The organism is Massilia endophytica (assembly GCF_021165955.1).
Taxonomy (GTDB): Bacteria; Pseudomonadota; Gammaproteobacteria; order Burkholderiales; family Burkholderiaceae_D; genus Rugamonas; species Rugamonas endophytica.
Map to the genome: position 1 here is coordinate 2,606,304 of NZ_CP088952.1, position 115,343 is coordinate 2,721,646.

Consider the following 115,343-nt stretch of genomic DNA (forward strand, 5'->3'; position numbering starts at 1 on the left):
GAGGCCTGCGATCTCGGGCTCTTCGCCGCCGTCCAGGGCAAAGTCCGGCATCCGCAGCGCCTGGCCGCTGGCGGCCACGATGGAGCCGTCACCCTTGTAGAACCACTCGGGCTGGGCGCCCGCGGCGCCTGCGGCGGGCTTGCCGCCTTCCACACCCAGGCGGAACATCTTCATGGAATCGCTCAGGGACTCGACGTCGCCGCCGATCTTCTTGTGCATGGCGTCGCGCGCGTCGGCGCTGCCCAAGTGGGTCAGGCCGGTGCCGGTCACATAGCAGTGAGCGGAATCCTCATGGTCCAGCGGCGGCAGCCAGGTCACGGTGGACGGGTCCACGATGGCGCCGCCTGCGCTGGCATCGGCCAGCGCAGCAAGGGACTTCCCGCCGCGAATGGCCGCCTGGGCCAGCGCATAGGTGGTCTTGTAGCCTTCGATCACGCGGATGCCTGCCTGTTCCAGCAGGCCCACGGCGCGTTCGCCAGCGGAGTTCTTGAATTGTACGAGCAGCATGGACTAGTCTCCGATATCAATGGGAATGCTTGGGAACGGCCGCGCCGCGCGTGCCGACGAGGAAGTCGAAGTCGCAGCCCTGGTCCGCCTGCAGCACATGGTCCACATAGAGCTGGGCGTAGCCGGACTTGGGGCGGTCGCTGTCCTTCGCGGCGCGCGCCGCCAGGCGGGCCTGCATTTCCTCGTCCGGAACTTCCAGATCCAGCTTGCCGCCAGCGCAGTCGAGGGAGATCCAGTCGCCTTCCCGCACCACTCCCAGCGGCCCGCCCGCCATGGCTTCCGGCGCCACGTGCAGCACCACGGTGCCGTAAGCGGTGCCGCTCATGCGGGCATCGGAGATGCGCACCATGTCCTTGACGCCCTTGGCCAGCAGCTTGGGCGGCAGGCCCATATTGCCCACTTCCGCCATGCCGGGGTAGCCTTTCGGGCCGCAGTTCTTCATCACCAGGATGGAGTTCTCGTCCACCTCCAGCTCCGGGTCGGCGATGCGCTTCTTGTAGTCGTCGAAGTCCTCGAATACCACGGCCTTGCCGCGGTGCTGCATCAGGTGGGGCGATGCGGCGGAAGGCTTCAGCACGGCGCCGCGAGGCGCCAGGTTGCCGCGCAGGATGCAGATGCCGCCATCCTCGATCAGCGGCTTGTCCAGCGGACGGATCACCTCTTCGTCGTAGATCGGCGCATCCTTCACGTTTTCCCACAGGGTCTTGCCGTTGACGGTGAGCGCGTCCTTGTGCGGCAGCAGGCCGCCTTCGCCCAGGCGGCGCAGCACGCCGGGCAGGCCGCCGGCGTAGTAGAACTCCTCCATCAGGAAACGGCCCGATGGCAGCAGGTCCACCACGGTGGGCGTGCCGCGGCCGATGCGGGTCCAGTCTTCCAGTTCCAGCTCCACGCCCATGCGGCCTGCGATGGCCTTGAGGTGGATGACGGCGTTGGTGGAACCACCGATGGCGGCGTTGGTGCGGATGGCGTTCTCGAACGCCTCCTTGGTGAGTATCCTGGAGAGGCGCAGGTCTTCCCACACCATCTCCACGATGCGCATGCCGGACATGTGGGCCAGCACGTAGCGGCGCGCGTCGACGGCGGGAATGGCGGCATTGTGCGGCAGCGAAGTGCCGAGCGATTCGGCCATGCAGGCCATGGTGGAGGCGGTGCCCATGGTGTTGCAGGTGCCTGCTGAGCGCGAGTGGCCCGCTTCGGCGGCAAGGAAATCGTGCATGCTCAGCTCACCCGCCTTCACCTGCTCGTGCAGTTGCCACACGGCGGTGCCGGAACCGATGCTCTTGCCGTTCAGCTTACCGTTCAGCATGGGGCCGCCGGTAACGACGATTGTGGGGATGTCGCAGGAAGCGGCGCCCATCAGCAGGGCGGGAGTGGTCTTGTCGCAGCCCACCAGCAGGACGACGGCGTCCATGGGGTTGCCGCGGATGGATTCTTCCACGTCCATGCTGGCCAGGTTACGGGTCAGCATGGCGGTTGGGCGCAGGTTCGATTCGCCGTTGGAGAAGACGGGGAATTCGACGGGGAAGCCACCGGCTTCGAGGATGCCGCGCTTCACGTGTTCCGCCAGTTTGCGGAAGTGGGCGTTGCAGGGGGTGAGTTCGGACCAGGTGTTGCAGATGCCGATGATCGGCTTGCCCTGGAATTCATGGTCGGGGATGCCCTGGTTCTTCATCCAGCTCCGGTACATGAAGCCGTTTTTGTCCTCGGTGCCGAACCATTCGGCCGAGCGCAGCTTGATCCCCTTCTTGTTTGCAGACATGCATTCCTCCATTTCGATGGAGGAATGTTAGTGAGATTAATGATAGCTTTCCAATGAATTAAAAATCAGAAGCTATACCAAAAAAGTGATCGCACAGCTTCGCCAGCCGCGGACTGTGTGCGGTGGCGGACCGGGACACCGGGGACAGACCCCATGCCGGGTCCGTCCCTGCCTTGGCTATGCCTGGATGGCGAAGCGGTAGAGAGAGCGGGTCTGGTAGACCTCGCCCGGACGCAGGATGGTGTTGGGGTAGTCCGGCTGGTTTGGCGAGTCCGGGAAATGCTGGGGCTCCAGGCACAGGCCGGAGCGGTGGATGTACTGCCGCCCTTTGCCGACCAGCGAGCCGTCCAGGAAATTCCCGCTGTAGAACTGCACGCCCGGCTCCTGGGTATACAGCTCCAGCACGCGGCCGGAGACCGGCTCGCGCACGATGCAGGCCAGGGACATGGTATGCGGCTCGGCCTTGGTGAGCACGAAGTTGTGGTCGTAACCGAGTCCGTTGGCAAGCTGCTCGTCCTCCTCATCGATTCGTTCGCCAATGGTGTGCGGGCTGCGGAAGTCGAAGGGCGTGCCCGCCACGTCCGCGAGCGGCCCGAGAGGAATGGCGCGTTCGTTGATCGGCGTGTAGCGCTCGGCATTGATGGTGAGCTCGTGGCCGAGGATCGTGCCCTCCCCCGCCAGATTGAAATAGGCGTGCTGGGTGAGATTGACGGGCGTGGCCTTGTCCGTCACGGCGTGGTATTTGACCAGCAGCTCGTTCGCATCGTTGAGCTCATAGCTCACGGTGACGTCCAGGTTGCCGGGATAGCCCTGGTCTCCGTCCGGGCTGCGGTGCGTGAGCTTCAGGCCGATGGAAAGGTCGGACACCGCAGGCACCGCGTGCCAGGCCACCCGGTGGAAGCCGCGCGGGCCGCCGTGCAGGTGGTTTTCGCCATCGTTGAGGGCCAACTGTACCCACTCCCCGTCCAGCTGGAAGCGGCCGCGCCCGATGCGGTTGCCGTAGCGGCCGATCAGGGCGCCAAAATAGGTGGCGTCGTCGAAATACGATTCCGCATTCGCATAGCCGCAGGTCACGTCCGCCAGGCAGCCGTGCTTGTCCGGCACATGCAGCTCCGTGATGATGCCGCCGTAGTTGGTGATCTTTACGGTCATGCCATTGCGGTTGCGCAGCGTGTAAAGGCTGAGCGGCTCGCCTTCCCGGGTCTCTCCAAAAGGTTCTTGAGTAATGCTTAAGTCCATTTATGCAATCGATGGGCGGCCGAAAACCGGCATGCCCTGTTCGTCCCAGCGTAGAGGTTTAACGAAAGTATGGCGGTCCGGATTCCACAGCGGATCGCCGATAATTTCAGTATAAGTTCTCGCATGATAGACCAGGAGCACAGTTGACCCGTCTTCGGCCACCGTGAAGCTGTTGTGGCCGGGGCCATAGATCTTGTGTTCGAAGCAGCTCTGCAGTACCGGTTGGGCCGACTTGCGCCAGGACGCGGGATCGAGCAGGTCGGCATTCTCGTCCGCCCACAGCAGGCCCATGGCGTAGTTCTCGTCCGTGGCGCTGGCCGAGTAGCTGATGAATATCTTGCCGTTCTTCTTCAGTACGGACGGGCCTTCGTTGACCCAGAAGCCGCGGATCTCCCAGTCGTGTTCCGGCTTGCTCAGCAGGACTGGCTTGCCCTCGATCTGCCAGGGCGTTTTCATCGGAGCGATATACAGGTTCGAGTTGCCCTCGATCTCCCTGTCCTTCTGCGCCCACAGGTAATACAGCCTGCCCTTGTGCGTAAAGGTGGTGGCGTCCAGGCAGAAGGTATCGATGCCGGTGTCCACCTGCCCCTTGAACTCCCACTCGCCCTGCAGCGGATTCGGATGATCGTTGCGCAGCGCGTACATGCGGTGCTGGAACAGCTTGTCCTTGATCTCGCGGCTGGGGGCGGCGGCGAAGTAGATGTACCAGGCGCCCTGGTTGAAGTGGATTTCCGGCGCCCAGATCAGTTCACTGCAAGGGCCGGTGTCCGGCTTGCGCCACACGTCGCGCGGCTGCGCGCTCACCAGGCCTTCGATGGTCTTGGCCCGGCGCAGCTCGATGCGGTCGTACTGCGGCACCGAGGCGGTGAAGTAGTAGTAGCCGTCGGTGTGACGGTAGATATGAGGATCGGCGCGCTGCTCGATCAGCGGCTTCAATACGTCGCCCAATGCGTTCTCCAGTTCTAAAAATTCAGCTTGCCACATAGCCGTGCGTCCGCATTTCGGCCTTCACTTCATCGTAGTACTCATCGCTGATGCGGTACTTGAACATCAGGGCGCCCATCAGGAAATGGAAGAAGCCGGGAATCACGGACAGCATCAGCGCAATGCCGTTGAGCGCGAACGCGCTCTGCTCCGCGTTCGGCTGGTAGTCGAAGTACGCCAGCAGCACGCCCACCAGGCCGCCCGCGACGGCCATGCCGGCCTTCTGGCACACCGAAATGCCGCCGAAGGCAGAACCGGATACGCGCTTGCCCGTCTTCACCTGGCCATAGTCGATAGTTTCGGCGATGGCCGACCAGAATACCGGCGCGTGCAGGTCCACCACGAAGGACAGGAGGAAGTACAGCACGAAGGCCAGCACCATATCGCCCGGCTTCACGAGCACATAGATCGCCACGCTCAGCGCCGCCACCAGCAGCTGGGTATTGCGGAAAAGCTTGACCTTGCAGTAGCTCTTGGTGATCCAGGTGGATGCCACCATGGACAGGATGGCCGCCACCACGCCCGTTGAGAGGAAGGCCGACACGGTGGCCGTATCCGCGCCCAGGTAATATTTGGCGTAGTAGATGGCGACCGAGCCGCGCACCACATAGCCCACCGTGCCGGTGACGCACACGCCGCACAAGATCAGCCACTGGTCGTTCTTCATCAACAGCTTCACCTGCTCCATGAGGGGTTGGCGCACCACCACATGGCGCACGCGCTCCGTAGTGGCCGCAAAACAGAACAGGAAGAGAACGACCCCCATGGCCGCCATCACTCCCATGGCAGCCTGGTAGCCCGCCGCCGGATTGCCGTGGCCCCAGCGCTGCGCCAGGATAGGCACAATGATCGTCACCATGAAAGCGCCCACCTTGGCGAAGAAGAGCCGGTAGCCGTTGGCGGACAGGCGCTCCTGCGGGTCGCTCGTCAGGCCCGAGATCAGGGAGATATAGGACACGCCGACGCCCGAAGTCATGAGCGTCATCAGGATATAGGTCGAGTAGGCCCACACCAGCTTGGCGTTGTATTCCGCTTCCGGCGTGGTGAATACGAAGAACACGCTTACGCCGTAAGGAATGGCGAGCCAGAGCAGCCAGGGACGGTAGCGGCCCATGGCGGAATCGAAGCGGTCCGTCAGCTGGCCCACCACCAGGTCGGCCACGCCGCCCACCACCTTCACGGCCACGAAAAGCAGGGCCAGGTCGGCCGTGTGCAGGCCGTAGATATCGGTGTAGAAGTAGGTAATGATCAGCATCATCGAAGAGATCACCACGTTCAGCGCCATATCGCCAGCGCCGAAACCCACCTTCTCCAGCACGGACATTTTTTGATTCGACATCGTCAGCCTTTCGTAAAAGCCCAGGCCGCGCCCCTGCCTGGGCGGGGACGCGGCCTGTCGGTTTCAGCCTTCCTAGTTCTTCCAGCTCAGCGACAGGCCCACCGTGCGGTCATAGCGGCGGGTGTCGCGCGGGTAGATCACAGGGTCGTTCCAGTAGTCCTGGAACTTGAAGTTCAGCAGGTTGGTGCCGGTGAGGTTCACGGTCAGGTTCTTCGTGATCTTGTAGCTCAGTGAGCCGTCCAGCGTGGACATCGGTGCGGCGATCAGGTCACGCGCCGGTGCGGTGCCCGCGTTGCCTGCCCTGTCGCCGTACACCTGGGTGAACTTCGAACGCCAGTTGTAAGCCAGGCGGCCAGACCAGCCTCCATACTCATACAGCGCAACGATGTTGTACGACAGGCGGGACATCCCGCCGAACTGCTTGCCAGCCATCTCGGGAACGATGGACGAGGTGGCGCCGCCTTCGCTGTAGGTGGCGTTGGCCTGCATGCCGAAGCCGCCGAGCCATCCCGGCAGCCAGTCGTAGAACTGCTGGTAAGCCAGCTCCAGGCCCTGCAGGTGGCCCTTGTCCGTATTGAACGGCCGGGTGGTCTGATAGGTGATGCCCTGGTAGATCTCGGGGCTGGTCACAAACATGATGTAGCCGTCGAAGTTGTGGCGGAACACCGTGGCCGTGGCGTGGCCCGTCGGCGCGAAGTACCACTCCAGCGATGCGTCGAAGTTCTGGGCCGTGAAAGGCTTCAGGTTCGGATTGCCACCGGATGCCGTCGCCTGCACGGTCGTGCCGTTCGACGCGATATAGGCCGTGGCAGGATTCAGCTGGATGAAGTCGGGACGGGTCAGCGTCTTCGCATAGGCAAAGCGGGTCAGCAGGTCCTTGCGCAGGGCGAGCTTGAAGTTCGCGCTCGGCAGGACATCCGTGCTGGAACTGCTGGTGTTGATCGGCACGTAGGCGCCGCCCACGATGTTATTGCCGATCAGGTCTTCATCCGTCCTGGTCACGCGCACACCCAGCACGCCTTCCACCGGATAGGCTCCGAGGTCGAAGCCGATCTTGGTATTACCGTACAGGGCGTAGTTCTTCTCCTTGTCCTGGAAGTAGGAGGCCGGATCGAGCGCCTTGGCGGCGGCATTGCCGGTGACAGCCTTGCGCACCACGCCGGTGCTGGCGGTCAGGAAGTCCGCGCATGGCGTGCTCCACTTCGGCGTGCCGTAGTCCTTCGAGAAGGCCGGCGTGCTGCAGGACAGGCCGGGAACGCTGGCCATGGCCACGTTCGGAATGGCGGAGACGCTGCCTTCGAGCGACTTGATGGAATTGGCGTTGCGGTCGTTCAGGCGCAGGCCGAAACCGAACTGCTTGAACAGGCCGTCCGCATCCGGGGTCCAGGTTGCGTCGGCGCGCCAGTCGGTGGAGGCGCCGCTGTCCTTGCCGTAGCGGTCGAAGAACTGGAACAGGTAGATCTTGCCCGGATCGTTCAGGGCCGCGCCCTGGTATTGCGCATAGGCGCCGCCATCGACCACCGTTTTGACGTGGACCTTGTCCACGTTCAGGCTGGTGTCCAGGATCGGATTGTTCCAGTCGAAGTTGCTGAGGGTCCGGGCCAGCTCCGTGCTCACGCGCAGGCCGGGCGAGGCGCGCCATTTGCCGCCGATGGCGTACTGCTGCGCGACGCTTTCCGTGGCGCGCGCCTGGGTCGACAGGATGGTGAAGGTGTTGGTCGAATCGATCGTGTCGACCTGGTTCGTGCCCGGAATCTTCGTGACCTTGATCTGGTCCGGCGATGTGGCCCAAGGCAGGCCAACGAAGAAGTCGGTCTCGTCGTGGATCCGGAACTTCGAATACAGGCCCTCGGCGTAAAGCTCTAGGTCCTTGTTCGGGCGCCACTGCAGGGCGTAGTTGGCGGCGCTGCGTTTGCGTTTGCCGTGAATGGCCTGCATGCCCACCAGGTCAGGGCCGGTGAGATTCGGCGCGGCGAAGAACTTATCGATCGGGAAGGTCTCGAAGGCGCGCTCCTCGTGGAAGCGGTCCGTCACATGCGACACGCCGAACAGGGCGCCGAACTCCCCTGCCCCGGTCTTCCAGCGGTTGGAGATCATGGCCGAACCTTCGGGGTCGGTAGCCTTGGCCTTGTCCTTGTGCTTGCCGCCCACCTGGGCGCTGGCCTGGAAGCCCTTGAAGTCGAAGGGCCGGTTGGTGCGCACGTCGATGGCGCCCGCGATGCCGCCCTCGATCAATTCCGCGTTCTGCGATTTGTACACGTCCACACGCTGCAGCATGGTCGACGGAATATCGGCCAGCTGGATGTAGCGGCCGGTGGTGGTGAACATCTCGCGGCCGTTGATGAAGGTGGAGATGCCGGGCAGGCCGCGGATCAGCACCGTGTTCGCCTCGCCCGCGTCGCGGCGCACCTGGATGCCGGTGATGCGGGCGATCGTCTCGGCCACGTTGGTGTCGGGGAATTTGCCGATGTCGTCGGCCACGATGGAATCGATCACATAATCCGAATCCATCTTGATCTTCTGCGCGCTCTCGGCGGCCTGGCGCACGCCGCTTACGGTCACCACCTGGGTGGGCGCCACGTCCTGGGCCCAGACCGATGCACTGCTCAGCAGCCCGGTGGCCAGCAGGGATGCGACCGTTGCTTTCAATATGAAAGTATCAGGTTGGGGCGCGGGGAGGCCCGATGCGGAATGCTTCATATGTCTCCTGGTAGATGTTGTTTTTAGGAACTAGAACTGCTGACTTGATGAAACTCATGGTAGGGGCCGATTGGAATTCAATCCAATTAATTTTTTGCAGTTTTTGATATCACTTTCGATATCGCGCCTCCCCATCCTGGCGCCGCTTCCGGGTTAAAATCCGGGACGGCGGCGCCCGTTTGATTGCGCAGTCACCAGGAGATGTGGCCTTACCGCAACATCTGGATGAAAACGTGGTCCTGGGCAGGCACGCGCCGCTTGATCGATATCAATGTAAGCTTCGGTATGTCCCATCTTTGATAGAATGGCGAATTATTTCCAGACGGCAAAACAGTCAATGCAGGATTTGCAATTTTCCTCGCGTCCCCTGCGGCGCATGGGCGCTGCCCTGGGCCTGCTGGCCCTGCTTTGCGGCCCAGCGGCCCGGGCCGATGAAATCGCCGACATCGGGAAGCTGATGCGCAGCGGCCAGCTGCCCGCCGCGCTGCAGAAAACGGACAAGGCCCTGGCTGCCCAGCCGCGCGATCCCCAGCTGCGCTTCATGAAAGGCCTGATCCTGGCCGAGCAGAACCGCAACAACGAGGCCATTGCCGTCTTCCAGAAGCTGACGGAAGACCATCCACAGCTGCCGGAGCCCTACAACAACCTGGCCGTGCTCTATGCCGCGGCCGGGCAGTACGACAAGGCGCGCGTCGCCCTGGAGCGCGCCATCCGCACCAACCCCGCCTACGCCACGGCGCACGAAAACCTGGGGGACGTGTATGCCAAGCTGGCGAGCCAGGCCTACGACAAGGCCATGCAGCTGCTGGATTCCAAGGACTACGCGCCGCCCAAGTCCAAACTGGCGATGGTGCGCACGCTGAGCAGCCGCGACAGCACGCTGGCCGGACTGCCGCAACTGGCCGCCCAGCAGGCCGCGCCTGCCCCGGCAAAAGCCGCCCCTGCCCCGGTTCCACCGGCCGCCGCGGCAAAAACGATTGCCGCCGCGGCCCCGCCGCCAGCGCCGGCAGCGGCACCAAAAGCGGCCGCCACCATCCCGGCGCCACCCGCCGCCCCGGCGAGGACCGTTGCCGCTGCGGCCGCGCCGGTCGCCCCGCCTCCCGCCCCGGCGAAGGCCGCCCCGCCGCCTGCTGCGCCCGCCAAACCGGCGCCCGTGGCGCCGCAGATTGCCGCCGCGCAGGAGGTGAACGCGGCTGCGAAACAGCTCAATGCCGCAGCCCAGCAGGCCAATGCCGTTGCGCCCAAGCCAGCGCCAGCAGCTGCCGCCGCCAAGCCCCTTGTGGCTGCCCAGCCACCGGCTCCGGCGCCCGCGCCGGTACAATCACCGAAGGCTGAGCCAGCCAAGAGCGACGACAGCGCCGAACGGGAAGCTGCCCTCAAAGCCGTCGGCGCCTGGGCCAAGGCCTGGAGCGCCCAGGACATGAAGGGCTACCTGGGCGCGTATGCGGGCAGCTTCCAGACGCCGCGCGGCATGTCGCGCCAGGCCTGGGAGGCGGACCGCCGCGCGCGCATCGAGGGCAAGGAACATATCAAGGTCACTGTGGAGGCCCCGCAGGTGACCGTCAAGGGCAATACGGCCACGGTGAGGTTCCGCCAGCTCTATGTGTCCGACAAGCTCAAGGCGAACAGCCGCAAGACGCTTATCATGGAAAAACAGAACGGCCAGTGGCGCATCAAGCAGGAACAATCGGGAAGCTGAACGTGAAGCAGGCATCGATCATCAGGACCCTGGGTGTTGCGGCGCTGGCTGCGAGCTGGCTGCTCTCGCCTGTCACGCCCGCGAAATCGATCCAGCCCTCGGGTGGCACGCGCAACAAGCCCGATCCCGAAACGCTCCTGATCAGCATCTACAAGGATCTGCAGGCAAGCCAGTTGAACGAGGCCCAGGCCAAGGCGGACGCGCTGGTGGAGGCTTACCCGAACTTCCGCGTCGGCCACCTGATCCGCGGCGACCTGCTGCTGATGCACACGCAGCCCGTGCTGTCCTTCGGCGGCGGCGTGGGCGCGAACGCCCCCGCGGACAAGCTGAAGGACCTGCGCGACGAAGCGCGGGCGCGCCTGCTTGCCCTTACCGCCCGTCCCTCGCCGGAGCTGGCGCCGCGCTCCGTGCTGCAGCTGCGCAGCGACCAGCGCAATGTGCTGGTGGTGGATGCGAAGCAGTCCCGCCTCTACGTCTACGAGAACCGCAACGGGCAGCTGAAGTTCGTTACCGACTACTACATCTCGCAGGGCAAGCTGGGCATCAACAAGCTGCGCGAGGGCGACCAGAAAACGCCGGTGGGCGTCTACTACATCACGGGCCGCGTGTCGGGTGCGCGGCTGCCGGACTTCTATGGCGCCTCGGCGCTGCGTATCAACTATCCGAACGAGTGGGACCGCGCGAACGACCGCAGCGGCTCAGGCATCTTCCTGCACGGGACGCCGTCCGACACCTACAGCCGCCCGCCCCTCGCTTCGGACGGCTGCGTGGTGCTCACCAATGCGGACCTGAAGAAGCTGGAAGGCAGCGTGGATATCGGCAAAACGCCGGTGGTGATCGCGGACCAGGTGGAATTCATCAGCCGCAGCCAGTGGGATGCGGAGCGCGCGCTGGCGACGCAGCTGATGGACGCCTGGCGCACGGACATCTCCAGCACGAACCAGGCGCGCGTGCTGAAGCACTATTCGTCGAAATTCAAGTCCGGCCAAGGCGAGGACCTGAAGACCTGGTACGAGCGGGACCTGCGCGCGCTGGTGGACGTGGTGGGCCTGTCCACGAAACTGAGCGATGTGACCCTGTTCCGCTACCCGGGCCGGGACGACATGATCGTGAGCACCTTCACGCTCGAAACGCTGATCGGCAAGAACCGCAACTCCATCCGCAAGCGCCAGTACTGGAGCAAGGAAGGCACGAACTGGAAGATCGTGCACGAGAGCTTGATCTGACTACTGGAACGCCACCTCGCTGAAGCTGCGCAGCTTGCGGCTGTGCAGGCGGTCCACACCGAGCGCGCGCAGCAGCTCCAGCGCGCGGATGCCGATGCGCAGATGCTGGTCCACCCGGTCGCGGTAGAACTGGTTCGCCATGCCCGGCAGCTTGATTTCCCCATGCAGCGGCTTGTCGCTCACGCACAGCAGCGTGCCGTAAGGGACGCGGAAGCGGAAGCCGTTCGCCGCAATTGTCGCGCTCTCCATATCCAGCGCCACCGCCCTGCTCTGGCTGAAGCGCCGCTCCGGCGTGCGCTGCGGCAGCAGCTCCCAGTTGCGGTTGTCCGTGCTGGCCACCGTCCCCGTGCGCATCACACGCTTCAGCTCATGGCCTTCGAGCTTCGTCACCTCGCGCACCGCGTCCTCGATGGCCACCTGCACCTCGGCCAGCGCCGGAATCGGCACCCACAGCGGCAGGTCCTCGTCCAGCACATGGTCCTCGCGCACATAGCCGTGGGCCAGCACGTAGTCCCCGAGCTGCTGGGTGGTGCGCAGGCCCGCGCAGTGGCCCAGCATCAGCCAGGCGTGCGGGCGCAGCACCGCAACGTGGTCCGTAATGGTCTTGGCGTTGGCCGGCCCCACGCCGATATTGACCATGCTGATGCCGCTGCCGTCGGCGCGGATCAGGTGGTAGCCCGGCATCTGCGGCAGGCGCGGCGGCACCGCGCCGAAGGCGTCGCCCGGCTGCACCTTTTCGCCCGCGCGGCGCGTGACCACATTGCCCGGTTCGATGAAGGCGACATAGCCCTCGCCTGCCTCGGTTGAAGGCGCGTTCATGATCTCGTGGCCGAGGCGCACGAATTCGTCGATGTAGAACTGGTAGTTCGTAAACAGCACGAACTTCTGGAAATGCTCGGGCGAAGTGCCGGTGTAATGGCGCAGCCTTTGCAGCGAATAGTCCACGCGCGGCCCCGTGAACAGGGACAGGGGCTGGGCTTCGCCCGGCTGGGCCTCGAAGGTCCCGTTGGCGATGCCGTCATCCATGGCGGCCAGGTTGGGCAGGTCGAAGAGGTCGCGCATCAGCAGGCGGCGTTCCGCGCTCAGGCTTCCTTCGATATGGTAATGCTCCGCGAAGGAGAAATGAATGGGGATGGGCTGGGCGCTCAGCCCCACCTCAATCTGCATGTTCTGGCGGCCGTGGTTCTTGAGCAGAAGGCGGAACTGCTCATGGTAGTAGTCGCCGAACAGGTCGGGCCGGGTCAGCGTGGTTTCGTAGGTGCCGGGGCCTTCCACGAAACCGTAGGACAGGCGGGAATCGGCTCGGGCAAAGGTATCGCTCTGGACGCGGACGAAGGGGTAGCAGGCGCGCACATGCTCGGCCGGCGTTTCGCCGTCGACAAAGCGCTGCAGGGCTTCGCGCAGATGGCGGATGCTGCCATCGTAGATGGCCTGGACCTGCGCCAGGGCGGCCGCCGGATCGTCGAATCGGGCTGGCGGAACAAAGGGGCGGGTCGACATATACAGCTCCTTTCACATTGGCACCATACTATCAGATACACCAAGTATGGCGAGCTGATGCTCATGTGGAATGTTGTGCGCGCCCAAAATTCGTTTCACGCTAATATGCTCCGTCCCCCTAACGGCACGCCTATGGCTGAAAAGCGCACTGCTCCCCTGATCGATATCGTCGTGCTGGGTTCGTCTCCCCGCGCGGAGACATTGCTGCGGCGCGATCCCCAGTTCGTTCTGCACCTGGCTCCGCTGGCCTCCGGCTTCGCGGGCGCGGAGCACCGTCCCCAGCTGATGCTGGCCGCCCTGCCCGGCGCAAACGTGGCCTCGCTGGCCCGCCTGCGCAACGATCCCCTGCTGCAGGATTGCGCGCTGGTGGCCCTGCTCGAAAGCGACGAGGCGGCACAGGAAGCAGAGCAGCTGGTGGAGTTCGACGACCTCATTCTCATGCCCGCCACGCCGGACGAATGCTTCTACGCCCGCCTGGGCGCGGTGCTGAACGGCGCGCGCGTGCGGGCGCACCGCAATGAACGCAACCGGCTCCTCAGCCAGATCGACGAAGCCCTGCGCAAGCTGAACGAGCCGGAAGCGGTGACGCAGGCGGCCGCCGAGCTCCTGGGCCGCCACCTGGGCGCCAGCCGCTGCGCCTATGCCGACGTGGAGGCGGACGAAGACACCATCAATCTCACCGGCAATTACAACGACGGCGTCGGCAGCATTGTGGGCCGCTACCGCCTCGCGCAGTACGGCACGGAATGCCTCACGCTCATGCGCCAGGGCCTGCCCTTCGTGGTGGAAGATGTGGCGGGCGACCCGCGCACCCAGGCCGTGCTGGACACCTACCGTTCCGCCGCCATCGGCTCGGGCATCTGGGTGCCCCTGCTGCATGAGGGCCGGCTGGTCGCCGCCATGGCAGTGCACGATCTCGCGCCGCGCCGCTGGCGCGCGGACGAAGTGGCGCTCCTCACGACCGTGGCGGGGCGCTGCCGCGAATCCATCGAACGCTGCCGCATCGGGCGCACGCTCCACGCGCGCGAGCTGCGCTACCGCACCCTGGTCGAGACTGCGTCCTCCATCGTGTGGAACACGGACCCGCAGGGCATGCTCGCCGAAGGCAATACCGCCTGGGCCGAATTCACCGGCCAGAGCGCCGGGGAATACCGTGGGGACGGCTGGCTGAACGCCCTGCATCCCGATGACCGCGCGGCCACCGCCCGCAACTGGGACGAAGCGGCCCGCAGCGGCAAGCCTTTCCGCGACGCCTACCGCCTGCGCCGCCATGACGGCGAATACCGCCACATGCTGGTGCGCGGCGCACCCGTCATCACGGACGGTACGGTGCGCGAATGGGTGGGCAGCTGCATGGACGTGACGGACATCCGCGAAGCCCAGGAAGCGGCCCGCATCGCCAACGCGCGCCTTCAGTTCACGCTCGATTCGGCCCGGATCGCGGATTGGGACTACGACCCCGCGAACCGCGAGCTCGCCAGCTCCCCGCGCCTGATACGCCTGTTCGGCCACGAGCAGCCGCCGGAACACTGGACGCTGGACCACGTGTTCGCCCAGGTTCACCCGGCCGATATCGCCGCGGTGCGCAGCAGCTTCGAGGAAGCGGTTCGCAGCGGCGCGCCGTGGCGCATCGAATGCCGCATCGTGTGGCCGGACAGCGCCGTGCACTGGATCGCCGTGCACGGCAACCTGTACCGGGACGAGCATTCGGTAAGCCAGCGCATGCTGGGCATCGTCTACGACATTACGGCGCACAAGCAGTCCGAAGCCGCTCTGCAGGAAGCGGACCGGCGCAAGGACGAATTTCTCGCCATGCTGGCGCACGAGCTGCGCAACCCGCTCGCGCCCATCGGCGCGGCGGCGGAGATTCTCGCCCTGGCCAGCGACGACCGCGCCAAGCTGGCCATGGCCTCCTCGGTGATCGGCCGCCAGGTGCGGCACATGACGGGGCTGATCGACGACCTGCTCGACGTGTCGCGCGTGAAGCGCGGCCTGGTGCGCCTGGAGATGCGGCGCTGCGACATGGCCGAGGTGGTGTCGACGGCGCTGGAACAGGCGCGGCCCGCAATCGACCAGCACCGCCACAAGCTGGACCTGCAGCTGCCCTTCTTCGAACAGGTGACGGTGACAGGCGACGAGAAGCGGCTGGTGCAGGTGGTGGCCAACCTCCTGAACAACGCGGCCAAATATACGCCGGACGGCGGCCATATCGATGTGCGGCTGGAGCAGGATGAAAAAGAGGTGCGCCTCGTGGTGCGCGACAACGGCATCGGCATGAGTCCGCAGTTCCTGCAGCGCGCCTTCGACGTGTTTGCCCAGGCCGACCAGAGCGTGGCCCGCTCCCAGGGCGGCCTCGGGCTGGGCCTGGCGCTGGCACGCAGCCTCATCAAGGCGCACGACGGCAGCATCACGGCCCATAGCGACGGCCCCGGCGTCGGCGCCAGCTTCACCGTCACCCTGCCGCGCGCTCCCGACTAGGCGCGCTGGGCCACGTCCGCCAGCGGCGCGCCCGTCATGGCGAGCAGCTGCCGGGGCGTCAGCTTGAACACGGCATGGGGATGGCCGGCGGCGGCCCAGACGAAGGGCAGCTGCATCAAATCCTCATCCACCAGCATCAGCGAGGGCTCCGTGTGCCCGATGGGGCTCACGCCGCCGATGGCAAAGCCGATGCGCTCGCGCACAAAGGCCGCGTCGGCCTTGCCGAGCGCCCCCACCAGTCCCGCCACCTTACCCTCGTCCACCCGGTTGACACCGCTTGCCACGACTACCACCGCCCTGTCGTCGGACAGGCGGCGGAACACGATGGACTTGGCGATCTCGGCCACCGTGCAGCCCAGGCCCGCAGCGGCCTCGGCGGCAGTGCGGGCGCTGTCGGACAGCATGGTGACGGGCTGGTCGTGCCCCTGTTCGCGCAGCAGGGCTGCGATGCGCTGGGCCGATGGCGGCAATTCCTGCATGGTTATCCCCTCCTGTTTGCCTGGCTATTGTAGCGCTTCGGCATCATCATGAAATTCGACATATTTGTTTTATTTGGTATTTTTGGTGATTTTGTGAGAGAATTTCCTAAAACCATTTCAGGGATTCTCGCCATGCGCTCCTATTTCGCTCTTGCCATGTTCGGCCTTGCCGTGACCGCCGGCCCTGCCGGCGCCGAAGTGCTTGACCTGGGCGTCCATAACGCGAACCTCTTCAGCCTGGGGAATTTCAGCACCAGGGGCTCCGATGTGGAGGGCGCGGTGGTGGTCAAGGGGAACCTGACGGCCAGCAGCTATTCCATCAACCGCAAGAACCAGGACGCCTTCGGCAGCTACTCCCTGGTGGTGGGCGGCAACCTGGACTATTCGAGCGCCTCGCTGAACAACGGCAGCTACTACGTCGGCGGCAAGGCCTTCCTGAATTCGGTGGGAACGGACCGGGATACGAAGTCGGTGAGCGCCAGCCCGGCCGACCTGGCGGCGATGGCGGCGCACGCGAAGACCGTATCCTCCACCCTGAGCAAGCTGGCCCGCACGGGCAGCACCAGCATCGCCTACGGCGGCATGACGCTGACAGGCACGCGCCGGGCCGTGGAAGTGTTCGATATCACGGGCGCGGCCTTCTCCAGCGTGAACTACTTCAACCTGAACAACCTGCAGTCCGGCGCCACGCTGATCTTCAATATCAGCGGCAAGGATGCCATCGGCTTCCACCAGAACGGCGTGGGCCTGAGCGCCTTTGCGAACTACAACGTGCTGTACAACTTCCACGAGGCGACGAACCTGAACATCCAGAACGTGGGCGTCCAGGGCAGCATTCTCGCGCCCCTGGCCACGGTGACGGGCGGCGGGGCCCAGATCAACGGCAATGTCATCGTGGGGAACTGGCTGGCCGGCGTGCAGGTGAATGCGGACCACTACTTCAAGCCCGTGAATGTACCGGGCTATGCGGCGCTGGCGCCGGTGTCCGAACTGTCGATCTGGCCCATGCTTGCCGTGGGCCTGGGCTTGATCCTGCTGATTAACGTGCGCCGCCGCGACCAGCTTACCCATCCGGAGCCGCTGGCTGCCTGATCAGCGGCGGATGTTCTTGCGCACGATGGCGTACAGGATCAGCAGGTAGGAGACGAGCCGGATCACGTAGTGCACCGGCGTGTCCTCGTCGGCCTGCCGCGTCAGTCCCATGGCGATGCGGTTTACGCCTTCGATGCCGAAGGAGATGGCGAAGTAGAGGAAGAAGCGGTCCCGCGTGCTGCGCCAATAGCGCAGGAAGAAGAGGCAGGCTACCAGGGACAGCGCGGCAATGGCGCCGGTTGCCAGATTCATCAGCTCCATCATTCATCCTCCCATACGAGGCCGACCACCAGCAGGATCACCGCGGTCAGCGCCATCACCAGCCGTACCGGCGTCAGGTAGACGTCCGGGAACACGATACGGTCCAGTATCAGGAAGACGTTGTTGACGAACATGAAGCAGAAACTGAGCCCCGTCCAGAGCAGGATGCGCGAACGGTTCGCGAAGTAGCTGCGCAACAAGGCCCAGGCGCAGACAAAGGAAGTTAGTGCGCAGAGGCAATAAATCAGAACGACCATAGGCTTAACCCTTCCGCCATTCGAAAGCATCCACCAGGCGCTGCGCTTTCCTGGAGGTACGGGAATGAATAAGATTGGTGATTTCGACCAGGGACTTCGAATACGCGTCCGCCAGTTGGCCCAGCAAATCATCGAGCCCGGGGCTCGTGGGAGCGTAATGGTGAATGTCTTCCGCATCCTGGTGGGCGATGCCGGCTTCGCGCAGCTCCTGCATGAGCTGCGCCGCCAGCTTCTCGCCGATGTAGAGGCGCCGGGCCAGGTCGGCCGTTGTCCACTGTGCGGCCGGATCGGCGCGCAGCAGCAGCATCCCTTCCACAAAGGGAACCGACGGGACCGAAGTCAGGACGAAACGCCTGATTTCGTCGGTAATGGTGGAGCCTTGCGTCACTTGTCACCCGCTTGCTGAGTCATGCGGGGCGCAGTGTAACATTATTGCCAAATTGAAAGCAGTTTCAATCGTGCGCGGGGTCAGGCCAGGTGGGCCATCACTGCGTCCAGGGTGGCAGGCTTGCCCAGGTGCACGTCGAAGCCGGCCGCCTTCACCAGTTCCCGCGTCGTGCGGTCGGACCAGGCGGTCAGGGCTATCAGGCGCATTTTGGCCCCATGGGCAGTGCGCCGCAGGGCGCGGGCGACGGCGTAGCCGTCCATATCGGGCATGCCGATATCGACGAAGGCCACATCCGGCTCCACGGTCTGGGCGGCGGCCAGCCCCTGTTCGCCGCCATAGGCGACGGTGGCCGAGTGGCCGTACAGGCTGACCAGGTCCCGCAGCAGGTCGGCGGCATCCCGGTTGTCGTCAATAATCAGAACTCGTCGTGTGGCGGTCATAGGTCACGCTTCCAAAACAAAACGGGGGCGCGGCTGTATTCCTGACCGGATATCGAGGCTCGTGCTATCGAAGGAGTCGCGCTATGAGGCCATGATAGGCCTGGAGCGGGATGGGCTACATCGGCAGCCCGCTTATCCTCCTGTAGGACAAAAGCGCACGTTCAGGACTGCAGGGCATCGCTCACCGGCAAATCCTCGGCGCGCCGGCCGCCCCGCGCTCCGAGCACGCGCTGGATCACGGCGGGCGAAATCCCCTCCTGGGTCAGATAGCGTGCCGCTTCCTGCGTTCCCGCGACAGCCTGCAGATACAGGCCCGAACGCACCACGGTGGCGGTCCAGGTATTGAGGCGCGGATTCGAAGCGCTTGGCTTGTTCATTTCATGCTCCCGATTTCGGCCATTGCATCTTATGCCTCCGGGAAGCGCGCACGTGTAGCCGCACATCCACAGCACTTGTAGGAATAAGGCTAGGCGTGGCGCGCAGCCGGGGGAAGCCGTTCATAATTGGCGCATGGAACCGCACGACGCCATCTCCCGCTACCGTTTCCTGCCCGCGGAAGCGCTGGACCAGTTGCAGCCCGGGCAGATCTGGATGAGCGGCCCGGCCACCTTCAACGATCCCTTCGACCTGCGCATCCGCATCGCCGACGAAACCCAGCACAGTCCCTTTGCCGACGAGGAGCGGCTGCGGCGCGCCTTCCGCCTGCTGGTGGAGGACAACGAGGAAGTGAAGAAGCACTGGTTCTACGACGAGGACCTGTGGCAGGCGCTGCATGCGTGGATGGAAGGACGCCTGCCGCGTGACGGCGTGATCGAAGCGGCGAACCGGCGCGCGGCCTGCTTCGGCGTGGCCTGCTTCGCCCAGCACTGGAACATGCCGCTGATGTGGTCCCACTACGGCAGCAACCATTTCGGCCTGTGCGTGGAATACGCCGTGCAGCAGGACCAGCTCGACGCGCAGGCGGGCAAGGACGGCTTCGGGCAGCACTATGTGCAGTACCTGACGGAGATGCCGACCATCTGCTTCAGCGAGGTGCTGTTCTCGCCGCACCAGGTCATGTCGCGCCTGGCCGCGACCAAGCACGCGGACTGGGCCTACGAGAAGGAATGGCGCATCATCCATTTCGCCGCGAAGGCGCGCCCGGTGCCCTTGCCGCGCCACATGCGCATGACGGCCCTCATCGCCGGAATGCAGATGGACGAGGCGCAGTGCGAGGCGGTGCGCGCCAAGGGCCGCGAACTCGGCGTGCCCGTGCGCCGCATCCGCAAGCACAGCGGCGACTATCAGCTCGAACTCGAAGACCTCGACTGAGTCAGAAGGTGCAGAGGACGGCGGAGGCGTCGTCCGCGTTCTTGACGGCGAGCGCGCCACCCGAACCGTTCTCGTGGTTTCGCAGCTGCGCGAGGACGGCGGGCAGGCCGAGGTCACGGCAGGCCGCCAGGAGGGTCGCGTTGTTGTGCAGGCCGTAGGGGTCGACCAGGCGGTAGAACCCGTCGCTCATTCCCAGCAGCGCAGCGCCTGCGCCAACATCAGCGGCATATGAACGCGCGGGGAAAGGGCCCTGCGGCCGCATGCAGAGCGCGGGCGGCACCTCCGCAGTGTTCATGAACTCGCGCCGCGCGCGCAGCATGGGCAGCAAATGCGCCATGCGGGTTTCCGGATCGGTGATGCCGCGCTCCACCAGCCCGGCTATCGCTTCGCGCAGCACGTCCTCCTGCGGATTCACGTAAGGATCGAGGTCGGTCACGCGGCCGTTGGCATGCTGGAGCAGCAGCTTGCAGTCGCCGACGCAGTAGGCTTCTAGCCGGCTTCCCGTCACGCGCACCCACGTGGCCGCGCCCACCGGCCAGGCATAGAGAGGCACTTCCACGCCGCGCGTCGCCGCCTGGAAGCGCGCAAACACTTCGTCCAGGGCGCGCAGCACGGCGCTTTCCTGCGATGGCGCCTCGGGAATGGCGCCCTGCAGCGCCTCGGCGAAGTTGCGCATCAGCCAGGCCGCGTCGCCGCTTTCCTCATCGATGTAGGCCCTGTCCGCGACGGAAGTGCCGCCGTCCAGCACGAGGATGTGGGTGGAAGCGCCCTCTTCGAATACCGCAATCAGGTCTTCGTTCGCATCCCCGCCGCCGGGCGAGGAGATTTCTTCGATCTTCACTGCTGTTACTCCGCCTTGAAGCCCCTGCCGGTTGTCGCCCAGTAGATGCCGCCATACAGGTGGTGCCGGAATACCGGATCGCCATAGGTCGCGGGCAGGTGCCCCAGGGCCGTATAGAAGGCACGGCCGCCATCGTAGGGCTGATACCAGCTCACGGGATGGAAGCTGCCCATGCCCTTCCCTTCCCGGTCGGGCCATTTGGTCTGGGGCTTGTAGGTGCTTTCATCCACCGAGAGCAGATAGGTCAGCCGGTCCGACTGGGCGGGGCCGAATTCGTACCATTCCTCGGTAGCCAGGGAGCGCGGCGCGAAGCGCTCCATACCGGGGAAGTTGCGGTCCTCGACCTTCAGCACGGCCGTCTGCACCGCTGGATGGACGTGGAACATGCGTCCCACCATCTTCGTGTACCAGGGCCACTTGTACTCGGTATCCGAGGCGCTGTGCACGCCGACATAGCCGCCGCCCGCCTTGATGTAGCGTTCGAAGGCGGCCTGCTGGGCCTCCGTCAGCACGTCGCCCGTCGTCAGCAGGAAGACGACGGCCTGGTATTTGGCCAGCTCCTTGTCGTTGAACACGCGCTCCGCGTCGGCGGTCCAGAAGACGCCAAAGTCGTGCAACTTGCCCAGTTCCTGCACGGCCGTGACACCGGCGTGAATGGAATCGTGATGCCAGCCCGCCGTTTTGGTAAACAGCAGCACGTTGAACTGTTCGGCCAGCGCTCCCTGCATGCACAGCATGCCGGAAAGCGCCAGGGCGGCGGCGGGCATTCTCATCTTATTTCCCTTTCTCGGCCAATTCGGTGGCGATGCGCTTTTCGAGGCGCTTCCTTGCGTCGGCCGCGTAGTCGCGGCAGCCTTCCACATCGACGAAGGTATTCTCGGCGTCCGTGCGCGAGGCCAGCTTGCCCATGGTGTCGGTAAAGCCGGGGTGGACGGAGATCACGATGTCGCATTTGAGCGAAGCGACCTTCCTGATGCTGTCGCGGAAGGAGGTGGAGATATCTGGGCGGTTGCGGTCGCCGGTGTAATGGAAGCCGTTTGTGGAAACAGGATTCAGGCTGTCGGCGTAGACGATGGTCTTGCAGTGGCCGTCCGCCTCGCAGGCGCGGAAGCTCCAGGTTGTGCTGCCGGGCGTATGGCCAGGCGTCATGTGGGCGGTGACGGAGATGGGGCCGATATACAGGGTTTCGCGGTCCCGCACGATGGCCACCTTCTTCAGCGGATCGATGCGCGTGTTGCCCTTCGGGTCGAACTGCGGATCGTCCGGCCCCACTTCGCCGTCGCGCAGCACCTTGGCCGAAGCAGGGCTGGCGGCCACGCGGGCGCCGGACATGCGCTGCAGGGCGGGAATGCCGCCCGCGTGGTCGTAATGGGGATGGGAATTGACGATCAGCTTCACGTCCTCGATGTCGTAGCCAGCCTCCTTGATGCTGGCCGCGATCAGCGGCGCGGACTGGGGCAAGGCGCCGTCCAGCAGGATATGGCCTTTCGGACCGGTGAGCAGCACGGCCGAAAGCTCGGTCGTGCCCACATACCAGGCGTTGCCAAAGATGCGGAACGGCTTTTGCGGCTTGTTCCAGCCATCGCACATGCTGCATTTGACGTTGTCGATTTCTCCGTCGGCGGCGAAGGCGGGAACGGCGGCGGCAGCGAAAAGGGCTGCTACAGCGAGGTATTTCATGTTAACCGGTCTCCAAGTATCGATTGATCACAACATGCTAATGCGATCAACGATACTTGTCGAGAACCTGCACTCAATGCCCGTGATGACCTTTGGTCGGTTTCCGGACCTTGAGCTCCACGTTGCCCTGCCCGCGCGCAGGCATCAGATGCCCGCCCGCACTGCCCGAGCGCGCGGGTTCGGGCAGCGCCCCAGTCCATTCGTAGGCCAGAGTGCCTGCCGGGTGCCTGTACCAGCCCGGATCGCGGTAATCGCCCCGCTTCAGGCCCGGCCGCACCTTCATCACCGTGAACATGCCGCCCATCTCCACGTTGCCGAAAGGCCCTTCGCCCGTCATCATCGGCAGCGTGTTCTCGGGCAGCGGCATCTGCATGCCGCCCATGGAGCCGCCCTTCTCGCCCATGACCATATAGTCCGGCACGATACGGTTGATCTTTTCGGCCACGCCGCGGTGGTCCACGCCGATCAGGGTGGGCACATCATGCCCCATGGCGTTCATGGTGTGGTGCGACTTGTGGCAGTGCAGCGCCCAGTCGCCGGGATCGGTCGCCGTGAACTCGATGGCGCGCATCTGGCCCACGGCCACGTCGGTGGTGACTTCCGGCCAGCGCGAGCCGGGCGGAGTCCAGCCGCCATCCGTTCCCGTGACCACGAACTCGTGGCCGTGCATGTGGATGGGGTGGTTGGTCATAGTGAGGTTGCCTACGCGGATGCGCACCTTGTCGCCCTGGCGGATCACCAGCGGATCGATGCCGGGGAAGACGCGGCTGTTGAAGGTCCACAGGTTAAAGTCGAGCATCGTGTTGACCTTGGGCGTGTAGCTTCCCGGCTCGATATCGTAGGCGTTGAGCAGGAAGACGAAGTCGCGGTCGACCGCATGCTGCGACGGGTCTTTGGGATGCGTAACCCAGAAGCCCATCATGCCCATCGCCATCTGCGTCATTTCGTCCGCGTGGGGGTGGTACATGAAGGTGCCCGGGCGCCTGGCCACGAACTCGTACACAAAGGTCTTGCCGGGAGCAATGGCGGGCTGTGTAATGCCGGTGACGCCGTCCATGCCGTTCGGCAGGCGCTGGCCGTGCCAGTGGATGCTGGTGATCTCCGGCAGCCGGTTGGTGACGAAGATGCGCACGCGGTCGCCTTCCACCACTTCGATGGTCGGTCCCGGCGACTGTCCGTTATAGCCCCACAGGTTGGCCTTCATGCCCGGCGCGAGCTCGCGCACCACTGGCTCGGCCACCAGGTGGAACTCCTTGACGCCATTGTTCATGCGCCACGGCAGCGACCAGCCGTTCAGCGTGACGACAGGATTGAAATGCCGTCCATTGGGCGGCGGCGGGGGGACCTGGGTGTTCGCGTCCGCCGCGCTGGCTGCCTCGGGCAGCGTGGCGGCTCCGGCCCTGCTCACCGCCGCGGCGCTCACGGCCACGGCGCCGGCGCCTTTGAAGAAATCCCTGCGTGAGATCATTGTGCTGCTCCCTGTTCCTTGTTGGCCCCGCCATGCATGGCGTCCTGCAGGCGGGCTTCGGCCAGCCAGAAATCGCGCTGCGCCTCGATGGCGGCGTTGACGGCATTGAGCTGGTCGCGCGCATCGGCCAACAGTTCGAAGACGCTGGCCAGCATGCCGTTGTAGCGCAGCAGGACCTCGTCCGAAATCTGCTTGCGCAGCGGGACAACCTGGTCGCGGTAGTGGCGGGCGATGTCGTAGTTGGTGCGGTAGGCGGAATATGCCTCGCGCACTTCGGAGCGGGCGCGCACCGCCACATCGGCCGTGCGGTGCACGGACTGCATGTAGAGCGCCTCGGCGCGGGCGACACGCGCGCCGCCCCAGTCGAAGAGCGGCAGCTCCAGCGTGACCTCGTACCCATTCGCCCGGGGTTCGCCGCTCGCGCTCTTGTTGGCGTAGCCCGCCTCGAACACGTTGATGAAGCGCGTGGTGCGCGTAAGGCCCAGCGACGCGGCCGATGCTTCGGCATCGCGCCGCGCGGCCAGCACGTCCAGCCGCTGCGCCAGGGCGCTGCCCTCCGCATTCTGCGGCTCCAAAGGCGCTGCCGGCAGCTCGGGCAGGCGGTCCGGCAGGGTGAACGCGGGCCTGTCGCCCCACAGGCCGAGCAGGCGCGCAAGCTGTTCGCGGCTGGCCACGGCCTCATGCCGCGCGCGGGCCTGCTGGGTCAGCGCGTCGTCGAAGAAGGCCCGTTCGCGCGCCTGATCGAGTTTGCTCCAGTTGCCCGTTCTGCTCATGCGCTCCGCCAGTTCGGATGACGCTTCGGCGGCGCCCCGCACCTGGTCGGCGAAGGCGGCGCTCTGCGCTGCCGCCACGGCCACGAAGTAGGCCTGGCGCGTTTCGCTGGCCAGGCGCAGCACCTGGGCTGCGGCATTCAGCTTCGCCTGTTCGAAGCGGCGCTGCTCGATGTTCACGCGCACGGGCATGGTGAGCAGGCCAGCGAGGTCGAAGATCACGCTGCGGTCGATTTCCTTGTCCGCGCCGTTGCCGATGCGGCCGAAGCCGATGGAGGGGTTGCGCAGGCGGCCAGCCTGTACCAGCTCGCTGCCCGCCACGCCGAGTTCCCCCAGCGATGCCTTGAGGCCGGGGTTGTTCATCAGCGCAAGCTGCACGGCGCTGTCGGCCGTCAGCGGCTGCGCAAGCAGCTGGGCGACTTGCTCTTCCGCCGCCTCGCGGGATGAAGCGTCCAGCTTTACAGGCTGGCCGATACGCTGCGCAGCCAGCGTGGAGACTTCGCCCAGGCCGCCGTCCGGCGCGGGACCGGCGCAGCCGGCCAGGGCCAGCGCGCCCAGCGCCGCCGCGACGCAGCGCATGCGGGCTGCATTCATATCAATGGCCTTCATGGTGATGGTGCTCCTGCTTCGGTTCTTCCTTCGCAGGCTTGGCCGGCGCGGCGTGGTGGTGCGCATGGGCCGAAGCCTTGTCGTCCATGCCTGCGGCCTTGCGGTTGGCGGCCTGCCAGCGCTGGTCCGGTGTGGTTTCCTCTTCCTTCGCGGGCGCCGCGTCGGCAAAGACGGAGCTGTAACGCAGCGGCGGCACCGGCGCGCCGGGATTGGAGGCCTGCGCAAAGGCCAGCGCAGGCGCACAGGCCGCTGCGCACAGCAGCAGTGTGTATCGTTTCATGTTTTTTCCTCAGTTGACTGGACGCCCGGACGCGGGGCCGGGACGAAACGGCAATCAGGCAGCGAGGCGTGGCGGCCGTTCCGGGGTGGCGGGGATGTGGCCCGTCATGGCGGGCTCGCGCGATATCGGCGTGACGAACGGCTGGTGCGGCGCCGCCAGCGCAGGGGCGGCGGACATGGGCGCGCAGGCGGCAAGGCAGCAGGAGCTGCTGCCCCCGCATTTGCCCTGATGGTCCGGCGCCTTGGCGTCCGCAGCATCCGCCATGCCGCAATGCGCTTCCGGCGCGGCGTGATGCTGCTGCACGGCCGGAACGCTGCGGTGCATGCCGCAGGCGGCCGCCATCGCGGCGCTGCCCTGGATGGGAAGCACGGCAACGAGAAGCCAGAGCAGGAGGCGGCGAACGGTCAGCATGCAGAAAGTATAAACCTTCCCACAAGGGGAAGGTCAAGCGCTCATGCTGCGGCCATGCGTTCGCACTCCTCCGCGCAGCGGCGGCAGGCTGCCGCGCACTCCTGGCAGTGGTCCATCTGGTGCTTGGCGCACTCTTCGCCGCAGGCACGGCAGACCTGGGCGCACAGGCGGCAGAGCGCCGCGGCGTGAGCGCTGCCGCGCGCCATATAGGCCACCGCGAGGCGGCAGATCTGGGCGCAGTCCATGTCGTTGGCGATGCAGCGCGCCATGGACTTCACGTCGTCCTCCTGCAGACAGGAGGCGGCGCAATGGTCGCAGGCATTGGCGCAGGCCTGGCAGGCCTCGATACAGCTCTTGTATTGCTGGTGCATGAGGTTCTCCTAGATATATTTGGGCATCTTGTCCAGCAGCTTGTCCAGGGTGACGGGATAGTCGCGCACCCGCACGCCGGTAGCGTTGTAGACCGCATTGGCGACGGCCGCCGCCACGCCGCAGATGCCGAGTTCCCCTACCCCCTTCGCCTTCATGGGCGAGGAGATAGGATCGGTTTCATCGAGGAAGATGACTTCCTGGTGGGGGATGTCGGCGTGCACAGGCACCTCGTACATGGCCAGGTCGTGATTGACGAAGAAGCCCACGCGCTTGTCCACCACCAGGTCTTCCATCAGCGCCGCGCCCACCCCCATGGTCATGGCGCCGATCACCTGGCTGCGCGCCGACTTGGGATTGATGATGCGCCCCGCCGCGCACACGGCGAGCATGCGGCGCACCCGGGTTTCGCCTGTCGCCGCATCCACGGCCACTTCCACGAAATGTCCGCCGAAGGTGGATTGCTGGTATTTCTTGTCGAGGTCACCGTATTCCATGGTGTCTTCGGCCACGACTTCGCCGCCTTCCGCCGCCTGGCGCAGCGGCAGCGAGCGGCCGCCCGAGCGCACCATCCCGTCCGCGAAGTCCGCGTCGGCGCCCAGGCCCAGCTTCTTCGCCACCGCCTCGCGCAGCTTGACGCAGGCCGCGTAAACGCCCGCCGTGGAGCTGTTGCCGCCCCACTGCCCGCCGGATCCGGCGGAAATGGGGAAATCGGAATCGCCCAGCTTCACCACCACCTTGTCCAGCCCCACGCCCATCATCTCGGCCGCCGTCTGGGCGATGATGGTGTAGCTGCCGGTGCCGATATCGGTCATGTCCGTTTCAACCGTCACTATGCCGTTGCGGTCCAGCCGCACGCGCGCACCGGACTTCTGCAGCAGGTTGTTGCGGAAGGCACTGGCCATGCCGACCCCGATCAGCCAGCGGCCCTCGCGCACCTGTCCCGGCACGGGATTGCGCTTGCTCCAGCCGAAGCGTTCCGCGCCGATCCGCAGGCACTCCACATAGCGCCGCTGCGAGAAGCGCCGCTCCCGCTTCTGGGGATCGACCGTGGTGTCGTTGATGATGCGGAAGGTGACTGGGTCCATCTTCAGCTTTTCCGCCATTTCGTCCATGGCGATTTCGAGCGCCATCATGCCGGGCGCCTCGCCCGGCGCGCGCATGGCGTTGGCCTCAGGCAGGTCGAGGACGGCCAGGCGCATCTTCGTGACCCGGTTCGCGCCTGCGTACAGGAGGCGGCTCTGCTGCACCGCCGTTTCCGGCTTCCCGTCCGGCAGGTCGCCGGACCAGCTTTCATGCGAGATCGCCGTCAGCTTGCCTTCGCGCGTTGCGCCCAGGCGCAGGCGCTGGATGGTGGCGGGACGGTGGGTGGTGTTATTGAACATCTGGTGCCGCGCCAGCGCCACCTTCACCGGGCGGTTCGCTGCCTTTGCACCAAGCGCCGCCAGCACCGCCTCCGAACGGATAAAGAGCTTGCCGCCAAAGCCGCCACCGATATAGGGCGACACCAGGCGCACGTGCGTCTTCGGGATGCCGAGCGTTTTCGCCATGTCGCCCCGGCTCCAGTTGACCATCTGGTTGGCGGTCCAGAGAATGAGTTTGTCGCCGTGCCAGTCTGCGATGGTGGCATGCGGCTCCATCATGGCGTGCGACTGGTCGGGCGTGGTGTAGGTGGCATCCAGCTTCACGGGAGCGGCGGCGAAGGCCTTGTCGAAGTCGCCGGTCTTCGTGTCCTTCTCTTCCTTGTCCTTGGGCTCCTTGGCGCTTCCCTTCGCAGCGGCGAGATCGTAGCGCCCTTTCGCCTTGATGTAGTTCACTTCCACCAGCTGCGCTGCGGCGCGGGCCTGCTCGAAAGTCTCCGCCACCACGAGCGCAATGGCCTGATGATAGTGCTGTATCTCGGGGCCGCCCAGCAGCGTGGCCGTGTTGAAGTTGCCCTTGCCGAGCTTTCCTGCATTCTCCGCGGTGACGATGGCGATCACGCCCGGCGCATTGCGCGCGGCGTCCAGCTTCATGGAAGCGATACGTCCCTTGGCGATGGCCGAAGCCACGACGTAGCCGTAGGCGGCATTCGGCGCTTCCGCGTGGTGCTCATAGGCGTATGGCGCAGTTCCCGTGGTCTTCAGCGGCCCGTCGATCCGGTCCGTCGGCCTGCCGACGATTTTCAGCCTGTCGATGGGATTGGTGGTGGCGGGAGTGGTGAATTTCATGATGCCTTCCCTCCCCTCGTTTCCGCCAACACCGACGCCAGCGTGCGCTGCACCAGTGGGACCTTGAACGCGTTGTCCTGCGTGGTCTTCGCGCCGGCCAGGAGCTGTTCGGCCACGGCCTGCGCGCCGCGCGCCATGCTCGCATCCGCAGCCGGTACGCGCCAGGGCTTGTGCGCCACACCGCCCAGCGCCACGCGCCCGCTGCCGTCCTGCTGAATGACGGCAGCCACCGACACGAGCGCGAAGGCGTAGGAGGAACGGTCCCGCACCTTGCGGTAGACCTGGGTTCCGCCCAGCGGCTTCGGCAAAGTGACGGCTGTAATCAGCTCGCCCGGCTCCAGGGTGTTCTCGATATGCGGCGTGTTTCCCGGCAAGCGGTAGAAGTCCGCAATGGGAATGGTGCGGGCGGCGCCGTCCGGACGCACCGTTTCAACACCCGCATCCAGCAACTGCATGGCGACGGCCATGTCGCTCGGGTGGGTTGCGATGCAGGCGTCGCTCGTACCCACAATGGCGTGATGGCGGGTGAAGCCGCCAATGGCGGAACAGCCGCTGCCGGGATTGCGCTTGTTGCAGGGCTGGTTCGTGTCGTAGAAGTAGGGGCAGCGCGTGCGCTGCAGCAGGTTGCCCGCCGTGGTGGCCTTGTTGCGCAGCTGGGCGGAAGCGCCTGCCAGCAAGGCGCGCGAGAGCACGCCATAGTCGCGCCGCACGCGCTGATCGGCGGCGAGATCCGTGTTGCGCACCAGGGCGCCCACGCGCAAGCCGCCGTTCGGCATGGGCTCGATCCTGTCCAGCTTCAGGCCGTTGACGTCCACCAGATGAACCGGCGTTTCGATTTCCAGTTTCATCAGGTCCAGCAGGTTGGTGCCGCCCGCGATGAATTTGGCGCCCGGCATGCGGGCGGCACTGGCGGCGGCCGCAGGCGACTGCGCGCGTTCGTAGCTGAAGGCTCTCATGCGGGCCTCCCCGAGACTTCGACGATCGCGTCGACGATGTTCGAGTAGGCGCCGCAGCGGCAGATATTGCCGCTCATGCGCTCGCGGATTTCCGCCTCCGTGAGCTGCGGCGCCTGGGTGAGGTCCGGACTCACGTGGCTTGGCACGCCCCGCTTTATCTCATCCAGCACGGAGACCGCGGAACAGATCTGCCCGGGCGTACAGTAGCCGCACTGGTAGCCGTCATGCTTGATGAAGGCCGCCTGCATGGGATGAAGCTTCTCCGGCGTGCCCAGGCCTTCGATGGTGGTGATCTCACCGCCGTTGTGCATGACGGCCAGGCTGAGGCAGGAGTTGATGCGGCGGCCGTCCGCGATCACCGTGCAGGCGCCGCACTGGCCCTGGTCGCAGCCTTTCTTGGTGCCCGTCAGGTGCAGGTGCTCGCGCAACGCGTCGAGCAGCGTGGTGCGGGTGTCCAGATGGAGTTCGTGCCGCCTGCCGTTCACGAGCAGGGTCACGTCGGTGGTGATGGGCGGCAGGCTGGTGGAAGAAGCCGCGGGAGCCGCAACGGAAGGCACGGCGGCAGCGGTGGCGGACAGGGCGCCTGCTATCAGCAGATCGCGCCGGGTAATCCTGACGTCATAAAACTCGTCCATATCATTCGCATCCTCATGGCTGATGGATAGGCGGGGAAAAGACAAGTCTTCATGGTAAGGCGATTATCCAAAGTAGCTAAACACTATTGACCGCGTTTCTCAGCAATTCCTCCCAGCTTTCCACGCAGTTCCTCCTTGAGGAAATCGGCCAGCACCTTCACGCGCTGCACCTTGCGCAGGTCGGGATGGGTAAGCACCCAGACCCGCGTGTCCAGCGCCGCCAAGGGCTCCGCAAGACGCAGCAGCTCGGGCCGCGCATCGCCCAGGAGGCAAAGCAGCATGCCCGCCCCCATACCAGCGGCAACTGCTTGAGTCATGGCATGCAGGCTGTCCATACGGCAAACGATGCGCTCGGGCGCGATATGCGATTCCACCCACCGCGCTTGCGCCAGGTGGCTCAGCCCTTCATCCGCCGCCACCCAGTCCAGCTCCTCCAGCGAGGCGGCGCGCCGGTCCGCCAGCCAGGCGGCGGAGGCGTACGGCGCCGTGCGCAGGGTGCCCACGGGCGTTGCCACCAGGTCCTCCGGCGGCTTGTTCGACGGACGCACCGCAATATCGGCCTCGCGCCGCGTGAGGTTCAGGAAGTGATTGTTGACGGAGACCTGCAGCGCGATGCCGGGATAACGGGCGCGGAAGGCGGCGAGGATGGGCGCCAGAACGCCGTGCAGCAGCGTATCCGTGGTGGTGAGCCGCACCTGGCCGCTCAGGCCCGCGTCCTGCCCGCCCAGCTGGCGCTCCAGTGCGGACATCTGCGCGGCCAGCGGCAGCAGCTGGTCGCGCAGCTTCAGGCCCGCCGCCGTCATCACATAGCCGGTCTGGAAGCGTTCGAAGAGGCGCACTTCGAGCCGCTCTTCCAGCGCGTCCATGCGCCGCATCACGGTGGAATGCGTAAGGCCCAGCAGCCGGGCCGCGGCCGACAGTGATCCGCTCTCGGCGACGGCCAGGAAGTAGCGCAGATCCTCCCAGTTCGACTTGTGCATCAATGTTCACCCCTTATGCAGTTTTTGAGAATTGATGAACATTAAAGCACACATTACATTGACCGCATCGATACAAGAAAGGATGCACATGGACACACTATGGATTCTCCTCACCCTTGCGGCGGGCGCACTGCTGCCCCTGCAGGCCGCCGCCAACGCGCAATTGAGCAAGGCCAGCGGCAGCCCCTTCACCGCAACAGCCATGCAGCTGGCCGTGGCCACGGCGCTGCTGCTGGTGGCGGCGGCGTGCACTGGCCAGCTGCACGCGCTCGCACGGCTGGGCGAGGCGCCCTGGTGGCACGCCTCGGCGGGCGTTGCCAGCGCGCTGTATGTGATGGCGGGTATTGCGCTCTTCCCCCGGCTTGGCGCGGTAACGACCATTGGCCTCTTCATCTGCGGTCAGATGCTGGCCTCCGTTACGCTGGATGCGAGCGGCCTGCTGCCGGGCGCCGCGCATGGCTTGAGCGGCGCTACGCTGGGCGGCACCGCCGTGCTGCTGGCGGGTGTGGCCATGATTGTGCGCGGACAGAAAAGCCCCTCCAGCGGCAAGGGCGTAAGCCCCACGTGGCTGCTGGTGGCCGTTGCGGCGGGCGCCGTGCTGCCTGCCCAGGGCGCGGTGAACGCGCTGCTGCTGCGGGATCTCGGCGCTCCCCTGCCGGTGGGCGCAGTGAGCTTCGCGGTCGCCACCGCGTCGATGCTGCTGGTGCTCGCCGGCCAATGCGCTACCGGCCGCAAGCCTTTCGCAGGCCTCGGCGGCCTGGCCCAAATGCCGTGGTGGGGCTGGGTGGGCGGCTTAGCGGGCGCCTTCTATGTGACGACCGTGTTCACCGCCCTGCCCCGCCTGGGTGCGGCGGCGGCGGTCGGCCTCACCATCGCGGGCCAGCAGCTCTGCTCCATCGCCGTGGACCACTATGGCCTGCTGCGCCTCCCGCGCCAGCCGGCGCGCGCCGCACGGCTCGGCGGCGTGGCCTTCCTGATGGCCGGTGTCGGCTGCATCAAGTTCCTGGCCGCTTAGCGAAGCAGCGAGCGAGCGGTAGGCGTCAGCACCAGCACCTCGGGCGGGCGCGCAAGGGACTTGTACAGCGCGGCGAACAGTTCGCCGCGCCAGCGCGGGTCCTGCGCCAGCGAGGCCTGGTAGCGTTCATATGCCGCGCGGTCGTCGAAGCGCGCGAACCACACGAAGACATTGGCATCCTCGCGGACGGGAAGCTGCGGGAATGTGTTGGCGCTCTTCTCCGACACCAGCCGCGCCACCACCCTGGCGCCATGCTTCTCGAAGAGCGGCATCAGGGTGCGTTCGAAGCTTTCGATGAACTGGGGCGTGACCTGCTGCGCGAAGTGATAGACATTCCCCGTCAAAAAACTTCCGGCCAGCGCAGCGCCAGGCGCCGGGCGCTGTGCCGGATTGAGAACAAATCCCCCGCCCGGCACAGCAGGCCGCAGCAGCAGGACATTATCGTTGTCGTACAGCGTGGCATTCGCCGCGTTCCGGTTAGCCTTCCACAGGTCGCCGTAGTAGAAGTCCGTCAGCGACTTCTTGCGCGCCTCCATGCTGGGAAAGCCGCGCAGCCAGGTGAAATGATTGGGTTCGTTCACATCGCGGAAGGTAGCCAGCACGCGGATGCCAACTGCCTCCTGCGATTCCACGAAGCGCTCCTCGAACAAATCGATCAGCGTATCGCGCGTGCCGGGATAGTTGATGTACTGGCGCAGCTCGATCACGCTGCAGCAGTCCTCCGCTGGCGCTGCCGCGGACTGGCTGAATGGGATGGCGCCCAGGCAGGCGGCGGTGGCTAGTCTGGAAAGCCAGTGGATATGCTGCATTCGGTTCCTCCAATTTGATGCGGCAGACTATAATCGTCCACTGGTCCCATCGTAAGTACCACAGCCCACCCAGATCCTAGGACTACCAAAATGGACTACGCCCTCCTGCTGGGCCACTTCGAGCGCCGCCAGGACGTGGCGGGATGGCCGCGCCAGCGCGTCATCCACGCCTGCCTGCGCACCGCCATCCTGGATGGCCGCCTGAGCGCCGGAACGCGCCTGCTCTCAAGCCGCGAGCTGGCGGCGGAACTGGGCGCCGCGCGCAACACGGTGCTCTATGCCTACGACCAGCTGGCCGCCGAAGGCCTGCTCGACGCCACGAGGCGCGGCACCGTGGTGGCGCGGCTGGGCGCCCAGGGCGCCGCGCAGGAAAGTTCGCCTCCCGCGGCCTTCAGCCTGTCGCAGCGCACGGCCGCACTTCGCAGCCTTCCTCCGCCCGGCACGCTGTCGACCGCCTTCGCTCCCGGCGTGCCGGCACTCGACGAATTCCCCATCGCACTGTGGCGCCGCCTTCTGGAAAAGGCGTGGCGCGGCATCTCCCCGCCGCAACTCGATTACGCCGATCCCGCCGGGCTGCTGTCCCTGAGGCAGGCGCTGGCGGAATACCTGCGCGCCGCGCGCGGCTTGCGCTGCGAGCCCGAACAGGTGATCGTCACCACCGGCACGCAGGCCAGCCTGGAGCTGTGCGCGCAGAGCCTCGCGGATGTGGGGGAAACTGCCTGGGTCGAAAACCCCGGCTACGTGGGCGCGCTCGCCGCCTTCCGCGCCGCGCAGCTGCGCACAGTAGGCATTGAGGTGGACGAGGAAGGCATTGCGCCCACCGCGCGGGACTGGAAGCGTGCCGCGCCACGGCTGCTCTACATCACGCCTTCCCACCAGTATCCGATTGGCGGTGTACTGAGCCTGCCGCGCAGGCTGGAGCTGCTGGGGCAGGCGCGGCGCGCCGGTGCGCTGATCATCGAGGACGACTACGACGCCGAGTTCCGGCACGATGGCCCGCCGCTGCCCGCCATGCAGGGCCTGGAACCGGATGCGCCGGTCATCTATCTCGGCACCTTCAGCAAGAGCATGTTCCCCGGCATGCGCACGGGTTTCATGGTGGTTCCTGCCGCGCTGGCCGCGCCGCTGCGCGCCACGGTGGCGCGCATGCCCAGCCATGGACGCGTGGCGGAACAGGCAGCGCTGGCCGCCTTCATCCGCGAAGGCCACTTCATGATGCACCTGCGCCGCATGCGGCACCTTTACCGCGAACGGCGCGACGCCCTGCTCGAAGCCATCGACGCGGAGCTTCGGGGCCACTGCACGGTGTACGGCGCGAGCACCGGCATGCATCTCGCGCTCCAGTTCAACGATCCGTCCTGGAACGACGCAGCACTCAGCGCCGACGCGCTGGCCGCAGGCATCTCCGCGGCGGCGCTCAGCACCCAGGCATCCGGCCTGCGCAAGCAGCCCTGGAACGGTCTGGTCCTTGGCTACAGCCAAGTACAGGCTGCGGAGATGGCAAGCAGCGTTCGGCGTCTGGCAAAGGTTCTGCTTTCCGCGAATCCTGTCTAATGTATTGAGTGCTATAGTGGCATGATCTCTGGCGTCGACTTCCTGAGGCCGGGGCTCTCCCAACGCAGCAGATTTCATGAGCGCACGTATGCCGATTGACTTCACATTTGCAAGACAGGTTGCGCTGCCCGCGCAGTCCAGCATTACCAACGCCTATAAAGCCGTCAATCTGGCGGATGCATTTTCGATCCGGCTTCCTCCAGATGCGTCCACCGATCCGGATGTGCTGGCGCGGTTCATCTTTGACAATCAGCCCGCCTGGATTGGCAGGCTCATGAGGGTTCGAGACGCGATCGTCGCAGGTTTTGGGCTGAAAACAGGCTCGCATCTGGCTGGGCTCGCGCAGGGCGCGAAGGCCGAGCGTCTGGGAATCTTCAAGATTTACCGCAGCACGCCGAATGAGATTGTGGTCGGCGAGGACGACAATCACCTGGATTTCAGGGTTTCTATTTTGTGCCACGGCGCGCAGGCTGGCGGGGGCGAGCGCGAGCTTACTATCTCGACGGTCGTCCACTGCCATAACCTGCTGGGACGTGCCTACATCCTGGTGATTGCGCTATTCCACCGCATGGTTGTGAAAGCGAGCCTGCGCCGGGCGGCGCGTATCGGATGGCCACCTTAACCATGTGGTGTCTCTAGCGTCTACCTGTAAGTCAGCCAATAGGAGCGTAATCATGAACAAGAACACGATCTGCCTGTGGTATTCCGATGATGCCGAAGCGGCCGCCAATTTTTACGCGAGCGTCTTCCCCGACAGTAAAGTCACCGCCGTGCACAAGGCGCCGTCCGACTACCCGGGCGGCAAGCAGGGCCAGGTGCTGACGGTCGAATTCACCGTGTGCGGCATCCCTTGCATGGGCATCAACGGCGGCGATGTCTTCAAGCAGACCGAGGCCTTCTCCTTCCAGATCGCCACGGAAGACCAGGCCGAAACCGACCGCTATTGGAACGCCATTGTCGGCAACGGCGGCGCGGAAAGCGCCTGCGGCTGGTGCAAGGACAAATGGGGACTTTCCTGGCAAATCACGCCGCGCGCGCTGACCGAGGCAATGGCCAAGGGCGGCGATGTGGCGAAGCGCGCTTTCGACGCGATGATGGAGATGAGGAAGATCGACGTCGCAAAAATCGAGGCGGCAGTGCGCGGCTGAGCCGCGCCTGCCCCGGTGAACGCTATTTGGTGCGGAAAATCACGTCTATCGATTTAGCGAACCGCAGTGTGACGATGCTGGTGGGATCATACGCCTGTGTGAGCTTCTTCGCGCGATTGACCGCGCCGTTGCTGGTAACGAGTCCCATCGAGGCGCTGAGGTTCCGGAGCTGGCCTTCCGTAATCGCCGAGGCGACGGTGACCGTGCGCCCGAATGATTTCGCCAGCAGCTCGGCGCGCCGCCGGGCATTTCTTCCTGCTTCCGCAGAAAGCTCGTTCTCGACGTCTTCCCGTCTGGACGTATCGAAAAACAGTGAGAGCTTGTCGAGATCCGGCATGACCAGCAAGGGAGCAAGCATCTGCTTCCAGACTGCCAAATCATCCACATCGATACGAAGATTGCGGCGCAGGGTTACCAGCTCGGTCTTGTCCTGGGCTTCCGCAATGTCGCGCTTGAGCTCTCCCAGGTCGATAAACGTCGCGCCCGTACTACTCACAAGCTGCTGAATCTCATTCAACCGCGTCTCCAGCCGTGCCGTGGCCATGGCTGGATCGCTGTCCCGGATGCGAATGTCGAAGAAGATCTGACCCCGGTCGGGAGGCACGAGAACATATGCATCGCCAGTGACATGGATGAAGTTATAGTCGGGGAATTCCGCAGCCGTGCATGCGCTGGCGGCGAAAATGCAAACCGAAACTGCTATGAGATAAAGCATCCGCATTGCTGAAACCTCGTCTGGTTATATGAATTCTGGTTAATCAGAAGAATAGAAACATACTCTACATTAAGCCCTCGGTCACTCATGCATAATGACTGTCTTTGAGAACGATTACCCATACATGAAGCTGAAGGAACTGAAAAACCCTCGCATGAAGCGCTATCTGGCCGAAGCCATGGCGCTCATTGTCTTCGCGGCCTTCGTCGATTTTGTTTTCATTTCGCAGATGGGCGTGCGCTATCTCGGCATTGCCAGCGTGGCTGTTTGCTGCCTGCTCGGTCTCTTCCTGATCCGGCATCACCGGATCGAGCTGGAAAACACCGCCTCGGCCGAGCAGGGCGAGGCGCTGGCCAAGCACAAGCTCGCCGCCGAGATCCTTGCGGCGGTCGCCATCGGCTCCTTCGCCATCACCCAGTACCGCTCCGGACTGGAAATCGACAAGCTGCTGTGGGACCGCGCAAGCGAACACCTGGAGAGTGCCCGCCTGGCCATCACCGCGCCATCGAGCCTCTGCCCGCCCGACCAGGCGGCGCGCCAGGACTGCCGGGACCTGGACAATGCCCTCTTCCGCTACAAGCTCGCTATCCTCAGCGACAAGCCGGACGACATCCGGTACATGCGGGACACCCTGCGGAAGCTGCTCGACCACACCTACGCCATCCGCGCAAAGGAGCTGCCCGCCGTGCCTGGCGCCTCGCTTTCCCTGTGGCTGAGAATGGACCAGATCCGGCACGAGATCGCCGTCACCGACACGGTCAACGACTCCCAGGCCGAAATCTTCATCGCGCAATACGTGTTCCTGATCTTTGCGACCCTGACTATCGCGCGCAAGGTATCGGCCGTGCGCTTCGATATCTACCGCGCGGAACAGGAGCGGCATCGAAAGAAATCGGCATGAGGGCGCCTGACGCCATTCTGCCCCTCTGGCCGGAAGGCGTGCCTGCGGCACTGGCAAACATGGGCGAAGAGCTGGGAGACGGCAACTGCGTCTGGAACGTCAGCCTCCCCACCATCAGCTGGTACAAGGCGCAGGCGCCGAACGGCTGCGCTGTGATTATCTGCCCCGGCGGGGGCTACCGACAGCTTTCGATGGACGGCGAAGGCGCGCAGTATGCGGCATGGCTCACGAATCTCGGTGTGCACAGCTTTGTGCTGAAGTCGCGGATCGCTCCCTGCGAACACCCGGCGCCGCTGCTGGACGTGCTGCGCGCCATGCGCCTTGTGCGATGGTTTGCCCCAGGATTCGGCATCGACCCGGAGCGCATCGGCATTGCGGGCAGTTCCGCGGGCGGCCATCTCGGCGCCTGCGCAGGCACACTGTTCGAGCACCTGGCAGGAAAGACCGGGCATCAGCTGGACGCGGTGAGCGCCAGGCCGGATTTCATGATGCTGCTCTATCCCGTCATCACCATTGAGGGGCCGGCCTGTCACATGGGTTCGCGGCAGGCGCTTCTCGGACAGGCGCCAGGCGCTGACCATCTGGCGCTCATGTCGCTGGAACGGCAGGTTAGCCCCGCTACACCGCCCACGCTGCTGATTCACACCCAGGAGGACCAGGCAGTTCCGGCCGAGAACAGCATTCTGTTCTACCAGGCGCTCTGCCGGGCCGGTGTTCCCGCCGCGCTGCATATTTTCGAGAAAGGCCCGCACGGCGTCGGCATGCGGGAAGGCCTCGGTCCCATGTCCGGCTGGCCCGCACTCGCCGAAGCGTGGCTGCGGGACCGGGAGCTGCTTGCTGTCCCTTAGCCCGCAGCCTTGTCCAGATAGTCCCGTATCGCCGCAATCGCAAGCCGCACCTTGGCGGGCTGGGAATCGCGCTGCACGGTCAGCGCATAGACGCCCATGGGCGCCATAGCCCATTCCGGCAGCACGGGAACCGCGAATCCGGCGTCGATCAGCGGCGCGGCATCGGGTCCCGGCACGCGCATGATGCCTGCGCCGTGGAGCATCATCTGCTGGAGGGCGATGAAGCTGTTGCCTGCAACGGGACCGGAAATGCGCACGCGCCGCGCAGGTTCGCCTTGCCGGTGCAGCTCGATGAACTCCGTCTGGTTCATCACGTTCAGGTTCAGCACGGGATACCGCGACAGTTCCTCCGGCGCCTGAGGCAGGCCGTGTTCCTGCGCGAAGGCGGCGGAGGCCACCAGCATATGCGGCCACTCCGCAAGGCGCCGCGCAATCAGCGTGGAGTCGGTGAGCGTGCCGATGCGGATCGCCAGGTCGATGCGTTCGGCGATCAGGTCCACGCGGCGGTCTTCCGCGAACAGGCGCAGCGAAAGCCGCGGGTGGGCGCGCAGCAGCGGCGCCATGGCGGCTGCCATATGGCCGCTGAAGCCGACCGGGAAGGCGACGCGAAGTTCTCCGCGCGGTTCGTCGCGCATGTCGGAAAGGCGCTGCTCGGCGGTATGCGCAGCCTGCAGCATGGCCGTGCAGTCCTCGTAATAGGCCTGCCCCACTTCGGTGGTGCTCAAACGCCGGGTGGAGCGGTGCAGCAGCACGAGGCCGATTTCCGCTTCGAGCTGCCGTATCTGCTGGCTGACCGCGGACGTGGTCATGCCCAGGCTGCGCGCGGCGCCGCTCATCGATCCGGCCTCCACCACCTGGGCGAATACCGCCATGCGCTTCAGGCGGTCGATTGTGAAGTTGGGCTTCATAGTGATTGCGGATTTTACCTCCTAATCAAGCAACTGTGAATCCAGCATACTTACTCGACTTTCAATCAAACCGGAGATTTTCATGAACATCACCCTTATCGGCGCCAGCGGCTTCATTGGCTCCGCCCTGCTCGCAGAAGCCCTCTCGCGCGGCCATCACGTGACCGCGCTGGTGCAGAACCCGGACAAGCTGGCGCCCCATGCGGGCCTGAAGGCAGTCGCAGTGGATGTACTGGATACGCCACGCCTGGCGGCGCAGCTCGCAGGCCACGAAGCCGTGGTGAGTGCGTTCAGCGGCCACGCGCAGCAGGACGTGCGCGAATACTACGGGTGCGGCATCGATTCGATCATTCAGGCAGTGAAACAGGCGGGCGTGAAGCGGCTGCTGGTGGTTGGCGGCGCGGGCAGCCTGGAGGTGGCGCCCGGCGTGCAGGCAGTGGATACGCCGGAGTTCCCGGCGCAGTGGAAAGGTTCGGCGCTCGGCGCGCGCGACACGCTGGAGAAACTGCGAAAGGAACAGGAGCTGGACTGGACGCTCCTGAGCCCTGCGGCCATGATCGCACCGGGCGAACGCACCGGCAGGTTCCGCATCGGCGGCGATCAGCTGATGACCGATGCCGAAGGCCAGAGCCGGATTTCGGTGCAGGACTACGCGGTGGCGATGATCGATGAACTGGAGCGCCCTGCGCACTCGCGCAAGCGCTTCAGCGTCGCTTACTGATACCCCTTACGCCGCCGCAGCACCGCCAGCGACAGCAGGCCCAGTCCCAGCATCGGCAACACTCCGGGCTCGGGAACTGGGCTGATGGTGAACTGGGTCTGGTCCGTCCAGTATGCATACAGTCCATAGGTGGGCGCATGATCGCTACGGCTCAGGTCCCAGTAGGTGTAGCCCGTATCGAAATACTTGTAAAAGCTGCCTCCACCATACGAGTACTCCCAAGCCGCCCGGATCGACAGGCCTGCGCTCTCGCTGTAACTGAATTCATCGACCGTGCAGTAGGGCATGATCGTGTCGGGCGGAGCACAGCCAATATACTTCTGCCCCATGATGACCAGGGACGTCAGTTCGTTGCGCTCATAGCTCCCGTTGCCATTCAGGTCGGTCGCCTCGAAGGTCCCGTAGAGAAGTGCGTCGGGATTGAAGTTCCCTGCTGAGTAAAGATCGAAGCCGCGATAAGCGAAAGTGCGGGTGTCCGCCTGCGCAGCGCCGCTTGCGAGCGCTGCGAGAAGTGCGAGGGGATACAGAATCGTGCGTGCCATAGTTTCTCCGTTCCGAGGCGTTGTGGGTGGAAGCCGACAGCGAAAACTGGAACGATCTTAGCAAGCACGAGTCCGCGCACGGTAGCATTTTTAAAACACTAGCGAAGTGCAAGCCGCGCGCGGAGAAACGAAATTTTCTTTCAGAACACCCACAGCTTTTCGGCCGGAAGCTGGAGCCAGTAGGCGCCGGGTTCCAGGCGCGTGCGCGAGTAGGCGCGCACGCTCGTTTCGCCGCTCTTGAACAGGCACTCCCACCGGTCCCCGAGATACATGCAGGTGGACAGCTGCACCGGCAGCGCGTTCTCCGCGGCGCTGCCGCTGATGCGCACTTCCTCCACGCGGATCAGGGCTGCGATCTCCGAGGCCGGCGACGCGCCGCGCGCCGTGCCTTGCAATCGCGTGCCCTCCACGTCCACAGTCACTCGCTGGCCGTCGCGCTGCAGCAGCTTCGCAGGCAGGCGGTTATTACTGCCCATGAATTCGGCCGTGAACAGCGTTTCCGGCGTTTCGTACATGCTTTGCGGGGTGCCCTGCTGCTCGATGCGGCCGTTGTTCAACAGGAGGATGCGGTCGGAGATCGCCATGGCCTCGCCCTGATCGTGCGTGACCATCAGCGCCGAGAGGCCGAGGCGCACGATCAGTTCGCGCAGGAAGGCGCGCGCTTCCTCACGCAGCTTGGCATCCAGGTTGGAAAGCGGCTCGTCCAGCAGGATCACGGGCGGGTTGTACACCAGCGCGCGCGCAATCGCCACGCGCTGCTGCTGGCCGCCGGAGAGCTGGTGCGGGAAACGTTCGCCGAGATGGCCCAGGCCCAGCTGGCCCAGCACCTCGGTGACGCGGCTCCTGATTTCCGCACCCGCCATGCGGCGCAGTTTCAGGCCGTAGGCCACGTTGTCGAACACCGTCTTGTGCGGCCACAGCGCGTAGGACTGGAACACCAGGCCCAGGTTGCGCTGCTCGGCGGGCATCTCGAAGCCTTTGGCGCCGTCGAACACGCGGCGCTCGCCGATGTCGATATGGCCCGCGCGCGGGCTTTCCAGGCCTGCGACGGCGCGCAGCAGCGTGGTCTTGCCGCTGCCCGATGGACCAAGCAGCGCCACCACTTCGCCCTTCTGCAGGTGCATGGACACCCCTTTCAGGATCGGATTGGCGGTGGCGCCGTGGCCGTAATCCAGGTGCAGGTCGTGGACGGAAAGTTCGTTCATGTTCAGGTCTCGTTTCATGATTGTGTCCTCAGTCGTGCAGCTTCACGCCGAAGCGCAGCGCGATGCCAAGGCCGATGGCGACCAAGGTGATGTTGATGAAGGAAAGCGCCGCCACCAGGTCCGTCGAACCGCCGGCCCAGAGGGAAACCAGCATGGCGCCGATCACTTCGGTGCCGGGGGACAGCAGGTACACGCCCGTCGAATACTCACGCTCGAAGATCAGGAAGATCATCAGCCATGCGCCCAGCAGGCCGTAGCGCACCAGGGGCAGCGTGACGTCGCGTACCACCTGGCCGCCGCGTGCGCCCACGGCGCGCGCCGCCTCTTCCAGCTCAGGGCCCACCTGCAGCAAGGCCGTGGAGATCAGTCGCATGCCATAGGCCATCCACACCACCGAGTAGGCCAGCCACACGGCGAAGATGGTGGAGCGCAGCTCGCGCAAGGCCGGGATGAAGTGTTCCGAGAGCCACAGCGCCAGCCCGTTCTCCGAGCCGCGCAGGAAGCCGTCCAGCCAGCTGGGCACGAAGAGGAAGACCCACAGGAAGGCCAGGCCCGCCAGCAGGCCGGGCACGGCGCGCGGTACCAGCACGCTGTAGTCCAGGAAGCGCGTCACGGCGTCGTTCTTGCGGTGCATGGCCAGCGCCACGAAGGTGTAGCAGAAGATGGCGAGGCCGCCGCCGATCACGCCGATCAGAACCGTGTTCAGGATGCCGCGCACCAGCGAAGGCTGTTCGGCGATGTCGCGGAAGTGCTGCAGGGTCAGCACGTCCGCCAGCTTCACGCCCTCGCCCCAGTACTGCACGAAGGAGCGCAGCACAATGCCCGTCAGCGGCAGTACGATGGTGAAAACCAGCCACGCTGCCAGCAGCGCGAAGGCGAGCCACTTCCAGCGGCCCAGCGGCATGGCCTTGCTGCGCGCGCCCTTGCCCTTGATGGACACGTACTTGTTGGCGGATTTGAGCAGCCAGCGCTGCAGCATCACCAGCGGCATGGTCACCATCACCAGGCAGACCGCCACAGCCGCCATCAGGTGGTAGGACGGGGTGCCCAGTTTGTTGGTGAGCTTATAGAGATACGTCGGCAGAACGAGGTGGCCTTCCGGGTCGCCCAGCACGAGCACCAGGCCGAAGACCTCGAAGCCGAGGAAAAACACCAGCACGCCCGCATAGGCCAGCGCAGGCATGATCATGGGCAGGGAAACGTTGAACATCACCTGCAGGGGCGAGGCGCCGGTGGTGCGCGCCGCCTCTTCCACGTCCGAGCCCAGGCTGCGCAGCGCGGACGAGGCGTAGAGATAGACGTGCGGCACGTGGGTCAGGCCCGCGATCACCACAATGCTGGTGAAGGAGTAGATGTTCCAGGGGATGAAGCCGAGCAGCTCCTTGGCCCAGGTGGAATAGAAGCCCACGGGCCCCATGGAGACCACGTAGCCGAAGCCCATCACCATGGGCGACACGAAGATGGGCACCAGGAGCAGCGGGCTGACCCAGCTGCGTCCCGGCAGGTCGGTGCGCACCATGAGGAAGGCCAGCATCCCGCCCAGGGGGACGGCGATGAGGGCCAGCCCCGTTGCCAGCATCAGGCCGTTGCGGAAGGCCGTCACGAAGTCCGGATCATCGAAGATGAAGCGGTAAGCTTCCAGCCCGAGCATCTTGTCCGGCGCGAAGAACGGCGCGGAGAGGAAGCTCTGGTAGAAGATCAGGCACAAAGGCGTGAAGATGGCGAGCGCGGTCAGCGTAACGACCAGGCCGCGCGGCCAGTTCAGGCGGCCCAGTGCGGGCATTGGGGCGGTTTGCATGCTATGTCCTTACTTCTTGCCAGCCGTTTCTTTCCACTGCTTCAGGAAGGCCATGCGCTTGGCCGGGCCGAGGAACTGCAGCAGGATGGGATGAACCGGAATCGGCTTGATGTTGTCCTTGCCGACCTGCTTGATCAGGTCCGCACTGGTGGTTTCGCCCGTCACGTCGGCACGGATCGCGTACAGCTTCGATTCGTTGGCGATCACGGTCTGGCCGCGGTGGGAGAGCATGTAGTCCAGCCACAGCTTGGCGGCGTTCACATTCCTGGCCGACTTGTTGATGAAGACAACGCGCGAGAGGATCTGGGTGTAGTCCTTCGGCAGCACCACGCCGATGGAAGGATCGGTCTTGGCGCGCACCAGGGCATAGGAGCCCAGCACGTTGTAGCCGATCAGGTTCTCGCCGGAGGAAATGCGCTCCATCATGGTGCCGGTGGAGGACTGCACGCGTACGCGCGCCACGCCGAAAGCATTCTCCAGTTCCAGGAACTTCGGATACTCCTTGGCATCCTGGGTCATGAACATGAAGCCCACGCCGGATTTTTCGATGTCGTAGGTGGTGACCTTGTCGGCGAACTTCGGCTGCTGGATCAGCTTCACGAAGTCGGCGTGGGTCTGCGGCACTTCCTTGGGATCGAGCAGGCGCTTGTTGTAGACGATGGCTGCCGGCTCGAAGGTGGTGCCGTAGGCCTTGTCGTCCCAGATCGACCAGCCCGGAACCTTGGACGCTTCCACGGACTTGTACTGCAGGGCGTAGCCGTCGGAGGCCAGGCGCATCTGCAGGTCCATGGCGGAGGACCACATCACGTCGGCCGTATTACCGCCTGCCGCCGCTTCCGAAATGAAGCGGTTGTACACCTCGGTCGAATTCATGTCGTTGTATTCGACGGTGATGCCGGGATAGAGGGCGTTGAAGTCCTTGATCAGGGGCTGGGTAGCCTTGCTGTCGGTGGCGCCGTAGATCACCAGCTTGCCTTCCTTCTTCGCGCCGTCGATCAGCTTCTGGTAGTCGGCTGGATAGCCGGCTGGGACCTGGGCCATTGCGGCGCCCGCGAACAGGGCTGCCATGGCAGCAGCCAGCATCGTTTTCTTCATCATATTGTCTCCGTCGTTGAAGGATTTTTAGCGCATCAGCCCTAGCTGGCTGGCGCGCGTGCTGTACTCGTCTACAGCTTTCTGCACATAGTCGGTCAAGGCCTGACCGGTAAGGGTGAAGGGATAAAGTCCTGCTTCGCTGCGCAGGCGGCCGAATTCTGGCGCCGCCATCATGCTGTCGAAGGCCCGCACCCAGCGCTGGTAGTCGGCAGGCCTGGTGTTGGGGCCCATCCACACGCCGCGGATGATCGGCCATACCACGTCGTAGCCCTGCTCGCGCGCAGTGGGAACATTGCTCAGCAAACCAGGCAGGCGCTTTTCGGACAGCACGGCCAGCACGCGCACGCTGCCGCCCGGCGCCATCAGGTGCGCTTCCGACGCATCGCCGGACACCACCTGCACATAGTTCGCCTGCATGGCGGTGAAGGCTTCGCCGCCGCCCTCCAGCGCCACGAAGCGCAGCGCCTTGGGATCGATGCCCGCCGACTTCACCAGCAGCGCCATCTTCAGCCAATCCTGGCTGCCGATGGTGCCGCTCACGCCGATCAGCAGCTTGGACGGATCGCGCTTGAGCGCTCCCATAAGCTGCACCAGCGTCTTGTAAGGCGAGTCCGCGCGCACGGCGATCATGCCGTAGTCCGCGCCCAGCGCCGCCACCCAGCGCACGTCGGAAGGCTTGGCCTTGCCGAACTTGCCCTGGGCGAGATTGAGCAGCGAGCCGCCGGAGAAAGCCACGAGCGTATCGCCGTCGCTGCGGCCGGGCAGCGCCAGCGAGTGCCAGGCCACCGCGCCGATCCCGCCCGGCATGTAGCTCAGGTGGACGGCTCGCGTTGCATGGTCCGGCACCAGCTGCAGGCCGCTGCGCACCAGCTTGCAGGTCAGGTCCATGGCGCCACCCGGCTTGGACGGCACCACGCACTCGACCCCGCGCGGCGCCGCCATGCCGCTGCCGGGCAGCAGCAGGAAGGCAAGCAGGATGGGCAGGAGGCGGCGCATGGCTCAGGTCTTAGAAGCGGTGCTGGATGCCGACCATGGCGCCGTGCTGGGCGTCCGCGAAGCCTGCGTCGTCGCGCGAGAGGCCCACCAGCTGGCCATGTTTGGCCTTGGCGTAGCCCACCGTTGCATACAGGTCGGTGCGCTTGGACAGCGCGTAGCGGTAGCGCGCCACGTACATGATCGGGTCCGCGTCCTTGCCCGCTGCCACGTTGCGCACATCCATGTAGTAGATGGCGCCGGTCAGCGTCACGTTGGGCTGGGGCTTGTAGGCCAGGCCGGTCCAGTAGGTGTTGGCCTTCACGTCCGGCGTTGCCGCCTTGCCGGATTCCAGGCCGTAGTTGCGGCCTGCCAGCCACACCTTGAAGGGACCGGTCTCGTAATACATGCCGAGGTGGTAGGCATTGGTGTTGTCGCGGCGGCCCGTGGCCACGAGCGTGTTGCCGTTGATGCGCTCCCAGGTGCCCATCAGGCCAAGGCCGTTGGCTTCGTAGCTCACGGCGGCGGCGATCTTGGCGCTGTCCTCGCTGCTTGCGGCCTGCTCGCCGAAGGCGTAGGTCACGCCGTACTTGAAGGCGCCAGTGCTGCCTGCATATTTGACCAGGTTATCGAAGCCGGTGGTCATGCCGTACTTGCTGGGACCCGTGGCGTTGCCGCTGGTGGCCCAGGAATAGAAGGGAGCGAAGCCCATCGGGTCGAAGCGGATGACGGTGTCGTACACGCTGGTGAAGGAGCGGCCCAGCAGCAGCGAGCCGTAGGCGCCTTCCAGGCCCACCGTGGCCTGGCGCTTGAACAGGTTGCCGTCCTGCGCGCCGGTGTCCATGAGGATGCCGCCTTCCAGGCGCCATACGGCTTTCAGGCCGCCGCCCAGGTCTTCGGAACCGCGCAGGCCCCAGCGCGAGGTGTTCATGCCCCCCGAGCTGACGCGGGTCACGGATTTGCCATTGGCTGCCGCGTCGGACATATAGTCGACGCCCAGGTCGAGCAGGCCGTACATTTGCACATTGGACTGGGCGTGGACGCCCGCGGCGGTCAGCATGGCCGCAGCGGCCATCGCGATGGAAGTTCTTTTCACAGATTGTCTCCTGGGTTTATAGTTGTGTTCCGCATGCCATCAACAGGCATGGGCGAACTATAAAATCCACAACCTTTCAAAAGGCTTTCAGCCAAATTTCAATGCGCATTCTGCTGGTAGAGGATCATACAGAATTACAACACTGGCTGGCGAAGGCGCTGCGCGACAGTCACATGACCGTCGAATGCGCCGACAACGGCGCGGACGCGGACGCCCTGCTGCACACCCAGGAATATTCCCTCATCATCCTCGACCTCACGCTGCCGAAGATGGACGGACTGGAAGTGCTGCGCCGCCTGCGCGCGCGCGGCACGCGCACGCCGGTGCTCATCCTGACGGCGCGCGGCGGGCTGGACGACCGCGTGCAGGGCCTGAACCTGGGCGCGGACGACTACCTCGCCAAACCTTTCGAACTGGTGGAGCTGGAGGCGCGCGTGAAGGCCCTGCTGCGCCGAGGCCTGGGCAACGAAGCCCTGGTCTACCGCTGCGGCGAACTGAGTTTCGACACGGTCTCCCGCCTGTTCAGCTATTTCGGCGAAAACCTGGCGCTCACGCCGCGCGAACATGCCGTGCTGGAGGCGCTTATCACCAACAGCGGCCGCGCCGTGGCGAAGGAAAAACTGTTCGGCCAGGTGTTCGCCCTCTCCGACGAGGCCAACCTCGACGCCATCGAGCTTTACATCCACCGCGTGCGCAAGAAGCTCGAACGCGGCGAGCCGGGCGCCGCGGCCATCACCACCCTGCGCGGCATCGGCTACCTGCTGCAGCCGCGCGATGCCGTGCGCTAGATGAAGGCCCTGTTCGAGCGGCTCAGCGGCCGGTTCCGCCAGCGCAGCATGGGCAGCCTGCGCGGCCAGCTCCTGCGCTGGCTGCTGCTGCCGCTCATCGTGCTCGAAACCCTGAACACCGTGTCGGCCTACCGCAACGCCCTCGATGCGGCGGACCAGGCCTACGACCGCTCCCTGCTCGCTTCCACCCGCGCGCTCGCCGAACGCGTCACCATCCAGGACGGCCGCGTGGTGGCCGAAGTGCCCTATGTGGCGCTGGACAGCTTCGAGACCGATACGCTTGGCCGCATCTACTACAAGGTCACGGGCCTGCATGGCGAAACCGTGTCCGGCTACGACGACCTGCCGGCCGTGCCGCCCAATGTGCCGCGCTCCGAGAGCTACCCTGCCCTGGTGCGCTTCTACCACGCGAACTACAACGGCCAGCCGATCCGCATCGCCGCCCTGCTGCAGCCGGTGTACGACGACTCCATGCGCGGCATTGCCCTGATCCAGGTGGGCGAAACCCTGGATGCGCGGCGCACGCTGACCAACAAGATCCTGCTCGACACCGTTCGCTGGCAGGCGGGCCAGCTCATTGCGGCCACGCTGCTGATCTGGTTCGCCGTGCGCCTGGTGCTGCAGCCTCTCATGCAGCTGCGGCGCGCGGTGGAGGCGCGCAGCGTGTCCGACCTGGCCAATCTCGACCCGGCCCTGGTGCACAAGGAAGTGCGCCCGCTGGTGGAAGCCATGAACGCCTCCATGTCGCGCATCCAGAGCCTTCTGAGCAGCCAGCGGCGATTCATTGCTGACGCCTCGCACCAGCTGCGCACCCCGCTCGCCGTGCTGCGCACGCAAACGGAGATGGCGCAGCGCGAAGTGGAGCGGCACGGCGCCGCGCCCGAACTGCGCGAGGTGCTCTCCAGCATCGCGGGAACGACGGACGCCACGGTCCACCTGGCCAACCGCCTGCTGATGCTGGCGCGCGTGGAGCACAGCCAGGGCGGCAAGACCGAGCCAGTGGCGCTGCGCGCCCTGCTGCAGCAGGTGGCGCTGGAACTGGCGCCGCAGGCCGTGAACCGGCAGGTGGACCTGTCGCTGGAGGATTCGCCGGAAGTGCAGCTGCAAGGCCAGGCCCTGCTGCTGCACGAAATGCTGGCCAACCTGGTGGACAATGCGCTGCGCTATACGCCGGCGGGCGGCAGCGTGGTGCTGCGCGTGCTCGAACAGGAAGGCGCGCCGGTGCTCGAGGTGGAAGACAGCGGCCCGGGCATTCCGCCGGCGGAGCGCGAGCGCGTGTTCTCGCCCTTCTACCGCGCTTCGTCCTCCATGCAGCTGAACCCCGGCGGCGCGGGGCTGGGCCTGGCCATCGTGCGCGACATCGCCACGCTGCACGCGGCCGCGATCAGCCTGCACGAGGGAGAGAACGGCCGGGGCCTGCTGGTGCGCCTGCGCTTCCCCGCTGCGCTCAATACTCACTGACGGCCGGGCAACTGCGCCGCTCCGCGGGCTGGCCCATGACGCGCCGCACGACAGGGCGCGGCACGCGCCAGCGGATGAAGAAGCGGTGGGCCGAGGGCAGGCCGGCCGAATGCTGCAGGCCGATGCCGAGCTCGACCACCCGCGCCATGAGGCGGTCGCGGCGCTCTTCCTCGTTGTTTTCCAAAACGGCCATATTGCCCTCCTGCCCAGCAGTCTAATCCCGGCGCCGCGGCGCGGGCGCACGGGTGGCCCGGCTTTCCGTTGCGCAGCAGCAACTTGCGGTTTTCCCGTGGCGGCTTGGCCGTATAATGAACCCAGGCAAGCGGCCTGCCGCTGCGGGAGAAACAATGGGTGCGAACGAAACGAATGGCCAGGCAGTCAAGACGCTGCTGCTGGTGGATGACGAACCGAATATCCTGTCGGCGCTGACCCGCGTGCTGCGCCTGGACGGCTACCGCATCCTCACTGCCACGGGCGGCGCCGCCGCCCTCGCCCTGCTGGAGAACGAGACGGTGGACGTGATCGTGTCCGACCAGCGCATGCCCGGCATGCTGGGCGTGGACTTCCTGCGCCAGGCCAAGGCGCTCTACCCCAGCACCATCCGCATCATGCTCTCCGGCTATACGGAACTGCAGTCGGTGACGGCGGCCGTGAACGAAGGCGCCATCTACCGCTTCCTCACCAAGCCCTGGGATGACGAGCAGCTGCGCGCCAATATCGCCGACGGCTTCCGCATGAAGGCCGTGGGCGACGAGAACGTGCGCCTGTACCGGGAGCTGAGCGAGGCGAACGCCAAGCTGGCCGCCGCCAACGCGCAGATGCGCCAGCTGGTGCAGGAAAAGCAGGAGCAGATCGTGCTGGACGAAATCAGCCTGGCCGTGGCGCGCGAGCTGCTGAGCTCCCTACCCCTGCCTGTGATCGGGCTGGACGACCAGGAAACCATTGTCTTCATCAACGACGCGGCCGCCGCCATGTTCGGCGACTACGGCCTGCTGCTGGGCCAGAGCTGCTCCACCGCCATGCCGCAGCTGCATGCGGCCCTGGCCCAGGACGGCGCCGCCCGCAGCATCGAGCTGGCGGGCAGGCGCTACCAGGTGCAGCAGCACGCCATGGGCAGCAAATCCGCTTCGCGCGGCACCCTTATCACCCTGAGCCAGTGAGACCTGCATGAATACCCCCGCCGAGAGCCTGGTGACCCGGCCCCTGAGCCTGCCGCCCATGCCGCAGGTGGCGGCCGAGCTGCTCAGCAGCATGGGCCGCGAAGAGATCGACGTGAGCACCCTGGCGCGCAAGATCGCCGCCGACCAAGCCCTGGCCGCCAAGACCCTGCGCCTGGCCAATTCTTCCTTCTATGGCCTGTCCACCAAGGTTGCCACCATCCAGCAGGCGATTACCGTGCTGGGCTTTCGCAGCGTGCGTTCCCTCGTGACCGCCTGCGCGATGACCTCGGTGTGGCCGCAGCAGCCGGGGCATCCGCCGCTGGAGCGCTTCTGGCTGCATTCGGTGGCCGCCGGCGCCGCCGCGCGCGCCCTCGCCATGGCCACGCGCCGGGACAGCGAACTGGCCTTTATCGCGGGCCTGCTGCACGACCTGGGCTCCCTGGTGCTGGCCAGCCAATTCCCCGCCCACTACCAGAAGGTGATCGAGGCCATCGAGGCGGGCGCCCCTTCGGTGCAGGCGGAACAGGAAATCCTCGGCATGGACCACGCCCAGATCGGCGGCGCCCTGGCCGAGCACTGGCGCTTTCCGCCCTCGATACGGGAGGCCGTGGCGGCCCACCACGCCGAGGACGGCTCGGGCGGCGAGCTGGGCGCCCTGGTGGCGGGCGCCAATGTGCTGGCCCACTGCCTGGCCGGAGAACGCAGCACCGGAGAGGAAGGACCGGCCATCATGGCGCGGCTCGGCTTGCCGCCCGAAGCCCTGGACCTGGTGATGGCCAATACCCAGCTCGCGTTCGGCCCGCTGAAGAACGTCCTGCTCAGCCAGGCGTAGTGCCCATGTCCGCCGATTCCTCCGCGCTGCCCGGAGCGCCGCATACGGTGTCCCTGTCCGATTTCATCGACGGGCACCCCGTGGCCACCTTCGTCATCGACAACCGCCACGTGGTCACCCACTGGAACCGCGCCTGCGAGCATCTCCTGGGCTGGGACCGGGCCGACATGCTGGGCACCAGCAACCACTGGAAGCCGTTCTACTCGTATGCCCGCCCCCTGCTGGCTGACCTGATCGTGGACGGCCGCCACGACGAGATCCACCGCCACTACCAGCGCGAGTTCGCCGCCTCGGCCGTGATTCCCGGCGCCTACGAGATCGAGGACTTCTTCCCCAGCATCGGCGCCCAGGGCCACTGGCTGCATTTCACGGCCGCGCCCCTGTACGACGAGCACGGCCGCATGGTGGGCGCCATCGAAACCCTGCAGGACGTCACGGAGCGGCGCGTCGCCGAGAACGCCATGCGCGCCACGCGCAACAATCTGGAGCAGATCGTGCGGCACCGCACGGCGGAGCTGGCGGAGAGCAACCGCAAGCTGGCCGACGATGTGCGCCAGCGCTACGAGGCGGAGGAAGCCCTGCGCGCCCGCAACCACGAGCTCACGCAGGTGAACCAGCGGCTCCAGCTGGCCCAGCAGCAGCTGCTGCAGGCGGAGAAGCTGGCCTCCATCGGCCAGCTGGCCGCCGGCGTGGCGCACGAAATCAACAACCCCATCGGCTATGTGCTGTCCAATTTCACCAGCCTGAAGCGCTATGTGGACCAGCTCTTCCAGGTGCTGGACGCCTGCCAGGGCGCGCCCGGCCTGGTGCTGCCCCTGCCGCAGTCGGAGCTGGACTTCCTGCGCGGCGACGTGGCCGCCCTGCTCACGGAATCGAGCGAAGGCATCGAGCGCGTGCGCCATATCGTGCAGGACCTGAAGGACTTCTCGCGCGCCGACGCCCAGGCCGAATGGTCGCGGGCCGACCTGAACCGGGGCATCGATTCCACCCTCAACATCGTGGCCAGCGAAATCAAGTACAAGGCCGAGGTGGTGAAGGAGTACGGCGAGCTGCCGCCCGTGGAATGCATACCCTCCCAGCTCAACCAGGTCATCATGAACCTGCTGGTGAATGCCGCGCACGCGATTGAAACCGTGCCGGGACGCATCACCTTGCGCACCGGCCACGACACGGCAGCCGATACCGCCTGGTTCGAAGTAGGCGACACGGGCTGCGGCATGTCGCCCGAGGTGCAAAGCCGCATTTTCGACCCCTTCTACACGACGAAAGCCATCGGCAAGGGTACCGGATTGGGCCTGGCGGTATCCTATGGTATCGTACAGAAACACGGCGGCCATTTCGAAATCGAATCCAGTCCCGGCGCCGGCTCGCGCATCCGGGTCGTCCTGCCAGTGAGCCGCCGCGCAACCGAGGAAGCGGAGAACAGCCAATGACAATGCCGGTCCAGACCGACAATGCCAGTGAAGCGGTACCGGCAACGGTGCTGTGCGTAGACGACGAACCGAACATCCTGGCATCGCTGCGGCGGCTTTTCCGTTCGCAGAACTACCGCGTGCTCATTGCGGAAAGCGGCGCGCAGGGCCTCGCCGTGCTCGAGAAGGAAACGGTGGACCTGGTGATTTCGGACATGCGCATGCCGGAGATGGACGGCGCGCGCTTCCTGGCCCAGGTATGCGAGCGCTGGCCGCACATCACGCGCATGCTGCTCACCGGTTATGCCGACATCCAGTCCATCCAGGACGCCATCAACTCCGGCCAGATCTACCGCTACATCACCAAGCCCTGGGACGACAACGAGATCCTGCTCTCCGTGCGCCACGCCCTGGAGCGGCATGCGCTGGAGGCCGAGAAGCGGCGCCTGGAAGAACTCACGCGCCAGCAGAACGAAGAACTCAAGGAACTGAACTCCAACCTGGAGGCCCAGGTCGAGGAGCGTACGCGCCAGTGGCGCGCCGAGCACGAGGCCACGATGGCCGCGAACGAAAAGCTCAAGCGCAACTACATCACCACCATCAAGGTCTTCTCCAGCATGATGGAGCAGCGCATCCAGAACGCGCCGGGCCATGCGCGCGAGATCGCGGAACTGGTGCGGCTGCTGTGCGGGGAACTGGGCCTGGATGCGCGCGAGACCCAGGACGTGTTCGTGGCCGCCCTGCTGCACGACATCGGCAAGATCGGCTTCTCGGACGAGCTGCTGGCCACCCCCTACACCCTGCTGCAAGGCGAGTCCCTGCACCAGTACCGCAAGCATCCCCTGCGCGCCGAGCAGCTGCTGATGCCGCTGGACGACCTGCGCGGCACCGCCGCCATCCTGCGCGCCCAGATGGAACGCTTCGACGGCAACGGCTTCCCGGACGGACGGCGCGGGCTGGAGATTCCCCTGGGCGCGCGCATCCTCGCGCCCGCCCTTGACTACTACAACCTGCAGCAAGGCCATATCGTGCAGCGCCACCTGCCGCAGGCCGAGGCGCGCGCCCTCATCGTGAACGCTTCCGGCAAGCGCTACGACCCGAACGTGGTCGCAGCCTTCAGCACCGTGGTGGATGGCGGCGCCAACACGGTGCAGGCGGGAGTGGCGGTGCTGTCCGGCGAACTGCGTCCCGGCATGACGCTGGCGGCCGACCTGGTCAGCCGCGAAGGCCTGCTCCTGCTGCCGGCCGAACACGTGATGGAAGAGCGCATGATCCAGCAGGTGCTGGACTTCGAAACCAAGAGCGGCGCCCGGCTCTCGATCCGCGTGCATCCACCGAAGCCGCAGGCGTAGGGTTGCCATAGGGGGAGCTCACGTGCGAACCGTCGATACTCGTGAAGCGCAGGCTAATTTTTCGAAACTGATCGAGGCTGTCAAACAAGGGGAACAAATTGTGATCGCAATCGCAGGCAGCCCCGCGGCCATGCTTGTGCCCCCGAAGTCTCGCAAACCTGTTCGCAAATTCGGTGCGATGAAAGGCAATATTCACGTCGATCCGGATTTCGACGCTCCTCTGCCAGACGACCTGGAAGCTGCGTTCGGAGCGCGATAACAACTCGTCCCTGACGAAGCAGCCAGTTACACTCTACTCGATCTTATTGCTAGACGGAACTCTACCAAGTCGGTGGCATTGCTGCGGATTGATTTCTCGTCGACGACATTTCAGAAGTTGTAGAAGAACCCGATCGTAAAACAAGCGCACAGTCCAGATGGATCAAGGTGCCAGGCGATAGCAGCCATAGGATTTGGAAGTGCATCTGCATACCCAATTCCCTATAGGTGCTACATGAACCAGTCAATCTTCCATGCTGCGACGGCGGCATTTGCGCTGCTCTCCGGACAGGCCGCTGCGGCGACACAAAATCAGCTTGTGTGGGCAGAGACCCAAGCAGACCGTGGCAAGATGCGCCGTCATTGGACTTGAGAACTTCGCAGACATCGACATTGGGTATGTCAGGAAGAACAACATTGGTGCGCTGACCTTCCATTCCAGGACCCAAAACTCGGAGTACCTAGCAGCTGTTGCCGCTGCGTTCTCCCAGAAGTTCGCCGCGGCGGCAAAGCGATTGGCTAGCTATAGCCAAAGTATGCCGGTCGATGGAACGGAAATGAACCTGGAGGAGGATCCGGGCACCGGTGGAGATAGCGGTGGCGGCTTCAGCGGGCCTATCATCGTCATCCCGGGTACGCCAGATCCAGGACCCGGAGGGGGTGGCACGGGCGGGAGCATCCCTGGTGACTTCTACGTTCCAATTGACTACACACCACCAACTCCGCAGGATCCGCCTGGCACGGCGCCTGCGGACTTTTCAAAGGCGAGAGATCCCGTCAACTATGTGAAGTGCGTTGCGGATGCCTACTCGACTCTCATGCGGGGCTACCAGTATTGCGCACAGCGTGGCGGCACTTCGAGCCAGGTTAACCAGTGCTATCAGGAGAACCAGGAATACTACGCTTACACATTATTACCCTACTGCCGAGAACAATACTTCTGAGATCTATGCTCGCTCCTGCCCTCTGGCTGGCAGGAGCATTCTCGAACCAAACGCCTCATCCTCAAGCCATAAGAACTTCCAGCCGGTACGCTCGCGGTGGTCAATTTGAACGTAGGTCATGTGCATCGCCTGCTGAATTGCTTGCCAGCTGTCGACGCCCATCACAAGAAAAGGGGATGTTTCAATAGGGCCAAGGCGTACCTCGCACTCCCATTGAAATCGTCCCTTCTCTGCTGGAATCAATACTTCGACTTGCCCGTTCACCTGCTTGCCCTCAGGGCTAGTAGCAACGTATTGCCGAGAACACACAGCCAACGTCATCTGAACCTCCTTGGGTGCCGGAAGAGTCAGGCCTTCGGCGCCTCGGCGCCGGGGGGCTGGACGGGGAGGTGGACGGTGAAGCGGCTGCCTTTGCCCAGTTTGGAGACGACCTCGATACGGCCGCCGTGCTTGTTGACGATGCCGTAGGAGAGCGACAAGCCCAGTCCCGTGCCGCTGCCCACCGGCTTGGTGGTGAAGAAGGGTTCGAAGATGCGGTTCAGGTGCTCCGGCGCGATGCCGCTGCCGGTATCCGTGAATTCGATCCACACCCAGCCGTCCGCCGCCCCCGTGCGGATGCGGATGGCGCCACGCTCCTTGATGGCGTGGCCCGCGTTGATCAAGAGGTTCATGAAAACCTGGTTGAGCTGGGACGCCAGGCAGGTGACTGGCGGCAGCTGGCCATACTGCTTGTCGATCGTGACCTTGTATTTCAGTTCGTTGCTGACGATGTTGAGGGTGCTCTCGATGCCCTGGTGCAGGTCGGCCACCTGCCATTCGGTCTCGCCCACGTGCGAGAAGTCCTTCAGGGCCTGCACGATGTCGCGCACCCGCTTCAGGCCGTCCAGCGATTCCTTCACCAGCGACTGCACGTCTTCCTTCAGGTAGTCGAGGTCGGCCTTCTCGCGGATGGCGGCCACGCGGTCGGCGAACTGGCCGGAACTGGCCAGCATGCCCTCGTAGTCGGCGATCACCTGGAACAGGCTGCCCGTGTAGTTGGCCAAGGCGTTCATGTTGGAGTTCACGAAGCCCACGGGATTGTTGATCTCGTGCGCGATGCCCGCCGCCAGCTGGCCGATGGAAGCCATCTTCTCGGATTGCAGCAGCTGTTCATGCGCCTCGCGCAGCTTGGCGATGAGGGCCTGCTGTTCCACGTCGCGCTGGTTCAGGGCCTGCTCCATCACCTTGCGTGCCGTGATGTCGGTAAGCGCGCCCACCACCTCGAGGGGCGCGCCCTGCTCGTCGCGGATAAGGCGCAGGGAATCGTGCATCCACAGGTAGTCGCCACTCGAAGCGCGGAAACGGTATTCGTACACGCGCTCGCCCTCGCTGAACAGCAAGGCCAGGCTGGAGAAGATGTTGGGTGCATCCTCGGGATGGATATGGTCGAACCAGAAGTTCGGGTCGGCCAGCATTTCCTCCGGACGATAGCCCAGCACGTGGAAGACGTTGTTGCTGACGAAGGTCATCTTGAAGTCACCCGTCGGCACCGCGCAATAGATCACAGCCGCGGTGTTGTCGATCAGGTACTGCAGGCGAACCAGGGGATCGGCGGGGGCCGCAGCCTGGGGCGGCGTCTGCGCCGGCGGTGTAGAGAGGAGCTCAAATTCGTCAAATTGCATCGCATGCCCTTCCTTAACCTTACCGCTCCATTCTAATCCTTTCCTTATGGCTCTGGTACAGCGATCTGGCGGGGCAGCGGCGGCGCCACAACGCCTTGCAACAAGAAAGTTTCCGGGCTGGCAGAAATCGTTGGAAAACTGTCCGATAAGCAAGTACAGCTGGGGCGATACTGGCGTCCGTTCAAGTACCAAGGATATGGAAGCATGATGATTTTTCTCCGCCCCGCCCTCTTTGCCGTGGCCACGCTGCTGGCCGGATGCATGTCGGCGCCCCCTGCCCTGGACCTCTCGCTGAGCCGCGCCACCGCGCCGCATGGCATCCGGGCCGAAATCAAGCCGCTCACCGAGCCGGTGCCCTTGCAAAAGCTGCATGCATGGGAGCTCAAGCTGAGCACTCCGGACGGCCAGCCCGTCACCGGCGCCCGCATCACGGTCGATGGCGGCATGCCGCAGCACCACCACGGCCTGCCTACGCAGCCGCGCGTGACGAAGGACCTTGGCAATGGCCGCTACCTGATCGAGGGCGTGAAGTTCAGCATGTCCGGCTGGTGGGAAATCAAGCTGGCGATCGAAGGGCCGAACGGCACGGACAAGGTCACCTTCAACCTCGTGCTGCCGGAATCGTGATGCGCAGATACCTGGGCAGCGCCCTGGCGGCCGCAGCCTGTGTCGCGGCGAGCCTTGTCATGGCAGGCGGCGGAACAGAATGGAGCGCGGCGGAACGCGCCGTTCTGGCAACGCTGCGTTTGAACCAGCTGCCGCCGGCGCCTGCCGATCCCTCCAACCGCGTGGCCACGCTGCCCGCCGCAGCCACCCTCGGCAAGCGCCTTTTCTTCGACCGCCGTTTGAGCAGCAACGGCGCCGTATCCTGCGCCAGCTGCCACGATCCGCAGCTGCAGTTCCAGGATGGGAAAGCCGTGGCGCAGGGCGTAGGAACCGGCATCCGCCGCACCATGCCCATTGGCTCGGCAGGCCACACGCCCTTCCTCTTCTGGGACGGCCGCAAGGACAGCCTGTGGGCGCAGGCCGTGGGCCCGCTGGAAGACGCCGCCGAACATGGCGGCAACCGCCTGGCCTTCGCTCACCTGATGCGCGCTCACTACCGCCAGGACTACGAATCCGTATTCGGCAAGCTTCCGGACCTGGAAGGCCTGCCCGCCGATGCTGGTCCCCTGGGCACAGCTGCGCAGCAGGAAGCCTGGCAGGCGCTCGCGCCGGAGCGGCGCAGCGAGGTGTCGCGGGTGCTGGCCAATATCGGCAAGGCGATCGCCGCCTACGAACGCACCCTGCACCACGGTGAAACGCGCCTGGACCGTTATATCGGCGCGGTGCTGGACGGCGACCCGGCCGCAGGAGATATCCTGAGCGCGGCCGAAATACAGGGCTTGCGCATCTTCATCGGCAAGGGCCGCTGCGTCACCTGCCACAATGGCCCGCTGCTCTCCGACCAGCAGTTCCACAACACCGGCATCGCGCCGCACGGCCCGGCGGAACAGGCGCTGGGACGGCGCAGCGGCGCCGCCAAGGTGCTGCGGGATGAATTCAACTGCCTGGGCCCCTATAGCGATGCCCGCCCCGAGCAATGCGGCGAGCTCCAGTTCCTGGCGGCGGACGGCCCCACGCTGGAAGGCGCGTTCAAGGCGCCGAGCCTGCGCGGCGTGGCACTGCGCCCTCCTTACATGCATGCCGGCCAGCTGGCCGGGCTGGATGCGGTGATCGCGCACTACCGCGCCGCCCCGCCGGCGCGTTACGGCCGCAGTGAGCTCAGGCCCGTCGCCCTCAGCGGCGAAGAGGCGCAGTACCTGCGGGCCTTCCTTCTCTCGCTGGACGGCGCCATCGTCGAGCGCGAGCGCTAGGCGGGCGGGGGGACGGAGCGGCCGGTGCTGCGGAAGCGCGCACGGAATTCGTTGGGAGCCACGTCGATATGGCGTTTGAAGGCCAGCCGCATGGTATCGGGCGAGCTGAAACCGCAGCGTTCGGCCACCCGCGCCAGCGGCAGGTTGCCGTCCGTGAGCAGGCGGCGCGCGGCGTCCACCCTCAGGCGTTCCACATATTTGGCGGGCGCCATGTTCATTTTCTCCACGAAGCGCCGCGCGAAATTGCGGGGGCTCATGGCCATGCGCTCGGCCAGTCTTTCGACCGACAGGTCCGCTTCCAGGTTATCGGCCATCCATTGCGTCAGTTCGGCGAAGCGGTGCGCGTCGCTGGCACTGGCCTGTGACGCAAGCTGGGCGCTGAACTGCGCCTGCCCGCCCGGCCGCTTGAGGAAGACGACGAGTCCGCGCGCCACCTGCATGGCCAGTGCGCGTCCCTGGTCGCCTTCCAGCAGCGAGAGCGCATAGTCGATTCCGGCCGAGATGCCGGCCGAACTGTGGCAAGGGCCCGCGTCGACGAACAGGGCATTCCGCTCCAGTTCCACGTCCGGGAACTGGCTCGCAAATTCGTCGAAATGCGCCCAGTGGGTGGTGGCGCGGCCGTGATCCAGCAGGCCCGTGGCGGCCAGGGGGAAGGCACCGGTGCAGATCGATCCGATGCGGCCGGAGCGTTCGCAGAGCGCACGCAGGGCATCAATCAGCGGCCCGCCGCCTGATGCCTGGCGCGCGCCGGGGCCGCCCGCCACCAGCAGCGTGTCCGCCGTCAGCGCGGGATCGTGCAGCGAGTGGGTGGCGAGAAGGGATACGCCGGAGGTGGTGGCAAGCGGGCCCGCCTCGGGCGCCGCGAGCACCAGTTCGTAGGGTTCGGGCTGGCCCGCGTTGCGGGACAGGACATTCGCCATGGCGAACACGTCCAGCGGCCCCGAGATGTCCAGCATCTGGGCGGGAGGAAAAGCGACGATGACAACGCGGTGCGGCATGTTCTCTACGATGGCGGCCGGGAAGCTGCCATTGTAGCGAAGCACGCCCCAGGCAGGAAGAAGCTCAGGTCCAGCCAGCGTCCACCACGAATTCCTGGGCCGTGATCATGCGGCTCTCGGTGGAGGCGAGGAAAAGCGCCATGCTGGCGATATCCGAGCCGAGAATGCGGCCGGGCAGGCACTGGTTGCGGTCCATCTCGGCTTCGCCTTCCGCGTCCACCCACTGCGCGAGCTGCTTGGGCGTCATCACCCAGCCGGGCGTCAGCGTGTTGACGCGCACATTGTGCTTGCCGTATTCGCGGGCCAGGCTGCGCGTCAGGCCGTTGACGGCCGACTTGCAGGCGGCGTAGACAGGATAGCCCGCCACCTTGTTCTTCCAGCCCGTGGAACCGAGGTTGACGATGGAGCCGCCGCCACGGCGCAGCATGCCGGGCATGACCGCCTGGGCGGCGAAGAAGGCCGTTTTCAGGTTGATGGTCATGAGCGCATCGAAGCCGTCGCTCTCCACATCGAGGAAGGCGTGGCGGGCATCGTTGGCGGTGTTGTTGATGAGGATATCGATGTCGCCGAAGTGGTCCGCAGCGGCCTGCACGGCGCCGCGCAGGGCCTTGATGTCGGCCAGGTCGGCCTCGACGAAGAAGGCCTGTTTGCCAGTGCCTTCCAGGGCGGCGAGCAGCGAGCGGGATGCCGCGGCGTCGCGGTCGGCGAATGCGACGTGGGCGCCCTGCTTCACAAAGGCGCTGACGATGTCCGCCCCGATGCCCGAGCCGCCGCCCGTGACGAATACACGCTTGCTGCGCAGGCTGGGATATTGCGCGGAACCCGCCAGTTCGGCCGCCTCGGCGCCGGACATGAGCTGCTGGCTGTGTTCACCCATCTTGTGTTCTCCTTTTTCTTATTCGATCGCCACGCGCACCGGGGATGCAATGCGCGCCTGCTCCGCTTTTATGTAGGCCTGCCATGCCGCCGCGTCCGGGAACTCGCCGGACCAGCTGGCGGCCGCGCCAAGGTAGTAGCGCAGCGGCCGGCCGGATACTGCCTTCGCCAGCACCAGTTCATTGTCCGCGTCGGCCGCATAGCCCTGGGCGCCGGGCAGGATGATGGCGACGCCGAAGTCGCCCGCGCTGCGCTGGCGCACCCACTGCGCCAGCACCTCCGGCATGCGGTAGGCGGTGACGGTGGGCGTCTGCTCGGGGTAGGCAGGCTTTTTGTTCAGGCCGAGCGCCACGGTCAGCGGCTGCCCGCCCGGGAAGGCGAAGGTGCTCTCCACGGTATCGAAATAGCGGCCCGCGTCCACTGTGAAGCGTTTGACCTCGCTGACAGGTACGCCGCCCGCATCCCACGTGTCGTAGGTGAGTTCGAAGACAGCGCGGATGGGGCCATTGGCGATGACGCGCCATCCCGAGTAGTTACGGCTCGTGAAAAGCTGGCTGCCGTTCCAGATGCCCGTGCCGCCTGCGCCGCGCGTGCGGCCCACGCCGTACATGTCCAGGCCTTCACCCTCATCCTTGTGGTAATGGTCGTGGCCCTTGTTGTACCAGCGGTCGATAATGGGATAGCTGGGGCGCTTGAACCAGATATCCACGCCGCTCGTCACCAGCACTTCCTTGCCGCTGCCCGGCGGCGCTGGAGCAGCGAGCGCCTGGCCGTAGGTGCGGTGGGCGATCTTGTCGTTCTCCCAGGCGAAATCGTCCAGGCGCTCAGGCACGTAGCGCGCTGCCACTTTCGTGGGAAACGGCGGCGAGACCGTGCCTGTTTTTTCGACCGTGAAGCGGGCGGACTGTTCGCCTGACGCAAAGTCGTGCTGGAAAATCAGCTCGCCATAGGCAATGCCCTCGCCCTTCGGGTCCTTCGCCTGCGGCGCCACGTTCGTGACCTGGTAAGGCAGGCTGCGGCCGTTCGCATCGCGCACGGCGATCTGCTGCAGCAGCGCGCCCGGCAGGCGGCGGTTCACTTCGGCCCAGGGCACGGTGATCGTTTCGGCGGGCCGCGCAGCCTTCAGCTCGTGCTGCACCGTGATGACCATGCGCTCCGCCGCCGCGGCATTCAGCGCGGCGATGCCCAGGCAGGCGGCAAGAAGGCGAAGCTTCATCAGTAGTTCACCGGATAGTCTTTGGGGAACTTGCGGCTGGAGAAAGCCTTCTTCTGCGTCCAGTCCTGTGCAGGCGCGGTCCAGTAGGAGTCGCTGGCGGGCAGGCCAAGCGCCAGCAGGCCGGCCGCGCCGATGTACATGCTGCCGTTGTTGGAGTACCAGTCGCCCAGTTCCGGCTGGTGGCCGCGGAAGCCGATCGTGAGGAAGCCGTCCTTCGTGAAGTTGCCTGGCTCGTCCCAGATGGCGCGGTGGGCCGCGTGCAGGGCCGCCCTCACCTGCCCTTCAGGCAGCGAGGCAGGAAGCTGCTTGCGCCATGCCAGCTGGGCGAGCGGCTGGAACACCGCCGTTCGGTAGGTGAGCGAGCGCCCGATGGGCGGATAGGTGCCTTCGGGGCCGATGAAGCGCTCCAGGTGTTCGCAGTAGCGCTGCGCGCGCTTGGTGGCCTGGGCCAGCAGCTCCTCCGGCTTGGCGTTCCAGAAAGGGCCTTTGCGCGCGGCCAGCACTTCCAGGATTTCCACCAGCATGGGGTGCATCACGTAGGAGCAGTAATAGTCGAAGTGGAAGGCGTCGCCGTCCTTGATCCAGCCGTCGCCCACATACCATTCGTTGATCTTGCGGATGGCGCCGTTCATGCGCATGGGGTCCGACTCCTCGCCGATGGAGAGCAGCCAGGCTTCGTTCATGGCCGCGAACAGCAGCCAGTTGATGTAGGGGACTTCGATGCGGCGCAGGCCCTTGATTTCGGCGACGATGCGCGCCTTGGTCGCCGCGTCCAGCGGCTCCCACAGCGTTTTCGGGGCGCGCATCAGGGCATTGGTGAAGTAGGCCGAATCGACCAGGGCCTGGCCGTGGCCGCGCCATGCCAGGTAGTCCGGGTTCTTCGGATCGACAGAGTTCGCATAGCACTGCAGCGCCATCTGCTGCATGCGCTTGCGCATTCTGCCTTCTTCCGTCGCGTCTTCCGGCAAGGCGAGCCAGGGCGCGGCGCCGGAGATGAGGCGGCCGAAGCATTCGAGGTAGGCGACTGCGGGATCGCGGCCATCCCAGGTGGGGCTCAGTTCGAGCGTGAACTTCTTTTTCAGCTCGCCCTTCGACATGAGGGTAAGCACGGGATCGGCCATCTGCTGCAGAAGACGCAGCATGTAGGCGCGCTCTCCCACGGCGGCGGCAGGCGCTCCGGCAGCCTGGCCGGCGGCCAGCAGGCCGCCCGCAGCCGAACCGGCTGCCAGGGCGCGCATGAAATTACGGCGTTCCATTTCTGTCTCCTTGTTATTTGTCGAGCAGGCGCACCATTTCGGATGCTGCCAGCAGGAAGGCGCCTACGCCGAAGTGCGCGGTCGAATTCTGGTCCACCACCTGTCCGGGAATGGCGCGGTCGCCGATGGGCTGAACATACCCGATTTTGCCATCCGGCTGGACAGCTGTGGAAGTGAGATAGCTCCAGCCCTTCTGCGCGGCGGGCAGGTATTCGGCGCGTGGCAGCAGGCCGTTATTGATGCCCCACAGGAGACCATAGGTGAAGAAGGCCGTGCCGCTGGTCTCGGGCCCCGGCGCATGCGCGGGGTCGAGCAGGCTGCGGGTCCAGTAGCCTTCCGGCTGCTGGCTGGCCTTCAGCGCCGCAGCCATATCCTTGAAGCGCTGGACGTATTCGGCGCGGTAGGGATCGTCCTGCGGCAGCTCGGCCAGCACCTTGGCCAGGCCTGCGAACACCCAGCCGTCGCCGCGGGCCCAGAAGTCCTTCAGGCCGTTCACGCTCTTGTGCTTCGGATAGACGTATTTGGCGTCGCGGTAGTAGAGCTTCGCGTCCGCGTCGTACATGATGCTGTTCGCGTACTCGTAGTACTCGTGCAGCTTCTCGAGATATTGGCGGTTGCCGGTGGCCTTGTACATCTTGGTCATGACCGGCATCACCATATACAGGCCGTCCGCCCACCACCAGTAGTCCTTGTTGGGGGTGCTCATCTGGTATTCCATCACCTCGCGGGCGCGGGCGATCTTGCGCGGGTCCTTGTCCAGCTGGTACAGGTCCGCGTAGGTCTGGAAGCAGATCTGCCAGTCGCCGAACAGCACATGGTCGTCCGTCTCGCCGTAGCTGTACTTCCAGTTCGCCTTGTCCTGGGACTTGGCGCCCATCCACTGGTTGTGGGCCGCCCACTCCTCCGAGTAGCGGCGGTAGCGTTCATTGCCCGTGACCTTGTAGGCTTCCATATTGCCCGTGTGGTAGGCAGCCACGTTCCAGAAGGACCATTCCTTCGCCGGCGTTTTCTCCTGCCAGTAGGTGTTGACCTTGTCGATCACGGCGATGACTTCTCCGCGCTTCGCACCCACATCCGGCGCGGCTGTGGTGCAGGCGCTCAGGGCGACGCTCAGCGTGAGCAGGAGGCCGGTCAGGTATTTGTTCGGGTTCATGGATTTCATCGATTGTCTGCGCAGGTTGGTGTCCATTCGAGTACGCCCACCCTTGTAGGGCCGGCGCGCGTAATCCCTTCGGCGTCGGCCTGGTGGACAGCCTGAAGGTAGAGGTTCAACTGGCCGCTGCGCTGCCAGAGTTCAGTGTCGAAGCTGGGCTCCCAGGCGCCCAGGCTGCGTTCCGCCAGGTCGCGCACCTGCCAGTGCCCTTGCCGCAGGTCGGCCGTGCAGGCTACGGACGCCTTGCTTCCCCGCTCCTCGTCGCGGAACAGCAGCCACGCCGAGGCGCCGCTGACCATGACCTGCGGCCGCGCCACGGGAATGGCCTTGGTGCCCTGGCCGGAAAGCGAGAACGGTGCGCGGCGGAACCCGAGGTTCGCCACATGCCACGCGGCGCCGTCGTGGAACAGCACACGGTATTGCGGCACGTCCGAACCCGGATCGCGCCAGTAGCTCGCGATGACAGGGTTGCCCCTGTCGTCGGCAGCCATGGCGGTCTGGTTGATCAATTCGCTCCTCTGGGGAATGCGGGCGGCATATTCGGCAGTAGCGGCAGTGATGGGCAGCGCGTAGCGCGCGCCGTTGCTGCGTTCCCACGTGACGCCGCCGTCCCGCGAACGGGCGTAGGCCATATCGTGGTTGCTGGCCACGTCGGGCGACTCGCGCCATACCCAGGAGAGATGCAGCGTTCCCGCCTTGTCCATGAACGCCTGCCAGTAGGCGTTGCGCTGCCCTTCCCCGCTCAGCAGATTGTCCTGCAGGTGGCGCCAGGTCCGGCTTGCAGGGTCGTAGCGGTTGACCACGAGGTTGCCGCGGCCGGAGCCGCCGTCGCGGTAAAGGAAAAGCAGGCCTCCATCGGGCATGCGGTAGAACTCGGGATAGGATACGGAGCGCTCGTCGCGCCCCGTCATCGCTTCCTCGGGACCGGCAGCCAGCGCGCCGGGCGCCGTGCTGCGCGCGTAGCGCAAGGGACCGTTGTGATGGTCCCAGGCCAGGTGAAGATACCCGGCACCGTCAACCATGATGCTGATGCTGTTGTGGGCGTCGCTGGCATTGCCGCGGTACTGGGTGGTGTGCAGCTCCCAGTCCCGCGCTCCCAGCTTGCGCTTGCCCAGTACGACCCTCGCCTCGCCGTCGTAGAAGGCGATGTACTGCATGCCTTCATGCGTGGCGAGGGAGTTCTTGCGGAATACCACGGCATTGACGGAATTCCCGGCCCAGCCATCGGCAACGTCCACGATACGGACGCCGTCCTGCCGCTCCACCGTGCCCGCGCAGGCGCACAGCGAGGCGGCAAGAGCCAGGCAGGAGATCCCGCGCAGCGCCATGCTTACAGCTTGCCCCGGATGCCGATCTTGATGGTGCGGCCGTCGTACTTCGCGTAGTCCATACGGGTCTTCTTGCCGCTGCCGTAACGGCCGGTCGCGTCCTCGAAGTAGTCGTAGGCCAGCGTGTTGGACAGGTTCAGCGCATCGATGCGCAGTTCCAGCTTGTCGCTGATGCGGTAGCTGATGTTGCCATCGAGGTAGCCGCGTGCGGCGCGCCAGCGGATCAGGTCGTCGCCGTTGTTTTTCGGGTTATCGCCATGCAGCGAGCGGCCCTTGTAGTTCCAGGAGAAGCGCACTGCCAGCGGACCGCTTTCGTAGTAAGCCGTGGTGCTGTAGGCGTACTTCGGCACGGAGTTGACTTCGATTTCCTTGCCCGCGTTGGTGATCCACTTCTGGCTGTTGAACGGATCGATATGGGTGAAGCTTGCCAGCGCGCCAAGGCCCTTGAACGGCTCTGGCAGGAAGTTGAAGGACTGCTGGTAGGCCAGCTCGTAGCCCTTCAGCACCTGCTCGCCCGCGTTGGTGTAGCTGCGCAGGTTCATCGGCAGGCTCGGGTCCACGCGGCCGGATGCGTCCTGGAAGATCGCGCCCAGGGCGGTGTTCGGCAGGCCGAGGGCGCCGAAGGTGGTCTGAGTGGTGTTGGACACCGTGGCGTCGGTCAGGGTTTTCTTGAACACGGCCGCCGAGACCAGGCCGCCCGGCTGGAAGTACCACTCCAGGCTCGTATCCAGGTTCTTCGACTGCTGCGGCTTCAGGTTGGGATTACCCGAAGTGGCAGTGTTGTCGAAGGGGTTGGGGATGACGGTCTGCGCGGCGATGATGCCCAGCGATGCGCGGCTGATCGTCTTGCCCCAGGATGCGCGCCACATCAGCGAATCCGTCAGGTCCAGGGCGGCGCTCAGTGCAGGCAGCACGTTGGTGTAGGAACCGTGCTCCTGGTTCGGGCCGTATGCCAGGCTCGTACCCTGCTGCTTGAAGTTGTCGATGTCCGTTTCGGTGCGCGAGTAGCGCACGCCTGCATTGAAGCGCAGGTCGTGTTCCATCACGGTGCCCTTGAAGTCAGACTGGACGAACCCGGTGGTGATGGTTTCCTTGGCCGTGAAGCTCTGGGCCGGGGTGAAGGCCGATGCCGGGTTGTAGGCCACCGGATCGAAGGTCGAGTAGGTGTAGTTGCGGTCGAAGGTGCCCCAGGCATGCGGCCAGCCGCCGCCGATGTCCAGGTTATCGATCGGCAGCTGCGAGGTCATGCCGGAACGCAGGCCAGCAGTGCCGATGGCATTCAGGCGCGCGGTCGCCAGCGAAGTGCCGTTGCGCTTGTGGATGCCCTTGGTGGTTTCCACCCATACGGCGCCTGCCTTCAGATGGCCGGTCCAGTCGCCTGCGAGGGCATAGTCCCAGTCGGCCACCACGCGGCCTTGCTTGCCGCGGTCCGTTTCCTTCGTGAAGTCCGTGCCGATGCCGAAGCCGGAGAAGTTGTTCGGGTCCGTGTAGCTGGTGGGCGAGGACATGGACGGATAGACGTGGTCCGTGCCGTAGTCGATGGTCGAATCGATGCCGAAGATCTGGCCCGACAGCGTGTCCTGGTAGCGTTCCGCCGTGCTGCGGTTGGTGCTGAACTGGCTGGTGAGCGAGAAGTCCTTGCTCACCTTCCACTTGGCGTTCAGGGCGGCGTAGCCGAATTCGGTTTCGTCGTCGCTGTAGGTCACGCCGCTGCTGTAGCTGGTGTTGCCGAAGGTGCCGGTCAGCAGGTTGGAAGACGGATCGATCTTCACGTTGAGGGGAATGAAGCCGTTGTTGCCGCTCTGGCCTGCCGGCGCGTTGCGGTTCGTGGTCTTGCTGTTGCGGACCAGGATGCCGAAGTAGACTTCGTCGCGGCGATTCTTCAGCTTCGAGTACATGGTATCGAGGCTGATATCCAGGTTGCCCTCCTTGAACTGCAGGGAGGAGACCAGGCCGTCGCGGGTGCGGTCGTTCTGCGAGCCGTAATAGCGGTAGATACGCGGCAGGAAGGCGTTGTCCACCTGGTCGCGGGTGTAGGTTCCCAGGTTGGCGCGCGGCGAGTCGTAGTCCAGGGTGACGGCGAAGTTGCCCTTTACCGGCGACTTGCTCCCGTTGAAGGAGCTGTTGTAGCCGCCCGTCGCTTCGAAGCCGGAACGGGTGTTGATGCTGGAGGAGTGCGAGCCGCCGATCAGGAAGCCGACTCGGCCCCAGGTGTTCGAGTACAGGGCGAAGCCGGTGGGGTCGGTGTGCTTCGAGGTGGTGTTGTACGAAGCGGACGCCGAGTAGCGCACGGTGCGCTTCGGATTGTCGAAGGGGCGCGGCGTCTGAAGGTCCACCACGCCACCCAGGCCGCCCTCGGTCAGTTCGGCCAGGGGCGATTTATAGAAGTCCACGCGGCCGAACAGTTCGGAGGCGAAGACGTCGTAGTTGAAGCCGCGCGCGGCGGAACCGATGGTGGCGGTGGAGGTGGTATTCACCGGCGCGCCGTTCAGGGTGGTCACCGTGTATTCGGTGGGCAGGCCGCGGATGGAAACGCGCTGGCCTTCGCCCGAGCTTTCGTCGCGGTTCAGGATCACGCCGGGCACGCGCTGCAGCGACTCGGCCACGTTCGCCTCGGGGAACTTGCCGATATCTTCCGCCACGATGGAGTCGCGCACGCCGATGGCCTGCTGCTTGAGGTTCAGGGCCTTCTGGAGGCTGGACCGGAAACCGGTCACCACCACGGTGTTGGCCGGATCAGCCGGCGCCGCCGCATCGTTCTGGGCGGGGGCAACCGCCTGGGCCTGGGCCGGGCTTGAATACGCCGCCGCCAGGGCGATCGGCAACAGGCTTGCTAAAAGTTTCTTTTTCATTATCTCTCCACTTAACTGCGTAAGCTCAGGATGGTTCTCCGATGGCGCGGGTGTCTCCAGAAAACATGCCGCCGGGCTGGTGTTTATTCGCGAATGTGGTCACGTTACCATATTGGTCATCGTACAACCAAGGGCTTTGCTATAACATTTGTCAAGGTTTGTATGTGACTGATTTATATCGGGGATTTTCACTGGGCAGCGGCGGGGCCGATGTGGTATCGTAACCACAACCTCTGCCCCATTTTTGACAAGAAAACGACATGCGCAAAGCCAGCAAGCTCAGCGAAGTGGCAGAAATTGCCGGTGTTTCACCCATCACCGCCTCCCGCGCGATCCGCGGGGTAGGCTATGTGTCGGAAGCGGCCCGGGAGCGCATCCTGGCGGCGGCAGCGCAGCTCAACTACACGCCGGACATGCTGGCCCGCCGCATGCGGGGCGACAAGAGCAAGCTGATCGGCGTCTTCGTCAATAACTACGGCTCCCTGGTACTGCACGAGATCACCAAGGCCATCAGCGCCGAGGCGCGCGCCAGCGGCTACGACATCGTCCTTTTCAACGCGGAGCGCTTCGACGTTCCGGGCCGCGCCGGCACGCGCGACATGCTGAGCAAACTGTGCGACGGCCTGCTCCTGCTCATGCCGAACGTGGAGGACGGCTATCTCGACGTGGTGGAGAAGCAGCGCCTGCCCTGCGTTTTCGTCAGCTTCGACGCACGCGAGGTGAAGCTGCCCGTGGTGGCGGTGGAGAACCGCATCGGCGCCAGGCAGGCGGTGGAGCACCTGCTCTCGCTCGGCCACCGGCGCATCGCCTTTATCGCGGGCACCCAGGGCACGGGCCAGAGCGCGGAACGGGAGAAGGGTTATCTGGAGGCGCTGGCGAATGCGGGCATCGCCAGCGATCCCGCATTGATGGTGCCGGGGCGCTTCATCCAGACCGGCGGCTATGCGGCGGCGGAACAGCTGCTCGCGCTGCCGGAACCGCCCACCGCCATCTTCGCCGCCAACGACGAAATGGCTTTCGGCGCCATCGACGCCATTCACAGCAAGGGCCTGCACGTCCCCGAGGACCTGTCCGTGATCGGCTTCGACGATATTCCCACCTCCAGCTATGTCTTCCCTCCCCTCACCACCATGCGCCAGCCGATGACGGAACTGAGCGCTTGCGCGGTGGCCGAGCTGGTGGCCCTGATCCAGGGCCGCGAGGTGGCGGCAAAGAAGATCGCTTTCCCCATGGAGCTGGTGGTGCGCGGCTCCACCGGCCCCGCCCCGCGGCGCGGCTGAATCATGCTGCACGGATCCGCAGCGTCCGCCCCCCGGGGAGCGGCCGTGCCCCTTACCATGGCGGCGCTGGCGGCCATCCTGCTCTGGCTTCTGCTGGGGGACCTGAGCATCGCCGTCCGCGACCGCGCCGCCCTGCCCAGCGCAGTGGAGCTGCTGCGCAGCCATGGCGCCTCGGACACCATGACGTCCCTGCTGCTGTCCACCGTTCCCGCGCTGCTGAACATGTTCCTGGTGCCCCTGGTGGGCTACCACTCGGACCGCTGCCGCAGCCGCTGGGGGCGGCGCAAGCCCTTCCTGCTGATGGCGGCGCCCGTGGGCGGCCTCGCCATGCTGGGACTATCGGCCTCCCCTGCCCTCGCCGCGTGGACCGATGCGGCGCTCGGCGCCTTCTCGCCCGGCGCGCGCGCCTGCCGCCTGGCCTTCTTCTGTCTTTTCTGGACGGTGTTCGAATGCGCGGCCCTGAGTGCGCTGTCGCTCTTTACGGGACTGGTGAATGACATCGTGCCGCAAGGCCTGCTGGGCCGTTTCTTCGCTGGCTTCCGCGTGGTGAGCCTCAGCGTGGGCATCGCCTTCAATACCTGGGTGTTCGCGCTGACCGACCAGTTCCTGCCCGAGATCCTCGCGGGCATAGGCCTCGTATTCGGCCTGCCCATGCTCGCCATGTGCCTGCTGGTGAAGGAAACGCCGCTGCCGCCGGATGCGGCGCCCGCCCCGGAACCGGAGCGGCGGCGCTTCCCGCTGGCCCATGTGCTGGAGTGCTTCCGCTACAAGCCCTACGCGTGGGCGGTGGCCGCCTTCATGCTGGCGAGCGTGACCTTCAGCCCCTTCAACACCTTCTATCAGTACTACGCACATGTGATGGGAATTCCCAAGTCCACGCTGGGCGCGCTCACTGCGGCGGGGTATGCGGTGTCGATCTTTTCGGCGCTGGGAGTGGGCTGGCTGGCGGACCGTTTCGGCGCATTGCGCGTGTCGTCGGTCATCATGGCCGTCTACTGCGTGGTGGCGTCCGTGGGGTATATGGGGCTGACCGACGCGGCCAGTTTCCGCGCCTTCTATCTCCTGCACGTGATTATCTCCGGCGCCTATTTCACGGCGGCGGCCTCGATGCCGATGGCGCTGCTGCCACGCTCGAAGTTCGTGCAGCACAACTCCACCAAGGACCTGATGGTCATGCTGGGCACCATCCTTGTGAGCAGCGTGCAGGGCCCCATGCTCGATTTCTCAGGCCACGATTACCGCCTGACACTGCTGGCCGGAGCCATGTTCTCGCTCCTGTGCATCGTCTGCCTGGGGCGCCTGCAAACCGGCGTGCTGGCGGCGCAGGTGGCGCGCCGCCAGTAGCCTGCGTCAGCGCGGAGCCAGTACGAACTGATAGCTCAGCGGCTTCAGGGGAATGCGGTACTTCATGAGCGGCAGGCCGCGCGCATCCCAGCCCGTATCGCCGCCCACGCCCGTCTGCACGGCATCGATCAGCAGGGAACCCATGCCGTGCGGCTGGATGTCCGAGCTGTGCCAGGCGCCGCGCGGACGCGGGTACAAGTCTTCGTACGGGAAGGCCAGCGCGTTCACCGACAGGGGTTTTACACCGGTGACCTGCAGGCCGCTGCCGCCTGCATCCTGCAGCGCGAGCCAGCGCACATCCGTCTTGTTGCCTGTTTCCTGCGGCCGCACGTAAGGGTGCGCCTGGTCCGCCAGCTTGCCGCGGTAAAGGCCGATGGCGGCGCCGGTCTGGCGGTCCGCATAGCTCTCCTGCGGGCCGCGGCCGTACCAGCTCAGTTGGTCCAGCGCCGGGTTGCTGTCGAACCGCATGCCGATGCGCAGCGGATCGGGCAGGTCCGGACGCACCGGCGTGAAGGAGGCCGTGACGTGGACGGCGCCGTCTTCCGCCATGCGGTAGCTGGTTTCCCAGCGGGCAGCGCCCGCACCCAGGTTGTACAGCACGCGGATGGTGTCGCCGCTCATCTCCAATACCCGCACTTCGCGGCGTTCGCTCAGCTGGCGCCAGACGGCATGCGTCTTCTCGATGCCCGTGCCCTGGTCGTTGTCCGTCATGGCGCGCCAGAAGTTCGGGCTGCCGCCCTGCAGCAGCTCGCGCCCGCCGCTGCTGTAGCGCACGAGGCCCGTGCTGGCGTCGACTGCCAGCGTGGCATTGGCAGCGCGCAGCTCGGGGCCCTGCGCGCCCTGCACCGCCTGCGTCCATTTCGGCGCGGGAGCAGGAGAAGCCGCCTGCAGCACGAACTGGCTGAAGCCGAGCATCTGCCCTTCCGCGACGCCGGGCGTGCTGCCGCGCTTGGCGCGGGCACGCAGGGTGAGGATGAATTCGCCGTCCGCCGCAGCCTGGCGGGCCGCTGCGGGCAGCGTGACCGTTCCCGTGCCCTGTGCCGGGGCAGCGACGCCATCCAGCCTGCCCTGCGCCACCGGCACGCCGTCGCGCGTCACGGTCCAGTCGAAATCGAAGCCGGAGAGGTCGCGGAAGTCGTAGCGGTTCACCACGCGCACGGAACCGGAGGCGGGGTCGCCTTCGAACACCACCGGCGAATAGACCTTCTGCAGCTCATAGTATTCCGGGTCCGGCGTGCGGTCGGCCTGCACCAGGCCGTCGGCCACCACCGAGCTGTCCTTGCGCGGGTTGGGACCGTAGTCCTCACCCTGTGCCCAGTATTCACGGCCTTTCGCATCCTTCATCAGCATGGCCTGGTCCACCCAGTCCCAGATAAAACCGCCCTGCAGCTTGCGGTGGCTGCGGATGGCCTGCCAGTACTCTTCCAGATTCCCGAGGCTGTTGCCCATGGCGTGGGCGTACTCGCACTGGATCATGGGCTGGCGGTAGCGCGGGTCTTCGGCATAGCCGATCATCTTCACGATATCGTCGTACATCGGCGCGTAGATATCGACATAGTCGTTCGGCAGGTGCTCTTCGCCGATGGTGCCGTGGCCCAGGTAGCTGATCAGGCGGGTGGGATCGTTCTCGCGGATCCAGCGCGCTGCCTTCTCGAAGTTTGGACCGGTGCCCGCCTCGTTCCCCAGCGACCAGATGATGATGCTCGGGTGGTTGCGGTCACGCTCCACCATGCGGCGCACGCGGTCCATGTGGGCCGTTTCCCAGTGCGGGCGGTAGCCCAGCTGGATCTTTTCGCGCTCGCCGGGCTTCTTCGCGTGGTCGCCCTTCTGCATGTACTCGTGCGATTCGATATTGGCCTCGTCGAGGATGTAGAGGCCGTATTCGTCCGCCAGATCGTACCAGCGGGGATCGTTCGGATAGTGCGAGGTGCGCACGGCGTTCACGTTCGCCTGCTTCATCAGCTCGATGTCGCGGCGCATGGTGTCCATGGACATGACGCGGAAGGTCTTCGGATCGTGCTCGTGGCGGTTGACGCCCTTGATCAGCACCCGCTTGCCGTTCACGCGCACTTCGCCGTCCGCGATTTCCACGGTGCGGAAGCCGATGCGGCGGGAGGTGGCCGACACCAGCTTGCCGTCGGCGTCGTAGAACTCCACCAGCAGGCGGTAGAGGTTTGGCGTTTCGGCGGACCACGGCTTCACCTGCGCGATGCGGGCCTGCAGGGGAGCGGCGCCGGACTTCGCCACGGGATTGGCTAGGGCCAGCAGCTGCTGGTCGCCATCGAAGAGCGTGGCCTTGACGGAACCGTTCGGTGCACCCGCAAAGGCGGGCGACACGGTCAGCAGGCCGTCGCGGTAGCCCTGCTTGTCCAGCAGCGCCGTCACCGTGTAGTCGCGCAGGTGGGCCTTCGGCTCGGCGTAGAGATAGACGCTGCGCTCGATGCCCGATACGCGCCAGAAGTCCTGGTCCTCCAGATAGGAACCGTCCGCGAAGCGATACAGCTCGATCGCGATCACGTTCTTGCCGGGGCGGACATAGCGGGTCAGGTTGAATTCGGAAGGCAGCTTGGAATCCTCCGAGTAGCCCACGCGCTGGCCGTTCACCCAGATGTAGTAGGCCGCACCCGCCGCGCCGATGTGCAGGAAGACCTCGCGACCCTTCCATGCCGCAGGCAGGTCGAAGTCGCGGCGGTAGGAGCCCACTTCGTTCATCGAATGCAGGATATAGGGCTCGGTTGCCGGGAACGGATAGTCGATGTTATTGAAGTATGGCTGGCCGAAGCCCTGGGCCTGCATCATGCCCGGCACCTCGATGGTTTTCCAGCGCGAGACATCGTAACCCGGCCGGTAGAAGTCCACGGGGCGCGATTCCGGATTCTTCGACAGGGCGAAGGACCAGCGGCCGTCCAGGGACTTGTAGTAGCGCGATGCGGCCGGATTCCCCGCCAGCGCCAGTTCCCGCGTTTCATAGTTGATGAAGGTGGTCTTCATCGGCTCGCGGTTCAGTTGAACGATCTCCGGACGCTCCCATTCGGCGGGAGGCGCAGCCTGCGCGGCGCCGGCAGCGCAGAGGGAGAGCAGGAAAAGTGCTTTTTGGATAAGGGTTCTCATCAGGCCATGCTAGCGGCAAGTTTGTCGCGCTGACCAATAACGTGCGGGTCCCCAACTATGCTAATTCAGCATAGGAAGCCAGTGGTGCTTCCCACTATCATTAGCCGTTGCTACAACCATAATAACGAGACCGATATGAGCAAGCCATTCAGGCGCATATTGTTGACCGGCGCAGCCGGAGGATTGGGCCGCCAGCTGCGCGGTCCCGTGAAAGACTTCGCGGACGTGGTCCGCCTGGCGGACATCGCCGACATGGGCGAGGCGCAGGAAGGCGAAGAGATCGTGCAATGCGACCTCGCCGACCGCGACGCCGTGCTGCGCATGTGCGAAGGCGTGGACGCGGTGCTGCATTTCGGCGGCATATCCACCGAAACGCCCTTCGCGCCCATCATGAACGCCAATATCCTGGGCATGGTGAACCTGTATGAGGCAGTGCACAAGCACGGCATCCGCCGTGTGGTGTTCGCCAGCTCCAACCACACCATGGGGATGTACCGCACCACCGACATGGTCGATGCCACCATGCCGCTGCGGCCGGACGGCTACTACGGCGTATCCAAGGTGTTCGGCGAATCGCTCTCGCGCTTCTACTGGGACCGTTTCGGCATCGAGACCGTGTGCATCCGCATCGGCTCATGCTTCCCGGAGCCCGCCAACCGCCGCATGCTGAGCACCTATATCAGCCTGGACGATCTGGTCGAACTTCTGCGCTGCTCCCTGACGGCGCCGCGCGTTGGCCACACCATCACCTTCGGCGTATCGGACAACCCCAGCGTATGGTGGGACGACCGCCATGCGCGCCATCTCGGCTTCGTGCCGAAGGACAACTCGGCGAAGTTCGCCAGCATGTTCCCCGCCGGCGACTATCCGCCGGTGGACGATCTCGCAACCATTTACCAGGGCGGCGGCTTCCTTTACAGCGGCCCCCAATATCCACAGGAATGACGATGACCCAGAACCTCCAACGCCGCCGCATCCTGCTCGGCGCAGCCGCCGCCGGTGCGGCCCTCACCCTGAATCCTTCGCTGGCCAGCGCCGCCTCGCCGCGCTTCACCATCGGCGAGAACGACTTCCTGCTGGACGGGAAGCCCCTGCAGATCCGCTGCGGCGAGATCCATTTCGCCCGCGTGCCCCGCGAATACTGGGGCCACCGCCTGAAGGCCATCAAGGCCATGGGACTGAACGCCGTTTGCGCCTACCTGTTCTGGAACTACCACGAATGGCGCGAGGGCAAATTCCAATGGGAGGGCCAGCGCGACGCCGTGGAGTTCTGCAAGCTGGCGCAGGCCGAAGGGCTATGGGTCATCCTGCGCCCCGGGCCCTACGCCTGCGCGGAATGGGAAATGGGCGGACTGCCATGGTGGCTGCTGAAGGCGCCCGGCGACAAGTTCCTGCGCACCCGCGCGCCCGAATACGTGAACCCCGCGCGCCGCTGGCTGTCGGAAGTGGGCCGCGTACTCGGGCCGATGCAGGTTACGCACGGCGGCCCGATCCTCATGGTGCAGGTCGAGAACGAATACGGCTTCTTCGGCGAAGACCTGGAATATATGCGCGTGATGCGGAAGGCGCTGCTGGACGGCGGCTTCGACGTGCCCCTCTTTCAGTGCAACCCCACCAATGCCGTGGCGAAGACGCATATCCCGGAGCTCTTCTCCGTGGCGAACTTCGGCAGCGATCCCGCGACCGGCTTCAAGGCCCTGGACAGCGTGCAGAAAGGGCCGCGCATGTGCGGCGAATACTACTCCGGCTGGTTCGACACCTGGGGCGCGCCGCACCGGCGCGGCGACAATGCGCGCGCCATTCAGGACATCGACGCCATGCTGAACGCGAACGGCTCCTTCAGCCTCTACATGGCGCACGGCGGCACCACCTTCGGCCTGTGGGGCGGCTGCGACCGTCCCTTCCGCCCCGACACCACGAGCTACGACTACGATGCCCCCATCAGCGAAGCGGGCTGGCTGGGCGCCAAATTCCGTACCTACCGCGACTGCCTGGCAAAGCACCTGCAGGCCGGTGAACAGCTCTCCCCTGCCCCGGATAAACTGCCCGTGATGGCCATTCCCGCCTTCCCGCTCAGCGAAACGGCGCCGGTGTTCGCCAACCTGCCGGCGCAAGGGATCGACGATGTATCGCCGCGCAATATCGAGCAGTACGACATCAGCCGGGGGCTGGTCGCGTATTCGATCAAGCTGCCCGCAGGTCCGGCCGGAACGCTGGAAGCGGCCAATGCGCGCGACCTGGCATGGGTTTATATGGACGGACGCATGGTCGGCACCATGGACACGCGCTACCGCCGCTTCAGCGTGAACGTTCCCGCACGCTCCAAAGAGACCACCATCGACATCCTGCTGTACACCATCGCCCGCGTCAATTTCGGCGCCGAAGTGCATGACCGAAAAGGCCTGCACGGCCCAGTCACCTTCAAGACAAAAGGCGGGGCGGCGCAGGAACTGACCGGCTGGCGCATCCGCGCCATCGACTTCGATGCCGATGGCGTGCTGCCCCCGCTGCGCTGGCAGGCCGCGCGCGCCTCCGGCCCCGCCTTCTGGCGCGGCAGCTTCCAGGCATCGCAGAGCGCGGACACCTTCCTCGACATGTCCGGCTGGGGGCAAGGCATTGTGTGGATCAACGGCCGCTGCCTGGGCCGCTACTGGAGCATCGGTCCCACGCAGACCATGTACCTGCCGGGTCCCTGGATCAAGGCGGGCCGCAACGAAGTCGTGGTGCTCGACCTGACGGGCCCGCGCGTCAGCCGCATCGCCGGGCTGACGGCGCCGGTACTCGACGAGCTGCATCCCGAGCGCGACCTGAAGCGGCCTCCGAGCACGGCGCGCCCCCGCCTTGCCGGGCTGACGCCAGTACACAGCGGCCAGTTCGCAAGCGGCCCGGCGACGCAGGACGTGAAGTTCGAGCATGCCGCGCGCGGACGCCAGCTGTGCATCGAAGTGGTGGACACCTTCGACGGCAAACCGCACGCCGCCATCGCCGAGCTGGCCCTGCTCGATGCGGCAGGCCAGCCGCTGAACCAGACCGCGTGGACGATTGCGTACGCAAGCAGCGAAGAATCGCGCAAGGAAGACGGCGGCGCGCTGAACGCCATCAACGGCCAGGCGACGGACTACTGGCACACCGCCTACAGCAACGGCGCAGCGCCTGCCGGCCCTGCGCGCCTGATCATCGACCTGGGCGGCGCGACGGAGATCAGCGGCCTGCGCTACACCCCGCGCCAGGGCCCCGAAGGCGTGACAGGCCGCATCCGCCGCTACCGCATCTTCGTCGGCGACAAGCTGGTCGAAGGCTGATTGTCGTTCCCGCGCAGGCGGGAATGACGTTACTCGATGAAGGCGGGAGCAGGGAGGAAGGTGCCGATCATGCAGGCGTCGGCGACGATGCGCATGGGGGCGAAGTCGGCATCGGAACGCCGAGTGCGGATCAGGTCGTGGAAGTGGGCGTAGAGGCCGGCATATTCGGCGTCCACGCCGTCCAGCACAACCTTGCCGTCTATCTCGAGCATCATGCCGCCCTTGTGCACGGCCAGCTTTTCGCCGTCCGCCGTTTCGGCGAAGATGCTCCAGCGCTGGCGCTCCGTTTCGAGGAAGTCGTATTCGGCGCGGATCGAGAGCCCCGCCTCCGTTCCCATCTTCAGCTCGGCACGGATCGGCGCCGCGCAGTTGACCGGCACGTGCATGTCGGCCTTGCGGACGATCACGGTGTCCGGCAACAGCCGCGTGAGGATGGAGAGCGAGTTGATGGCCGGGTCGAAGATGCCGCTGCCGCCCGCCGCGAAGATCCAGTGCTGGCCGGGATGCCATTCGCGCACGTTCTCCTTCCATTCGATGCGCAGCGACGACAGCGTGCGCTGCGCGATCCATTCACGCGCCGGTTCCACCGCTGGCGAGAAGCGCGAGTGCCAGCCCGCGAGCAGCGTGACGCCATGGGCTTCCGCGAGCTCGCGGATCGTATCAGCCTCACCCACCGTGGCGGCGGGCGGCTTCTCGAGGAAGACGTGCTTGCCCGCTTCGATGGCCTGTTTGGCCAGCGCCTGCCTTACCTGCGGCGGCGTGCACAGGGCCACCGCTTCGATATCGGGATGCTCGGCGAGCATCGCCTCCATGCTCTGGTAGCAGCGCAGGCCCGGCAGGCGGCTGCTGGGAGAGCAGCCCGCCACCAGTTCCCAGTTCGGGTTGGCACGGATGGCGGGAATGTGCTGGTCGACGGCGATCTTGCCAAGGCCCACAAGGCCGATCTTCAGTGGGCGCAGGCCTGCCTGCTGGGCCGTCATGCGGCCTCGCGCCAGGCTGCCACGAACTCGCGGGCGCGCCGCGCGAGTTCGGTTTCGGTGACGCCCGGCGAATACAGGGCGGAGCCGATGCCGAAGCCCGTCGCCCCGGCAGCACGCCAGGCCGCCATGCTGGCTGGCGTGACGCCGCCGACGGGCCACAGGGGCGTACCGGCTGGAAGCACGGTGGCCATGGCTTTCAGGCCCGCAGTGCCCACCATCTCGGCCGGAAAGAGTTTCAGGGCGTGCGCGCCCGCATCCAGCGCGGCGAACGCCTCGGTGGGCGTGGCCACACCCGGGGCGCAGAGCATGCCCGCCAGGCGGGCGTGGGCGACGACTTCGGGTTTGCAGTCGGGGGCGACGAAGAGGCGGCCGCCCGCCGCTGCAACCTGGTCCACATGGCCGGTATTGAGCATGGTGCCACCGCCTACCAGCACGTCCGCCGGCGCCATGGTGGCGAGGGTGCCGATGGCCTGCACGGCGCCCGGACGGTTCAGGGGCACTTCGAGCATGCTGAAGCCCTCATCCATCAGCACCCTGCCTACCATGGGCGCTTCGGCCGCAGTCAGGCCTCGCAGGATGGCAACCAGCGGCAGGCGCTTCTTATCGTCAAACATGGGCTGCTCCTTCGGTGGCAAAGCGGGCCATGGCCGCGCAGTAGGTCTTGTGCGGATCGAGCGTGCTGGCGGCGATGCCGAAATGTGCCGCTGCGCGCAGGTAGCGTGGTGCGAGGCCTGAGGAAGCGATGATGGCGACCGATTTCGGAGCGCCGTTCATGGCGCGCGCCGCGGCGAACTCGGCGCCGATCAGCAGTCCGCTGACCTGCCCTCGCCCACGGCGGGCTTCCATGGCGCCGCTCACCACGGCCGCGCGCACCGTGAACAGCGCGTGGCTCAGGGGCAGGCCCTTCTCGGCCAGCGCGAGGCCGGCGTCGAAGTCGGCATCGTCTTCCGGGTCAGCGTTCTGCAGCAGCGCTGACAAGGTGCCGTCTCGCGCGAGCATCGCGTAAAGCTCGCCCGTCATGTAGGTGGACCAGTGGACCATGCGCCCATCCTGCACGCGCACCCACTTGCTGTGGGTTCCCGGCAGCAGGAACCATCCGTCGCCATGGCCCAGCGCACGGGCGCCAAGCATCTGGGTCTCTTCGCCGCGCATCACGTCGGACACCGCGCCGCGCCGCGCATAGCCCGGCACGATGAAACAGCCTGCCATTTCACGCACGGGAACGAGGTGGTGCGGGAGTTCGTCCAGCGACACGCTGTCGGCGAGATACGGCACTTCCTGCCAGCCCTGGGCGCTGCCCACCATGCCGGAGAGGACCACCGGCAGGTCCGCGCCGGCGCCAATGGCCGAACGCAGGGCCGCGAGCGACCATGCGAAGCGGCCGCGCTCGGCCAGCATGCCCCGTTCGTCCTCCAGCTGGCGCACGCAGGCGCCCTGCCCGTCCAGCAGATAGGCACGGCGGTTGGTCGTGCCCCAGTCAACGCCAAGCAGGGACATCGCGCTCACCATTCGGCCACGCTGCCGTCGGCATGGCGCCACAGCGGGTTGCGCCAGTCCTGCACGCTGCGGCTGGCTTCGATGACTGCCTCTTCGTTGATCTCGACGCCGAGGCCCGGCTTCATGAGCGGCGCGAAGTAGCCGTCGCGGATGCGGAAGTCTTCGCGGTTCACCACGTAGTCCAGCAGCTCGGCGCCCTTGTTGTAGTGGATGCCCATGCTCTGCTCCTGCAGAACGGCGTTGTGCGACACGAAGTCCACGTGCAGGCAGGCCGCCAGCGCCACGGGGCCGAGCGGGCAATGCGGTGCGAGCGCCACGTCGTAGGCCTCGGCCATGGACGCGATCTTCACGCATTCGGTGATGCCGCCTGCATGCGAGAGGTCCGGCTGCACGATGGAGATGCCGCCGTCGGCGAACACGCGCTTGAAGTCGAAACGGGAGAACATGCGCTCGCCCGCCGCCAGTGGAATGGCCGTGCTTTCGGCCAGGCGGCGATAGTATTCGGATTGTTCGGCCAGCACCGGCTCTTCGACGAACAGGGGGCGGTAAGGCTCCAGCTCGCGCAGCAGGGTCTTGGCCATCGGCGCGGCCACGCGGCCATGGAAGTCGATGCCGAACTCGATGCGGTTGCCGAAGATGGCGCGGATTTCGGCGATACGCTCCACGGCCGCATCGATCTTGGTGCTGGTATCGATGATGCCCAGCTCCTCGGTGCCGTTCATCTTGAAGGTGGTGAAGCCGATGTCCATCAGTGTGCGGATGCCCGCGACCACGTCGGCGGGACGGTCGCCGCCCACCCAGCTGTAGGCCTGCATGCGGTCGCGCACCAGGCCTCCCAGCAGCTGCCATACGGGCTGGCCGAGCACCTTGCCCTTGATGTCCCACAGGGCCTGGTCGATACCGGCGATGGCGCTCATGAGAATAGGACCGCCGCGATAGAAGCCGCCGCGGTACATGGCCTGCCACAAGTCGTTGATGCGGGCGGGATCCTGCCCGATCAGCAGTTCGCCCAGTTCATGCACGGCGGCTTCCACCGTCCGCGCCTTGCCTTCGATGACCGGCTCCCCCCAGCCCACCACGCCTTCGTCGGTCTCGATCTTCAAAAACATCCAACGCGGCGGCACCCGGTAGGTAGTCAGTTTCGTAATTTTCATGTCAATCAGCCTTTGGCAATCAGTGAGCAAGAGCTTACCGTTGCCATTGGCAGATGACTTATGAATAAAACCGTACGAGCTATACCGAGTTGTAAAGCGTTTTCCTCAGGGCTGGCCGAAGGTATCCGCCGGGCGTCCCGCCATAGGGAGAGTCACCGCAAAAAGGGAGCCTGCGAGGGGTTCCTGCGCGCGCACTTCCGAAGGCAGGTCTTCGTAGGCGGAGGTGATGTAGAGGGTGCGCAGATCCGGGCCGCCGAAGGCGCAGGATGCGGGCTGGCTGACCGGCACGCGGATCGTCATATCCAGGGTGCCGTCAGGCAGGTAGCGGCACACGCGGGCGCCGCCCCACTGGGCGAGCCACAGCCCTCCTTCGCTGTCGACCGTCATGCCGTCCGGCGAGCCTTCTTCGCCGCCGAGAAGGCGGAACAGGCGGCGCTCGCCGCAGATGCCCGAGGCGTCCACGGGATAGGCAAAGAGCTCGTTCGTCATGCTGTCCGCGTGGTACATGGTGCGGCCATCGAGGCTGAAGGCCGGCCCGTTGCAGATGCAGATGCCTTCATCCTGAAGGGTAAGGCTGCCGTCCGGCGCCAGGCGCCACAGGTGGCCGTCCGGCCGCTTCTTGTCGATGTTGTTCATGGAGCCGAACCACAGGTTCCCGTAGGGATCGGCCTTGGCGTCGTTCAGGCGGCAGTTCGGCGGCAGCTCAGGCTGGGAGGCGATGGGTTCCATGCGCAGCTCGGGTTCCAGCCACAATCGCACCACGCTGGTGCGCAGCCCCGCCATGAAGCCGTCGCCGTCGGCGCGCGGCACGATCCAGCACACGTAGTCCGGGAAGGACCAGCTGAAGTTGTGGTCAGAGGACGGTTCGTAGGCGAGCAGGCGCTGGCCCTTGATGTCGACGAAATAGAGGCGCTGCCGCGCCCACAGCGGGCCTTCGCCCAGTTCGGCTCCGGCCTGCCATATGCAGGCGGCCTGAAATTCCTTGTTCATTGCGCACCGATCCTGAAAAGAAAACGCGCCGCCCCATGGCGGCGCACTATGCCCATGCTAGCGGAGCGGCCTGCGCATCCGCCATGCCAAAGGCACCGCGAGCTATATCGATTCGCTATGCGTGGCGCTGTCCCTGGCGGGCGCATTCGCGCAGCGCCTGCATCATCGCTTCCGCCGCTGGCGCCAGGTGGTGCTGGCGGCGCGTGACAATGCCGTAGCAGTCCAGCCGGATATCCAGCGGCACCGGCAGAATGGCGAGCGTGCCGAATTCGAGATATGGCAGCACCAGTTCCTCCGGTAGCGCGACCACGCGGTCGCTGCCCATCAGCAGCAGCGGGATCATGGACAGCGCCATGGTTTCGATACTGTCCACCGGTTCCCGCACGCCGTGCGAAATGAACATGGCGGTGAGGCGGTCGCGCAGCATGCCCGCGGGCGGCAATATCCACGGCGCTTCCGCCAGCTCTTCCACGGTGAGTTCGGAGCGCGAGAGCCAGGGGTGGCCCGCCCGCACCACCAGGCGGTGCACCTCCTCCGCCAGCGGTTCGAAATTCAGTTCCTGCACCAGGTTCGGGTCCAGAATACGGCCGATGGCGATATCGATCTCGCCGCTGCGCAGGCGCTCGATCAGCACCTTGCTGGTATCCACGCCGAGCGACACCTGCACCTGGGTGTGGCGCGATTTGAGCAGCTGCACCGCCGCCGGAACGAGGCCAGTGGAAGGCGTCATGACCGTGCCGAGATTCACCCGGCCGCCGACGCCCGCCGCGCCCAGCACCACTTCCTGGTGCGCCGCCTCCATTTCCGCAAGCGCCGCACCGGCCCGGCGTATCATCACTTCGCCGTACCATGTTGGGGCCACACCGCGCGGCAGGCGTTCGAACAGGGTTACGCCGAGCGTGTCCTCCAGCTCGCTGAGCAGCTTCGAGGCGCCGGGCTGGGTGAGCCCCGCGGCTTCGGCGGCATGGAGAATGGAACCGTGGCGGCCCAGTTCCACCAGCAGGATCAGATGGCGGGTCTTGAGGCGGGAACGCAGAAAGCGGTGGGACGATAAGGTCATGGGAAGGCCAGCAGAACTCAGCAGAAAACGATCTTATGGCAAGGTTGATGCAGCGTCAATGGCGCGGGCAGCTATGCCTCAACGATATACCGGGGACGCAAAGCGGCATACCCGCGCCCGAGAACGCGGTCTTAACATAATGAAAAACATAGCGTGCGAGCCAGCACGCAAACAGGAGACCTGAGAATTTATGAGCCCCATCACATCGCTGGATACGCTGGTATTCATCATCTATTTCATCGCCGTTTCGGCCTACGGCATCTGGATCTACCGCAAACGCAAGTCTGCCACCGCTTCCTCCTCGCATGACTACTTCCTGGCTGAAGGCTCCCTCACCTGGTGGGCTATCGGCGCCTCGCTGATCGCCTCGAATATCTCAGCCGAGCAGTTCATCGGCATGAGCGGCTCGGGCTTCAAGATCGGCATGGCCATCGCCGCCTATGAGTTGATGGCGGCGGCCACCCTGATCGTGGTGGCGGTGTTCTTCATGCCGGTGTATATCAAGCAACGCATCTACACCATGCCGCAGTTCCTGGAACAGCGCTACAACCGCTCGGTGGCCACCATCATGGCTGCCTTCTGGCTCGCGCTGTACATTGTGGTCAACCTCACCTCCATCCTCTACCTGGGCGCCATTGCGATCAGCAGCGTTTCCGGCCTGGGCCTGGTGCCATGCATGGTCTTCCTGGCTGCCTTCGCCATCGTCATCACATTGGGCGGCATGAAGGTAATCGGTTACACGGACGTGATCCAGGTTCTGGTACTGGTCATCGGCGGCCTGGTGACCACCTGGCTGGCGCTGAACATGGTGGCCTCGCTCGATGGAGGCAGCGGCGTCGTGCACGGCTTCTCCGTGCTGACCGAGAAGGCGGGCGGCCATTTCGACATGGTGCTGGCACGCGACAACGCGAACTACATGGACCTGCCGGGCCTCTCGGTCCTCCTGGGCGGCATGTGGATCGCGAACCTTAGCTACTGGGGCTGCAACCAGTACATCACGCAGCGCGCCCTTGGCGCCGACCTGCCCACCGCACGCAAGGGCCTTCTGTTCGCGGCCTTCCTCAAGCTGCTGATGCCGGTGATCGTGGTGCTGCCCGGTATCGCGGCCTTCCTGCTGCACCAGAACGGCAGCCTGGGTTCCGGCATGCTGGTGAACGGCGAACTGAATACGGACCGCGCCTACCCCGTGCTGCTCGGCCTTCTGCCTACCGGCCTGAAAGGCATGGCCTTCGCCGCGCTGACGGCGGCCGTGGTCGCGTCCCTGGCAGGCAAGGCGAACAGCATTGCCACCATCTTCACGCTGGATATCTACAAGAAGCGCATGGACCCTGAAGCGAGCGAACGCAAGATGGTGTGGATCGGCCGCATGACCGTGGTGGTCTCGATGGTGGCCGCCTTCCTGATAGCCCCCTTCATGGGCATCGACAAGAAGGGCGGCTTCCAGTACATCCAGGAATACACGGGCTTCGTTTCGCCGGGCATTCTGGCCATGTTCGTGATGGGCTTCTTCTGGCAGCGCACCACCTCTGCGGCGGCGATGTTCGCCACCGTCGGCGGCTTCGTGCTCTCCGTTGTGATGAAGTTCCTGCCCGGCTTCATGGACCTCTCCGGCCTCGCCGCCATCGGCTTCGCGGCGCCCAATGCGGCAGGCGTTTACGAGATGCCCTTCCTGGACCGCATGATGGTCGTCTTCATCGCCGTCATCATCGGCATGGTCATCATCAGCCTGGTGTGGCCGCGCCGCGAGCCGCGTCCGGAAGAACGCGTCGAGCCATCGATGTTCCGCGTGAATCCCGGCTTTATCGCGGGATCGGCGATCATCATGGCCATGCTCGCTGCGGTCTACTGGGTCTGGTACTGAACGGCCCCTGTATCGCCCTGCCTCAATGCGTGGTGGGGCGGTCTCCGCTCTTGATGGTGCCGCGCCAGGCGCCCGTTTCGCTGCCGCGCGATTCGATCATCTCCTTGAAGCGCTGCAGATTGCCGCGCGCCTCCGCGCGCACCGCTCCCATGGCGTCGCCCGCCGTTTCCAGCAGGCCTTCCGGCGTATAGGCCATGGAGAGCTCGATACGGCAGCGCGATCCCGGCAGGGATTCGAACTTCACGGCGCCGCTATTGGGCTTGCCGGTGATGCTGCGCCAGGCGATGCGGCGATCCGGAATCTGCTCCACGATCTCCGCATCCCATTCCACGGCCTTGCCGAAGACATCGGCCTTCCAGTGCAGGCGCTTGTCGTCCAGCTGGCGCACTTCGTGAACGCTGTCCATGAACGAGGGGAATTCCTCGAACTGCGTCCACTGGTCGTAGGCCGTACGCACGGGCACCTTCACGGTAATGGATTCGCGTACCGTTGAGGAATCCGACTTGTTCTTCTTGAGCTGTTTCGCGAGGTAGGCGCCCCCCAGGGCCAGCGCCACCATCGGTAATAGTCGAGCCATCTTGTCCTCCTTCATATGTGTTGAGGAATCTGCAGGCGCAGGCGCGTCCGCAGGGGAACTGGCATCGTAGCCCCGCCAGCGCGCGGGGCGTATCGGCTAACGCGCCACTGCCTTGTAGGCCGCTTCTGGCGTGACCCGCGTTGGCGGGATTACAATAGCTGGTCCGCGCCCGGCGCGGCCTTCTCACACCGATATCCCTACCGGAGGATTCCATGCAGATCAACCCGTATCTGATGTTCAACGGCAATTGCGAAGACGCTTTCAACTTCTACGCCAAGGTCTTCAGTAGCAAGCTCAACGACATCCATCGCTACGCCAACTCGCCGATGGAGGACCAGGTGCCCGCCGACTTCCGCAACCGGGTCATGCATACCAGCATGAATATTGCGAACATCGTCCTGATGGGGTCGGACAGTCCGCCCGAACAGGGCTTTGCGCCCATCCAGGGGACGTCGCTGTCGATCAGCGTGCCCACGGCCGAGGAAGCCGAACGCGTGTTTGCCGCGCTGGCCGACGGCGGCAAGGTCACCATGCCCATCGCCAGCACCTTCTGGGCGCTGCGCTTCGGCATGCTCACCGACCGTTTCGGCACGCCGTGGATGGTGAACTGCGACCACCCGCAGCAGGGCTAAGACGGCATAACCATGTTTTCTGGCGTCATTTGGACGCCAGATCCCAAGCCCGACTTTTATTCCATTTCTCCCCAATTACCACGCCGCATACTGGCTTTTATTTCGATATACAAAATACCGAGTCAAAACATATACTTAAAATTAATCGCCACAATTTCAATCGGTAAATACAATGTTTTCCGGCGCCACAAAAACATGGCGTTGCTGATATTTATAACTGGCAGATTGAAAGGTGAATATGAAAGTATCGCTCCCCGCGCTGGCATCCGGTTTCGTGTGCTCCACGCTTCTCGCAATATGCTCGCCTGCAAATGCGACGCCATCGGAATTTTTGACCCGGCTATATACGGAAGCCTTGGGAAGGGTTCCTGACGCAACCACGTGGAAAAGTAGCACGCTATTCTCGACGATGCCCGCAAATTGCACGTCATTGGACTTCTTCACCATGGCGAACAATGTTTATTCCTCGGCGGAATACCAGTCGCTCGGCTACACCAACACGCAGAAGGTACTCACCCTCTATCGGGGAATTCTCAGCCGCGAGCCGGACGCTGTCTCTTCCGTGCAGTACTGGGTCTCGCTGCTGAACGCAGGCCACCCGATGTCTACACTGGTCAGCAATTTAGTCACCCAGGCGGAGTTCTATACACTGCGCGACACGCAGATCTGCGCGGCGGTCGCCCCGGGGGCGGAAACGGTTTATCGGTGGGGCATGCTGCCGGTGCTGCGCATCACGCCGGGTGAAACGCCAATCGAAGTGGATGATGTGGGTGGTGTCAAAGGGCTTCAGCACATGCTGAACGATGCGGCCAGCGCTGCCGACAAGACTGTCCGACTGCCGCAAGGCTCAGTCATCTACGCTGCAAAGGAAATCATTGTCCCGGCAGGGGTAACACTCACTACGGTGGGCAACGTGCCGCCGAACCAGTATGCCAAGATGGCGCGCATCGTGCGCACCGCGAACACTGGCACAACCATCCTTACCTTGCAAGGCGGAGCATCCGTGAACGGCATCTGGGTGTCCGGCCAAAGGAATCACATCATCAATGGCCAGCAGCTCCAATATATGACCATGGACGCGTCGCTCAAGATCGCGCATGGCACTGCCAACGCGAGCGTCATCGGTTCGCGTTTCGATACCGCAAACGGCAATACCAATATCGCGATCTCGGGCTACTCTGACGCCACCTCCACCAGCTGCAACGGCCACACCGTGCAGAACAACCTCATCACAGGCTATACCGACACACACCGCACAAACATCGCCTCCCGCTACACCGATGGCATTACCAATCAATGCCGCAATGCGACCGTGTCGGGGAACGGCATCGTGGACGTGAGCGATGTCGGCGTGGTCACCTTTGCCGACTATATCCTGAGCGGTGGTGTGAAGACCTCGCAGCAGGCCAGCGTGGTGTCCAACAATACGGTCATCGCCGCCGGGAGCTCCACCATCGCGGCGTACAGCTTCGAGCCATACGAAGTAGCCAAGGATGCGAACGGAAATCCGCTGGAACAGATCAAGAACCTGAACTTCACGAACGCCACCTTCAGTGGGAACCGTTTCTGGACCGGCCCGGGTGCTCACTTCGACTTTGGCGTGGCCGGCAGCGGCAAACCGTGGCATGGCATCTATGGTCATCTTGGCTACGGCGCGAAGATCATCAACAATACCAATGAAGGCATTGCCACCAACATGCAGATCGGTATTGCCATTGACGGAATGTCCAACACGACCGTGTCGAACAACGCCCTCCGTTACGTCACGCTGGCGGTAGAAGGGCTCTGCCCGACCAAGGCCGCCATCGTGGCCGATACCGGTTCGGAGCTTACCCAGTCAGGAACCGTGCCGCTCTCCACCCCAGGTCTCATCACTGGCAACACACAGAATGGTGTGGCCGTTTCCTACACTGTGGGCAGTGTCGACAACTGCCAGCCAGGCAATCATTGATGGGGCGATAGGCGATGCTTCGCGCAGGCTGCCGAATCAATCGCGCGGCCGCCTGCGCCTCAATGAGGGTGCGGGACCATGCAGTCATCGTCGCTGAAGCTCGGCTTGAACATGAACTGGCGGCCGCCCAGTTCCAGTGCTTTTACCTGTGTAGTGACGACGGAGAATTTCCCCGCCTTCAGCATGTCGTGCAGTGATGTCCCGCATCGATCCGGGCCGACCTCGGCGGTCTGGGTCCAGCGGCCATCTTTCCCCTGGGCGTAGAGCGTGCCTGTGGGGTAGAAGGGGCGGAACAAGAGGACCTCAGGCTTTTCATCTCCATCGACGTCGAGCAGCCACGCATCGCATTTCTGTCCCGGATTGCGCACACAGCCCGGCTGCTGGCCGAACGGCAGCTGGTCCCACTTCTGGGCGACAAAGCTGGCTGGCAGCCGGGCGGTGGCAGGCCACATCGTCACGTTGTTCGGGAAGCGGATGAGCTCTGGCGTGCCGCTTCCCCAACGGGTCCCCAGCTTCAACTCCGACCCAGCTTTGTCACTCACCGCTTTATCGCCCGAACGCGCCAGTTGCTCAAGCGCTTCCTGTCCATAGCGATGCCCTTCAAAGCGCAGGTAGCGGAAGTCGAATTTGTCCGCTTGCACCTTGCCTGCGGCGAGACGGGCCATTTGATCGTTCACCGACAGCCTGGCAGGATCGGCCAGCGGCGTGAACAAGGCAAACAGCACGGCCAGCACCACAAAGGCTGTCGCCACATTTACCTTCGCAACAGCGGACGTCCAGGCCTCCTGGCTCCGCGCAGCCCACAGATATCCTCCCGCATAGCAGGCTGCCACCGCCATGCGTGCGGCAGCCACGATCCTGTCGGAGGTCCAGCCGTAGTCATGGACCCGCAGCCCCAGCGCATAGATCGCAATCAGCGTGAGCGGAAGCAGCAGAACTCCTGCGATATGCGCTCCCGGCCGCCTGGACAGCGCGCGTCGCCATCCTCGATGGCATCTTCGCGCGCTCGCACCTCGTCCAACCTCTGACCCTCTATCGGTCCACCGTTCTGGACAGGGTTGAGCGTTTCATTGACGGAGGCGTCCTTCGATATCCTGCCTATATGTCGGCGGCCACGGACGAAACGAGCGTTATGAAGCATTTCACGGACCACGACTCGCAGGGTTGCGCGGTGCTGCTGCGGATCGCCTGCCACGCCGGAGCGCCAGCCATCGACATGGAAGGCAACGAGGCCTTCGGCAATCAGAGCGAGGCCGAGTTTCTGCTTCCGCGGGATTCCGCATGCCGGATCGACGGCATCACCGATGTGAACGACGGGAGAGAGATGGTGCAGTGGATCCCCCCGATCTACGCAGGCAAATACAAGCGCCTGCGCATCTATGACACTACATTGCTGTAGCAGATTCCCTGCTAGTTGGAGGTTGCCGCACCTGAGGGACAGGCTACCGGCTTTCCTGTGGGGCTGAAGTTGAGTGGAACGAAGGCGTAGCCGCTGCCTTCACGCCGCACATGGCCAACACCGGGGAAAGGAAGATGCGCCCCCGCCACCAGCGCGCAACGGTCCGCCGCCGCGTCCAGGCTGCGGCGGCGTTCTGCCGTCGATGCATCCGGCACATAGTCGTAGCGGACCGTCGCCTGTGGGTGCGGGAATTGCACGGCCCCCATGTGTACCTGGTCGCCGATCAGAATCAGCTGCTGGCCGCCTGCGCTCAGCACATAGGCCGTGTGCCCCGGCGTATGTCCGCGCCCGCTGATGGCGCGCAGGCCGGGTTCCAGTTCGGTTTCTCCATCGAAGGTCTGCATCCGCTTCGCAGCCTGGTAAGGCGCCAACCTGGTCCGCGCCACCCGGTACAGCTCCCGGCGTGCAGGCACAGCGCGCGTTTCCTCGGTCGGGTCCAGCCAGTGATCCGCTTCGCGCTTGTTGATGAAGACCGTCGCATTGGGATACAGGCGGCGCTCCTGTTCCGTGAGGCCGCCGATATGGTCGCCGTGCATATGCGTGATGTAGATGGCGTCCACCTGCTCGGGCGTATAGCCTGCGGCGCGCAGATTTCCCGCCAGCCGCCCCAGCGTGGGCACAAGGTCGCCGCCGCCGGCGTCAATCAACACCAGCCGCGCGCCCGTGTTGATCAGGAAGGCGTTATGCGAGGTTTCAACCGGCGAGGAAAGGAACTGCCTGGCCAGCGCCTCCTGCATCGCCGCTGGCGTCACGTTGCGCATGTCCTCCGGCGTGAGCGGCATCGAACCGTCGTTCAGCACCGTGACCTCGGTTGCGCCGAGCATGAAGCGGAACAAGGCAGGAGGCACACCCTGGGCTGGCGCGACGGCGCAGGCCAGGCTGTGCGCCAGGATCAGGCAAAGCGGCAACAGAATGCGCATGGGCTCCTCGTTCGTGTCGTGGGCCCGATTATAACGCCGACACCTGCTCAGTATGTGCCAAGGCGAATCTTCAGCACCGTTGGACGCGCAGGCAGGTTGATGCCCCAATCGGTCTGGTCGCCATTCCAGTTGCGCTCCATGACCCATTTTCCGGCCGCGTCGAAATGTCCCTCTTCGACGCGCGCGAACATGAATGGCTTGCCCGCATTGGCGCCCGCTGCTTCGAAACCGAGGCGGATCTGCTGTCCGATCACGATGAATTCATTGTCGCCGGTCTGTGCCAGCCCGGCGCCGCCGTTCGGCTGAGCGGTATCCGGTGGAAAGTCCTGCCCCGCCGCGTTCCCGAACTGCCATTCGCGGAAACTCGCCGTCACTTTCCAGTTGGAGAACAGTACGGTCTGCGGCGTGCGCTCGTCGCTCTCGGCGATGCCTTGCGTACGCCCTTCGAACGCCCACAGCGCCCACTGCCGCGCCATAGGCCGGAATGCCGCATACACCTTGCCGAAGGGCTCGACCATGTTCTTGTCCTTCAGCTTCGATCCCAGGGGGTAGTTGCTGTAGTCCGCGTAGTCGATGCCGAAGGGCGCCACGCCGAGCGCCCCGCGGCCAAGTATCTGGTAGATATAGCGGGCATACGTGGCTGCGTTGCCCATTTCAGGCACCAACAGGGGATTGTCCCGGCGCTGGAAGCGCTCCAGCGTTGCGTCTACCTTCTTCGACTCCGGCATGTAAATGTCGGGAGCCGCGATGTCGATGTGCGGCGCAGCAGCCTTGTAGATGTCGATCACGTCGAAGGTTGGCCCGCCGCTGGCGAAATTGCCCTTCCACGGCGCCATGGGCTCAAGCGGATCGCGCAAGGCGTTGTTGACGAACATGGGCAGGTCATAGACCGCGCGCCCGGCCGTCGCTACCGTTTCGATGTAGCTGGCGACTGCATAGGCATGGAAGTATTCGTCGGCATAAGGCCCGTACACCTCGCTCCAGCTGCCGCTAGCGGCGCCCGGTACCGGCGCCTTCTTGTGCGCCAGCACCGCCGCGGGCACGGGCTGGCGGAACGCCGCTTCTGCCTTCGGCCCGAAGTCGCGCACCGTGCCATAGGTCCCTACTTCGTTCTCCACCTGCACCATGATGACGGTACGCTGCGCCTCATCGATCTTCTTCACATGCGCCATCAGGGCCGTGAAGGCCCTGGTGTCGGCCTTCAGGGTCTGCTCGCCGAACGGGGACAGGCAATAGATGGTCTTGCCGTCCTTGTCCAGCATGCGCGGGAAGCGCCGGTTGTCGAACTTCACCCATTCCGGCGTGTACTGGGGGCCGGTGTTCTTCCAGGTGCCGAACCAGAGCAGCACCAGGCGTATCTTCTGCTCGCGTGCCTGCGCCACCAGGGTATCGACATAGCTGAAGTCGAACTTGCCTTCGGCTGGCTCGATCTGCTCCCAGGCGACCGGTATCTCGAGCGTGTTGGCATGCGCGTCGCGGACGGCGTCCCACACCTGTTTCAGCGCCAGCGGGTAGTTGCTGGAGTTGTGCGCCTGGGCGCCCAGCACCAGGAACGGCGCGCCGTCGACCATCAGCGCATGGCGGCCATCCTTCTCTACCAGCTTGGGAATCGGGGCGGCGCCGGTGGCTGTGGCCAGGGCGAACAGCGCGGCAGAAGCGAGCAGCTGCCGGGTCAATGCTTTCATGCGGACATCCTTGGGTTGGTGTGAAGATCTGCCGCCGCAGGGGCGATCACGTGATGCTGGATATAGTCGCCATGATCGGGCATGGCGGCGGCGGCGCGCTGGATGGTTTCACGCATCTTGTGGAAGTGCACCTGCAACTGGCGCAGGTCCATCATGTCGACGAAGGGATCGTAGCGTTTGGGCACAATCCCCAGTCCCATCAGGATCGACACGTGGGAGTTGACAGAAAATCCTTCCTTGTCGTGCAGCGCGACGTGGCCCGTTTCGCGGAACAGTTCTATCTGGTGGTGCAGCGTATCGGGAATCGACATGCCGGCGCAGTAGCGCCAGAATTCGGAGTCGCTCCGCTTGGTGACCTTGTAGTGCAGGATGATGAAGTCGCGCACGTACTCGTAGCGCGATGAAACCAGGCGGTTGAATTCGTCCGCCAGCTCGGGACGGAAATCGCGGTCGGGGAAAAACTGGATCAGCCAGCCGACCGCATTTTCTATGATGTTGATGCTGGTCGATTCCAGCGGTTCGAGAAAGCCGCTGGACAGGCCGATTGCAACGCAGTTCTTGACCCAGGACCTGCGGCGCCGTCCGGTGGTAAAACGCAGCTGGCGCGGCTGATCGAGCGCGCTGCCGTCAAGCCCTTCGAGCAGCACGCGCGAAGCCTCTTCGTCCGTGGTGAAGCCGTCGCAATACACATGGCCGTTGCCGGTGCGGTGCTGGAGCGGAATGCGCCAGGTCCAGCCAGCGCTTCTGGCCGTCGAAGTCGTATAGGGCGTGAGCGGGCCGGCCTTGGCGCAGGGCACAGCTTGCGCGCTATTACATGGCAACATGGCGCTCCAGTCGTCGTAGCCCGCCTTGTACACTCCTTCGATGAGCAGGCCGCGAAAGCCCGAGCAGTCGACGAACAGGTCGCCCTCCACTCGCCTGCCGTCGCGCAATGCGACGGCTGTAATGAAGCCGGTTTCGGGATGCTGCTCCACGCCGGTGATCATGCCTTCAATGCGCGTCACGCCGCGCTGCATGGCGTAGTCGCGCAGATAGGCGGCGTAGAGGCCAGCGTCGAAATGGAAGGCGTAGGAAAACGCGTTGGTCACGGACTGCGGATCGCCATACGGCGGGATGAAGCGGTTGCTGCGCGCCAGCATGGTCGCCATCGACCAGTTCTCGTACGACGGCATGTCCTTGAATTCACGCGCCATGCGCAGCCAGTACAGGTAAGGCGCACGGCCTGTGATATTGGGGCCGAAATCGCCGAAACCGTGGAAGAAACGGTTGCCGAGATGGCCCCAGTCCTTGAACTCGATGCCGAGCTTGAAGGTGGCCTTCGTTTTCCTTACGAAGTCGGCGCTGTCCAGGCCGAGCGCATGGTTGTAGTAGCGCAGGGTGGGCAGCGTCGCTTCGCCGACGCCGACGGTGCCGATATCCGGCGACTCGACCAGCACGATCTCGCAGTTTCCGCCGAGGTTCTGCGCCAGCGGCGCGGCGGTCATCCAGCCTGCGGTGCCGCCGCCGACGATGACGATTTTTCGGATGGTCTTGTCTTTCATGATGCCTCTGATGCATAAACCTCCTGTGGCCGCAACGGGCCTCAGGAGGTCTTTCCGCGTGTGCGGGTTTAGAACGAGTAGCGCATCTGCATGACGAAGCGGCGACCGATGTGCGAGGCCGAACGCTCCTTCATGCCAATATGCTGCTGTGTCAACTGCCGGTAGATCGCGTTGGTCAGGTTGCTGACCTCGAAGTTTGCCGCCAGATGGTCGTTGAACTTGTACTGCACGCCCATATCGACCTGTCCGTACGAATCGCCCCATGTCGGCAGCGCAAAGTCGACCGAGTTGGGCTGGTTGTAGTTCGGGCTGTCCGGGTTCTTGTCCACGCCCTGCCAGCCCGTCGAGCCGTAGGCGCTCGTCGCCTGCAGGTACTTCGAGCGCCAGCTGTAGGCAATACGGCCCGACCATGGTCCCTTGTCATACAGCACCGCCAGGTTGAACGCGTTCTTCGACATACCTTCCAGTGGCAGGTTGCCAAACAGGCGGCCATCGCTGTCGCAGCCTGCCAGGTCGCGGTTCAGGTTCGCGGTCAGCGTGCCTTTCGGCGTGCAGTAGTTGCTGCCGCCTGGAGCACCCAGGTGCGCCACGCTGTCGATAAAGGTGTAGTTGCCCGACAGGCCGAGGCCGGACAGCATGCCTGGCAGCTTGTCGAAATACTGCTGATAGCCCAGCTCGATACCGCTGGCCCTGCCCTTCGCGCCGTTGACGGGCGCCGTGATGAAGAAGTCGTGGGGCGCGCCTGCGGCGTCCTTGAGCGTGTAGTAGGTCGTCTTGCCGATGACGATGTCGCTGAGCCGCTTGTTGAACACCGCCAGCGTGAGCGAGCTCGTTCTGCCGAAGTACCATTCGGCCGTCAGGTCGATATTGTTCGACATGACAGGCTTGAGGAAGGTATTCCCCTTGGCCGTACCGGTGTATTCGACGCTGTCGACAATGGTTTGATTAGTCGTCTGGTCGACGTGCGTCTTCACCTTCTGCTCCAGCGTGGTGAACGCCTGCAGCTTGTAGAAGTCCGGCCGCGTCATCCCGCGCGATACGGCAAAGCGGAATTGCAGCTCATCGCTCGGCTTCATGCGCAGGTTCAGGCTCGGGAGCAGGTTAGTGTACGAGTTCTCGAAGGTCTGGCGTGCCGCGTACTTCGGAATGATGGGAACACCAGCCGTGACGTCCGGAGGGCTGAACAGCAGGTAGCCGCCAGCCGCCATGGTGGTGCGCACGAAGCGCAGGCCCACATTGCCGTCCACCGGATAGCGCAGCTGATTGTCGAAGGAGAAGCGCAGCTGGGCGAAGGCCGCCTGGGTGCGCTCGTGCTGCTCGTTTTCCCCTTCTTTCTCGCCATAGACAGGCGGATTGGTGGTGCAGTCCGATGCGGGATTCTTATCCTTGCACAGCGCCTTGTTGTAGCCGCGCAGGATCTGCATGGTGCCCAGCGGATCGCCCTGCACCGACGAGAGTGCCGGTACGATGATCGACGGTGGCGTCGCCACCTTGTTGTCCCAGAAACCGCCGAAGGATTGCACGACGGTGGGGATCGTTCCAAAGCGCGGGTCGCCCAGGAAGGCGTGCGAGGCCAGCGGCTGCCACGAATCGCCGACCGACCAGGTCTGGCTGACGTTCTGCCATGGAGTCACCGTCGACTGCGAGAGCGAATCGCGCTCCGTCGCGCGCAGGCCGAAACGCAGGTCCTGGAGTACTGGATGGTCGAAGGTGTATTTGGCGTCGATGCGCGCAGCGTTCTGCGTCGCGAGGGTGTGATCCTGATGCTGCTGCAGGAAGTCCCACCACATCTTGCTGCGGTCCGTCATGGCGGCGCGGTCCGGCGCGTCGAAGCTGAAGGTGGCTGGCGACGTGCCCAGGTTCACCGTCTGCTTCGTCACGTAACCGGCGATACCGACCGTCATGTCCTGGCCGGTGGTGGTCGCCCGCACACGCTGCAGGTCGGCCTTGAACAGCCAGCTCGGGGACGCGCGCCAGCTGCCGTTCCATGCCAGCTCGCGCGTTTCGGCGTAACGGCCCGCCGCGCGCGCGTCGGTGCCGAAGCCAATGCCGGACAGGCCGTCGGACTGTCTTGCGGGTTGGCGCACGACGCCGCCCGTCATCACGCCCTTCGAATCGAAGGTGGCGCCCGGGTCGAGCTTCATGCTCGCGACATCGGTCGTCTGGAAGAACGAGAACTCCGTCGTATCCATCTCGTACTTCGATTTGAAGAACGTCAGCGCGGAGGCGAAATCGCCTTTCTTCCATTGCAGCGCGCCGTACATGCCCTCGCGGGTGCGCTTGAAGTCGTTCCGCGACCACGATGCCCCCGGCGTGACCCAGCGCATCACGCCGTCGGTCTCGCCTGCGATGACATTGGTGATCGGATAGTAGGGGCTGATGGAAACGCCGTCGCCGCGCGTGTTGACCACGGAGCGCGACAGGTCGAGCAAGGCGCCGATCTGGCCGAAAGAGGTATCCCAGCGGTTCGAGATGATGCCGGAGTAGGCTGGGGAGGTTTTCTTGCGCAGTTCCGAATACGCCGCCTCGGCCGAGATGGCGGCCTTGAAGCCCTTGTAGTCGAAGGGCAGCGCCGTGCGCAGGTTGACCAGCCCGCTGATCGCGCCTTCGATCTGCTCAGCGGACGGGTTCTTGTAGACGTCCAGGCCTGCCATCAGCTCCGGCGGCACGTCCTCAAAGCTGAGGGCGCGGCCGCCGTTGGCGGAGAAGGAATCGCGTCCATTGAGCTCCGAACGCACGAAGGTCAGGCCGCGGATCGACACGCCCGTGCCCTCCGAAGCGAAGTGGTTGATGCCGTCGCCCACACCCTGCGAAGGGTCGCCGCGGTTCATCGTGCGGTCGATGGTGACACCCGGGATGCGTTGCAGCACCTCGGTGACCGATCGGTCGGGGAGCTTGCCGATGTCGTCGGCCACGATCGAATCGACGATCTCGTCGTTGTTCTTCTTGATGTTCTGGGCAGACTGCAGCGCGGCGCGCTGGCCCGTCACCACCACGGTCGCCGAGCTGTCGTCCGTGGCGCTTTGCGCCAGCGCGGCGCCGCTCGCCATCATGGCGAATTGTGCCGCGGCCATGGCGATTGCTGTTTTCCTGATCTGTTTCACTCTCACTCCCTATCTCCGCATTTAGTTTTTTGGATCACCTGACGATGAATCCATTCTGCCTTCGGGCAATTTCGCCCGCAATTATCAAAATCACCAACACGACAAACGAAATTCAAGTGCACTATGCGAGGACTCTTCCCAGGTATGCCTCGTGTGCGGGCATGGCTGCAACGGCGGCTGCGATACTGTCGCGGCGCTGGCGCATCGCCTGCAACGCCGCGTCAGGCGCGATGTCGTGCAGCGCGGGGTCGGCGCGTTCTGGCCAGTGGCCCATGCCCGCGTGGATCGCCAGCCAGCTGGTGGCGTCGAAACCTTCCTCGCTGTACTGGTGCAGCACGCCCGCCTGGCGCCAGGCGTGGATCTTGAACGCCAGCGTTTCGGGCAGCTCCATCGCCGCCATGGCGCGCCACATCCCGCTGTCCCGGCGTTGCGTGAGGCAGTAGTGCAGGATGATGAAATCGCGCACCCGCGCAAACTGGCGCGCCATGCCCGCGTTGAAACCAGCCACGCCGGTTTCCGGCGGCTGTGCGCCCGCAAGCAGCAGCTCTATCAGGCGCACCAGGCCACTCTGGACCAGGAAGATGCTGGTCGATTCGAGCGGCTCCAGGAAGCCGGAAGACAATCCCAGGGCGACGACGTTGTGCACCCAGCTGCGCTCCCGGTGGCCTGTAGTGAAGCGCAGCAGGCGGGGTTCGGCCAGCGGCGCGCCGTCCAGCTGGAGCAACAGCTGTTCGCGCGCCCGTTCCTCATCCATATAGCGGCTGGCGAAGACGTGTCCATGGCCGGTGCGGTTGCTGAGGGGGATGCGCCACGCCCAGCCTGCCTCCAGCGCCGTGGCGCGCGTTACCGGCGCGAGCGCGGATCCGCTGCGCTCGCAAGGGCAGGCCCAGGCCCTGTCTACCGGCAGCCAGTGGCTGAAATCGACGAAAGGCTCCTCCAGCGTGCGGCCCAGCAATAGGGAAGCGAAGCCGGAACAATCGATGAACAGGTCCCCGTGCATCACGCGGCCATCCGCCAGCTTGAGCTCCTGCACGCCGCCGTCGGCGCGGCGCACCACGTCCACAATGCGTCCCTCCGTACGCCGCACGCCACGCTGCAGCGCCAGCTTTCGCAGGAAGGCGGCGTACAGCACGGCATCGAAGTGGTAGGCGTAGCCGAAGTGCTGGTCCTGATCGGGCTGCGGGGCGTAGAAGCGTCCATGGCTCGCCATCACACTTGGCAGGCATTGCTCGCCCAGCGCGCCCAGCGAAGGGTCGCCAGCCCGGCGGTATTGCCCCCACAAGGCGTGGGCGCCGTGCAAGCCGCCAAGATCGCCGAAGGTGTGAAAATAGCGTTCGCCGAGCGCGCTCCAGTCGCGGAACTCGATACCGAGCTTGTAGGTGCCATTGGTGGCGCGCAGGAACTCGGCTTCGTCGATGCCGAGAATCTTGTGAAAGGCGCGGATGGAAGGGAAAGTGGCCTCGCCCACGCCAATGATGCCGATTTCCTCGGACTCGACCAGTTCCACCGTGCTCGCGGGAAGCGCCTTGGCCAGCGCCGTTGCGGCCATCCAGCCTGCGGCGCCTCCACCCACGACCACGATGCGTTTGTATGCGCTGTTCATCCTGTCTCCCGATTCGGCCGATGCGAACGGCTCCTTATGAATCAGGATTCTGCAAGCGGCAACAGCCCGGCGCAATTGTGAAAAATACCAAGTCGCTCAACGAAATCTTGCAACGCGGTTGATGTACGCGTCCGGCGTGTGGACAATGAGCCACGATGAAACCGATACGGATATGGATGTACATCGCGCTGCTGGCGCCCGCCGCCGCTGCCGCGCAACTACGGCAATCGATTCCGCTGGATGGGGACTGGGCTTTCCACCGGCCCGGCATCCGCGGCTGGCAGGCCACCGCCCTGCCCCACAGCCTCCAGGGTTACCGGGGCCCGGCCTGGTATGGCCGCACCCTGGATATGCCGCCCAGCCAGGCGGGCCGCCGCCATTACCTCGAATTCGATGGCGCCATGCTCGTCACGGAAGCGTGGGTCAACGGCCGTTCCGCAGGCAGCCACTCCGGCGGTTTTGCGCGCTTCCGTTTCGACGTCACGCACCTGCTTCAGGAGGGCCGCAACGAGATCGTGGTCAAGGTGGACAACAGTTCCGGCCTCGATGTCGCGCCGCTGGGAGGCGACTACACCATGTCCGGCGGCCTGTATCGCCCGGTGCGCGTTGTGAGCACGAGCGATTTGCACTTCGACATGCTCGACTACGGCGGCCCCGGCGTCTATTTCAGGGCCTCCGCAGTGTCACGCGAACGCGCCGCGCTGGCGTGGATGGCACGGCTGCGGAATGAACGCGGCCGCAGCGTGCGCGCTGTGGTCACGGTTCGCCTGCGCGATGCGGAGCGCCGCGTCGTCGCCATGGCGCGCAAGGCTGTGACCTTGGCGCCGCGCAGCACCTCCGCGGCAAAGCTGGAGGCAGCGCTGACAGCGCCCCGCCTGTGGCACGGCGTACAGGATCCCTACCTGTACACCAGCGAAGCCGAACTGGCGGTGGACGGCAATGCACAGCCGCTCGACCGGCTGGTCTTCCGGACGGGCATCCGCGACATCCGCCTCGATGCTGGCCGAGGCCTGCAGCTGAACGGCGCCAGCTACCGCGTGCATGGCGTGAACGTGCACCAGACATCCCTGCCCGGCAAGGACATTGCCGTTTCCGATGCCGACATCGATGCCGACTACCGCATCCTCGAAGACCTTGGCGTGACGGGCCTGCGTTACGCGCACTACCAGCATCCGCAACGGAGCTACGAACTCGCCGACAGGCTTGGCTGGCTGGTCTGGACAGAACTGCCGCTGACGGCGGCGGTGAGCGGCTCCGAAGCCTTCCTTGCCAACAGCGTCCAGCAGCTGCGCGAGCTGGTGCGCCAAAACAGCAATCACCCTTCGGTGGCGGTGTGGGGCCTGGGTAACGAGATCTACCGCAGCGACGCCGCCAGCGCGAAGGTGCTGGCGGCGCTGCAGCAGGAGGCGCACGCGGAAGATCCGGACCGGCCCACCGCCTACGCCAACTGCTGCAGCCCCATAGACGGGCCGCAGGCCTCGCATACCGACTCCGTGGGCTCGAATGTGTATTACGGATGGTATGACGGAGAATTCGCCGACCTTGGCCCATTCCTGGATGGGAATCACACGCGGCGTCCTGCCACGCCGCTGGCCGTCAGCGAGTACGGCGCTGGCGGCAGCGCACGGCAGCAGGAAGATCCGCCGCATCGTCCCTTGCCGGGCGGCCGCTGGCACCCGGAGCAGTACCAGGCCCTGTACCACGAAGCCGCCTGGCCGCAGCTGGCTGCCCGCCCCTGGCTCTGGGCCAGTTTCATCTGGGTTGGCTTCGACTTCCCATCCGCCGGCCGCAACGAGGGCGATACGCCGGGCTTCAACGACAAGGGGCTGGTCAGTTTCGACCGCAGCGCGAAGAAGGATGCGTATTTCTGGTATCAGGCCAACTGGGCATCCCGGCCCATGGTGCACATTGCTTCCAGCCGCCATGTGCTGCGCGAGGCGGCCGATGTGGTGGTCAAGGTGTACAGCAACCAGGCCAGCTGCCGCCTGCGCCTGAACGGTATCGACCTTGGAGAAAAGCCTGTGCTTGGCCGCATCGCCACCTGGGAGCTGCGGCTTGCCGAGGGCGCGAACAAGCTGGAAGTATCGGCCGGTGCGGCCAGCGATACCGCCGAATGGCAGTACCGAAGGCCGCAATAGGCTAGCGCTTCACCGGCTCAAGGGTCAGCAGCACCACGTCGTTGCTGCGCATGGGCACGGACAGCGAAAAGGCGCCAGATTTTCCGATGCTGACTACGCGGTCGATCTCCGGCTTGTCCGCTGTGAGCTCGGTGAGCTGCTTGAGCTGATCTGGCGCCAGGCTGTCGGGCATGCCCATCTCGATATAGGCCGTGTGGGCGTCATTGGCGCGGAAGCCTGTACGGCGCAGCTGAAGGCGGTACTTTCCCGGCTTCGCGTTGCGCACCTTCAGTGCCAGCGGCGCCGATTGCACAGCGGGGAACACGCGGGTGTAGAAGGAGCGGTTGCTGACCGGCTGCTGCGGCTGATGGAAGTCCCACAGCACCGCGCGGATGGCCTTGCCGTCGCCGGCCGCCATGGCCTGTCCATCGTTCACCGGAATCTCCTTGCCGTCCAGTGCGTGCAGGTACTTGTAGGCGAAATAGGCGCTCTTGCGGATTCCCTGCGGGTTCATCATGCCGAAGCCGCCATCGAAGGGCTTGAGCTGCGGACCCGGTTCCTCGAACAGGTCGGAATAGGTCCAGTAGCTCATTCCCTGCACCAGGCCTTTCGTTCCCTGCAGCTTGCTGAGGATGTAGGCGGCGTTGATGTAGGAGTCGTGCACCTTGTCGCGCGGGTTATAGCTGGTGCTCCATTCGGTGAAGTACAGCGGCAGATGTGGATACTTCGAAGCGGATATCTGTTCGCGCACACGGCGCACGTCGCCGATCACCGCATCGGGCGATGGCGACAGCTTGGTATCCTCCACGCCCTTCTCGTCCAGGAATCCGCTGTCCACGCCATAGGTGTGCGTGGTCACGAAGTCCACGGCCGCGCCGCTTTTCGACACGTGGTCGAGGAATTCCGGCACCCAGGCTGCCCCGGCAGTCGACGGGCCGCCCACGCGCAGCGCGGGATCGATGGCCTTGATCGTGTTGGCTGTCGCGTCGTACAGCTCGAAATAGGCCTTCTGGTCCGCGTGCTCCCAGAAGCCATCCAGATTGGGCTCGTTCCACACCTCGAAGAACCAGGTTCTCACTTCTTCCTTGCCGTAGCGTTCCTGCAGGTGGCGGACGAAGGCGCCGACAAGATCGCGCCATCCATCGAGTCTTGGGTGCGAGGTATTGCCTTCCCAGTAGAAGATTTTGGCGCCGGAGGTGGCCAGCGCCTGCGGGGTGAAGCCCAGTTCCACGAATGGCCTGATCTTGCGGGCCAGGAGGTCGTCGTACAGTTTGTCGATGCCCGTCCAGTCGTACACCGTCTTGCCGTTTTCCACACGCACGGTGCCCAGCACGTCGTGGAAGATGGCATGGAAGCGGATGTAGCGGAAACCGGTTTCCTCGACCAGCGTTTTCAGCTGGGCCATGCTGTCGGCGCGGCGCAGTGTACCCGGATAGTCGGCCCCCACCGACAGGTCGTAAAAGCGGTCAAGCGGTTTCTCCGCCTTCGCCGCGTCCAGCACCACCTGGCGCGGCGCGCCCGTGGCGGGTGCGGCGGCAAGGGCCGCCGTGTTCGAAATGCAGGCTGCGCCCAGCGCTGCGAGACAGATGCGGTGCAGCTGTTTCATCCCTTCAGACTCCTGATTCTACTGGTGGAGCGGTGGATGCTATCACCGGCAATTTTGCCTGGGAACGGCTTGCGCTAAATCGTTCAGCAGGTCGGTGATTTTCATAATTGCAGCGCTTCTTCCAGTCTGCAAAGATGGCCTGGTTTGACATACCGGAGAATAAGAACACCATGCGATCCTGGATTCTGGCCCTGCTGCTGATGGCCGCGAACGGCGCCATTGCACAACAGAGCGTCGTGCCGCTATGGCCCGAGGGCGTGCCAAACGCAAAACCGAACCCCGGCCCCGAACACGCCGACGGAGAGCGCCTCAGCAACATCAGCCAGCCCACCCTGACCGTCTATCCCGCCGCCATCGACCGGCCTTCCGGCACCGCTGTCATCATCTGCCCCGGCGGCAGCTACGAGTTCCTTTCGAATACCCGCGAGGGCCAGCAGTACGCGCAGTGGCTGTCCAGCCTTGGCGTTACCGCCTTCGTGCTCAAGTACCGCGTGTCCGACTACGGCCACCCCGCTCCGCTGCAGGACGTGCTGCGCGCCATCCGCCTGGTGCGCTCCCAGGCGGCGCGATACGGCGTGGCGCCGGACCGCATCGGCATCATGGGCTCCTCTGCTGGCGGCCACCTCGCCGCCAGCGCTTCCACCCTCTTCAACCATCCAGCCGGACGGACCGGCGGCCAGCTCGACGCGGTGAGCGCGCGGCCGGATTTCGCCATCCTCATGTACCCCGTGATCACGATGGAGGCGCCCGCTGTCCATGAGGGTTCGCGCCATGCCCTGCTGGGCGCTTCTCCGAGCCCCGCGCTGGTACAGCTCATGTCGGTGGAAAAGCAGGTCAGCCCCGCCACTCCGCCCACCCTGCTGTTCCACTCACAGGACGACGGCCTGGTCCCGGTGGACAACAGCATCATGTATTTCCAGGCCCTCACGCGCGCCAGGGTTCCGGCCGAGATGATGATCTTCGAACACGGCGGCCATGGCATGGGCATGAGCACGGGCCACGGCACCGCCACGAACTGGCCGCGGCGCGCCGAGGACTGGCTGCGCGGCCGAAAACTGATTCCATAAACACCACAACACAGGAGTTTCAATGAACGTCGATTGCAAGCGCCAGCTGATGGCCGCCGCGATTTCCACGGCAGTAGGCGGCGCCGCATGCGCCGCGCCCATCGCCACCCTCGACCGCAACGGCGCCTGGGTCTCAGTCGAAGCATACGGCCCCAATGTCGTCCACGTCACCATCGCCGCCGAGAAGGCCGAGGCGCTGAGAGGCCCGGGCTACGGCATCCTGCCGAAGAACGCCGACAATTCCGCCTTCCGCCACAGCAGCGGCAAGGACGGCGACAGTTTCACCTCGCCCGCATTGAGCCTGAGCGTCGCGCCGGCACCCCAGCCGCGCGCTCCAACGCAGCCGGAGAAGTACTTCGCGCCGCAGCTTGCGCCGGTTGGGCTTCAGGTGAAGAACGCCAAGGGAGAGCTGGTGCTCAACATGACGGGCTGGGAACTCTCGCCCCATACCGTGAACGGCGAAAAGACCTACCAGGCCGGCGCCAGCTTCAGCGCACCGGCAGGCGAGCATTACTACGGCATGGGCCAGAACCAGGAATCGACCGGGCCGCTCGACCTGCGCGGCCGCGTCATCGACTGCAAGCACTGGTATGACGCGCCCGCCGGAGAATCCGTCTGCGTGCCCTTCATGGTGTCCTCCAAGGGCTACGGCATCATATGGGACAATCCTTCCGCCACCCGCTTCGTCGCTGGCGTGAACGGCCGCACGGCATTCCAGTCCAATGTGGGCGAGCGGGTAAGCTTCTTCGTCATCACGGGCAGCACCCCGGAAGAGATCTATTCCGGCTATGCGCGCGTAACAGGCAAGACACCCATTCCCCCCAAGGCCGCCTTTGGCCTGATCCAGTCCAAGGCCCGCTACGAAAGCCAGGACGAAGTGCTGCGCGTGGCCCGCACCTACCGCCAGAAGAAGTACCCGCTCGACGTGATGGTGGTGGACTGGTTCTACTGGACCCGCATGGGCCAGCTGGATATCGACCCGGCGCAGTACCCGCAGCCTGCCGCAATGAACAAGGAACTGCATGACATGGGCATGCAGTCGATCATTTCGGTCTGGCCCCGCTTCGAAACCTCCGGCCGCTACTTCAACGAGCTCGATGCCAAGGGCTACTTCATGAAGGACAAGGACGGCAAGACGGTCGACGGCCTGCCCTTCCGTTCCGACCGCACCGGCGCCCTGATCGACTCCACCAATCCCGCCGCCCGCCAATGGTTCTGGGAGCGCGTGCGCGACAACATCCTGTCGCAGGGCTTCGACTATCCCTGGCTGGACGAAACGGAGCCCGACCTCGTGCCGGACGGCTACTTCTACTCCGTGGGTTCGGGCGACCGTTACCGCAACCTCTTCCCGCTGGTTCACGTGGAAGGCGTGGCCCAGGGCATGCGCGCGTGGAAGCCCAACAAGCGCGGCCTGATCCTGTCGCGCGCCGCCTATCTCGGCTCCCAGCGCACCGGCGCCCTGTTCTGGTCCTCGGACATCAATCCCTCCTGGGAGGCGCTGGCACGCCAGATCCCCACTGGCCTGAACATGACGGCTTCGGGCATCGCCTACTGGGGCAACGATATCGGCGGCTGGCAATGGCTGCCGCAGACCACCAGCGCCACCAAGGCCCCGCTGGTCGATCCTGCCGGCGCTTCCGAAACCGTGGGCCAGAATCACGACTACCCCGAGCTGCTGACACGCTGGTTCCAGTACGGGACCTTCCTGCCCACGCTGCGCCTGCACGGCGACCGCAAGCACGCCGAGATCTGGGCCTTCGGCCAGCATGCCGAATCCATCATGGCGCGCTACGACCGCCTGCGCTACCAGCTGATCCCCTACATCTACAGCCAGGCCAAGGCCACCTGGGACAGCGGTGCACCCTTCATGCGGCCGCTGTGGATGGACTTCCCGAACGACCCGCACGTGGCCGATATCGGCACCCAGTACATGTTCGGTCCTGCCTTCCTGGTGGCGCCGGTGACGGAACAGGGCCAGACGGAGAAGGATGTCTACCTGCCCGCAGGCAGCGACTGGTACAACTTCTGGACCAACGAGAAGCTCGCTGGCGGACGCTGGGTGCGCGTGGCGGCGCCCATCGACCAGATTCCCGTCTTCGTGCGCGCAGGTTCGATCCTGCCCTTGGGCGCCGAAGTCCAGTCGACGGCCAGCAAGCAGGCCATCGCCGAGATCAGGGTCTACCCCGGCAAGGACGGCGAGTTTGCGCTGTATGACGACGACGGCGTGTCCTACGACTATGAAAAAGGCAAGGGCAAGCTGGCGAAGCTGCAGTGGAACGACAGCACTGGCAAGCTGTCCGTGAGCGGCGACGGCGAGCTGGCCCGCATTGCGCCCGGCCTCACGAAGGTCGCAGGAAAATAGAAGAAAGGCGGGCCTGCCGCGGCATCGCGGCGGGTCCGCTCAGGGTTGGAGTGATAGCCGGTAGACGCTGGTCTGCCGGTATACATGCCCCGGCAGCACGATCACATGGGGCCAGGCGGCGCTGGTCAGCTCGGGCCGGGCCCGCGCTTCGAGCGTGAAGCTGCCCTGCTGGACAGCGCGCAGCTGGACCGCCGCCTCGGTGGTGTGCAGCTGCAGGCAGCGTCCCGACCCCGGATCGACCACGCGGGCCACTTCCCGCAAAGGCCCCTGCCCGCCCGAGAAATGGTTGCGGACGAAGAAGCAGTGATCGAGTCCGCCCCGCTGGCGGATCTGGCTGTCCGGCCAGCGCAGGCGCGCGCCGATGGGAGCCGCCTGCCGGAAGTCGAAGGCCGTGCCGCCCACCGCGGCCAGGTTGGCCGGAGCGCCGTCCGCATCCACGCCAACGTAATAATCGGCGTCGATCTGCACCATATGGTCCCCGACATCGGCGGCGCCGCCGTTCAGGTTGAAACAGGGGTTGGACGTCACGTCCAGGGGCGTGGGCGCCATGGCCACGACCTCATGGTGCACGGTGAGGCAGCCATCATCGTCCAGGTGGTATTTCGCCAGCTGGGCCACGGCATCGGCGGTCTCCGACCGAAGCAGCGTGACGCCGCCCTCGGCATGCTGCCCCTTCCACAGCACGGCCCCGGCCAGGCGCCGCGGCGCAAGCACCACGTCCGCCATGCGGCCATAGCGGTCCGGCGCCTGCCACGACCACAGCGCGGCATCGCATTCACTGATCGTCACTGCCATGCCGCTGGCGTTCCTGAGGGTAAACCGGCGGTGTTCGTCCGCCTCGGGCGCTGTGCCGGAAAATCGTTTGGTCATCATCTAAAAATCGGGTTCCTGTGCAAACGGTATAGGCACCGTGCCATTCTGCTGGCGGCGGCCCGGTGATTCAATTACGAAAATCACCAAGCCCCCGAACAATTCTGGCCAAAGCGGCCTTGAAGGGGTGTTTCTGGCGGCAGTCCCGGGCAATAATGCGTGCGCGGCAGGCCCCGGACCCATACCAAATTCGGGATAGCTGCGAGCAAAAGAGTTATTGGGAATGGCGGGCCCGCTCGCCTATGATCTTCCGATACTGCAGAAAACAGGGTGCGGCCCCAGATTGCCCGCCCGGAGACAACCTTCACACGCGAGCACCGCATGAGTACATTTTCAACCGTCGACCTGATCGTCTTCCTTATCTATTTCATCGCCGTCGCCGGCTACGGCATCTGGATCTACCGCCGCAAGCAGGCCAGTTCCGGCCAGGCCTCGCATGACTACTTCCTGGCCGAAGGCTCGCTGACCTGGTGGGCCATTGGCGCCTCGCTCATCGCCTCGAACATCTCCGCCGAGCAGTTCATCGGCATGAGCGGCTCGGGCTACAAGATCGGCATGGCCATTGCCGTCTACGAGCTGATGGCGGCTGCCACCCTCGTGATCGTGGCCGTGTTCTTCATGCCGGTCTACCTGAAGAACCGCATCTACACCATGCCCCAGTTCCTGGAGCAGCGCTACGGCAAGGCCGTGGCGACCACGATGGCGCTGTTCTGGCTTGGCCTCTACGTAGTGGTGAACCTCACCTCCATCCTCTATCTGGGCGCACTGGCGATCTCCAGCCTTTCCGGCATCGCCCTGCTGCCCTGCATGCTGTTCCTGGCCGTCTTCGCGGCCATTATCACCCTGGGCGGCATGAAGGTGATCGGCTATACCGACGTGGTGCAGGTTGCCTGCCTGGTGATCGGCGGCCTGGTGACCACCTGGCTCGCCCTCGACCTGGTGGCAGCCCTGGCAAGCAAGCACGGCGCCCTGGCAGGCTTCTCCGAGCTGTTCGGCCGCGCGCGCGGGCACTTCGACATGGTGCTGAAGCGCGAAGACCCGAACTACATGGACCTGCCCGGCCTCTCCGTCCTGCTGGGCGGCATGTGGATCGTGAACCTGAACTACTGGGGCTGCAACCAGTACATCACCCAGCGCGCCCTGGGCGCGGACCTGCCCACCGCACGCAAAGGCCTGCTGTTCGCGGCCTTCCTCAAGCTGCTGATGCCCGTGATCGTTGTCCTGCCGGGCATTGCCGCCTATGCGCTCGACCAGTCCGGCGCCCTGGGCGACGCCATGCGCCAGGGCGGGGAGCTGAATCCGGACCGCGCCTACCCCGTGCTGCTCAACCTCCTGCCTTCGGGCCTCAAAGGCGTGGCCTTCGCCGCCCTGACCGCCGCCGTGGTGGCCTCGCTGGCGGGCAAGGCCAACTCCATCGCCACCATCTTCACCCTGGACATCTACAACAAGACCTTCAACAAGGCAGCCACCGAACAGAAAATGGTGTGGATCGGCCGCGTGAGCGTGGTGGTGTCCATGGCGCTGGCCGTGCTGATCGCGCCCCTGCTTGGCATCGACAAGAAAGGCGGCTTCCAGTACATCCAGGAGTACACGGGCTTCGTTTCGCCGGGCATCCTGGCCATGTTCCTGATGGGCTTCTTCTGGAAGAAGACGACCCAGGGCGCCGCCATGTTCGCCACCATCGGCGGCCTGGCTGGTTCCATCCTGCTCAAGTTCCTGCCGGGGATGATGGATCTTTCCTTCCTGGTGCCGATCGGCTTCGCCAAGGTTACCGAGGCGGGCGTGGCCGAGATCCCCTTCCTGGACCGCATGTTCATCGTGTTCTGGTTCGTGATCGCGGGCATGGTCCTGATCAGCAAGCTGGCCGAAAGCCGGCGCGAAGGCGTGGCGCGCCACCTGCATGTGGATACTTCCATGTTCCGGGTGGACAGCGCATTCACCCTGGGCTCGGCCGTCATCGGCATCGCGCTGGCCGCCATCTACGGCGCGCTCTGGTAATACTGCAGGAAAGGAAGGAAGGCGCACGGCAGACTGCCGTGCGCCTTTTTTTTAGCCCAGCACCCGGTCGCGGTATGCGCGCGGCGTGCAGCCCAGTTCCCGCTTGAAGACGAGATGCATGTACTGGGTGGAAGTGAAGCCGCAGCCCAGGGCCACGTCGGCAATGCTGCGGTCCCGGCTTTCCAGGCCCGCCTTTGCGGCATCGAGCTTGAAGCGCAGGATCACGTCATGCACGCTGCAGCCAAGCTCCTGGCGGAAGTAGGCCTCCAGCGAGGAACGCGACACGCCCACGTATTCCGCCACCTGGTGGGTCTTGATGCCCTGGCAGGCGTACTGCCGGATGAAATGCTTCGCCCGGGCGACATGCGGGTGCCGCACCGGCTGGTGCTCGCTGGACGCGAACACATTGATTCCAGCGGGAGGCATGAGGATGCGCGTGTTCGAAAGGCGCACGCCATGCAGCATCTGGTCCAGCAGGTGAGCGGCCGTACGTCCCATCTCCTGCGCGCCCTGGATCACGGAACTGAGGGGGATGCGGGTGAGCATGCGCACCAGCTGGTCGTTGTCGATGCCGATCAGCGACACCTGCTCGGGCACCGCAATGCCCGCGATGATGCAGGCCTGCAGCAGCTGGCGGGCGCGCGCATCGGTGACGGCGATGATGCCCACGGGCTTCGGAAGGCTGCGCAGCCAGGCGATCTGCCCCTCCACCGCATCGTCCCAGGACGAGGCGCTGGTTCCGCAGCCGCGGAAGATCTCGGCCTCCATCCTGTCCGCTTCCATGAGGGTGCGGAAGGCGGTTTCGCGTTCCTGGGCCCAGCGGTTCTCCCTGGCCTTGGGAAGGCTGAACATGGCGAAGCGCTGCAGGCCCACGTCGATCAGGTGGTCGCGCGCAAGTTTGATCAGCTTGAAATTGTCGGTGGCCACATAAGGCAGGCCGCGCGGGTATTCCGCCTCGTCGGCATAGGAGCCGCCCACGGCCACCACCGGCACGCTGCAGCGCGACAGGGCCGCAGCCACGGCGGGGTCGTCAAAATCGGCAATAATGCCGTCCCCTTGCCAGTTTTCGATACCGGCCAGGCGAAGACGGAAATCCTCTTCCAGAAACAAGTCCCAGGCCGCGCGGGTGCTGCCAAGATAAGCGGCAATACCCGAAATAACCTCGCGGTCGAAACTCTTGTTTGCGTTGAATAACAGGGCAATGCGGTGCGCTTTCGAAGTATTCATATTCGCCACTCGATAAACGGGTTAAGCGAAATTGAGAAAGCAGCCATTGCCGGCGGCGATGCCGAACACGATCTTTTTCATCTTGTCTCCTGGTTGCCGGAGTGGCGCTGCCGCCCCCCGGTCTTCGCTGATGGCTAGCGAAAGCTAAGCCATGCCCCCAGCTTAGGGGCCAGGCCCCGCCGCACGGTAACGCACGGGGAGGAATTTCTATCACTATGCAGAAATTGCGATTAGTTCTGCAGGGAGTGCAAGCGGATCAGGGGGCCTCCGCGGCGGGCGCCGGCTGGTTTTCGGACAGCGCGGCGATGGAGCGGAAGGCTTTCGGCGTGCAGCCGTATTCCTCCTTGAACAGCTTGTTGAAATACGAAACATTGGAATACCCGACCAGATAGGCTATTTCGGCGACGGTTGCCGTGCTTTTCTCGGCCAATAAGCGCGCGGCCTCGGTCAGGCGCAATTTATTCAAATAGCTGGTAAAAGTCATGCCGAGTTCATTTTTCAGCAGTTCGTTGACTTTATTGCGGTTGGTGCCGGTTCCCGAAACCACGCCATCCAGATCGAGCTCGGTATTTGTGTAATTGGTGGCGATAAAACGGAGCACGGTCGCCTTTTCCTTGTCCTTGTACGGCTCCAGTGTCAATTGGCGATAGGCGACCAGGGGCAGGTCCTTTTTCATGCGCGAATTGAGGCTGGCCGTCAGGGCGCGGGAATGGGCGCGGAAGAACCACAGGGCGAACGTTCCCCAGCTCGCGACCAGGACCAGGGCCAGGGCCACGATATAGCGGTAGTCGCGGCCGTGCAGGGTCAGTTCCCCGATTTCGAGGTAGGAATCCACGTTGAAGGGACTCTGGCTGCTGGAGCCGAATACGACGCGCGACACCCGGTTCAGCTCATAGCCCTGGTAGGTCAGGTCGAGCTTCACGGCATTGAACCACCAGTCCGGGACGCTGAGCCGCGTCAGGTCCAGGGATACCGGCACGCCGCGCTCGTTGCAGGAGAAGTAGGTCGAGGGCGAGCGGTAGGTCTGGAAATCGCCCACTTTCGACACCTTGGCATCGAAGGTGGAGATGCTGAAGAACATGGAGTTGGCTGGCGCGCACCTGGCCAGGAAGGTAACGTCGGTATACTTCGACCAGTCCACCGTAGCCGGCTGCCCCCTGGCGTCAAGCAGGGCCATGCCCGCGGCCACGAAGGGATACTGCGCCGCCCTGGTCAGTTTGAACTCGAAGCGCAGGTCCTCGCGCTGGCGGTCGGGAATGCGCACGGTCGAAGTGCCCGCCATGTTCACGTCCGAGTCGGTGATGTACTGCCAGCCCGCACCCGGCCGCGCCGCAGCCCGCAGGGAAACCGAAAGATAGCTTTGGTAGACCAGTAATGAGGCCAGCAATGCATTGGCGATCACCAGGCCAATGAGTGCCAGCAGTGCCTTCTTATAGAACTCTTGCATCGTTCGAGGGGTAGTTGAACTGTCTCCATGCGCGGCTTGCTCATTGCATGATAACAGTTCAACCCCTCCAGGGGCCACTCATCCGGCCCCTCCCCCCTCTCAGCGGGATTTGCGCAGCGGCTTTCCGTTCACATCGTAGGAGGCAGCTTCCAGGTGCACGACCGTGCTGACCGCCTTGCCGTCCGCCGCGTCGGCGGCGAGAGTGAGCTTGTAGTCGCCCTTCGCCACCTTCCAGGTCTTGCTGGCCGAGTCGTACATGGCGAGCAGGCGCGGATCGACCGTGACCGTTGCCCGGGTCTCGGCGCCCGGCTGCAGGTCGACCTTCTGGAATGCGGCCAGGCGCTTGGGCGCTTCCCACTTGGCCTTGAGCGGCGACACATAAACCTGCGCCACTTCCTTGCCCGCCAGCTTGCCCGTGTTCTTCACGGTGAACGAGGCGGTCAGGGCCCCGTTCTTCACTGCCGCCGAAAGACCGGAGAAACCGAACTCGGTGTAGGAGAGGCCGTGCCCGAAGGGGAACAGCGGCTTCAGGCCCTTGAGGTCGAACCATTTGTAGCCGACCGCCGCGCCCTCGCGGTATTCCACGTCGAAGCGCTTGTCCTGCACTTCGGGATAGCCGTCCAGCGCAGGCCGCGGCAGCTGGGACTCCGAGGCCGGGAAGGTCGCAGGCAGGTGGCCGGAAGGATTCACCTCGCCCACCAGCACACTGGCAATGGCCTCGCCGCCGCTGGTGCCGGGATACCAGGCTTCCACCACGGCCGAGACCTTCGGCAGCCAGGGCATGGTGACCGGTCCCCCGGTTTCCAGCACCACGACGGTTTTCGGATTGGCCTCGGCCACGGCGGCGATCAGCTCGTCCTGCTTCCCGGGCAGCGACAGGTTGGGCATGTCGAAGGATTCGCCCGTCCACTGGGTGGCGAAGACCAGCACCACATCGCTTTCCTTCGCCAGCTTTGCCGCGGCGGCCTTGTCTGCGCCGTCGATGAACTTGACACTTGCGGAAGGCAGGCGCTTTTCGATGGCCTTCATGGGCGAAGACGGATAGACCATGATGGGGCCGGGCCAGGTTTTGGGCTCCATTCCCGGCACGGCATTGCCGCCTGCGGGATAGACGAGCGAGGAACCGCCACCTGCCAGCACGCCCTTGTCCGCATAGCCGCCGATGATGGCGATGCGCTTCACGCTTTTATCCAGCGGCAGGACGCCCGCGCTGTTCTTCAGCAGCACCATGGCTTCCTGGGCATCCTTGAGCGACACCGCGGCATTGGCGGCGAAGTCGATCTTTCCGGGTTCGGCCGACACCGGATGGTCCACGACGCCGTGCTCGAACATCGCGTGCAGGATGCGGCGCGCCATGTCGTCCAGGCGCGCTTGCGGCACCCAGCCGTTCAATACAGCCTCCTTCAGCGGCGGACCGAAATAGTCCGAGTGATCGAAAGGCATGCCCGATTGCTGGTCCAGGCCTGCATTGGCCGCCGGAACGGTGCTGTGGGTGGCGCCCCAGTCCGACATCACCCAGCCCTTGAAGCCCCAGTCCTTCTTCAGCACCTGGTTCAGCAGGTAGTCGCTCTCGCAGGCGTAGACGCCATTCACCCGGTTGTAGGAGCACATGACGGAACCGGGCTTGCCCTCCTCGTTCGCGATCTGCAGCGCCAGCAGGTCGGACATGCGGGCCGAGGCGTCGTCGATCTTCACATTCAGGGTGGTGCGGCCGGTTTCCTGGTCGTTCAGTGCAAAGTGCTTGAGCGTGGAGACCACGCGCTGGGACTGGATGCCCTTGATCTGAGCGCCCACAATTTTCCCCGCCAGCAGGGGATCTTCGCCACCGTACTCGAAGTTGCGGCCATTGCGCGGTTCGCGCATCAGGTTCACGCCGCCAGCCAGCAGCACGTTGAAGCCGAAGCCGCGCGCCTCCGCGCCGATCATCGCTCCGCCCGCATAGGCGGTCTGCAGGTCCCAGGTGGCGGCGGTGGCCAGGCCCGAAGGCAGCGCAGTCGCCGCGCGGGGGTTGGGGCCAGCCTGGCTGGCCACGCCGATGCCCGCATCGGCCTCCCACAGGTTCGGAATGCCCAGGCGCGGCACGCCGTACACGAAACCGGCCGACTGCTCATGCGCCTCCGCCGGACGCCTGGACTTCTTCGGTTCGAAATCGGAACCGAAATAGCCGTAGACCAGCTTCAGTTTCTCGTCCAGGGTCATCTCCTTGATCACCAGGTCCGCGCGCTGCGCCGCGTCCAGCCCGGCATTCATCCAAGGCTTGCCCGCCGGCTCGGCGAACGCGGTTCCGCAGCACATGGCCACTGCGGCGGAGAGGAGACTGATCGTTTTCTTCAATTTCATGGATTCCTCAAAAAAAAGGGGCGGCCCCGCTGCCGCCCCGAACTACCGGAAATGGTAGAGGAGACTACAGGTTTACAAGCTTACTTCGCAGCGTTCACGATGGCGCCGATCACATCCGGAAAAGCCTGGGCGCCGGTCGCCCGGTCGAACAGGCCGAACTCGTGATTGCTGGTATAACCGTTATCCCAATACATGGGCACCAGGCCATGCGCGACGGCGGAGCGCGTAACGTACTGGTCCCAATGCCTGCGGTGGGCTCCGGACGGATCGTATTCCTTGCGCTGGATGGCGCCATATTCGCCCAGGATGACCGGATAGCCCTTGTCGATAAAGGCGGTTTTCATCTTCTTCATCTGGCCGTCGATATAGGACTCGTTGGCCCAGCCCGAAGGATTGGCGGCCTGCCCCCACTTCCAGGAATCGCTGTCGGTCTTGATCGCGAACTCCCACGGGTCGTAGAAGTGCACCTCCATCATCAGGCGGTCCGCGATACGGTCCTTAGGCATGGCGGCATTGCAGCTCAGCGCATGGTCGATATTGGTGTTGAAGGACTGTACCACCAAATGGCGGCGCGCATTATTGCCCCCCGTGGCGCGTACCGTGTCGATGAACACCTGGTTGAAGCCCTTCTGCACCTCGCAGTATTCGGCAGTGGGCGCGCTCCAGTCTCCATCCACCATGACCTCATTGGTCCCGGCGAACAGCAGGGTATCGCCGTAGTCCCTGAAATGCGTGGCGATCTGCGTCCAGTACCTGGCCAGGCGCGCGTTGGCCGCGTCGCGGTGGGCATAGTCGGGCTGCAGCCAGCCGCCGTCCCAGTGCACGTTCAGCATCACGTAAAGACCTGCCTTGCGGGCGGAATCCACTACCTCGGCCACCCGCGCCATCCACTGGGGGCTGATATTGTCCCTGGAGTCCGCATACTGCTTCCACGCGGCGGGGATGCGCACGCTGCGGAAACCGGCGGCCTTCACGGCATCGAACAGGGCCTGGTTCGCCTTCGGGTTGCCCCAGGCGGTTTCATTGAATTCCCTGCTGCCCCATACATAGCTGCGGCGGCCGATGGCCTCCAGCGAGTTCCCGAGATTCCATCCGGGGACCATCTCCGCCGCCAGCTGCGCGCTGCCCATGCTACGCATGGCGCCAGCCGCCTGCGCGAACGGCGCATTGCATAAAGCAAGTGAGAGTACTGCTGCCTGCCACAGGGATTTCATCGTTTTCCAGAGTTTCTTTACTGTGGATATTCTGGGATCGGTTCCACAGGCGGGCAATTACAAAAACCGCCAAGGGCGAATATGAAATTGCGCAGTTGGCGGAGTTGGCTGGACGAACACGCCCGGCCTTCACCACAATGGCAAGGATTCGGACTACAAGGACAAGGAATGCTGAAAAGGACCCTGCTCGCCATCAGCCTGTCGTACGCGCTCACCGCCGCCGCCCAGGCCCCTCTCCCCACCATCCTTTACGGAACGGCCTACTACCACGAATACATGCCCTATGAGCGGCTGGAGAAGGACGTGCAGATGATGAAGGCGGCGGGCTTCAATGTCGTTCGCCTCGGCGAATCCACCTGGAGCCTGTGGGAGCCGGAGGATGGGCGCTTCGAATACGCCTGGATGGACCGGGTGATCGATGCCATGGGCAAGGCTGGCATCAGGGTCATCATGGGAACGCCCACCTACTCCATTCCCGCGTGGATGGCGAGGCAGCATCCTGAGATCCTGGCCCGCAAGTTCAACGGGGTCCAGAACATGTACGGCATGCGGCAGAACATGAATACGGATTCCGCCGCTTACCGCTTCTACGCGGAACGACTGATCCGCCGGATAGTGAGCCGCTACAAGGACAACCCGAACGTCATCGGCTGGCAGATCGACAACGAGACGGCCAGCTATGGCGCGGCCAACGACGATGTCTTCGTCCGATTCCAGCGCCATCTCGAAAAGAAGTTCGGCACGCCGGAAAACCTCAGCAAGGCCTGGTTCCTGAATTACTGGGGCCAGGACCTGCACTCCTGGGCGGACCTGCCGCGCCCAGACGGGGCGCAGAGCACCGGCTACAAGCTGGAATGGTCGCGCTGGGGCCAGATGCGTGTGACGGATTTCCTTCACTGGCAGGCGAAACTGGTGCGCGAACACGCCGCCCCGCGCCAGTTCGTGACCCACGACTTTGCCGGTTCGATGCACAGCGATGTGAATGAAGAAGCCGTGGCGCGCGCGCTCGACATCCCGGCCGTGAACATCTACCACTGGGGCCCGAGCGAGAACTACAACGGCGCCGACCAGAGCCTGCAGGCGGATTTCACCCGCTCCCTCAAGCGCGGGAACTTCCTCGTGACGGAAACCAATGCGCAGTCCACCGACTGGAGCTCCTCCTTCCAGTACCCTCCATACGACGGCCAGTTCCGGCAGGACGTTTATACCCACCTTTCCAACGGTTCCAACATGGTGGAGTACTGGCACTGGTCCTCCATCCATGCCAACCAGGAGACCTACTGGAAAGGCGTGCTGTCGCACGACATGGAGCCGAACCGGGCCTACGCCGAGATGAGCCGCGCCGGCCGCGAACTGCAAAAGATCGGGCCGCGACTGGCCAACCTGAAGCTGCGCAGCGATGTCGCCATCCTGTGGAGCCGCGATTCCCTCAATGCCCTCAACGAC

At 64.8% G+C, this 115,343-nt stretch carries 100 protein-coding genes (2 of these 100 cut by a window edge); 35 read left to right on the top strand and 65 right to left on the bottom strand.

The genetic code is table 11. The annotated features are described in order from the left end of the window. From araD1 to LSQ66_RS11670, 6 genes are all read right to left on the bottom strand, one after another. On the bottom strand, positions 1–507 hold the 5' portion of the coding sequence (gene araD1, locus LSQ66_RS11645) for an AraD1 family protein (protein ID WP_231769938.1). 474 nt of this gene lie to the left of the window's left edge; 507 of the gene's 981 nt are visible here — the first part of the coding sequence; it begins with the start codon at positions 505–507; its stop codon lies off the left edge, out of view. Between the two features lie 16 nt (positions 508–523). Next, complete coding sequence (locus LSQ66_RS11650; RefSeq protein WP_231769939.1) at positions 524–2,266, bottom strand: IlvD/Edd family dehydratase; 1,743 nt, start codon at positions 2,264–2,266, stop codon at positions 524–526. Between the two features lie 177 nt (positions 2,267–2,443). After that, positions 2,444–3,505: an aldose epimerase family protein gene (locus LSQ66_RS11655; protein WP_269449173.1), complete on the bottom strand. Its 1,062-nt coding sequence runs from the start codon at positions 3,503–3,505 to the stop codon at positions 2,444–2,446. Further along, a complete protein-coding gene (locus LSQ66_RS11660; RefSeq protein WP_231769941.1) occupies positions 3,506–4,489 on the bottom strand; it encodes a glycoside hydrolase family 43 protein in 984 nt (327 codons plus the stop codon). Beyond that, complete coding sequence (locus LSQ66_RS11665) at positions 4,476–5,828, bottom strand: MFS transporter (RefSeq protein WP_231769942.1); 1,353 nt, start codon at positions 5,826–5,828, stop codon at positions 4,476–4,478. Before LSQ66_RS11665 ends, LSQ66_RS11660 begins: the two co-directional genes overlap by 14 nt. Before the next feature lie 72 nt (positions 5,829–5,900). After that, positions 5,901–8,477 carry a TonB-dependent receptor gene (locus LSQ66_RS11670; protein ID WP_231769943.1) on the bottom strand — a complete coding sequence of 859 codons (2,577 nt, stop codon included), beginning with the start codon at positions 8,475–8,477 and terminating at the stop codon, positions 5,901–5,903. Between the two features lie 388 nt (positions 8,478–8,865). Between LSQ66_RS11670 and LSQ66_RS11675 the strand changes: the two genes are divergently transcribed. Both LSQ66_RS11675 and LSQ66_RS11680 read left to right on the top strand, forming a co-directional pair. Continuing rightward, a complete protein-coding gene (locus LSQ66_RS11675) occupies positions 8,866–10,227 on the top strand; it encodes a nuclear transport factor 2 family protein (protein ID WP_231769944.1) in 1,362 nt (453 codons plus the stop codon). 2 nt (positions 10,228–10,229) lie between these two features. Further along, the gene (locus LSQ66_RS11680; RefSeq protein WP_231769945.1) at positions 10,230–11,453 is read left to right on the top strand and encodes a L,D-transpeptidase family protein; all 1,224 of its coding nucleotides are present in this window, start codon (positions 10,230–10,232) and stop codon (positions 11,451–11,453) included. Here LSQ66_RS11680 and LSQ66_RS11685 read toward each other — a convergent pair whose 3' ends face one another. After that, positions 11,454–12,953 carry an AMP nucleosidase gene (locus tag LSQ66_RS11685; protein ID WP_231769946.1) on the bottom strand — a complete coding sequence of 500 codons (1,500 nt, stop codon included), beginning with the start codon at positions 12,951–12,953 and terminating at the stop codon, positions 11,454–11,456. It abuts the gene before it with no gap. A 132-nt stretch (positions 12,954–13,085) separates the two neighbouring features. Between LSQ66_RS11685 and LSQ66_RS11690 the strand changes: the two genes are divergently transcribed. Continuing rightward, positions 13,086–15,431 (top strand): sensor histidine kinase, encoded by a 2,346-nt coding sequence (locus LSQ66_RS11690; protein WP_231769947.1) that lies wholly within the window; start codon positions 13,086–13,088, stop codon positions 15,429–15,431. On the opposite strand, the gene LSQ66_RS11695 is transcribed toward LSQ66_RS11690, so the two are convergent. Continuing rightward, complete coding sequence (locus LSQ66_RS11695; RefSeq protein WP_231769948.1) at positions 15,428–15,910, bottom strand: YbaK/EbsC family protein; 483 nt, start codon at positions 15,908–15,910, stop codon at positions 15,428–15,430. The two genes, LSQ66_RS11690 and LSQ66_RS11695, sit on opposite strands and share 4 nt — an antisense overlap. Positions 15,911–16,042: 132 nt before the next feature. Here LSQ66_RS11695 and LSQ66_RS11700 point away from each other — a divergent pair, with 132 nt between their 5' ends. After that, positions 16,043–17,002, top strand: a complete 960-nt coding sequence (locus LSQ66_RS11700; protein ID WP_231769949.1) for a choice-of-anchor A family protein — start codon at positions 16,043–16,045, stop codon at positions 17,000–17,002. On the opposite strand, the gene LSQ66_RS11705 is transcribed toward LSQ66_RS11700, so the two are convergent. The 5 genes from LSQ66_RS11705 to LSQ66_RS11725 form a co-directional block, all read right to left on the bottom strand. Next, positions 17,003–17,266, bottom strand: a complete 264-nt coding sequence (locus LSQ66_RS11705) for a DUF5985 family protein (protein WP_231769950.1) — start codon at positions 17,264–17,266, stop codon at positions 17,003–17,005. Further along, the gene (locus tag LSQ66_RS11710) at positions 17,263–17,520 is read right to left on the bottom strand and encodes a DUF5985 family protein (protein WP_231769951.1); all 258 of its coding nucleotides are present in this window, start codon (positions 17,518–17,520) and stop codon (positions 17,263–17,265) included. The genes LSQ66_RS11705 and LSQ66_RS11710 overlap by 4 nt, the downstream gene beginning before the upstream one ends. Before the next feature lie 4 nt (positions 17,521–17,524). Next, complete coding sequence (locus tag LSQ66_RS11715) at positions 17,525–17,908, bottom strand: hypothetical protein (RefSeq protein ID WP_231769952.1); 384 nt, start codon at positions 17,906–17,908, stop codon at positions 17,525–17,527. A gap of 80 nt (positions 17,909–17,988) precedes the next feature. Then, positions 17,989–18,348: a response regulator gene (locus LSQ66_RS11720; RefSeq protein WP_231769953.1), complete on the bottom strand. Its 360-nt coding sequence runs from the start codon at positions 18,346–18,348 to the stop codon at positions 17,989–17,991. 161 nt (positions 18,349–18,509) lie between these two features. Beyond that, positions 18,510–18,725, bottom strand: a complete 216-nt coding sequence (locus LSQ66_RS11725) for a hypothetical protein (RefSeq protein WP_231769954.1) — start codon at positions 18,723–18,725, stop codon at positions 18,510–18,512. A gap of 133 nt (positions 18,726–18,858) precedes the next feature. Between LSQ66_RS11725 and LSQ66_RS11730 the strand changes: the two genes are divergently transcribed. Then, complete coding sequence (locus LSQ66_RS11730; RefSeq protein WP_231769955.1) at positions 18,859–19,659, top strand: DUF2971 domain-containing protein; 801 nt, start codon at positions 18,859–18,861, stop codon at positions 19,657–19,659. Position 19,660: 1 nt separating this feature from the next. On the opposite strand, the gene LSQ66_RS11735 is transcribed toward LSQ66_RS11730, so the two are convergent. The 12 genes from LSQ66_RS11735 to LSQ66_RS11790 form a co-directional block, all read right to left on the bottom strand. After that, positions 19,661–20,500, bottom strand: coding sequence for a protein phosphatase 2C domain-containing protein (locus tag LSQ66_RS11735; protein ID WP_231769956.1), 840 nt, complete (start codon positions 20,498–20,500; stop codon positions 19,661–19,663). Between the two features lie 5 nt (positions 20,501–20,505). After that, positions 20,506–21,273: a ThuA domain-containing protein gene (locus LSQ66_RS11740; RefSeq protein WP_231769957.1), complete on the bottom strand. Its 768-nt coding sequence runs from the start codon at positions 21,271–21,273 to the stop codon at positions 20,506–20,508. Between the two features lies 1 nt (position 21,274). Beyond that, a complete protein-coding gene (gene bla, locus LSQ66_RS11745) occupies positions 21,275–22,180 on the bottom strand; it encodes a subclass B3 metallo-beta-lactamase (RefSeq protein ID WP_231769958.1) in 906 nt (301 codons plus the stop codon). A 73-nt stretch (positions 22,181–22,253) separates the two neighbouring features. Next, positions 22,254–23,648: a multicopper oxidase family protein gene (locus tag LSQ66_RS11750; protein WP_231769959.1), complete on the bottom strand. Its 1,395-nt coding sequence runs from the start codon at positions 23,646–23,648 to the stop codon at positions 22,254–22,256. After that, complete coding sequence (locus tag LSQ66_RS11755; protein WP_231769960.1) at positions 23,645–25,027, bottom strand: TolC family protein; 1,383 nt, start codon at positions 25,025–25,027, stop codon at positions 23,645–23,647. The genes LSQ66_RS11750 and LSQ66_RS11755 overlap by 4 nt, the downstream gene beginning before the upstream one ends. Then, positions 25,014–25,307, bottom strand: a complete 294-nt coding sequence (locus LSQ66_RS11760; RefSeq protein WP_231769961.1) for a hypothetical protein — start codon at positions 25,305–25,307, stop codon at positions 25,014–25,016. Before LSQ66_RS11760 ends, LSQ66_RS11755 begins: the two co-directional genes overlap by 14 nt. Before the next feature lie 54 nt (positions 25,308–25,361). After that, complete coding sequence (locus tag LSQ66_RS11765; protein WP_231769962.1) at positions 25,362–25,718, bottom strand: hypothetical protein; 357 nt, start codon at positions 25,716–25,718, stop codon at positions 25,362–25,364. 41 nt (positions 25,719–25,759) lie between these two features. Next, positions 25,760–26,089 (bottom strand): four-helix bundle copper-binding protein, encoded by a 330-nt coding sequence (locus LSQ66_RS11770; RefSeq protein WP_231769963.1) that lies wholly within the window; start codon positions 26,087–26,089, stop codon positions 25,760–25,762. A gap of 9 nt (positions 26,090–26,098) precedes the next feature. Continuing rightward, entirely contained in the window at positions 26,099–28,297 is a 2,199-nt protein-coding gene (gene paoC / locus LSQ66_RS11775) for an aldehyde oxidoreductase molybdenum-binding subunit PaoC (protein WP_231769964.1), read from the bottom strand. Further along, positions 28,294–29,253 (bottom strand): FAD binding domain-containing protein, encoded by a 960-nt coding sequence (locus LSQ66_RS11780; RefSeq protein WP_231769965.1) that lies wholly within the window; start codon positions 29,251–29,253, stop codon positions 28,294–28,296. Before LSQ66_RS11780 ends, paoC begins: the two co-directional genes overlap by 4 nt. Beyond that, positions 29,250–29,888 carry an aldehyde dehydrogenase iron-sulfur subunit PaoA gene (paoA, locus tag LSQ66_RS11785; protein ID WP_231769966.1) on the bottom strand — a complete coding sequence of 213 codons (639 nt, stop codon included), beginning with the start codon at positions 29,886–29,888 and terminating at the stop codon, positions 29,250–29,252. The genes LSQ66_RS11780 and paoA overlap by 4 nt, the downstream gene beginning before the upstream one ends. Before the next feature lie 83 nt (positions 29,889–29,971). Beyond that, positions 29,972–30,868, bottom strand: a complete 897-nt coding sequence (locus LSQ66_RS11790; RefSeq protein ID WP_231769967.1) for a LysR family transcriptional regulator — start codon at positions 30,866–30,868, stop codon at positions 29,972–29,974. 88 nt (positions 30,869–30,956) lie between these two features. Between LSQ66_RS11790 and LSQ66_RS11795 the strand changes: the two genes are divergently transcribed. Further along, a complete protein-coding gene (locus LSQ66_RS11795; RefSeq protein WP_231769968.1) occupies positions 30,957–31,883 on the top strand; it encodes a DMT family transporter in 927 nt (308 codons plus the stop codon). Here LSQ66_RS11795 and LSQ66_RS11800 read toward each other — a convergent pair. Then, entirely contained in the window at positions 31,880–32,692 is an 813-nt protein-coding gene (locus LSQ66_RS11800; RefSeq protein ID WP_231769969.1) for an NIPSNAP family protein, read from the bottom strand. The two genes, LSQ66_RS11795 and LSQ66_RS11800, sit on opposite strands and share 4 nt — an antisense overlap. 90 nt (positions 32,693–32,782) lie before the next feature. Here LSQ66_RS11800 and pdxR point away from each other — a divergent pair, with 90 nt between their 5' ends. The 3 genes from pdxR (at position 32,783) to LSQ66_RS11815 (ending at position 35,394) form a co-directional block, all read left to right on the top strand. Next, on the top strand, positions 32,783–34,246 hold the full coding sequence (gene pdxR, locus LSQ66_RS11805) for a MocR-like pyridoxine biosynthesis transcription factor PdxR (protein ID WP_231769970.1): 1,464 nt from the start codon (positions 32,783–32,785) through the stop codon (positions 34,244–34,246). A 76-nt stretch (positions 34,247–34,322) separates the two neighbouring features. Then, positions 34,323–34,868, top strand: coding sequence for a DUF2867 domain-containing protein (locus LSQ66_RS11810; RefSeq protein WP_231769971.1), 546 nt, complete (start codon positions 34,323–34,325; stop codon positions 34,866–34,868). Positions 34,869–34,917: 49 nt separating this feature from the next. After that, entirely contained in the window at positions 34,918–35,394 is a 477-nt protein-coding gene (locus LSQ66_RS11815; protein WP_231770101.1) for a VOC family protein, read from the top strand. A gap of 22 nt (positions 35,395–35,416) precedes the next feature. Here LSQ66_RS11815 and LSQ66_RS11820 read toward each other — a convergent pair whose 3' ends face one another. Continuing rightward, positions 35,417–36,115, bottom strand: a complete 699-nt coding sequence (locus LSQ66_RS11820) for an SIMPL domain-containing protein (protein WP_231769972.1) — start codon at positions 36,113–36,115, stop codon at positions 35,417–35,419. A gap of 118 nt (positions 36,116–36,233) precedes the next feature. Here LSQ66_RS11820 and LSQ66_RS11825 point away from each other — a divergent pair, with 118 nt between their 5' ends. Further along, entirely contained in the window at positions 36,234–37,010 is a 777-nt protein-coding gene (locus tag LSQ66_RS11825; RefSeq protein ID WP_231769973.1) for a hypothetical protein, read from the top strand. Continuing rightward, a complete protein-coding gene (locus LSQ66_RS11830) occupies positions 37,007–37,858 on the top strand; it encodes an alpha/beta hydrolase (protein WP_231769974.1) in 852 nt (283 codons plus the stop codon). Before LSQ66_RS11825 ends, LSQ66_RS11830 begins: the two co-directional genes overlap by 4 nt. Here the strand turns inward: LSQ66_RS11830 and LSQ66_RS11835 are convergent. Further along, entirely contained in the window at positions 37,855–38,766 is a 912-nt protein-coding gene (locus LSQ66_RS11835) for a LysR substrate-binding domain-containing protein (protein WP_231769975.1), read from the bottom strand. The two genes, LSQ66_RS11830 and LSQ66_RS11835, sit on opposite strands and share 4 nt — an antisense overlap. 82 nt (positions 38,767–38,848) lie before the next feature. Between LSQ66_RS11835 and LSQ66_RS11840 the strand changes: the two genes are divergently transcribed. Beyond that, complete coding sequence (locus LSQ66_RS11840; protein ID WP_231769976.1) at positions 38,849–39,487, top strand: NAD(P)-dependent oxidoreductase; 639 nt, start codon at positions 38,849–38,851, stop codon at positions 39,485–39,487. Here the strand turns inward: LSQ66_RS11840 and LSQ66_RS11845 are convergent. The 6 genes from LSQ66_RS11845 to LSQ66_RS11870 form a co-directional block, all read right to left on the bottom strand. Beyond that, positions 39,481–40,029, bottom strand: a complete 549-nt coding sequence (locus LSQ66_RS11845; protein WP_231769977.1) for a PEP-CTERM sorting domain-containing protein — start codon at positions 40,027–40,029, stop codon at positions 39,481–39,483. The genes LSQ66_RS11840 and LSQ66_RS11845 overlap by 7 nt on opposite strands. 140 nt (positions 40,030–40,169) lie before the next feature. Next, positions 40,170–41,234, bottom strand: coding sequence for an ABC transporter ATP-binding protein (locus LSQ66_RS11850; protein ID WP_231770102.1), 1,065 nt, complete (start codon positions 41,232–41,234; stop codon positions 40,170–40,172). Positions 41,235–41,262: 28 nt separating this feature from the next. Further along, a complete protein-coding gene (locus LSQ66_RS11855) occupies positions 41,263–43,032 on the bottom strand; it encodes an ABC transporter permease (protein WP_231769978.1) in 1,770 nt (589 codons plus the stop codon). Positions 43,033–43,041: 9 nt separating this feature from the next. Next, positions 43,042–44,130: an ABC transporter substrate-binding protein gene (locus tag LSQ66_RS11860; protein WP_231769979.1), complete on the bottom strand. Its 1,089-nt coding sequence runs from the start codon at positions 44,128–44,130 to the stop codon at positions 43,042–43,044. A 24-nt stretch (positions 44,131–44,154) separates the two neighbouring features. Next, the gene (locus LSQ66_RS11865) at positions 44,155–45,123 is read right to left on the bottom strand and encodes a tripartite tricarboxylate transporter substrate binding protein (protein WP_231769980.1); all 969 of its coding nucleotides are present in this window, start codon (positions 45,121–45,123) and stop codon (positions 44,155–44,157) included. Between the two features lie 10 nt (positions 45,124–45,133). Next, on the bottom strand, positions 45,134–46,195 hold the full coding sequence (locus LSQ66_RS11870; protein ID WP_231769981.1) for a porin: 1,062 nt from the start codon (positions 46,193–46,195) through the stop codon (positions 45,134–45,136). 101 nt (positions 46,196–46,296) lie between these two features. On the opposite strand from LSQ66_RS11870, the gene LSQ66_RS11875 reads away from it, so the two are divergent. Beyond that, positions 46,297–46,983 (top strand): response regulator, encoded by a 687-nt coding sequence (locus LSQ66_RS11875; RefSeq protein WP_231769982.1) that lies wholly within the window; start codon positions 46,297–46,299, stop codon positions 46,981–46,983. Beyond that, the gene (locus LSQ66_RS11880) at positions 46,984–48,444 is read left to right on the top strand and encodes a sensor histidine kinase (protein WP_231769983.1); all 1,461 of its coding nucleotides are present in this window, start codon (positions 46,984–46,986) and stop codon (positions 48,442–48,444) included. It begins immediately after the preceding gene. On the opposite strand, the gene LSQ66_RS11885 is transcribed toward LSQ66_RS11880, so the two are convergent. Further along, a complete protein-coding gene (locus LSQ66_RS11885; protein ID WP_231769984.1) occupies positions 48,431–48,637 on the bottom strand; it encodes a hypothetical protein in 207 nt (68 codons plus the stop codon). The two genes, LSQ66_RS11880 and LSQ66_RS11885, sit on opposite strands and share 14 nt — an antisense overlap. A 154-nt stretch (positions 48,638–48,791) precedes the next feature. Between LSQ66_RS11885 and LSQ66_RS11890 the strand changes: the two genes are divergently transcribed. From LSQ66_RS11890 to LSQ66_RS11915, 6 genes are all read left to right on the top strand, one after another. Next, positions 48,792–49,604, top strand: coding sequence for a response regulator (locus tag LSQ66_RS11890; RefSeq protein WP_231769985.1), 813 nt, complete (start codon positions 48,792–48,794; stop codon positions 49,602–49,604). Between the two features lie 7 nt (positions 49,605–49,611). Then, positions 49,612–50,436, top strand: coding sequence for an HDOD domain-containing protein (locus LSQ66_RS11895; RefSeq protein WP_231769986.1), 825 nt, complete (start codon positions 49,612–49,614; stop codon positions 50,434–50,436). A gap of 5 nt (positions 50,437–50,441) precedes the next feature. Next, positions 50,442–51,869 (top strand): ATP-binding protein, encoded by a 1,428-nt coding sequence (locus LSQ66_RS11900; protein WP_231769987.1) that lies wholly within the window; start codon positions 50,442–50,444, stop codon positions 51,867–51,869. Then, positions 51,866–53,200 (top strand): HD domain-containing phosphohydrolase, encoded by a 1,335-nt coding sequence (locus LSQ66_RS11905; protein ID WP_231769988.1) that lies wholly within the window; start codon positions 51,866–51,868, stop codon positions 53,198–53,200. Before LSQ66_RS11900 ends, LSQ66_RS11905 begins: the two co-directional genes overlap by 4 nt. A gap of 22 nt (positions 53,201–53,222) precedes the next feature. Next, positions 53,223–53,459, top strand: coding sequence for a type II toxin-antitoxin system Phd/YefM family antitoxin (locus LSQ66_RS11910; protein ID WP_231769989.1), 237 nt, complete (start codon positions 53,223–53,225; stop codon positions 53,457–53,459). A gap of 343 nt (positions 53,460–53,802) precedes the next feature. Then, on the top strand, positions 53,803–54,402 hold the full coding sequence (locus LSQ66_RS11915; RefSeq protein ID WP_231769990.1) for a hypothetical protein: 600 nt from the start codon (positions 53,803–53,805) through the stop codon (positions 54,400–54,402). Between the two features lie 3 nt (positions 54,403–54,405). On the opposite strand, the gene LSQ66_RS11920 is transcribed toward LSQ66_RS11915, so the two are convergent. Together LSQ66_RS11920 and LSQ66_RS11925 are read right to left on the bottom strand one after the other, a co-directional pair. Then, positions 54,406–54,723, bottom strand: coding sequence for a DUF6968 family protein (locus tag LSQ66_RS11920; protein ID WP_231769991.1), 318 nt, complete (start codon positions 54,721–54,723; stop codon positions 54,406–54,408). Between the two features lie 26 nt (positions 54,724–54,749). Continuing rightward, complete coding sequence (locus LSQ66_RS11925) at positions 54,750–56,063, bottom strand: ATP-binding protein (RefSeq protein WP_231769992.1); 1,314 nt, start codon at positions 56,061–56,063, stop codon at positions 54,750–54,752. A gap of 204 nt (positions 56,064–56,267) precedes the next feature. Between LSQ66_RS11925 and LSQ66_RS11930 the strand changes: the two genes are divergently transcribed. Then, a complete protein-coding gene (locus LSQ66_RS11930; protein ID WP_231769993.1) occupies positions 56,268–56,690 on the top strand; it encodes a FixH family protein in 423 nt (140 codons plus the stop codon). Beyond that, positions 56,690–57,919: a cytochrome-c peroxidase gene (locus LSQ66_RS11935; RefSeq protein WP_231769994.1), complete on the top strand. Its 1,230-nt coding sequence runs from the start codon at positions 56,690–56,692 to the stop codon at positions 57,917–57,919. The genes LSQ66_RS11930 and LSQ66_RS11935 overlap by 1 nt, the downstream gene beginning before the upstream one ends. Here the strand turns inward: LSQ66_RS11935 and LSQ66_RS11940 are convergent. The 7 genes from LSQ66_RS11940 to LSQ66_RS11970 are packed head-to-tail and all read right to left on the bottom strand — an operon-like array spanning position 57,916 to position 67,598. Then, entirely contained in the window at positions 57,916–58,962 is a 1,047-nt protein-coding gene (locus tag LSQ66_RS11940; RefSeq protein ID WP_231769995.1) for a GlxA family transcriptional regulator, read from the bottom strand. The genes LSQ66_RS11935 and LSQ66_RS11940 overlap by 4 nt on opposite strands. A 19-nt stretch (positions 58,963–58,981) precedes the next feature. Then, a complete protein-coding gene (locus LSQ66_RS11945) occupies positions 58,982–59,794 on the bottom strand; it encodes an SDR family NAD(P)-dependent oxidoreductase (RefSeq protein ID WP_231769996.1) in 813 nt (270 codons plus the stop codon). Positions 59,795–59,812: 18 nt separating this feature from the next. Further along, positions 59,813–61,009 (bottom strand): DUF4861 family protein, encoded by a 1,197-nt coding sequence (locus LSQ66_RS11950; protein WP_231769997.1) that lies wholly within the window; start codon positions 61,007–61,009, stop codon positions 59,813–59,815. Beyond that, positions 61,009–62,265 (bottom strand): DUF2264 domain-containing protein, encoded by a 1,257-nt coding sequence (locus LSQ66_RS11955; protein ID WP_231769998.1) that lies wholly within the window; start codon positions 62,263–62,265, stop codon positions 61,009–61,011. The genes LSQ66_RS11950 and LSQ66_RS11955 overlap by 1 nt, the downstream gene beginning before the upstream one ends. A 13-nt stretch (positions 62,266–62,278) precedes the next feature. Further along, positions 62,279–63,427 carry a glycoside hydrolase family 88/105 protein gene (locus LSQ66_RS11960; RefSeq protein ID WP_231769999.1) on the bottom strand — a complete coding sequence of 383 codons (1,149 nt, stop codon included), beginning with the start codon at positions 63,425–63,427 and terminating at the stop codon, positions 62,279–62,281. Continuing rightward, entirely contained in the window at positions 63,424–64,746 is a 1,323-nt protein-coding gene (locus LSQ66_RS11965) for a BNR repeat-containing protein (RefSeq protein ID WP_231770000.1), read from the bottom strand. Before LSQ66_RS11965 ends, LSQ66_RS11960 begins: the two co-directional genes overlap by 4 nt. 2 nt (positions 64,747–64,748) lie before the next feature. Further along, a complete protein-coding gene (locus LSQ66_RS11970; RefSeq protein WP_231770001.1) occupies positions 64,749–67,598 on the bottom strand; it encodes a TonB-dependent receptor in 2,850 nt (949 codons plus the stop codon). Between the two features lie 260 nt (positions 67,599–67,858). On the opposite strand from LSQ66_RS11970, the gene LSQ66_RS11975 reads away from it, so the two are divergent. After that, entirely contained in the window at positions 67,859–68,878 is a 1,020-nt protein-coding gene (locus tag LSQ66_RS11975; protein ID WP_231770002.1) for a LacI family DNA-binding transcriptional regulator, read from the top strand. Positions 68,879–68,923: 45 nt separating this feature from the next. Next, on the top strand, positions 68,924–70,222 hold the full coding sequence (locus LSQ66_RS11980) for an MFS transporter (protein ID WP_231770003.1): 1,299 nt from the start codon (positions 68,924–68,926) through the stop codon (positions 70,220–70,222). Positions 70,223–70,228: 6 nt separating this feature from the next. Here LSQ66_RS11980 and LSQ66_RS11985 read toward each other — a convergent pair whose 3' ends face one another. After that, on the bottom strand, positions 70,229–73,333 hold the full coding sequence (locus LSQ66_RS11985; protein WP_231770004.1) for a glycoside hydrolase family 2 TIM barrel-domain containing protein: 3,105 nt from the start codon (positions 73,331–73,333) through the stop codon (positions 70,229–70,231). 135 nt (positions 73,334–73,468) lie between these two features. Here LSQ66_RS11985 and LSQ66_RS11990 point away from each other — a divergent pair, with 135 nt between their 5' ends. Then, positions 73,469–74,278: an NAD-dependent epimerase/dehydratase family protein gene (locus tag LSQ66_RS11990; protein ID WP_231770005.1), complete on the top strand. Its 810-nt coding sequence runs from the start codon at positions 73,469–73,471 to the stop codon at positions 74,276–74,278. Positions 74,279–74,280: 2 nt separating this feature from the next. Then, positions 74,281–76,635, top strand: coding sequence for a beta-galactosidase (locus LSQ66_RS11995; RefSeq protein ID WP_231770006.1), 2,355 nt, complete (start codon positions 74,281–74,283; stop codon positions 76,633–76,635). A 29-nt stretch (positions 76,636–76,664) separates the two neighbouring features. On the opposite strand, the gene LSQ66_RS12000 is transcribed toward LSQ66_RS11995, so the two are convergent. The 6 genes from LSQ66_RS12000 to LSQ66_RS12025 form a co-directional block, all read right to left on the bottom strand. Then, positions 76,665–77,615, bottom strand: a complete 951-nt coding sequence (locus LSQ66_RS12000; RefSeq protein ID WP_231770007.1) for a Gfo/Idh/MocA family protein — start codon at positions 77,613–77,615, stop codon at positions 76,665–76,667. Continuing rightward, entirely contained in the window at positions 77,612–78,229 is a 618-nt protein-coding gene (locus LSQ66_RS12005; RefSeq protein ID WP_231770008.1) for a 2-dehydro-3-deoxy-6-phosphogalactonate aldolase, read from the bottom strand. The genes LSQ66_RS12000 and LSQ66_RS12005 overlap by 4 nt, the downstream gene beginning before the upstream one ends. Continuing rightward, positions 78,222–79,112, bottom strand: a complete 891-nt coding sequence (locus tag LSQ66_RS12010; RefSeq protein ID WP_231770009.1) for a 2-dehydro-3-deoxygalactonokinase — start codon at positions 79,110–79,112, stop codon at positions 78,222–78,224. The genes LSQ66_RS12005 and LSQ66_RS12010 overlap by 8 nt, the downstream gene beginning before the upstream one ends. Positions 79,113–79,117: 5 nt before the next feature. Beyond that, positions 79,118–80,266 carry a galactonate dehydratase gene (gene dgoD / locus LSQ66_RS12015; RefSeq protein ID WP_231770010.1) on the bottom strand — a complete coding sequence of 383 codons (1,149 nt, stop codon included), beginning with the start codon at positions 80,264–80,266 and terminating at the stop codon, positions 79,118–79,120. Positions 80,267–80,371: 105 nt separating this feature from the next. Further along, positions 80,372–81,256, bottom strand: a complete 885-nt coding sequence (locus LSQ66_RS12020; protein WP_231770011.1) for an SMP-30/gluconolactonase/LRE family protein — start codon at positions 81,254–81,256, stop codon at positions 80,372–80,374. 115 nt (positions 81,257–81,371) lie between these two features. Then, a complete protein-coding gene (locus tag LSQ66_RS12025) occupies positions 81,372–82,316 on the bottom strand; it encodes a LysR substrate-binding domain-containing protein (RefSeq protein WP_231770012.1) in 945 nt (314 codons plus the stop codon). A 190-nt stretch (positions 82,317–82,506) separates the two neighbouring features. On the opposite strand from LSQ66_RS12025, the gene LSQ66_RS12030 reads away from it, so the two are divergent. After that, a complete protein-coding gene (locus tag LSQ66_RS12030; RefSeq protein ID WP_231770013.1) occupies positions 82,507–84,177 on the top strand; it encodes a sodium:solute symporter family transporter in 1,671 nt (556 codons plus the stop codon). Positions 84,178–84,199: 22 nt separating this feature from the next. Here the strand turns inward: LSQ66_RS12030 and LSQ66_RS12035 are convergent, their stop codons facing one another. Continuing rightward, on the bottom strand, positions 84,200–84,754 hold the full coding sequence (locus tag LSQ66_RS12035) for an SRPBCC family protein (protein ID WP_231770014.1): 555 nt from the start codon (positions 84,752–84,754) through the stop codon (positions 84,200–84,202). Positions 84,755–84,966: 212 nt separating this feature from the next. Here LSQ66_RS12035 and LSQ66_RS12040 point away from each other — a divergent pair, with 212 nt between their 5' ends. After that, positions 84,967–85,386: a VOC family protein gene (locus LSQ66_RS12040; RefSeq protein ID WP_231770015.1), complete on the top strand. Its 420-nt coding sequence runs from the start codon at positions 84,967–84,969 to the stop codon at positions 85,384–85,386. Between the two features lie 156 nt (positions 85,387–85,542). Here LSQ66_RS12040 and LSQ66_RS12045 read toward each other — a convergent pair whose 3' ends face one another. Continuing rightward, the gene (locus tag LSQ66_RS12045; RefSeq protein ID WP_231770016.1) at positions 85,543–85,833 is read right to left on the bottom strand and encodes a hypothetical protein; all 291 of its coding nucleotides are present in this window, start codon (positions 85,831–85,833) and stop codon (positions 85,543–85,545) included. Between LSQ66_RS12045 and LSQ66_RS12050 the strand changes: the two genes are divergently transcribed. Continuing rightward, the gene (locus tag LSQ66_RS12050; protein WP_231770017.1) at positions 85,832–87,337 is read left to right on the top strand and encodes a DUF4214 domain-containing protein; all 1,506 of its coding nucleotides are present in this window, start codon (positions 85,832–85,834) and stop codon (positions 87,335–87,337) included. The two genes, LSQ66_RS12045 and LSQ66_RS12050, sit on opposite strands and share 2 nt — an antisense overlap. Positions 87,338–87,396: 59 nt before the next feature. On the opposite strand, the gene LSQ66_RS12055 is transcribed toward LSQ66_RS12050, so the two are convergent. Next, positions 87,397–88,308, bottom strand: coding sequence for a DUF4153 domain-containing protein (locus LSQ66_RS12055; RefSeq protein ID WP_307730263.1), 912 nt, complete (start codon positions 88,306–88,308; stop codon positions 87,397–87,399). Positions 88,309–88,385: 77 nt separating this feature from the next. Here LSQ66_RS12055 and LSQ66_RS12060 point away from each other — a divergent pair, with 77 nt between their 5' ends. Beyond that, on the top strand, positions 88,386–88,736 hold the full coding sequence (locus tag LSQ66_RS12060) for an ADP-ribosyltransferase (protein WP_326521476.1): 351 nt from the start codon (positions 88,386–88,388) through the stop codon (positions 88,734–88,736). An 11-nt stretch (positions 88,737–88,747) separates the two neighbouring features. Here the strand turns inward: LSQ66_RS12060 and LSQ66_RS12065 are convergent, their stop codons facing one another. The 5 genes from LSQ66_RS12065 to LSQ66_RS12085 all read right to left on the bottom strand — a co-directional run bounded on the left by LSQ66_RS12065 (position 88,748) and on the right by LSQ66_RS12085 (position 97,649). Then, positions 88,748–89,716, bottom strand: coding sequence for an MBL fold metallo-hydrolase (locus tag LSQ66_RS12065; RefSeq protein WP_231765453.1), 969 nt, complete (start codon positions 89,714–89,716; stop codon positions 88,748–88,750). A 47-nt stretch (positions 89,717–89,763) separates the two neighbouring features. Further along, a complete protein-coding gene (locus tag LSQ66_RS12070; RefSeq protein WP_231765454.1) occupies positions 89,764–91,401 on the bottom strand; it encodes a GH35 family beta-galactosidase in 1,638 nt (545 codons plus the stop codon). Further along, entirely contained in the window at positions 91,398–92,942 is a 1,545-nt protein-coding gene (locus LSQ66_RS12075; RefSeq protein WP_231765455.1) for a tryptophan halogenase family protein, read from the bottom strand. The genes LSQ66_RS12070 and LSQ66_RS12075 overlap by 4 nt, the downstream gene beginning before the upstream one ends. A 68-nt stretch (positions 92,943–93,010) precedes the next feature. Further along, positions 93,011–96,016 (bottom strand): TonB-dependent receptor, encoded by a 3,006-nt coding sequence (locus tag LSQ66_RS12080; protein ID WP_231765456.1) that lies wholly within the window; start codon positions 96,014–96,016, stop codon positions 93,011–93,013. A 151-nt stretch (positions 96,017–96,167) separates the two neighbouring features. Then, entirely contained in the window at positions 96,168–97,649 is a 1,482-nt protein-coding gene (locus LSQ66_RS12085; RefSeq protein WP_231765457.1) for a tryptophan halogenase family protein, read from the bottom strand. 155 nt (positions 97,650–97,804) lie between these two features. Between LSQ66_RS12085 and LSQ66_RS12090 the strand changes: the two genes are divergently transcribed. Next, positions 97,805–99,787, top strand: coding sequence for a glycoside hydrolase family 2 protein (locus LSQ66_RS12090; protein ID WP_231765458.1), 1,983 nt, complete (start codon positions 97,805–97,807; stop codon positions 99,785–99,787). Position 99,788: 1 nt separating this feature from the next. Here the strand turns inward: LSQ66_RS12090 and LSQ66_RS12095 are convergent, their stop codons facing one another. Continuing rightward, positions 99,789–101,372, bottom strand: coding sequence for a GH39 family glycosyl hydrolase (locus LSQ66_RS12095; RefSeq protein ID WP_231765459.1), 1,584 nt, complete (start codon positions 101,370–101,372; stop codon positions 99,789–99,791). A gap of 170 nt (positions 101,373–101,542) precedes the next feature. On the opposite strand from LSQ66_RS12095, the gene LSQ66_RS12100 reads away from it, so the two are divergent. Then, a complete protein-coding gene (locus LSQ66_RS12100; RefSeq protein ID WP_231765460.1) occupies positions 101,543–102,439 on the top strand; it encodes an alpha/beta hydrolase in 897 nt (298 codons plus the stop codon). A 22-nt stretch (positions 102,440–102,461) separates the two neighbouring features. Then, positions 102,462–104,801 (top strand): glycoside hydrolase family 31 protein, encoded by a 2,340-nt coding sequence (locus tag LSQ66_RS12105; protein ID WP_231765461.1) that lies wholly within the window; start codon positions 102,462–102,464, stop codon positions 104,799–104,801. Between the two features lie 39 nt (positions 104,802–104,840). On the opposite strand, the gene LSQ66_RS12110 is transcribed toward LSQ66_RS12105, so the two are convergent. Continuing rightward, positions 104,841–105,674, bottom strand: coding sequence for an aldose epimerase family protein (locus LSQ66_RS12110; RefSeq protein ID WP_231765462.1), 834 nt, complete (start codon positions 105,672–105,674; stop codon positions 104,841–104,843). Between the two features lie 318 nt (positions 105,675–105,992). On the opposite strand from LSQ66_RS12110, the gene LSQ66_RS12115 reads away from it, so the two are divergent. Further along, positions 105,993–107,669, top strand: a complete 1,677-nt coding sequence (locus tag LSQ66_RS12115; protein WP_231765463.1) for a sodium:solute symporter family transporter — start codon at positions 105,993–105,995, stop codon at positions 107,667–107,669. A 51-nt stretch (positions 107,670–107,720) separates the two neighbouring features. Here the strand turns inward: LSQ66_RS12115 and LSQ66_RS12120 are convergent, their stop codons facing one another. The 4 genes from LSQ66_RS12120 to LSQ66_RS12135 form a co-directional block, all read right to left on the bottom strand. Further along, the gene (locus tag LSQ66_RS12120; RefSeq protein ID WP_231765464.1) at positions 107,721–108,896 is read right to left on the bottom strand and encodes a XylR family transcriptional regulator; all 1,176 of its coding nucleotides are present in this window, start codon (positions 108,894–108,896) and stop codon (positions 107,721–107,723) included. A gap of 256 nt (positions 108,897–109,152) precedes the next feature. Beyond that, a complete protein-coding gene (locus LSQ66_RS12125) occupies positions 109,153–110,343 on the bottom strand; it encodes a helix-turn-helix domain-containing protein (RefSeq protein WP_231765465.1) in 1,191 nt (396 codons plus the stop codon). A 99-nt stretch (positions 110,344–110,442) separates the two neighbouring features. After that, complete coding sequence (locus tag LSQ66_RS12130; RefSeq protein WP_231765466.1) at positions 110,443–112,683, bottom strand: glycoside hydrolase family 3 C-terminal domain-containing protein; 2,241 nt, start codon at positions 112,681–112,683, stop codon at positions 110,443–110,445. A gap of 80 nt (positions 112,684–112,763) precedes the next feature. Beyond that, positions 112,764–113,897, bottom strand: coding sequence for a glycoside hydrolase family 5 protein (locus LSQ66_RS12135; RefSeq protein WP_231765467.1), 1,134 nt, complete (start codon positions 113,895–113,897; stop codon positions 112,764–112,766). A 168-nt stretch (positions 113,898–114,065) separates the two neighbouring features. Between LSQ66_RS12135 and LSQ66_RS12140 the strand changes: the two genes are divergently transcribed. Further along, on the top strand, positions 114,066–115,343 hold the 5' portion of the coding sequence (locus LSQ66_RS12140; RefSeq protein ID WP_231765468.1) for a beta-galactosidase. 825 nt of this gene lie beyond the right edge of the window; only the first 1,278 of its 2,103 coding nucleotides appear in the window; the start codon lies at positions 114,066–114,068; its stop codon lies beyond the right edge, outside the window.

Coding starts and splice junctions, on each gene's coding strand:
- LSQ66_RS11650 (WP_231769939.1), bottom strand. CDS start 2,266: ATGTCTGCAAACAAGAAGGGGATCAAGCTGCGCTCGGCCGAATGGTTC.
- LSQ66_RS11655 (WP_269449173.1), bottom strand. CDS start 3,505: ATGGACTTAAGCATTACTCAAGAACCTTTTGGAGAGACCCGGGAAGGC.
- LSQ66_RS11660 (WP_231769941.1), bottom strand. CDS start 4,489: ATGTGGCAAGCTGAATTTTTAGAACTGGAGAACGCATTGGGCGACGTA.
- LSQ66_RS11665 (WP_231769942.1), bottom strand. CDS start 5,828: ATGTCGAATCAAAAAATGTCCGTGCTGGAGAAGGTGGGTTTCGGCGCT.
- LSQ66_RS11675 (WP_231769944.1), top strand. CDS start 8,866: ATGCAGGATTTGCAATTTTCCTCGCGTCCCCTGCGGCGCATGGGCGCT.
- LSQ66_RS11685 (WP_231769946.1), bottom strand. CDS start 12,953: ATGTCGACCCGCCCCTTTGTTCCGCCAGCCCGATTCGACGATCCGGCG.
- LSQ66_RS11690 (WP_231769947.1), top strand. CDS start 13,086: ATGGCTGAAAAGCGCACTGCTCCCCTGATCGATATCGTCGTGCTGGGT.
- LSQ66_RS11695 (WP_231769948.1), bottom strand. CDS start 15,910: ATGCAGGAATTGCCGCCATCGGCCCAGCGCATCGCAGCCCTGCTGCGC.
- LSQ66_RS11700 (WP_231769949.1), top strand. CDS start 16,043: ATGCGCTCCTATTTCGCTCTTGCCATGTTCGGCCTTGCCGTGACCGCC.
- LSQ66_RS11705 (WP_231769950.1), bottom strand. CDS start 17,266: ATGATGGAGCTGATGAATCTGGCAACCGGCGCCATTGCCGCGCTGTCC.
- LSQ66_RS11710 (WP_231769951.1), bottom strand. CDS start 17,520: ATGGTCGTTCTGATTTATTGCCTCTGCGCACTAACTTCCTTTGTCTGC.
- LSQ66_RS11720 (WP_231769953.1), bottom strand. CDS start 18,348: ATGACCGCCACACGACGAGTTCTGATTATTGACGACAACCGGGATGCC.
- LSQ66_RS11725 (WP_231769954.1), bottom strand. CDS start 18,725: ATGAACAAGCCAAGCGCTTCGAATCCGCGCCTCAATACCTGGACCGCC.
- LSQ66_RS11730 (WP_231769955.1), top strand. CDS start 18,859: ATGGAACCGCACGACGCCATCTCCCGCTACCGTTTCCTGCCCGCGGAA.
- LSQ66_RS11740 (WP_231769957.1), bottom strand. CDS start 21,273: ATGAGAATGCCCGCCGCCGCCCTGGCGCTTTCCGGCATGCTGTGCATG.
- bla (WP_231769958.1), bottom strand. CDS start 22,180: ATGAAATACCTCGCTGTAGCAGCCCTTTTCGCTGCCGCCGCCGTTCCC.
- LSQ66_RS11750 (WP_231769959.1), bottom strand. CDS start 23,648: ATGATCTCACGCAGGGATTTCTTCAAAGGCGCCGGCGCCGTGGCCGTG.
- LSQ66_RS11755 (WP_231769960.1), bottom strand. CDS start 25,027: ATGAAGGCCATTGATATGAATGCAGCCCGCATGCGCTGCGTCGCGGCG.
- LSQ66_RS11760 (WP_231769961.1), bottom strand. CDS start 25,307: ATGAAACGATACACACTGCTGCTGTGCGCAGCGGCCTGTGCGCCTGCG.
- LSQ66_RS11765 (WP_231769962.1), bottom strand. CDS start 25,718: ATGCTGACCGTTCGCCGCCTCCTGCTCTGGCTTCTCGTTGCCGTGCTT.
- LSQ66_RS11770 (WP_231769963.1), bottom strand. CDS start 26,089: ATGCACCAGCAATACAAGAGCTGTATCGAGGCCTGCCAGGCCTGCGCC.
- paoC (WP_231769964.1), bottom strand. CDS start 28,297: ATGAAATTCACCACTCCCGCCACCACCAATCCCATCGACAGGCTGAAA.
- LSQ66_RS11780 (WP_231769965.1), bottom strand. CDS start 29,253: ATGAGAGCCTTCAGCTACGAACGCGCGCAGTCGCCTGCGGCCGCCGCC.
- paoA (WP_231769966.1), bottom strand. CDS start 29,888: ATGGACGAGTTTTATGACGTCAGGATTACCCGGCGCGATCTGCTGATA.
- LSQ66_RS11790 (WP_231769967.1), bottom strand. CDS start 30,868: ATGCACAAGTCGAACTGGGAGGATCTGCGCTACTTCCTGGCCGTCGCC.
- LSQ66_RS11795 (WP_231769968.1), top strand. CDS start 30,957: ATGGACACACTATGGATTCTCCTCACCCTTGCGGCGGGCGCACTGCTG.
- LSQ66_RS11800 (WP_231769969.1), bottom strand. CDS start 32,692: ATGCAGCATATCCACTGGCTTTCCAGACTAGCCACCGCCGCCTGCCTG.
- pdxR (WP_231769970.1), top strand. CDS start 32,783: ATGGACTACGCCCTCCTGCTGGGCCACTTCGAGCGCCGCCAGGACGTG.
- LSQ66_RS11810 (WP_231769971.1), top strand. CDS start 34,323: ATGAGCGCACGTATGCCGATTGACTTCACATTTGCAAGACAGGTTGCG.
- LSQ66_RS11820 (WP_231769972.1), bottom strand. CDS start 36,115: ATGCGGATGCTTTATCTCATAGCAGTTTCGGTTTGCATTTTCGCCGCC.
- LSQ66_RS11825 (WP_231769973.1), top strand. CDS start 36,234: ATGAAGCTGAAGGAACTGAAAAACCCTCGCATGAAGCGCTATCTGGCC.
- LSQ66_RS11830 (WP_231769974.1), top strand. CDS start 37,007: ATGAGGGCGCCTGACGCCATTCTGCCCCTCTGGCCGGAAGGCGTGCCT.
- LSQ66_RS11835 (WP_231769975.1), bottom strand. CDS start 38,766: ATGAAGCCCAACTTCACAATCGACCGCCTGAAGCGCATGGCGGTATTC.
- LSQ66_RS11840 (WP_231769976.1), top strand. CDS start 38,849: ATGAACATCACCCTTATCGGCGCCAGCGGCTTCATTGGCTCCGCCCTG.
- LSQ66_RS11845 (WP_231769977.1), bottom strand. CDS start 40,029: ATGGCACGCACGATTCTGTATCCCCTCGCACTTCTCGCAGCGCTCGCA.
- LSQ66_RS11850 (WP_231770102.1), bottom strand. CDS start 41,234: ATGAACGAACTTTCCGTCCACGACCTGCACCTGGATTACGGCCACGGC.
- LSQ66_RS11855 (WP_231769978.1), bottom strand. CDS start 43,032: ATGCAAACCGCCCCAATGCCCGCACTGGGCCGCCTGAACTGGCCGCGC.
- LSQ66_RS11860 (WP_231769979.1), bottom strand. CDS start 44,130: ATGATGAAGAAAACGATGCTGGCTGCTGCCATGGCAGCCCTGTTCGCG.
- LSQ66_RS11865 (WP_231769980.1), bottom strand. CDS start 45,123: ATGCGCCGCCTCCTGCCCATCCTGCTTGCCTTCCTGCTGCTGCCCGGC.
- LSQ66_RS11875 (WP_231769982.1), top strand. CDS start 46,297: ATGCGCATTCTGCTGGTAGAGGATCATACAGAATTACAACACTGGCTG.
- LSQ66_RS11880 (WP_231769983.1), top strand. CDS start 46,984: ATGAAGGCCCTGTTCGAGCGGCTCAGCGGCCGGTTCCGCCAGCGCAGC.
- LSQ66_RS11885 (WP_231769984.1), bottom strand. CDS start 48,637: ATGGCCGTTTTGGAAAACAACGAGGAAGAGCGCCGCGACCGCCTCATG.
- LSQ66_RS11890 (WP_231769985.1), top strand. CDS start 48,792: ATGGGTGCGAACGAAACGAATGGCCAGGCAGTCAAGACGCTGCTGCTG.
- LSQ66_RS11895 (WP_231769986.1), top strand. CDS start 49,612: ATGAATACCCCCGCCGAGAGCCTGGTGACCCGGCCCCTGAGCCTGCCG.
- LSQ66_RS11900 (WP_231769987.1), top strand. CDS start 50,442: ATGTCCGCCGATTCCTCCGCGCTGCCCGGAGCGCCGCATACGGTGTCC.
- LSQ66_RS11905 (WP_231769988.1), top strand. CDS start 51,866: ATGACAATGCCGGTCCAGACCGACAATGCCAGTGAAGCGGTACCGGCA.
- LSQ66_RS11920 (WP_231769991.1), bottom strand. CDS start 54,723: ATGACGTTGGCTGTGTGTTCTCGGCAATACGTTGCTACTAGCCCTGAG.
- LSQ66_RS11925 (WP_231769992.1), bottom strand. CDS start 56,063: ATGCAATTTGACGAATTTGAGCTCCTCTCTACACCGCCGGCGCAGACG.
- LSQ66_RS11930 (WP_231769993.1), top strand. CDS start 56,268: ATGATGATTTTTCTCCGCCCCGCCCTCTTTGCCGTGGCCACGCTGCTG.
- LSQ66_RS11935 (WP_231769994.1), top strand. CDS start 56,690: ATGCGCAGATACCTGGGCAGCGCCCTGGCGGCCGCAGCCTGTGTCGCG.
- LSQ66_RS11945 (WP_231769996.1), bottom strand. CDS start 59,794: ATGGGTGAACACAGCCAGCAGCTCATGTCCGGCGCCGAGGCGGCCGAA.
- LSQ66_RS11950 (WP_231769997.1), bottom strand. CDS start 61,009: ATGAAGCTTCGCCTTCTTGCCGCCTGCCTGGGCATCGCCGCGCTGAAT.
- LSQ66_RS11955 (WP_231769998.1), bottom strand. CDS start 62,265: ATGGAACGCCGTAATTTCATGCGCGCCCTGGCAGCCGGTTCGGCTGCG.
- LSQ66_RS11960 (WP_231769999.1), bottom strand. CDS start 63,427: ATGAAATCCATGAACCCGAACAAATACCTGACCGGCCTCCTGCTCACG.
- LSQ66_RS11965 (WP_231770000.1), bottom strand. CDS start 64,746: ATGGCGCTGCGCGGGATCTCCTGCCTGGCTCTTGCCGCCTCGCTGTGC.
- LSQ66_RS11970 (WP_231770001.1), bottom strand. CDS start 67,598: ATGAAAAAGAAACTTTTAGCAAGCCTGTTGCCGATCGCCCTGGCGGCG.
- LSQ66_RS11975 (WP_231770002.1), top strand. CDS start 67,859: ATGCGCAAAGCCAGCAAGCTCAGCGAAGTGGCAGAAATTGCCGGTGTT.
- LSQ66_RS11985 (WP_231770004.1), bottom strand. CDS start 73,333: ATGAGAACCCTTATCCAAAAAGCACTTTTCCTGCTCTCCCTCTGCGCT.
- LSQ66_RS11990 (WP_231770005.1), top strand. CDS start 73,469: ATGAGCAAGCCATTCAGGCGCATATTGTTGACCGGCGCAGCCGGAGGA.
- LSQ66_RS11995 (WP_231770006.1), top strand. CDS start 74,281: ATGACCCAGAACCTCCAACGCCGCCGCATCCTGCTCGGCGCAGCCGCC.
- LSQ66_RS12000 (WP_231770007.1), bottom strand. CDS start 77,615: ATGACGGCCCAGCAGGCAGGCCTGCGCCCACTGAAGATCGGCCTTGTG.
- LSQ66_RS12005 (WP_231770008.1), bottom strand. CDS start 78,229: ATGTTTGACGATAAGAAGCGCCTGCCGCTGGTTGCCATCCTGCGAGGC.
- LSQ66_RS12010 (WP_231770009.1), bottom strand. CDS start 79,112: ATGTCCCTGCTTGGCGTTGACTGGGGCACGACCAACCGCCGTGCCTAT.
- dgoD (WP_231770010.1), bottom strand. CDS start 80,266: ATGAAAATTACGAAACTGACTACCTACCGGGTGCCGCCGCGTTGGATG.
- LSQ66_RS12020 (WP_231770011.1), bottom strand. CDS start 81,256: ATGAACAAGGAATTTCAGGCCGCCTGCATATGGCAGGCCGGAGCCGAA.
- LSQ66_RS12025 (WP_231770012.1), bottom strand. CDS start 82,316: ATGACCTTATCGTCCCACCGCTTTCTGCGTTCCCGCCTCAAGACCCGC.
- LSQ66_RS12030 (WP_231770013.1), top strand. CDS start 82,507: ATGAGCCCCATCACATCGCTGGATACGCTGGTATTCATCATCTATTTC.
- LSQ66_RS12035 (WP_231770014.1), bottom strand. CDS start 84,754: ATGGCTCGACTATTACCGATGGTGGCGCTGGCCCTGGGGGGCGCCTAC.
- LSQ66_RS12040 (WP_231770015.1), top strand. CDS start 84,967: ATGCAGATCAACCCGTATCTGATGTTCAACGGCAATTGCGAAGACGCT.
- LSQ66_RS12050 (WP_231770017.1), top strand. CDS start 85,832: ATGGCGAACAATGTTTATTCCTCGGCGGAATACCAGTCGCTCGGCTAC.
- LSQ66_RS12045 (WP_231770016.1), bottom strand. CDS start 85,833: ATGGTGAAGAAGTCCAATGACGTGCAATTTGCGGGCATCGTCGAGAAT.
- LSQ66_RS12065 (WP_231765453.1), bottom strand. CDS start 89,716: ATGCGCATTCTGTTGCCGCTTTGCCTGATCCTGGCGCACAGCCTGGCC.
- LSQ66_RS12070 (WP_231765454.1), bottom strand. CDS start 91,401: ATGAAAGCATTGACCCGGCAGCTGCTCGCTTCTGCCGCGCTGTTCGCC.
- LSQ66_RS12075 (WP_231765455.1), bottom strand. CDS start 92,942: ATGAAAGACAAGACCATCCGAAAAATCGTCATCGTCGGCGGCGGCACC.
- LSQ66_RS12080 (WP_231765456.1), bottom strand. CDS start 96,016: ATGGCCGCGGCACAATTCGCCATGATGGCGAGCGGCGCCGCGCTGGCG.
- LSQ66_RS12085 (WP_231765457.1), bottom strand. CDS start 97,649: ATGAACAGCGCATACAAACGCATCGTGGTCGTGGGTGGAGGCGCCGCA.
- LSQ66_RS12090 (WP_231765458.1), top strand. CDS start 97,805: ATGAAACCGATACGGATATGGATGTACATCGCGCTGCTGGCGCCCGCC.
- LSQ66_RS12095 (WP_231765459.1), bottom strand. CDS start 101,372: ATGAAACAGCTGCACCGCATCTGTCTCGCAGCGCTGGGCGCAGCCTGC.
- LSQ66_RS12100 (WP_231765460.1), top strand. CDS start 101,543: ATGCGATCCTGGATTCTGGCCCTGCTGCTGATGGCCGCGAACGGCGCC.
- LSQ66_RS12105 (WP_231765461.1), top strand. CDS start 102,462: ATGAACGTCGATTGCAAGCGCCAGCTGATGGCCGCCGCGATTTCCACG.
- LSQ66_RS12110 (WP_231765462.1), bottom strand. CDS start 105,674: ATGATGACCAAACGATTTTCCGGCACAGCGCCCGAGGCGGACGAACAC.
- LSQ66_RS12115 (WP_231765463.1), top strand. CDS start 105,993: ATGAGTACATTTTCAACCGTCGACCTGATCGTCTTCCTTATCTATTTC.
- LSQ66_RS12120 (WP_231765464.1), bottom strand. CDS start 108,896: ATGAATACTTCGAAAGCGCACCGCATTGCCCTGTTATTCAACGCAAAC.
- LSQ66_RS12125 (WP_231765465.1), bottom strand. CDS start 110,343: ATGCAAGAGTTCTATAAGAAGGCACTGCTGGCACTCATTGGCCTGGTG.
- LSQ66_RS12130 (WP_231765466.1), bottom strand. CDS start 112,683: ATGAAATTGAAGAAAACGATCAGTCTCCTCTCCGCCGCAGTGGCCATG.
- LSQ66_RS12135 (WP_231765467.1), bottom strand. CDS start 113,897: ATGAAATCCCTGTGGCAGGCAGCAGTACTCTCACTTGCTTTATGCAAT.